The following is a 115,343-nucleotide window of genomic DNA, read 5'->3' as shown; positions in this document are numbered from 1 at the left end:
ATAAAGTGAGCGATAAATTTGTTCTTGGTATAGTTAGAAAAGAACCTATAACTTCTATGTATATAGTTCTGCAGCATCATATTTTAGGTGATAAAGTTGTTCTAGATGGTTTATTTATAATGTTAGCAGCCGTTATATTGTTTATTTTTATATTTATAATAATACTAGCCATTCGGGCATCAAATATTGTTACAAATTATGTGAATATGTTTAAGGATGAAGTGAAAAAAATTTCTCAAGGTAATTATGAAATAAAGTTATCTAGTAAGTATTCTCATGAAGAGATAAATGAAATTATAGATAGTTTTAATAATATGGCAAAAAGAGTAAAACAAAGAGAAGAAGAGCTGCAGGCATATAATGAGGAGCTTGTAGCGGCTAATGATGAAATAAAAACAATGCTTTCTACTCTTAGCAAAAATGAGAAAGAGAGAAAAGAACAGTATCTTCAAATTATATGGACAATGGTAAATCTTCTTGAGATAAAAGATGAATATACTGCAGGACATTCAAAGTCAGTTACTTACTATACTGAAGAAATAGTTGAGAAATTGAATAAAGACTATGGTTTTAAGCTGGATGTAGATAGAATTCAAATAGCGGCAATACTTCATGATATCGGTAAAATAGGTATAGAAAGAGATATACTTAACAAGCCGTCAAGACTTACTCAAGAGGAATATGAGATTATAAAAACACATTCTGCTAAAGGTTATTATGCCTTAAAGGACATAGAGAGCTTAAAGAAGGAAAGAGAGATAATTAAGTATCATCATGAAAGATATGACGGAAAAGGATATCCGGAAGGAATAAAAGGAGATGCTATACCTTTTGGAGCAAGAATTATTTGTATAGCAGATTCTTTTGATGCTATGGTTTCTGACAGGCCTTATAGAAAAGGAATGCCTGTAGAAATGGCTATTGGAGAACTTATCAGAAATAAGGGAACTCAATTTGACCCTCTTATTGTTGATGTTTTTGTTGCCATGTTAAGACAAGAGCAAGGTGGAATTATGCTTCAGGAAAATGAAGCATAATTTAATTAAAAATTAAAAATCCCCTATAAGGGGATTTTTTCATTCATTCCTAATTCTACATTATCTTCTCCATCTTCACATCCTTATAAAAAAGATTCAATATATCAACATATTTCATTCCTTTTTTAGAAAGCTCTATTGCTCCATATTGGCTCATGCCTGCCCCATGCCCGAAGCCGCCGCCATATAAAGTAAATTTGTTATCTTTCTTATCACAAGAGAAGAAAGCTGAAGGCAGAGAGCCAACATTTGTCAGCGGATCACCTTTAAGTCTGGTAAGCTTAGTCGTTTCATTGGTATATTCCTGATTGCATTTTATAGAACTTCTAATATATGAATCTCCTCTGACATTAACAGTTGTGTTTGAGAATATAAAAGATACCTCAATTGCGATTCCATTTTCTCCTCTTTTAATAATCTTAATATCCTGAAGCTCCTTAAGTTCAGGGAGCTTACTAATCTGTCTTGAGTTTTCGTAAATGGTCAGATATTTTTTGCTTGTTTCTCCAGAGTATAAGCTTTTTAGTGTTTTATTTAGTGCAGTAGTTAATCCTGCAGCTGAATATTCTACTTTCCACCTAAAATAAGGATAGTCGCTGTCTATTGCTTTGATAGATGTATTCTTATAAAAGTTTAGCCAGCTTTCCTCATTTTTTGGAAGTTCTATTTTTGGAGTGAGGTAATTATTATTTGCAATGTATGGTCTGCTGTCACTAGTGCCATCTGCATTAAACCATACATCACTGTAATTAACACCTGTTCCTGCTGAGGTTGAATAATATTTAGCATCAATAGGTATTCCTTCATAAGTCATTATAATACCCTTTGTAGAATCCACCGCCTCTGTTGCAAGAGGCTGCATTGGAATATTGTTATATACTTGACTTCTTGTACTGTCATCTACGTAGAAACCAAGAGCTGCATATCTATTGTTAATCATATCAGATATAGCATAGGTTCTTGCAGCTACTGCCTGGCATTTTAAGGCTTCAACTCCACCGGATAAAGGCATTTCAGAAGGTACTACCTTTTTAAGATAGTCTTCCAGATTAACATCATTTACAACGCACATTCCATTATCAGATATACTAAACTCTAAAACACCGCTATAGGATGGGGAAAAGGTGCTCGAACCAGACCCTCTTTTAATACTTTGAAAATCAATAGAATTACCTTTTATGTATAGTCTATTCTTATAAATAGTTGTTTTATTGTTTATTGTAAGTTTTAAATTAGAGTCTTCTTTTTCAATAACAACAATGCTGTCTTTTGGTAAATCTACATTCAAATTTTCTCTCATGCTATAAAGTTTGGCTGGCTCTAAAGCCTTGATTTGAACCTTACTGTGATAAACCGAAGAAAACCCATTTGTTGATATGCCGACTCTCATACTTGAGTAATCCATAGGATAAATAAAAAAGGTTTTAAGCTCTCCATTTTTAGTTTTAAAAGATTTTATGTTATTTTTTCCTATAATAAGATTCTTACTTTCGGAAAGCTTTATGTTATTATCTTTGTCTACTGTGTAATAAAAGGTTTTACTAGATAAATTTGTTTTACCTAGGCTTTCTAAATCATAGCTGCCTGCATTTTTTATCATCACCCTATCTGCAATAGGCGTTATAACTTTAAAGCCGAAAGCCTTAAGCAAGTTATACTTAAAATCAATAACAGTAAGCTTTGGAAAGGTTTCTGAAGTTTTATAAACTTTATCTTTCCCATTTACAATAACAGTTATTGAGTTAGAGTTATGTCCAATTACAACACCTTGCTCTACGTTCCTTGGAAAAAATAAAACCCCAAGTATTAATATCAAAAAAGCTGATAGCATTATAATTATTTTTTTCATTAGAAGCCTCCTAAAACTTGTTTTATAAAGAAATAAGTACCTTATATTATAGTATATTATCAATTATACTATATAATTATAGACATTCGTAAAACAATTTTATTAGTAATAAGCAAGGAGATATGGAATAAATATTCTCTATTAACACCCATTTTCAAATATAATTGTATAGTGTATAATTAGATAGTAAATGTAGTTTTGCGACAATATTATTTATAATTTCTTATATTTGAAGCGAAATTTGTAGGCTTTACATAAATTAATACCAGTATATTTGAAAGAGGGGTTATCATGAAGGGAACAGTAGTTGCAACATGGATGAAAACCTGCAGAAAGCTGTATGGAGATTCTGTTGTAGACAGAGCTATGGAAAGCAATGGATGGACAAGCAATAAATTATTTACACCAGCAGAAAATGTTGATGATCAAAAGATTCAATCTGTTATAGGAAGTATAGCTAAAAGCCAAAATGTAGATATAAAGAAACTTTGGAGAAGCATAGGGAATTATAACATTAAGTCCTTTGCAGAGGATTTTCCTGCTTTTTTTGAACATGAAAATGTATATTCCTTTCTAAAATCTATGTATGATGTTCATGTGGTTATGGTTAAGAGGCTTCCGGGAGCAACTCCTCCATTACTATCTATTGAGCCAATATCAACCAGAGAAGCAGTATTCTCTTATCGCTCTAAAAGAGGAATGTTTGATTACTTCCTTGGAATGCTTGATGGAAGCTGTGAAAAATATAATGAAAAGGTTCAAATTGAAGAATTAGAGAGGACAAGTGATTCCTTAAAATTAAAGTTAATCTTTGAGAAGGATATACTTTATAAAAAATCTTATCTGTTTAGTAAAATACTATCTTTAGGATTTATAAGAAACTTTGGAGCTAAGGTTGCATTATTTACTTTTATTATGTCGGTTATTGCTTTTATTCCTCTTATGGGACTAAGCAGTATACCTAAAATATTGATAGGAGCAGCAGTAAGTTCAATGGCATCCTTTATAGCAGCTTCTTCCTTAGTTAGACCAAGAAAGCTTCTTGAGGAAAGCCTTAAGAAGTTAAACAGTAGTGACTTTGTTGAAGACATACAGGTTTCTACAGGGGATTTTTTTGAAGACTTATTTAAGTATTTAGCTGATCATAAGAAGAATGTTAGAACAGATTTTGTCGGCTATAAAGGCATTACTGATGAAATGGGAACTTTTGCTGACAGGATAAATATTATAACTGGATCTATGAATGATACTTCAGTAGAAATAACTGATGTAGTGGAGCAGGTTGCAAATAGTTCAGTAGATCAGGCAAGTAATACAGAAAGAGCTGTTTCTATTTTGAATGATAATATTCAATCTTTAAGGGCTATAGTTGAAAACGAAAATATGAATAGAGAAGAACTAGAAAAGGCTATAGATAAAATTAATAACAGTTATAAGAATGTGGATAACACAAGTAAAAATATCTTAAGCAGCTTAGAGAAATTTCAAGAAGTTAAAGATAAAGGTATAAATCTTGAGACAAGAGCGAAGGATATTACAAATATAGTTTCAATAGTTTCAGGAATATCTGAACAAACTAATCTGTTAGCTCTCAATGCTTCAATTGAAGCAGCAAGAGCGGGAGAAGCAGGAAGAGGTTTTTCTGTGGTTGCTGAAGAGGTTAGAAAGCTTGCTGAACAGTCTAAAGGTGCAGTTGAGGAAATAAACTCAAATCTTGCACAGTTTGTGGAGGATATAAAAGTTCTTGTGGATAAAATAGAACTTCAATATGATGTGCTTCAGACTGAGACAAGCAGTCTTGAAACAGTTAGAGACATAAGCTATGAAGCTACAAATTCAGTACAAACAGTTGCAAAATCTACTATTAAAACTATAAATGAGCTTAATAAAGAAACTGATTCTATAGCAAGTATTTATGAAACGATTGAATCACTAGCAGCAATTGCAGAAGAAAATTCCGCTTCTTCAGAAGAGGTAAGTGCAAGTGTTGCAAATTATACTAATGAAATTAAAAAGCTTTTAGATAATATTCATGAGTTTAAAAAAATAACTCAAAACTTTAAGTCAGATTTGGGTAAATATAAGATATAACAATTAGTCTGTTGATGAATTAAAATCAACAGACTTTTTAGCGTTTAACATATTGAAATTGTTATTGAAAGTGATAAAATTAAGTAGTCAGTATTCGTAAGAAACTGAACATTACTTTGTCAAAGGGGGGACGCTCCGAGTTGTATCCGTTAAGGAACAGCAGCGGGGGAAGATTATGCAAAAATCATTAAACACTGGAACAAGTACTAGGACAAGACAGATTACTGTAATTGGAATGCTTTCAGCCATTTCAATTATGCTCGGGATGACAGGGCTTGGGTTTATTCCTATTCCACCTGTTAAAGCAACTATAATGCATATACCTGTTATTATAGGTGCAATACTAGAAGGACCGATAGTTGGAGCCTCAGTAGGGCTAATCTTCGGAGTTTTTAGTATGGTTCAAGCTATAACAGCACCTACTCCGTTATCTTTTATTTTTATGAATCCAGTTGTGGCTGTGATTCCAAGAGTGCTTATAGGAATAGTAAGTTATTATATCTATAAGGGTATAAGCGGAAAAAATAAAAGTTTAGGTACAGCAGTAGCGGCAGGAGTTGGTTCACTAACTAATACTGCAGGTGTACTAGGATTGATATACCTTATATACTTAGAGCCTTATGCAAAAACTTTAGGAATAAGTGTCAGTGCTGCCAAGAAAGGAATACTAGTTGTTGGAGCTACTAACGGAATACCAGAAGCGATAATATCGATTATTATAACGATGGCTGTAGCAACAGCTGTAAAGAAGATTTCAAGAAGATAAAAATTTATTCTCCAAGTTGGATTAGTTTCTGACTTGGGGATTTTTATATTTGCTATTTAAACGTTTTGGATGAAAGGAAGAAAAACATGAAGGAAATAAATTTAAATGAAATACAAGGAATAAAAATAGGAAATGCACAAAATATGAATGGACCAACCGGATGTACTGTTGTTATTTGTGAAGAAGGAGCAGCTGCCGGAGTTGATGTAAGGGGAGGAGCACCGGGAACTAGGGAAACAGATTTGCTTAATCCAGTAAACTTGGTAGATAAAATACATGCTGTTATGCTCTCTGGAGGAAGTGCTTTCGGACTTGATGCAGCCAGCGGTGCTATGCAGTATCTTGAAGAGAGAAATGTAGGTTTTGATGTTGGAGTTACAAAAGTTCCTATAGTTTGCTCGGCAGTACTTTTTGATTTGGCAATCGGCGATTTTAAAATAAGACCTGATAAAGCTATGGGATATGAAGCCTGTATAAATTCGGAACTAAACGAATGCAGGCAGGGAAATATCGGTGCCGGAACAGGAGCTACAGTTGGAAAAATACTTGGGCCTGAATATGCTATGAAAGGTGGACTTGGATGCTATGCTGTTCAAGTTGGAGAGCTTCAAGTAGGTGCAGTAATTGCGGTTAATTGTCTTGGTGATGTAGTAGATACTTCCACAGGAAAAATTATTGCAGGAGTATTAAATAAAGAGAAAAATGGATTTGCTGATACTGAAAAAATAATGATTTCAAAATATGATGAGAAGAAGAATTTATTTAGTGGAAATACAACTATAGGGGTTGTCGTAACTAATGGAAAATTTACAAAAACAGAGATGAATAAAATAGCTTCTATGGCTCACAATGGCTATGGAAGGACAATAAGACCGGCTCATTCAATGGCTGACGGAGATACTATTTTTACAATGGCAACAGGAAAGACAGAGACAGATATAAATGTTGTTGGACTTCTAGCAGCAAGGGTTGTAGAACAGGCGGTTATCAATGCTATTAAAAATGCGGAGTCTATCTTGGGGTATAAGGCTTATAATTTGATTGCGAAGTAAAATTACTGCAGGCTGTGCTTTAAAGTCCGCAGGGCTTTTTGTGGAAAATAATATATAATCTTAGTGATTACTTTGCTACTGTTCTAAGGTTCGCGAAATCATAAAACTAAGAGCCTCTAAGAATTCGCTTTAATTTTTGCTATTTTTAAAGCGAAGCTACTATAATAAATTTTTCTATCATATTTTACCTTTTGTTAGCTCAGAAGAGAGGCTCTAAGTTTTATGACCTCACTTTACCAAGAACATGGGCAAAGTACTCAATTAATTCTATATATTATTTTCCACACTGCCCTATAGACTTTAAAGCAAGCCTATAATACTTTTGTTGTTCTCTAGTTAATCAGCTTAAATATTAGGCTTTGTTAAAAGCAAGTAATGGCCTCTTTGTCATTCGTATATTTATATATAAACCTATGAAAATATTTAAATATATAAATATTTACTGCAACCATGCTGGTTTGCAGTAAATTTGCTTTCTACCATATAAAAGAACATGCTTATATCAGTACTATTATTAAACAGCGTCAAATATTAAAAAGTTTTAATTATAAAAACAATCATTGAGTAAGTTGTATAGATAGATAATTATAATTGCGAACAAAGCTACATAGGCTGGGTGTAAAGATCGAGAGCAGGTGTAGAAAATAATATTTTAATTTGATTGATAACTTTGCTCATGTTCTTGGCAAAGTAATGCTGAAAAGCTTAGAGCCTCTCTTCTGAGCAAACTAAAAGTATTTTAAGTTTACTAAAGATATTTTAAAGCCTGCGGCTATTAAAGAAACATGAAGTCAAAGCGAATTTATAGAGGCTCTTAGCTTTTAAGTATTGCAAGCCTTAGAACATACGCAAAGGAATCATAAAGTAAACTATTATTTTCTATGCTAGGCTCTAAGGTTTTACACCGCGGCCTACGGCTATTTTATTTCGCAAAATTATTAAACTCCTCGTAAATCAAAATCAGGAATAAAGCTTTCTGAAACTGTACCTTCCTCTTGTATGAAGGCGTTTTTTATTCCTAAGCTTAAGCAGTAGTCAATAAGGCTTTCATAATGCTTCTGATTTAACGGCTTATTGATTTCTGGATAATTAGAAAGGTTATTAACTGGTGTATACTGATTCATAATACTTATATACACATTATTATCAAAAGTATTGTGTATATAGTCCATTATCTTCTTAGAATCAAAAAGAAGCCCTGGAAGCATTAGATGTCTGATTATAACACCTTTCTTCATCATTCCACTATCATCAAACTCAGGCATGCCAACTTGTGAATACATTTCTTCAATGGCTTTAGAAACTATATTAAAGTAGTTTGGCGCATGGGAATACTTAACGGCATATTTGTCATCATAGTATTTTAAGTCAGGGAGATATATGTCAATAAAGCCTTTAAGAGCCTTAATTGTTTCTATATTTTCGTAGCCATTGCTGTTATATACTATAGGCAGTGTTAGTCTATTATTTTTGGCTATTTTAATCGCTTCAATAATTTGAGGAACAAAGTGGGTGGGAGTAACTAGATTAATATTGTTAGCTCCTCTTTTTTGTTGCTCTAAAAATATTTCAGCAAGCCTTTCTATTGTTATTTCTTTGCCAACACCTTCATGGCTTATACAATGGTTTTGACAAAAGACACATTTCAAATTACATTCAGAAAAAAATACTGTTCCAGAACCTGCTTCTCCAGATAAACAAGGCTCCTCCCAATGATGGAGAGATACTCTTGCCACTTTTACTCCCGCGCCGGATTTGCAAAATCCAAGCTTTCCTTCAAGTCTATTTACATTACAGTTTCTAGGGCATAATTTACAGCTATATAATAAATCAAGCATGATCAACACTCCAATATATAAAATTAACCTGAAGTAATTATACACTACTTCAGGTTAATCTTAAATATACATAATGCAATATCCAATCTTCTAGGATTTTTAGGACATCATTAATGTAATAGAACTTTTGCACTATATGTGCTATCTGCAATTTTTAAAGTAAAAAAATACACATTCAATCATGAATATAAGGCTTATTACTCCAAAGGCTGGGTATATTACGCTTATTAAATTAACAAAACCTATTTGAGATATTGGTATAGCTATCAATATAACTATAATAACTGCAGTTTTATATGGAACTTTAAATATTTGGGTTATAGCTTTTCCAACACTGTATACATCGGATACTTCAGTGGAAAACATCTCGAGCCAGATTATGCAAACAAGCATTATTTGAACTATGTTTCCGAATCTGTGAGCTATGTATAATAGTGGAATTTCATATTTGAATATGTACGGAACATTTAAAAGAAGCATCAGGTTTATTATTATTGTGAGGCCAGTCAGAACTAATGCACCCATACCAATTCCCCAGAGCATGCTCTTTTTATTTTTTATTTCTGTACTAAGCGGTACTAGTACACCGCTGCAGCCTAGAATATTAAAACCACTGTATAGAAGACATGAGATAAACCAGTTGTTTTTATATTGGGGCACAGCCTTAATATACGTTAAGCTTACAACATCTTTATTAAGAAATATGTACATGGCAAATACTGTTAAAAGTACTATTATAAGTGATGGAACGATAAAAGAGTTTACTTCTATAAGTCCTTTTGTATCTCTTAAAAGTACAAATAGAGATACAAAAACCATGAGAAGTATTCCAACCCATTTGGATAATCCTAAATACTGATGAATTAAAGCACCGCTTCCGGCTAAGATTATTGCTGCACCGCTTACCATAAAAAGGCTTGTTATTCCGTCTGTAAAATTGGCAAACAGTTTAGGTTTAAGTACTAAATTTATAAGATCATTGTAAGACTTTAGACTATATTTCATGCTTATAGATACTATCATAAAACCAATTATAATATAAATCAGGCAGCATATTAAAATCCCCCAAAAGCCTTTGTAGCCAAACTCCGTAAAGAATTGCCTTATCTCCTGACCCGAGGCTAGTCCAGCACCAACTATTGTTCCGATAAAAACTGCTGCGATTTGGAAAGCAAGCTTGACCCCTTTTTGCAAAAAAATCCCCCTCCAATAATTATGTTATCTATATAAATATATAAAAAAATTTAAAAATAATGTATTTGCAAATTAAATTTTTATTTTTTGGCAAACTATAAGTAGATTGTGAAGTTTTTTATTATAGGGAGGATTAAAATGAGCAGAAAAGTCAATATAAAAAGGCTCTTATCTTATATTCTTATATGTTGTTTTATGATTTCTTTTTCAGGCTGTAAAAGTAAGAAAAGTGAGGCTTCAAACCAGGAAGCTAATGAATTTGAAATAAAAGTGGCACAAAATGTAGTAGATAACTATATGAAGGATTTGATGAAAGAAGATCTTACAAACGCAAAGAAATTATATACTAAGGACTTGGCTGAAAAGACTAAAAATGACCCTAAGAGTGATCTTAAAGTAAAAGGTTACAGTATCGATGAAACAAGTGAAATAGGAAAAACAGGTTTTTTTAGGGTTAAAGTAACTAGAATGAGTTTGACAGAACCTATAAGTACACTGGATGAATGCAGCATAAAAATAATAAAAGAAGGTGCTGAATATAAAATAAATGAGGTTAAGAATGAAACGGAAAAAGAGGCTTTCCTTGAAGATAATTCATTAAGGGTAAGAAGTAAAAATAATATAAAGACGAACTTACTTATTGATAGCAGCAGTTTCCCACAATATGCCTTTTCAAAGGATGACAAGGGAAATCTATCAAAGCAGGTAGTTCCAAGAAATAAATTTTCTGTCATGAATTTTGGCTATGAGGGAGAGAGAATTGCCATATCAAGCTATGATAAGGACTCTTATATTGGAATAATAAAAATTGATGAAAGCATGGCTACACAAGGTGGTGGAGGAGAAGAAGGCCAGGGACAAGGAGAGCAGGGAGGAAAATCAGGTGATAAAAAAGGTGGATCCCAAGGGCAGATGGCAAGAGAGAAACCAATTGGAAAGGAAATGACCTCTTTAGACTTAATAAAAGACTCAAAAATTGAATTTATGACATTTTCAAATGGAGAAAAGTTTTTAATGATCCAATATAATAAAACTAACATGGGCAAATGTATAAGAGTATATAATACAGACAGCGGAGATCTTATAAAACAAAAGTTTGAAGAAAAATATTCTTATGGAAAAGTTGAGATTGTATTTTCTTCCTTTGATAAAGATGTGATGAATTATGAAGTTATAGCAAAAGATCCAAAAGATAAAGAAGCCTCTGATCAGGCTGGAAAATATCAGATAAGTCTTAAAGACTTTAAGATTAAGAGGCTATAGTGTGAAATATAAGTAGATTGTGAAATAAATTACTGCAGGCTGTGGTGTAAAGACCTTGGAGCCTTGTGTAGAAAATAATATTTTGCTTTATGATAACTTTGCGTATGTTCTAAGGCTTGCAATGCTAAAAAGCTAAGAGTCTCTAGCAATTCACTTGACTTCTTGTTTCTTTAATAGCCGAAGGCTTAAAAATATCCTTAGTAAGCTTAAAATACTTTTAGAGTGCTCAAAAGAGAGACTCTAAGCTTTTCAGCATTGCTTCGCCAAGAACATGAGCAAAGTTATCAATCAAATTAAAATATTATTTTCTACACCTGCTCTCGGTCTTTACACTACAGCCTATGTAGCTTTTGTACGTAATTATAATTATCTATCTATACGACTTAATCAATGACTGTCTTCTATTTATAATTTTTAATATTTGGCGATTTTTAATAATAGTGTTGATATAAGCATGTTCTTTAATATTACAGAAAGCAAATCTACTGCAAACCAGCATGGCTCAAGTAAATATTTAAATATTTCTATAGGTTTATATGCAAATATACGAATGATAAAAGAGCCTAATATTTAATCTGATTAACTAGAGAACATCCGCAAAGTACTCTATTTTCCACGCAAAGCCCTGCGGACTTTAAAGCAAAGCCATGCGACCATTTTAGTTCGCAATTTTATTAAATTATTATCTATACCTGTGTCCATGAAATTACACTAGCACTAATTTTTTATTTATATAATGTCTAAACAGTTGATGTTGACATTGTATTAGTAAATTTATACAATTAAAGAAAATTACTAAACAAAATAATAGCAAAGCTAATGATTAAAAGGAGGGAAAAATGCCATATTTTAATGAATCCTATAAGCAAAGTATTAGTGTATTTAAAGAAAGAGTAGAAGAAAAAATATATAGCAAAATTGCATTGCTAAATATTAATGCATGGGTTACAGAAGAACCAGTTCATTTCAAAGAAAGAACCAAAGGTAAATATATTTCACTAAATTTAGAAGATAGTTGGGGAAAGCTTTGGGATTGTGCATGGTTTAATTTTACTGGAGTTGTACCAAAGTCTGCAGCTCATAAAAAAATTGTATTATTGATAGACTTAAGTGGAGAGGCATGTATATTTGATGAAGATGGCTGTCCTATACAAGGGTTAACTAATGTTAGCTCTGAATTTGACTTAACTCTTGGAAGGCCTGGTAAGAGGGTAATTCATTTTTTAAATGATGCACAGGGTGGTGAGAAAATTGATATATGGGCAGATGCTGGGTGTAATGACCTTTTTGGGTATTACAGAGATAGCGGAAAAATTAAAGAAGCTCATATTGCAATCTTGAATGAAGAAATGCATCAGCTTTACTACGATATAGAGGTTCTTCAAGAACTGATGGAACAACTTACGGAGGATACTTCAAGACATCAGAGAATTCTATTTTCCTTATTTACTGCCTTCAAGGCTATGATAAATTATGATGAAGAAGAGGCTAAAAAAGCAAGGGAAATTCTTTCTGTAGAGCTTAATAGAAGTTGTGGAGATGAAGCTTTAAAGATAAGTGCTATAGGACATGCTCATATTGACTTAGCTTGGCTTTGGCCCATAAGGGAAACTATAAGAAAAGGAGCTCGTACATTTTCAACAGTCTTGTCAAATATGGAGAGATATCCTGAATACATATTCGGAGCAAGTCAGCCCCAGCTCTATTCGTGGATGAAAGAACGATATCCTAAGCTTTATGATAAGATAAAGGTGCGTATAGCAGAAGGACGCTGGGAAGCTCAAGGCGGTATGTGGGTTGAACCTGATACAAATATTTCAGGTGGGGAGGCTTTAGTTCGACAAGTTCTTTATGGTAAGAAGTTTTTTAAAGAAGAGTTTAATAAGGATATGAAGATTTTATGGCTTCCAGATGTGTTTGGATACAGTGCTGCCCTTCCTCAAATTCTAAAAAAGTCTGGAATAGATTATTTTATGACAATAAAACTATCTTGGAATGAATATAACCAATTTCCACATCATACTTTCATGTGGGAAGGAATAGATGGAAGCAAGATATTAGCACATATGCCTCCAGAAGGAACTTACAATAGCTCCGCTGCTCCAAGGGCGATAAAAGAAGCAGAGAGAAATTTTAAAGATAAAGGAGTTTCGGAGGACTGCTTAATGCTCTTTGGAATAGGAGATGGAGGTGGAGGACCAGGAGAAGAACATCTTGAGAGATTAAAACGAGAAAAGTGCTTAAATGGATTAGTGCCTGTTAAGCAAGAACCTTCATTAGAATTTTTCAAGAGGATTGAAAAAAATATATCAAGCTATAAGGTATGGTGGGGAGAATTATATTTAGAAAAGCACCAGGGAACTTATACTACGCAGGCTAAAAATAAAAAATTCAATAGAAGAATGGAATTTGCCCTTAGGGAGTTGGAATATGTATCTGTACTAGCACATATAGAAGGTGTAAAGGTATATCCTCAGCAAGAAATTGAGGCTATCTGGAAGGAAATACTACTATACCAGTTCCATGATATATTGCCGGGATCATCAATAAAAAGGGTATATGATGAATCAATTGAAAGGTACGAGTATTTGCTTAAGTTAACAGAAGAGTTAACAAAGAGTAGCTACAGAGCTTTACTTGAGGATTCATGCTGCATAGATGAAGCTGCCTCGGATGCTTTGCTAACAAATAAAACCTCTAAAGAAACTAAAGCTTTTGCTATAATTAACTCACTATCCTGGGATAGAGAAGAATGGATTAATATAAATGGAAACTGGATTAAGGCTAAAGTACCAGCCATGAGTGAGATATCTATGATGTGCAGCATATGCAATACTGAATCTTTTGAAGTTAGGTCAGAAAATAACTTTGCAGAAAATAATTTACTGAAGGTAAGCTTTAATGAAGATGGCTCCCTTAAATCTGTATTTGACAAAGAATTTTCAAGAGAAGTTTTAGATACAAATTTTAAGGCAAATGTGCTTACTGTATATGAAGAACCCTATGGAAATGCGTGGGACTTTTCACCAGCTTGCTATGATATACCTCAGAAAAGCTTTAAATTACAGTATTCTGAAAGTATAACTGATGGACCAAAGGTCATTATTAAACAAATTTATAAATATAATTTATCAACTATTGAGCAGCAGATTATATTAACTGAAGGCAGCAGGAGAATTGATTTTAATACAAAGGTTGACTGGCATGAGAGCAATAAGATGCTTAGAACCTCTTTCCCAATCAATGTATATACTAACGAGGTAAGTTGTGATATTCAGTTTGGTACTATAAAACGTTCTAATCACGACAACACAAGCTGGGATATGGCAAAGTATGAAATGTGTGCTCATAAATATGTTGATTTATCTCAAAGAGATTATGGAGTTGCATTATTAAATGACTGTAAATATGGTCATAGAGTCAAAGAAAATATAATGGATTTAAATCTCTTAAGAAGCACTAATATGCCAGGTGTTGAAGCAGATAAAGGGGTTCATGAATTTACTTATTCACTATATCCTCATAATGGCGATTGTATCACAGGGCAGGTTAATAGAAAAGCGTATGAATTGAATCTGCCGTTAAAAATCATTGAGTTTAGCTGCGATAGTTATGTTGCTGGCAAGAAAGAGGCCTTCATAAGAGTTGATAATGAAAACATAATTGTTGAAGCTGTAAAAAAGGCAGAATATAGTGATGATATTATTGTAAGACTGTATGAATGCAGTGGAAGCAGTGAAAAAGCAAAACTTAAATTTGGATATAGGACTGAAAATGTACAGCTTGTTAATTTAATGGAGGAAGCTATAGAGAATGATGCACTTAATATAGAAAGCAATGAATTAACATTCAAGCCCTTCGAAATTTTAACACTAAAGATAAGCTGTTCTAAAAAATAATATTCTGAAAACATATTGATTTCTAAATTGTATAGTGTATAATTAAATTAACCTATCAGATAGCTGATAGTGTTATGATATCGTTCACATGTGAGGTATATATGAGCACAATTAAAAGATTGCCATTACAATCAGAAATAATTGAATTTATAAAGCAATACATTGAAAAAAATAATTTAAAAAATGGGGATAGACTTCCTTCTCAATCGGAATTAATTGAGATTTTGGGAGTAAGCAGATCTTCAATTAGAGAGGCTATTAAAACTTTAGAAGCAAAAAATGTTTTGGAAGTTGCTAATGGTAAGGGCGTTTTTGTGAAGGATGGATCTTCAAATACTATATCTGCCGAAATAGAGTTTGGAAAAGAAAAAGAATCCATATTAGAGCTCTTAGAGGCTAGAAGAATACTAGAAAAAGAAATAATACATCTAGTTATTCAAAATTCTACAGAAGAAGAATTGGATGGAATTGAAGAAATCTTGAAAGTATTAATGGAGAAATACCATAGAGGCGTAAAACAAAACGTTGAAGATAGGCAGTTTCATATGGCTATATATAACAGCTGCCACAATAGAATAATGATTCAGTTAATAGATTCCATAGATGGACTTCTAAACAAGCTGTGGGAGTTTCCTTTAGGAATGAAGGATCCTTTTACAGATACTATACCATTACATGAAGATTTATTTATAAACATAAGAAAAAGAAATGTTAAAAAAGCACAAGCAATTAATGATAAAATTATCAGTATGATATATAGAGATGTTAAGTCAGCTAATCAATAGAAATTGCAACATAGTTCTCTCATTAATGACCTCAAAAAATAGCTAATGTTCAGGTATCTTTGAAAGTTATTAATGTGTTATAACTTTTGCATTATAAACAAAGCTTGTATCAATATACAAGCTTTTTAGAAAGATCAACCTATCTGATAGCTGATAGCAGTTAGCGTGCAGCTTGATTAGAAGTGCTTAATAGAAATTTAACTGGAAAGGTCGTGGCAATATTTTATGCTGTTTGAAATTGAACGAATAGAAAGAATAATAAAGGACTTAAAAATAGCAATTTACCCGGATTTAGAGCCAATTACGAGATATAAGGTTTGTGAGGGGAAATTTGCGGGCGGAGAGCATAAAGAATTTAAGGATGAGGATTGGAATGATTATATAACTGGAAGCTTGTGGGGTGGATATGACAAGCATCAATGGTTTAGAACTACTGTTAGAATACCTGAGAGATTTGAAGGTAAAAATGTAGTATTTAGAATTACTACAGGTCGTGAAGGTCTTTGGGATGCAACAAATCCACAATTTCTTTTCTATGTTGATGGGAAGCTTATTCAAGGCCTAGATGTAAATCACCGTGAAGTATTGCTAAGTGAATGTGCTGAGGCAGGTAAAGAGTACTCAGTAGCATTTTTAGGCTACAGTGGCCTTATTGATAGCAAAATAACTATCAACACAGAAATAGTTGTACTGGATAGAAGGATAGAAGATGTTTACTATAATCTAAATGTTCCACTATCAGTAGCTAAACTGCTTGAAAATAATGATGATAATAAGACTCGCATTCTGATAAAGCTTGGAAAAGCCATAGATATGCTTGATCTTAGGAAGCTTTATTCTTGCGAATTTTATAAATCCGTAGAGGCTGCAAACAGTTATCTGCAAAAAGAATTTTATTCTAATATTAATTATAATAGCCCTGTTGTAACAGCAATAGGTCACACACACATAGATATTGCTTGGCTATGGACAATTAGCCAAACAAAAGAAAAAGCTGTAAGAAGTTTTTCCACGGTCTTAAATCTTATGAAGCAATACCCAGAATATAAGTTTATGTCTAGCCAGCCTCAACTATACGAGTACATAAAAGAAAATGAACCACAGCTATATGAAGAAATTAAAAAGAAGGTTAAAGAAAAAGCTTGGGAGATAGATGGAGCAATGTGGCTGGAGGCAGACTGCAATATACCGTCTGGAGAGTCACTTATAAGACAAATAATATTAGGACATAAATTTTTTAAGGATGAGTTTGGAATAGAAAGCAAGTCGCTTTGGCTTCCAGATGTATTTGGTTATAGCGCCGCGATTCCTCAGATACTTCTAAAGACTGGAATTAAATATTTCATGACTACAAAGCTTGATTGGAATCAATTTAATACCATTCCTAATGATACCTTTATGTGGCGTGGAATAGATGGAAGTGAAGTTTTTACTCATTTAGTTACAACCAGCGACTACAAAAAACTAGGTGAGGCTGTAACCTTCAGCGAATCAAAAAATAAGACAACCTACACAGGTATAATTAATGCAAATCAGACTATGGGAACATGGAAAAGATATCAAAACAAAAATATATCTGAGGAAACTCTAATGCTCTTTGGTTATGGAGATGGAGGTGGGGGACCTACAAAGGAAATGCTTGAAAATGCCAGAAGGCTGAAATACGGTATTCCAGGATGTCCAAGAGTAGAAATAGGCTTTGAAACAGAGTTTTTTGATAGATTATATGAAAAAACAATGGCAAAGGAAGAGATTCCAACTTGGGTGGGCGAGCTATACCTGGAGTATCATAGGGGAACTTATACCTCTATGGGGAAGAACAAAAGATACAATAGGAAAACTGAAGTTTTATATCAGGATGCTGAAATGCTTTCGACCTTAAACATGATGTTAGGAGAAGCTTATCCGGAGAAAGAACTTAAAAATGGATGGAAGAAAGTTCTTATAAATCAATTTCACGATATTATACCGGGTTCATCAATAAAGCAGGTATATGATGAATCTCATGAGCAATACGAAGAAGCTATAGAACTGGGAGAAGAATTAATTGAGAGTTCTTTGAAAAGGATTACTTCGAAGATTAACTTAAATGAAAAGTCTGTTGTTGTGTTTAATACTTTATCTTATGACAGAGATGATATTGTAGAAGTTACTATAAAAGAAGGAATAAAGGTTCAAGGACTTCAAGAGTTAAGCGGAAAAAAAGTTGATATACAGATAATAGATAATGGCAAGAAGTTTATATTCTTTGCAGAAAAAGTTCCTTCTAAGGGCTATAAGACATATAGCATAATAACAGAAACTCTGATGGCTTCTGATAATAGTACAAGCCTTGGCAGAGAATTTGAGAATAAATATTTTAATGTAAGCTTCGATGAAAATTATAATATTACATCTTTATATGATAAGGAAAATAATAGAGAAGTAATTAAAAATAATAAAAAAGCTAACGTTCTTCAAGCTTTTGAAGACAGACCGATGAACTGGGAGAATTGGGATATAGATATATACTACAAGAGGAAGATGTGGGAAGTAAATGATATAAGTCATGTAGAGTTAATTGAGAAGGGTCCTGTAAGATGCTGTATCAACATCAAACGAAGCTTCTGCGATTCTGTCATAGATCAATATATTTATTTCTACAACAATATACCTCGTGTAGATTTTAAAAATAGTGTGGATTGGAAGGAAAAAAATATACTACTTAAAGCAGCCTTTCCAGTTGATGTAAACTCAAGCAAAGCATCCTATGAAGTACAATATGGAAATATAGAAAGATCAACACATAATAATACAAGCTGGGATTTAGCTCAATTTGAAGTATGTGCACATAAATGGGCTGATTTATCTGAAGGCGCTTATGGTGTAAGTTTATTGAATGATTGCAAGTATGGGTATGACATTAAGGATGATACTATGAGACTTACATTAATAAAAGCAGGTACCTATCCAAACCCTGAAGCAGATTTAGGAAAGCATGAGTTTACTTACTCAATATATCCACACAAAAACACTTGGAAGGAAGCAAGCACTCAAGAGATGGCTTATAACCTTAACGTGCCAATGCATACAGTAATTGAAGATGCTCATAAAGGAATGCTGCAAAACAATATGTCTCTGTTAAAAGTTAATAAGGATAATTGTATTGCTGAGGTAGTTAAGAAAGCTGAAACTGGTGACGGAGTAATAGTAAGACTTTATGAATATAAAAACATGAGAGAAAAAGTAGAAGTAAGCTTTTGTAGTGAGATAGAAAGTATTTATGAATGTGATTTATTAGAGAACCCAATTGATGTTATTGAAAGTGACATTAATAAAATTAACTTTGAGATAAAGCCATATGAGATTAAAACGTTTTTAATTAATTTTAAATAATTATTTTAAGACAGGGGGGAATCCAATGATATTAAAAGAATTGACTCAAGCATTTGGTGTTAGCGGTTTTGAAAAAGAGATTGCTAAGATCGTTATAGACAATGTAAAGGATTATGTTGACGAGCTTACGATTGATGCTATTGGAAACGTCATAGCAGTAAAGAAAGGTACCGGAGATGAAAAGAAAAAAATAATGGTTTCAAGTCATATGGATGAGATAGGTTTTGCAGTACTTGGAGTAACTGACAAGGGCTTTGTAAAGATTAAGAAGGTTGGAGGAATATCAGCACAGGTTTCATTCATGAATAGGGTACAGTTTAAGAATGGTGCATTTGGAACAATAAGCTCTTTCGAGAAGATGGACAAGGTAGGAGTTGCAGATATAAATAAGCTTTATGTTGATATATGTGCAATTTCGAAAGAGGATGCATTAAAGTATGTTTCCATTGGTGAGCCTGCTTCTTATATAGGAAAATATAAAGAGCTTAATAATAATTGTGTTACAGCAAAGGCTTTAGACGATAGAATAGGCTGCTATATATTAATCGAGGCGCTTAAGAAAGTAACTAATCCATATCATGATATTTATTTTGTATTTTCAGTACAAGAAGAAGTAGGTCTAATCGGTGCTACTGTAGCTGCCGAAAGAATAAACCCTGATTTAGGAATAGCAGTTGATATAACAGGTTCCTTTGATGTACCAACAGATACTGATGGAAATGCAGTATTTGGAGGCGGAGCAGCTGTTAAGGTATTGGATAATTCGGTTATATGTGATGAGGAACTAGTTGAAGTTATGATTAAATGTGCGGAGGAAAACAACATAAAATATCAGCTGGATGCCTTAGCAGGTGGAGGCACCGATGCAGGTGCTATAAACAAATCCAATCGTGGAGTAAAAGCTTTAGGTATATCTATACCAACAAGATATGGACACAGTCCTAATGGCATAGTAAATATGGATGATGTGAATGCTTGCATCGATTTACTATGGAAGTTTACAGAAAGCACATTTAAGTTTGAGACCGAAAAGAAGTATATATAACTAGGTAAATATTTATCTATATAAATATTTATCTATATAAATATATCAAAAATTATAGGGGGTACATTTCTATGGGTAAAAAGAAACTTTTGGTAATGACTATCACAACCGTTTTGACAATGACTTCTATTCTTACAGGATGCAAAGGTAGTAACACAACACCAACAAACTCCAGTACAAACAATACTCCACAAGTGATTAATGTGTCAACTACACAAGACCCAGCTACTCTTGATACTTCAAAGTTGGCTGATTCTGCATCTAACACTGTAGCGCAAGAAACTCAAGAAGGTTTAGTAAGACTGGAAAACAAGAAACTAGTAGCTGCTGGTGCAGAAAAGTGGGAGACCTCAACAGATGGACTGACATGGACATTTCATTTAAGAGACTATTCATGGACAGATGGAAAAAAGATTACAGCTCAGGATTATGTGTATGCAGTTAAAAGACTTTTTGAGCCTTCAATAGCATGCCCTAATGCAGGAATATTCTATGTTGTAAAAGGTGGAGAGGCATACAACACAAACAAAGGTAAAGCTGAAGATATAGGGGTTAAGGCAGTAGATGAAAAGACATTACAGTTTACATTAAATACACCAACACCGTATTTCCTTCAATTAATGAATTTCGTTAATGTTTTACCACTTAGGCAAGATATAGTAGAAAAAGCTGGTGAGTCTTATGGTACAGACCCTAAAGCATTAGTATATTCAGGACCATTCGTTGTAGATCAATGGGTTAAGGGTTCAAAGGTAATTTTAAAGAAAAATGACAAGTATTGGGATGCTAAATCTGTAAAGCTTGAAACAGCGAATATAAATTTAATACCTGAAGAAGCAACAAGACAGCAAATGTTTGATGGAAAGAGCTTAGACTTAATACAGAATGTTAAGCAGGAATATTCAACTAAGCTAAAAGATAAAATTGATAAGGGCGAGGTAACATCTATAATAGGATATTATCCAAGTGTAGGATATATAGCATTTAACAATAACGATCCAAACAAAATTTTTACTAATGCAAAGGTAAGATTAGCATTCTCATTAGCATTAGATAGAGAAGGCTATGTAAAGAATGTTACAAAGAAAGACCAAGCTGCATATGGATTAGTTCCATACGGTTTGAACAATGGAGATAAGATATTTAGAGAAGCAGCTTCAGAACCTCTAAAGGAAGTAAAAGGACAAGATCCTAAGGAATTGTTAAAGCAAGGTTTGCAAGAACTTGGACTAGATCAAAGCAAACAAATTGAAATAACTTTCCTACAAAGAAATGCAAATGCAGATACACGAGTAGTAGGTGAATTCTATCAAAGCCAGTGGGAGAAGAACCTTGGAGTCAAAGTTAAAATTGATACTGCCAGCGATGGTGCAACCTTTAATAAGATGATAATGAAGGGAACTTACCAAGTAGCTCAAACTGGTTGGGGTGCTGACTATAACGATCCAATGACCTTTATGGGATTATTTATAACTGGTGATGGAAACAACTCAGCATTTTTCTCAGATAGTCAATATGATGAGTTAGTAAAAAAAGCAAGTGTTGAATCAGATATGACTAAGAGACTTGATATGTTTAAACAAGCTGAAAAGATTTTAATTGCTGATAAAGCTGCTATTGCTCCTTTAACCTTCAATGTTGCATCTAATTACATGCAAAGCTATGTAAAAGGTCTTGATATAGAAGCAGGCGGACCATCATATGAATTAAAACGTGTTTATATAGAAAAGAAATAATTCACATATAATTACTGCAGCAGGCTAATGCCGGCTGCAGTATTACTTACCTAGAAGGAGGTTTTAGTATGGCCCAGTATATTTTAAAAAGAGTAGGATACTTAATTCTTACTATGTGGGTAATTGTCACAGCAACTTTTTTTCTTATGAATACGTTACCTGGTGATCCAATTCAAACTGGCACTAAGTTGTTGCCGCCGGCAGTAGAAGCAAACTTAAAAGAAAAATGGGGCCTAAATAAGCCTGTAGTAGAAAGATATTTTATCTATTTAAAAAATGTAGCACAAGGTAATCTTGGTGAGTCTATGAAGAGTCCAGGACTTACTGCTAATCAAATAATCAAAGAAAAGTTTCCAGCATCAGCAAGATTAGGACTTCAAGCTATATGTCTTGGAGTTGTAGTTGGACTAATATTTGGGATAATTGCTGCCTTTAGGAGAAACACTTGGGTGGATTATTCTGTTATATTTATTGCTTTGGTTGGTGTATCAGTTCCAAGCTTTGTTTTAGCTGCATTATTACAAAAGACCTTAGGTGGGAAACTACTTCCTATAATCGGATGGCCTTCTGAAAATATATGGACTTCAGGATTTAAATATACAATTTTACCTACCTTGGCAGCTTCTTTTGGAAGTGTTGCAACTTATTCAAGGTTTATGAGAACCTCTGTATTAGATGTATTAAATAATGATTATATTCAAACTGCAAAGGCCAAGGGGCTTTCAAAGTGGGCAATTATTAGGAAACACATACTAAGAAATAGTATAACTCCAATTATCACAATGATTGCTCCGCAAATTGCAGGTATTGTTACAGGCTCATTTATTATTGAAAGAATCTTTTGTATTCCAGGACTTGGTATGTATTATGTAGAAAGTATAAATGGAAGAGATTTTACCATGATCATGGCAACTACTATTTTCTTCTCATTTTTCTTTGTTATTTCAATAGTGCTTATGGACATACTTTATGGAGTTGTAGATCCAAGGGTTAGAATAACTGGAGAAAAGAGATAGGAGGTGCTGATGCAATGGAAACAAAAATTGATAAAGAATTGTTTGAAGTAGTTGGCTATGATAAGGAAGTATCGGATGCTATCGTAAGGCCAAGTATTACATATTGGCAGGATGCCTGGAGAAGACTGAAGAAAAATAAAGTAGCAATGCTTTCAATGTTCCTGTTAATTGTTATAGGCTTAGCATGTGCTTTCGTGCCTATATTTTCAAAAATGGATTTTAAAGAGCAGGCTATAGAATTAGCTAATCAAGGCCCAAGCAAGGAACACTGGTTTGGTATGGACGAGTTAGGAAGAGATATTTTTGTTAGGATCTGGATTGGTGGAAGGGTTTCAATCTTAATCGGCCTTGTAGGAGCTTTTGTCTCATTAGTAGTTGGAGCTATTTATGGTGGAGTAAGCGGTTACTTTGGCGGAGTAGTTGACGACATAATGATGCGTATTGTTGAAGTTATAGTTGGAATACCATATATGATAATTGTAATACTTGTGTCTATATCATTAGGCAAGGGGCTTACTTCTTTGATTATTGCATTATGCATAACAAGCTGGACGGGCCTCGCAAGACTTGTTAGAGGTCAGGTCCTGCAGCTTAAAGAAAGTGAGTACGTATTGGCAGCACAAATGTTAGGAACTTCACCTATGAAAATTGTACTTAAACATCTCTTGCCTAACACATTGAGTGTAATTATTGTTAATCTAACTTTCCAGGTGCCTGGATTTATATTTGCAGAAGCATTCTTAAGCTTTATATCGTTAGGAGTTCAACCGCCATATACAAGCTGGGGGGCCATGGCTTCTTTAGGTCAGCAGCAGATGGCCTACTATCCTCATGAATTATTTTTTCCAGCGGCAGCTATAAGCTTAACTATGCTGGCATTTAATCTTCTTGGAGATGGGCTTCGTGATGCATTAGATCCTAAACTTCGCCAGTAGGAAAAGGAGGAAAACAACATGTCAAAACTACTTGAAGTAAATAATTTGAAAGTTTCATATCATACTTACGCCGGTGAAGTTCAGTCTGTAAGAGGAGTTTCCTTTGATTTAGACAAAGGTGAGTCACTTGCTATTGTTGGTGAATCAGGTTGCGGCAAAACTGTAACTTCAAAAACAATAATGGGGCTCATTGATACTCCTCCAGGAGAAATAAAGCAAGATAGTGAAGTATTATTTAATGGCAGGAATATACTAAAATTCAGTGAAAAGGAATGGCAGCATTATAGAGGGAAAGATGTAAGTATGATTTTTCAAGATCCTATGACTTCATTAAATCCTACTATGAGAGTTGGAAATCAAATTGCTGAAAGTTTAATAATACATAGAGGTATGAGCAAAGCTGAAGCATTACAAGAAGCAGTGAAAATGCTTGAAATGGTTAATATACCTAATGCGAAAGAAAGAATAAAACAATATCCTCATCAGTTCTCCGGTGGTATGCGACAAAGGGTTATGATAGCAATATCGCTTGCTTGTAATCCTCAATTGCTAATTGCCGATGAACCAACAACTGCGTTAGATGTAACTATACAGGCACAAATTATGGATTTATTAAAGGAATTGCAAAATAGATTAGGAACAGCAATAATTATGATTACACATGACCTTGGTGTAGTTGCAGGTATGGCCCAAAAAATTGCAGTTATGTACGCAGGCAAAATTATTGAAAAAGGCTTTGTTGATGAAATATTTGAAAATCCAAAGCATCCGTACACTTTAGCGCTGTTAAACGCTGTTCCAAAGCTAGAGTTAAAAAATAAAGAAAAACTAGTTTCTATTCAGGGTACACCACCAGATTTACTAGCACCACCTAAAGGCTGTGGTTTTGCAAGCAGATGCAAGTATTGTATGAAGATATGCAGAATTAAATATCCAGAAGTAAGCACAATAGGTGATACCCATGAGGTAGCCTGCTGGCTTCAGCATCCATTAGCCTTAAAAGTAGACTTAGCTGAAGATATAAGGAGGGAATTATAATGAAGCCTGATACTTTAGTTGAAGTTAAAAACTTAAAAAAGTATTTTAATGTTGGAAATGATAAAATACTTAAAGCTGTTGATGATGTTTCTTTTAGCATCAAAAAGGGAGAAACATTAGGTTTGGTTGGAGAGTCAGGATGTGGGAAAACCACCTGCGGAAGAACTATATTAGGAATGTATGAAGCTACAGGTGGCCAAGCGATTTTTGAAGGTAAAAATATTTATGAAATGAATAAGTCAGAGAAGAAGGCATTTAGAAAGAATGCTCAAATAATCTTTCAAGATCCATATGCATCCTTAAATCCAAGAATGACTGTAGGAGATATTATATCCGAAGGAATGAATAACTTTAAAATGTATAGTGAAAGCGATAAGCAAAATAGAATATATGAGCTTCTTCGTTTGGTTGGACTAAATAAAGAGCATGCTGGTAGATTTCCGCATGAATTCTCTGGTGGGCAAAGACAAAGAATTGGAATTGCAAGGTGTTTAGCTATTGACCCGAAATTTATAGTCTGTGATGAACCAATATCTGCCTTAGATGTATCTATTCAAGCACAAATTGTTAATTTGCTAATAACCCTGCAAAATGAATTTGATTTAACCTACTTATTTATTGCGCATGATTTATCTATGGTAAAACATATTTCAGATAGAGTTGGAGTAATGTATTTAGGGTGTATGGTGGAGCTTGCAAGCAGCGATGAACTTTATAGGAATCCACAGCATCCATATACTCAAGCGCTTCTTTCTGCAATTCCTATACCTAATCCAAGCTATGAAAGATCGAAAAAAAGAATTGCATTAGAAGGAGAAGTACCAAGTCCTATAAATCCTGAGCCTGGCTGCAGATTTAGAGCAAGGTGTAAGTATGTCAAGCCAATATGCAGTAAGGAAAATCCGTATCTTAAAGAAATAAGCTCAGGACATTATGCAGCATGTCATTTACTTTAACATGATAGATTTTAAAATAGTTCCCACTTTTAATTCCTTATATTTAAAGTAAAAAGGATTGATATAGTAAACAAAATACTATATCAATCCTTTTTATATTATTGCAGCTTCTAAAGATAATTGAATAATTATTCCACATAAACATATAAACAAAGAAACAAACATAATAACCATTCCAAGGTTTAATTTACTAAACATTTTAGTCCATGAATCTTGATATATAAGTGGACGTGTAGCATTTTTTTGAATAAAAAAACCTGAACTTATAAGAAGGCCAAAGCAGCCTATGTAATATAAATTGTTTTTTATAAAATAAAGTAATGATGAGCTTCCGTTGTTATAAAAAATATAGTAGATAGACGTAAAAAATATACATATTCCCATGGAAATAAAAAGAGCAATCTTAGTACACTTTAAAATATCTTTTAGTATTGCAAATTTCATTATTTCAACCTCCTTTTGTAAAGCCTATATAATTTATTATAGGATAAAAATTTCAGCTTTAAAATACCTTTCTATAAATATCACTGTTACTATTAATTTGTAAAATATTTATTATACACCTTTCATCAGTTTTGTTGTATTATAAACATGTTTAAATGTTTTAATAGGCAGCTTAAAGGATAAGCTTATAATAATGTTTTTAGAAGAAAGGCCTCGTATAAGAGGACATTGAGCCTGCGACTTTTTTTACTTCGCTATACTATTAAGTTTTGAAAGGGATGATTCGGTATGAGGACAGAATGGGGCGGAAAAAGATATTACAGTTTGAATTATTTTTTAAGAGAAAAGTTTGGAGAAAAGGTTTTTAAAATTTCGTTAGATGCTGGATTTTCCTGTCCAAACAGGGATGGAACTATTAGTCGCGGAGGATGCGTTTTCTGTAGTGAGAGAGGTTCGGGTGACTTCGCTGGAGACAGATGCTTTTCTATAACAAGACAGTTTGAAGATATAAAAGCAATGATGAATAAAAAATGGAAGGAAGGAAAGTATATAGCTTATTTTCAAGCATATACAAATACTTACGCCCCGGTTTCCGTTCTTCGTGAAAAGTATGAGGAAGCTGTAAGCCAAGAAGGGGTAGTAGCACTTGCTATAGCTACAAGACCAGATTGTTTAAGTGATGAAGTTTTAGATCTTTTAGAGGAATTTAATAAAAGGGTTTATGTATGGATAGAGCTTGGACTTCAAACTATAAATGATAATAGCGCTAAAATTATTAATAGAGGATACAAATTAGATGTATTTGAAGAAGCTTTAGAAAAGCTCAATAAAAGAAATATAGATGTTGTTGTTCATGCAATTTTTGGGCTTCCAGGAGAAACTCATGAGGATATGCTTGATACAGTTAAGTTTATAGCTGAAAGACAGATTAAAGGAATTAAGTTTCATCTGCTTCATCTTATGGAGGATACACCTCTAGTTAAGCTTTATGAAAAAGGAAGACTTAATTTTTTAGAACAGGAAGAATATGTTGATTTAGTATGCAGATCTATAACTATGCTGCCTCAGGATATGGTTATACACAGACTCACAGGTGATGCACCAAGAGAACTTTTAATAGGACCTATGTGGAGTCTTAAGAAGTGGGAAGTTTTAAATGCTATAGATAGAAAATTTATAGAAAAAAACTTATATCAGGGTTTGTATTTTTCTACAAAATGATACTTTTACTTTTGTAATGTTTACGAATAGATTTGTAATCCTTTAAATGATAAAATATGATTATGATAATGAAAGAGTACAAGTAAGGTATTCAGAGGGGGAAATGTATAATGGCAAATTTATCATTAAAAAACATTTACAAAATTTATCCGGGTAATGTAACAGCTGTTAGAGATTTTAATCTAGATATAGAAGATAAAGAATTCGTAGTTTTCGTTGGACCATCTGGCTGTGGTAAATCTACAACTCTTAGAATGATAGCTGGTCTAGAAGAAATATCACAAGGAGAACTTTTCATAGGAGATAGATTAGTTAATGATGTAGCTCCAAAGGATAGAGATATCGCAATGGTTTTCCAAAACTATGCTTTATATCCTCATATGAGTGTATTTGATAATATGGCATTTGGTCTTAAGTTAAGAAAAGTTCCAAAAGCTGAAATTGAGCAGAAGGTTAGAGAAGCTGCAAAGATTCTTGATATTGAGCACTTATTAGAAAGAAAACCAAAGGCACTTTCAGGCGGTCAAAGACAAAGAGTTGCTTTAGGTAGAGCTATAGTAAGGGAACCAAAGGTATTCTTAATGGATGAACCTTTATCAAACCTTGATGCTAAGCTAAGAGTTCAAATGAGAACAGAAATTTCAAAGCTTCATAAGAAATTACAAACAACTTTCATATATGTAACACATGACCAGACAGAAGCGATGACAATGGGTTCAAGAATAGTAGTTATGAAGGATGGAGTTGTTCAACAAGTTGATACTCCTCAAAAGATATATGATCATCCAGCAAATATATTTGTTGCTGGCTTTATAGGATCACCACAAATGAACTTTATTGATGCTAAAGTTGAAGAAAAGAATGGAAAAATTACTCTTGCTTTTGGAGAAGACTCAGTTGTCCTTCCAGAAGATAAAGCAGCTATAGTAAAAAAAGGTGGCTTTATAGGAAAAGATGTTATAATGGGTATAAGACCAGAGAACTTAGACGACAGTGATGATTTTATAGCTAGACATCAAGAAGCTGTAATATCTGCGTCAGTAGAAGTTACAGAACTTATGGGAGCTGAAACATATATTTATCTTTCAAAAGGAAAGGCAAATATAGTAGCGAGAGTTGACGGAAGTTCAAAAGCTAAAGCTGGCGATGTATTAAAGGTTGCTTTAGATACAAGCAAAATACATGTATTCGATAAAGAAACTGAAAATACAATAGTTTAATATATAACATTAAGGTACAAGTGCTAAATGCACTTGTACGGGTAGTCTTGCGAATGAGCAGGCATAGACTACCCAATGTTTCGACTGAAAGGAGGTTGAAGTCCTAAATGGACTTCAACGGGTAATCTTCGAGGCTAAAGTCCTAAATGGACTTTAGCGGGTAACTTACGAGCGAAGCGAATATCTTAAGTTACCCAGTGCCCGAAGGGAGCGAGTGCTCTAGATTACCCAGTGTTTCGAGTGAAAGGAGAAATAAATGTACAGTTTTCAGAGTTTTCTACAAGACTTGAATCTAAATACAGGTGTAAGGTTTAATTTGAAACTTGAAGATGGAGAGTTATTTTACTCCAGTATCAAAAATGCAGCAAGCTCTGATATTGTTTCTTCAATAATAACTTTAGGAAATTCTAGGGTTACCTTAGAAATTCCTAAGCAGTTTGAAAATTGTACATCACTTCTAAAGTATACTATTGAAAATAAATATAGAGAATTTTTTTCAATGAGGGAGCAATCCCTCATTGAAATATTAGAAGGAAAAGAAGTGGTTTCAGATAAAATAGGGAAAGCCCTTCCTTTTTTGTCTAAAGGCTGTACTTTTTTTATTATAAATGTTGATGGCAGCAGATATGAAGCTTTAAATATAATAAGACAGCTGTATACTGAAGATGAAGTTGTAAGCTTTGTATATGATGACAATATTGTAGTAATGGGAGTTTTTGAAGAAATAAATGATCACGCAAAAAGTATGAGAGAGTCTATAGTTTCAGATCTTTATTGCAGATGTTATGTAAGTTATGGTAATATAATATTTAATGCAAAAGATATTAAAAATGCTTATACTCAGGCAAAAGAGTGTTTAATTCTTAGTAAAAACTTTGGCATAAAAGAAGAAATTTTTTACTATGATAAAATGCTTTTTGAAAAAATTGTTTATAATATAAGTGTTGAGGTTAAGGGTGAACTTTTAAGCAGATTTAAAGAAAAGTTTAATCTTTTTGATAGTGAACTTATTAATACTATTGAAGAGTTTGTAAATTGTGGACTTAATATAAGTGATGCGGCAAGAAAACTTTATGTACATCGAAATACACTTATTTACAGGCTTGATAAAATAACTAAAGAAACAGGTTTTGACATAAGAAACTTTAAGGAAGCGACAGTATTTATAATTGCATTTCTTATTTGGAAAGAAAATAATTTGTAAGAGGTAATAGCTACCTCTTATTTTAATCATATTTTAGATAAACGTTTTCACTGTATTTTATTAAAAAGAGGTTTTAGGGATGAATGTAACAATAAAAGAAGTAGCAAAATATGCAGGTGTTTCACCATCAACGGTATCAAGAGTAATATCGGATAGTCCTAGAATTAGTGAAGAAACAAAAATAGTTGTTAGAGAAGCTATGGAAACACTTGGATATCATCCTAATGCCATAGCTAGAAGTTTAGTCAGCAAGTCAACCTATACTGTGGGTATTGTAATGCCGCAGTCTACAGAAAGGGCATTTTTAAATCCTTTCTTTCCACAAGCATTGAGCGGAGTTTCAGCCGCGGCTCATGAACAAGGTTACTGTATACTGCTTTCTACCGGGGTAAATGAAAAAGAGCAGCTTGAATCCATTGAAAATATAGTAATGGGTGGAAGAGTAGATGGAGTTATAATAATGTATTCCTCAGTTGATAATGAGGCTTTGGATACATTAAAAAAGCTTAGAGTTCCAGCAGTGGTTATAGGTAAACCTCTTAAACCACAGGGAGTTTTATATGTTGATAATGATAATGTTGAAGCTTCCTTTAAGGTTACAGAAGAGCTAATAAAAAATGGACATGAAAAGATAGCTTTTTTGAGTGGTTCCTTTAAGTTTGTAGTATCTTTGGATAGACTTGATGGATATATGAATGCACTTAAAAAATATAATATACCTTTTAAAAAAGAATATATATTGGAGCTTTCCGACTATATAAAAGAAGGAGCTTATGAAGTAACTAAGGAACTTCTTGAAAGAAAAGATAGACCTACAGCGCTTGTAGTCACAGATGATGTTATGGCATTTGGAGCTATGGATGCAATTAAGAGAAAAGGTCTTAAGATTCCAGAGGACATTGAAATAATGAGCTTTAACAATGTTCCTACTGCAGAGCTCACAAGTCCGAGCCTAACTTCGGTTGATATAGATGCCTTTAATTTAGGCTATGAGGCTTCAAAGCTTATTATAGAAAAAATAAAAGGTGAAGCTGCAAAGGATAGAGTGATTGTACCTACGAAGATTATTTACAGAGAGTCTTCAAAGTAGTATTGACTATTGCCCTTTCATTATCAATAAAAATAAAAAAGGCTGCTTAATTCAAGCTGTTATGAATTAGGCAGCCTTTTTGGCTTATTTTTAAAATAAGCTATAACTAGAGTAATAATAGGTACAATAATCTGGAGTGGGACATGAATGTACTTAACAGTAAAATCAAGACCAATTTTAATGTGTTGAGGGTAACTTCTAGCTATTAATTCAGAATATATCAATATCATAATACCAAAAGGAAAAGCCAAATAACGCTGATTCCTTACTTTAAAAAGCTGTGCTGTTCCTAGTATGGAAACGTACATGAATATACTTATTTTCATAAAACCTCCAGTAACCAAAGTGACTACTATAAGTATATCTAACCTGTCTAAGAAACCTCCTACATGAATAAGTCTTAGAGTTTCTAATAATGGAAAGTTAGTTGTGGTTGAGTAATTTACACCAAGGCCAGCAATAAAAAGTACTGATATAGAGGATAGGGCAATGCCCTCTGCGACTACCACCCAAGGTACAATTTTTTTTATTTTTTGAGGTTCATTTAAAGTCCTATATAACATTGAAAAAGCAATAAACTCTCCAAAGGGAAAAGCAATAAGCTTCCAGCTTTTTAGACTTTCGGCTATTAGACCATCTTCTAAAATAGGAAGGAGCCTATTAAATACAAGCATATTTTTAGAGGAAAAAAGTAATATGTATGCAGTGATAAGTCCTAATATCATTAGTGGGAAGAGTATTTCAGCGGCCCTGCATATAGTTTCAAAACCAGTTGAAATTCCATAGGTTACTGTTAAAATTAACAAGACGCCGATAAAGATCCTAGATGTATGAGGCATTGCAGATATAGTAATAAGACCGGTAAAATCTCTAAGAACTCTTGCTGAGAGGTATTCAAAATATAAAATATATAGGACACTAAAGAAAATCCCTAAATATTTACCCCAAATCTTAGGCATATAGCTAACTAGAGTATCTTTAGGATAATATTTAAAAATTCTAATATGTACTTGTTGAAGTAGTAAGCCTGGAAGGATGTAAATAAGAATAACAAGCCAAGCATCCTGTTTTGCATCTGGTGCAAGAAAGAAAAGTACAGCACTGCCATAAGGAAGTATAAACATAGTTGCAAATAATTGATAAGGTGATATTTTTCTTTCCATGGGTTCACTTTCCTTTCCTATTATTTTGAAGACTTGTTGCTAAGACCGGTGCTTCTAATTGTGCTGTTTACATTTACTTTTATCTCTATGTTTGGATACAATGAATCCCAATTCTTTTGGACTTTTTTCCACTCCTTAGGATAGCTCCTATGAACAGCTTCTCCAAAACCGAAAATATCTAAGCCAAGATCATCTTTAGATTTATTTAAGGCAAGTTCTATTTCACTTTTTATAGCCTTGCTTTGTTCTTTGCCTATTCTATCTAATATTTCTGGCTGCTTAACAGGGTCAATCTTTGCAGATATTCGTCTTACATCAGATGTAACCTTAATATTTATCTCTATAGTTATTTTGTCTCCATCTACTATAGACTTAACTTTATTTGAAGACTTTACTATTTCACAGGATACCTTGCCAAATTCCTCAGAAACAAAAGTTACACTTCCAACTTCTACCTTGCCATTAACCCACTGGAGGCCTCTCGTTTCTTTATCTGTAAGATAACCTGCTAATTTGTCCTTTTTGAAAACGGCAGTTCCAGCTATAACAAAGGTTTTGTCAGGGGTATCCTCTGTGGGCTTGCTGGCATTAATAACTGCTAATACAGAAGAGGTTGTATCACTGGTTAAAGAATTTTCAAAGTCCAGCATATAACTAAAAGGTCTATAGCCTATCATTTCCTGTCTAAGAAATAGGTTTTCGACAACTATAGCCGGAATAGGACTTTTTGGAGTCTGAAGTTTTACTATTTCTGAGGCTTTACCTTTTGTAATAAGGATTGGAGTGTTTAATCTGAATTCTTCAATTCTTATAAATGAATCCACTAAATTTCCTATTCCTTTTCTTGCCAGGGACTCTCCTATAACAATATATTTTGTGTGCCCAAAATGCTGTACCTGACTCATTGATTTAGATGCTTGAAAAACGGCATCAAAGAAGGTATCTCCAATACCAGACAGCACTATTACATCTTTACCGCTGCCTCCTTCAACTCCTCCAGTTTGCTGACCAGAAACATTTGGATTTAAAAGCTGCATAGTTACCTCAATTCTATCATCAGGAGTTGAGTCTACACCTAATGCGAGCACTATAAATAATCGCTGTATTTCCTTTTTATTTCCTGAACAACCTATAGCCGAAAAGGAAATGCTTATTATAAGGAAACACAAAAGCATTTTTTTCCATAACATATACATTCCTCATTTTTATTAATTAGTTTTGATGCTCCTTATTTTCTTGGGTTATAGGATTAGTGGCGGGCCTTCCTTTTCTTCTGTAAGAATCCTTCCAGGTAATAGTCTTAGGAAGTTTTTTGAGGCTCCACAAGGGAGCTCGAATAAATATATCTTTTAATTCATTTGGTTTTAATGGTCCCGCAGGAGCTAAAAATGGAACGCCGAAGGAACGAAGTGACAATAGATGCATTATTATTGCTATAAGTCCACAGGTTAAGCCTACCATTCCACCAAAGCCGCCTAAAATAAGTAATAAAACGCGGACATAGGAAAGTGGAAGCTGAAGTTCTACAGTAGGAACTGCAAGTGATGCGACAGCCGAGAAAGCAACTACTATTATCATATGAGCGCTTACTATACCGGCATTTATTGCTGCCTGACCAAGAACCAGACCGCCGACTATACTTACAGATTGACCCATGGTTTTTGGCATTCTAACATCCGCTTCCTGTAGAACCAAATAGGTAGTAAGCATAAATAAGGCCTCAAACATTGGTGGAAAAGGAATGTTTGCCCTACCTCGTACAACACTTATGATGAGCGAGGTTGGAAGAAGTTCTTGATGATAAGTTATTAAGGAAACATAAGCGCTTGGAAGTGCTAAAGATAAAGCAAATGCCAGCATTCTAACCCATCTGTTCAGTGTAGCAACATAAAACCTTAGATAATAGTCGTCAGGCGACATGAAGTATTCTCCAAAGATAGAAGGTATAGATAAGGCTACTGGTATTGTATCTACGAAGATTATTATTCTCCCTTCTAATATTTTACCTGCAGCTACATCAGGTTTTTCTGTTCTAAATATAGTTGGAAAAATGCTAAAAGGATTATCTTCTATGTATTCTTCTATATAGCTTGCGCCAAGTACGGAATCTATGTCGATTTTATTTATTCTATTTCTAACCTCATCTACTATTTTTTCATTTGCTATATTTGACATATACATCATAGTAATGTTGGTTTTAGTTTCCTTTCCAGCCTTAAAGCCTTCAGTTTTAAGATTAGGGCTCTTAATTTTCTTTCTAACTAAACATATATTAGTTCCATGAGATTCGATAAAACCTTCTCTAGGTCCCCTTAATATGCTTTCTGTTGGAGGAATATCTACTGCTCTAGCAGGAGGCTTTTTAATGTCTACAGTAAAAGCTTTATTTATTCCATTAACAAATAGGACTAGTTCTCCCTCAACTATAGCATCCACAATTTTATTCATATCATCTAGCAAGTCATCCTCTGCTACTCCCAAAAGAGACATGCAGTAGGCTTTAATATCTGTTGAAAAATCTGAACTTTGAGGAGCTTGCGTAAACTTTCTTAAAATAGTATCTTCTATAAGCTCTGTTGGTATCATATTTGCAACATATATGCACACAGCTTTGTAGTTTGGATTGCTTGTAATATTAAGTTCTCTAAGCATTATATCTGAACATTTTTGAAAGACTGTTGTAATGTATCTCTTATTTTTCTCAATATCTGTAGAAGGTGTAAGTTTTTTGCTTGCAGCTGAATTATTAGTTGTATTATTAAAGCTTTTATTAATAGCTGTTTCTATATCTTTATACTGAATCCCACTAGATTTATCTGATTTATATAATAATTTCTTTATAATATTAAACATGTAAATATCACCTGTTTCTTTGCTAAAAGTCTTTTATAACTTATTTTGTGTGAAAATCTTATAGTTATACCTTAACAATAATGATAAGTATATACTGAGAAAAATTACAAATAATAACTATGAGCGAAGGGGAGATGAGCTATGAATTTTTCAAATAGTCTTATGCAAAATATAATTATGCTAAAAGAAGTGTTCAAGAACGATGATACAATTAAGTTTAGAGAATTTGATAATAAATATAGCAAGGCTTTAAAATATTGTGTTATTTATGCAGATGGAATGATAAACAAACAAATAGTAGACGAATATATAATAGAAAAATTAATGAATACTAATTTTGAGGATATCAATACTCAACAGACTTTATCACCTCAAAATATATTAGATACCATAATTAAAAGGGTTATTATTGTAGGAGAAGGGAAGAAAAGCAAGGATATTGATGAAGCCTTAAAGGATATGTTGTATGGGGATACCATTATTTTGATAGATGGCATACCGGAAGCACTTGCATTTGATACGAAGGGTTGGCCTGTAAGGGCGATAGCAGAACCGCCTTCCGAAAAGGTAGTAAGAGGCTCAAGAGAAGGCTTCACTGAAAGCATAATGAGTAACACTACATTAATAAGAAGAAGGGTTAGAAATAAAGATCTCAAATTTGACTTTATGGAAATCGGTACTAGAACTAAAACAAAGGTGGCTGTATGTTATATAGAAGGCTTAGCCAAAGAAGAAATTTTAAAGGAGCTAAGAACGAGGCTTCAAAATATAGATATTGATGGAGTTATTGAATCGGAATACATTGAAGAATACATAAAGGATGCTCCCTTATCACTTTTTAAAACTATAGGAAATACAGAAAGTCCTGATGTTGTAGCAGGAAAACTGCTTGAAGGAAGAATAGCTGTTCTTTGCGATGGCACACCATTTGTGCTTACTCTTCCGTATATATTTCTAGAATATTTTCAGATTTACGAGGATTATTTTAATAATTACATATATTCATCTTTCAATAGAATGATGAGATTTTTAGCGTTTTTCTTAGGGGTCAGCGTTCCAGCCTTATACATAGCTGTGACTACTTATCACCAAGAGCTCATACAAACTTCACTGCTTCTTAGCATATATGCCTCAAGACTTGGTATCCCGTTTCCTATAGTTGTTGAGGCAATAGTAATGCTTATAGGCTTTGACATATTAAGGGAGGCCGGAACTAGGCTTCCACAGCCTATAGGGCAGGCTGTAAGCATAGTTGGGGCGCTTATACTTGGAGATGCGGCAGTAAATGCAAGAATTATTAGTGCGCCTATGGTAATAATAGTTGCAATAACAGGTATATCTTCCTTTTTAATTCCAAAAATGTTAGGTGTGTTTATGGTAGTAAGACTTATATTTTTAATTCTTGCATCTTTATTAGGCTTGTATGGATATATGTTTGGAATAATAGGATTATTTATCTACCTAGTATCCTTAAGATCTTTTGGAATACCCTATATGACTAGTATGGCAAATATTAGTTCAGAGACTGTAAGAGATACAACAATTAGGGTTCCTTGGTGGCTCATGAACTATAGACCTAAGCTTATACCTAAACAGAGAAGACGTCAAAGTAAGATTAAGGGACAGAAAGGAAGGAGTTAATGAAACAAATAAAAAAAGTATTGTTTATTTTATTTATAATTAGCAGCAGCTTTCTTAATACTTCCTGTTGGGACTATAAAGATGTTGAAAGGCTTAATGTTGTAATGAGTTTTGCAGTGGATAAAGATGTAAAGACAAAGGAATATATTTTAACAGTTGAAGTTGCAAGACCTGAGTCAGGTCAAAATCAAGCCAAGTATATGTCAGATATTTATGAAAGCAGAGGAAGCACATTGTTCTATGCTGTGAGAAATCTTATACCTAGAATAGGTAAAAAAGCATTCTGGAGCCATGTTGAGATAGGAATTCTAGGAAAAGGAGTCGTTTCAGAGGATATTACTCCTGCAATAGATTTTTTCTACAGAGACCCTGAAGCAAGAGGTGATATGTTTATTTTGGTTTCTAAAAAGGAAACTGCAAAGGAAATACTAGAAACAGCTCATAATCCCCAAGAGTTAAGAGCTACAAAGCTCAGATATGTAATGGAAAACCAAAAAAACTCACCTAGGTTTCCAAAAACACAGCTGAAAGATTTGATAGAAAACTTTGAAAGCAAAGATAATGCTATATTAATTCCACTTGTTGATATAAAAGAAGCAAATGATAGTATGACAACAGAAATTAGCGGAAGTGCTATTTTAAAATATGACAGAGTTGTGGGATATTTAAATCCAGAAGAAACACAATATGCGCTTTGGGCTATGAATAAACTGGACGGAGGACTTCTTGTTGTGCAAAATGTAGGAGAAAGTAATAACAACATTACCTTTGAAGTATTTAAAAATGCAACAAAAGTAAAGACATATTATAGCAATGAAAACCTTAAAATTAAACTATCTGCATCAACTACTGTAAACATCGGGGAAGAGAGCGGAGATGTGCAGTTTCAAAAAAAAGAAGAAAAAGAAAAAATAAAAAATCAGTCTGAAAAAATTTTAGAAGATAGGCTCAAATATGTAATCAAAAAAATGCAGACGGAATATAAAAGCGACGTGTTTTCCTTTGGACAAAAGGTTGAGATTCAAAACACTAAGCTTTGGAAGGAATTAAAACCTAAATGGAGCGAGGAGTTCTCAAGCTTGCCTGTGGAAGTGGATGTAGAGTTATTAATACAGGGAAGTGCTATGACTACTCAACCCACAAAGGGGGAAAAGTAATTGATAAAGGCAGTGCCTGTAATATTGATATATGTATTTTTATACTTTATAGAATTAAGTGAACTAAAGAGGAAAAAGCAGAAGAAGCAGATGATAGTTTTTTTTCTAACTATGCTTATACCTTTGGTGCTTAGTATAAGTATAGTCATAGGCGTAAATATGCCAACTATAAGTTCTATTACCCGAAAGCTGATTCCACCTATTATTAAACAAAATTAGGAGAAATAAAATGAATAGAGAAATAATTTCAAGTAGACAAGGAATAGTTTTAATGATGTTGTTTATGTTTGGAAGTACCTTTGTTGTCGGGGCTGGAGGCGAGGCAAAAAAGGATATGTGGCTTGCTATCATATTAGCCATGATAGCAGTTATGCCGATGTGCTTAATCTATGCAAATCTTATTTCGAGCTTTCCAGGAAAGGATTTATACGATATTTTGATTTTAACCTTTGGAAAGTCTATAGGCAAGATTATAATGCTTGTATATATTTTTTATGCTTTACACTTAGGTGGTCTGGTACTTTATGATTTTAATGAATTTATAAGTACTGTAGGCCTGGGGGGCACTCCAAGAATTGTACCGGGCAGCATTATAATGCTTCTATGTGTATGTATGATTAAACAAGGTATTGAGGGATTAGGAAGATGGGGGGAGATATTATTACCAATACTCCTATTTATAATATTCATGGCACTCATCCTATCGATACCAAATTTAAAAGCAGGTAATATTCTTCCGGTATTAGAAGATGGTATAACACCGGTCATAAAAGGTGCTGTATCTACATTTTCGTTTCCGATGGCAGAAACTGTCTTATTTACTTTTGTGCTTTCTTCACTAAAAAGTACTAAGGATGCCTATAGAACGTATATCCTTGCTATTATCATTGCCGGCAGTGTGATACTTCTTTCAGCAATAAGAAATACTATGGTGCTGGGCTCATACGTAATATCCTTAAATTATTATCCAACCTTTGTTGCTGTAGCTAGAATAAATATAGGGAATTTTTTACAAAGACTGGAATCTGCTGTAGCAATAAATTTTCTTATCACAGGTTTTGTTAAAATAAGCATATGCTTGTTAGCAGCGTCTAAAGGGATTTCAAAGTTATTTAACTTTGATGACTATAGATTTATTGTTGTTCCAGCCGGTCTCATAATATTAAATTTCAGCTTTATTGTAACAAAAGATGCTATGGAACTAAGAAGTTGGAGTGAGGTTGAACCATATTATGCAGCAATATTTCAAGTAATATTACCGATTATAATATTTATCTGTTCTAAGCTAAGGTATGGAAAAGTTTATAATAAGGGTATACAATAAAGATAAGCAATAACATTTAAAAAAGGACTGATGAAAATGAAAATAGATATTATAATATCAGCAGATGATATTAAACCCCAAAAAGTTCAGGACAAAACTGTACTAGTTATTGATATGCTTAGAGCAACTTCTGTAATTACTACAGCAGCAGCAAATGGCTGCAAAGAAGTTATACCCTTACTTACTATCGAAGAAGCTATGGAACTTGTTCGAGAAAACAGAGAGCAATACATACTAGGTGGGGAAAGAAAGGCCTTGAAAATCGAAGGCTTTGATTGTTCTAATTCTCCGCTTGAATACAGCAGTGAAGTTGTAAGAGACAAAACTATAGTACTTACTACTACTAATGGCACTAGAGCCATAAAAGGCAGCGAAGGAGCAAGTGATATTTTGATAGGTGCCATGATAAATGCTGAAGCTGCAGCTAGAAGAATTAATCAGCTAAATAAAGATGTTGTCATAGTGAATGCAGGAACCTATAATGAATTTTCAATAGATGATTTTATTTGCAGCGGCTATATCATTGACTGTTTAATAAATATGACTCATGTAGAGCTTATGGATATATCAAAAACTGCACACTATATTTATAAAAATAATGAAGACATATTTAGTTTTATTAAACTTGCCAGTCATTATAAAAGAATTAAAGAGCTTGGACTTGATGAAGACTTAAAATACTGCTGTCAAAAGAGCATAATAGATATTGTTCCGGAATACAAAAACGGAAAAATAGAACTATATAACTAGCTAGTTATATAGTTCTATTTTATATGCCTAATAAATTTTAACATTAGCTGCTTGAGGACCTTTTCTTCCTTCAACTAGTTCAAATTGAACTTCATTACCGGCCTCAAGCTGTCTATCCATTTTTACAGCTGTATGATGAACAAAAATATCTTCTCCGCCATCTTGTGCTATAAAACCAAATCCTTTTTCAGGATCAAACCATTTAACTACACCAGTTTCCAATTAAATACCTTCTTTCTTAGTTCAATATTATTTCAAAATTATTATGCTGCAAAACTAATATAAGAATACATATTTTTTAAAGGTCTAATTTTGCAACACCGAGAGCATAATTATGCCAAAGGGCATCTTTAATCATATCCATTTGACCTTCGCTGCACTCTATAATGAGTACTACTTCAGTAGATTTCATAGCTTTTAGTTTATTTGAATATTTTTTTGTTGTATATAACTTAATAATGAGTCCTATAGTAAACCCAATAAGCATAGCTATTAATCCCCAAAGCAGAGGACCTAAGGCTAAAGAAAAGCCATAAATAGCACCAAATATCATAAATAATGTTCCTAATATCATTGGTAGATCAAATAAGCTCAATCCATCAGAATAATGAATAGAGTCAAAAAGCTTTCTTTGATCATCTCTTTTGTCCATAGGAACAGCAAGAATATTTTTCTTTGAAATACCCTTTGATTCAATATAAGTGATTGCTAGCTCCAAGTAATTAGAATATTCAAAGGTAGAAATAATGTACAAGGTAACCACTCCCTATATATATTATTAAAATTTCTATTATATTTTTCAAACTTTTTTTGGCAGCTTAAAAAAATTATTTTGGTATTCTCTTTTTAAGAATTTTGATTGTTCCCAGTCGAATAAGTTATTAAATTCTACACAATTAATATAGGCATCATAAATAGAAAACATATAAATAGAAGGAATGTTTAAGAACCAGTGAACATCCACAACCTTTTTAGCACTAAGAAAATCGCCTAGCAGTGTGTAGTGAATACAAGGAAGAAGCTTTGAAAAATAAACTGTAGCTATCCACCAGGCAAGTATAAAAAAAGCGCCTACGAGTCTGTGGAGATAAAGCTGACCTGTGCCAGGTGCTAGAGCAGACCAGGCAGCAGCAACCCAAGGAGTTCTCTTATCAATATAATTAAAGCCCATTGCATTAAATTTCATTGGATATATTACGGCATCTTCTCTAGTAGAAAGTCTGTATAGGTTGTTTATGGTTACAGCTGATCTAAAGCTGTCCCATATTGCAAACATATAGGTTGGAAGATATAGAAGTACCCATTCCTTATTTATTACATTTTTAGCAATCTCAAATTGCCCAGTGAAGGAATATAAAATGGCTAGATTAATATTAGATTTGTAATTAATAAAAACTTCCCATAAAAACAATAATATACCTCTAATATGCTTGTTTATAAGCATGTGACCAAAACCGGGAAACATAATTGACCAAAATGCAACTACGAAAGGATTTCTGTAATGCAGTTGTATTATGCCCAGCGCATTAACATAAGCTCTAGGACGTCTTGCTTGCGAATTGTCAAAGCTGGAATTACTCATAATAAAACTCCTTAATTAACAGGATAATTAACTCAGTAACTAGGATATCCTAGTTACTATTTTAAATACATTGCATTAAATAAAAATCTCCAAGTCCGTCCGTGAACTTGGAGATAATAAATATTTATTTAAATATAAGAACAAGTAAATAAAAGAATATAAGAATATGTAAGCTTTTCAAGGATCGTGGAATTTTATATAACCTGGAAAATTATAAATTTTAAGTAATAGGATTCATCAGAATTCCAAAGTATTGGATGATCTGGAGCCTGAGTTCTGAATTCTACCTGCCTTAGTGTTCTTTTGGCATCTTTAGCCGCATCAGCTATAGTCTGTCTAAATAAGTCTTCCTTCATAAAGTGAGAGCAGGAACAGGTAATAAAGAAACCGCCGGACTTAACCATTTTTAATCCCCTTAGATTTATATCCTTATAGCCTCTGGTTGCACCTTTAACACTCTCGCGTGATTTTGTAAATGCAGGAGGATCAAGTATGACAACATCAAATTTCCTTCCTGCCTTAGACCATTCTGTTAGCACATCGAAAGCATTATGACACTCAAATTTAACAGTATTAGAAAGTCCATTAAGCTCAGCATTTCTTGTTGCAAAATCTACAGCATGCTGAGAAATATCTATACCAAGTACGCTTCTTGCTCCTGCTATTCCTGCATTTAAAGCAAAGGAGCCGGTGTGGGTAAAGCAGTCTAAAACCTCTGCATCCTTACAGATTTTTTGTATGGCAGCTCTATTTTCCTTCTGATCTAAGAAGAAGCCTGTCTTTTGGCCATTTTCAATATCTACGTAATATTTCACACCATTTTCAACTATTTGAACCATTGTATCAAAAGGCTCGGTGAGGAAGCCTTTAGTTTGCTCCATGCCTTCAAGCTCACGGACTGATGCATCGCTTCTTTCGTAGACCCCTTTAGCGCCATATTCTTCAACAAGTATTTTAACTATAATATCTTTATATTTATCAATGCCTAAGGCTAAAGATTGAATTACATAGTAGTCTTCAAATTTATCTATTGTAAGCCCTGGTAGAAAATCAGCTTCTCCAAAAACAAATCTGCAGCTAGAAGTATCTATAACTTTTTTTCTATATTCCCAAGCATCACTTAATCTTCTCTTAAAGAAGTCTTCATCAATTTCTTCGTTTATATCTCTAGTTAAAATTCTTATAGCAATTTTAGAAACATCGTTTATGTAGCCCTTTCCTAAAAAATCACGTCTGAAATTATAAACTTCAACTATATCACCATTTGTATACTCACCATCATACTCTTCAATCTCATCAGTAAATATCCAAGGATGACCGCTTTCAACTTTTCTTCCTTTATTTTTATGTAAATAAAACTTACAAGCCACTATAAACACTCCTTATATTTAATGAAGAATAAATTTTCATTCTTCATTATTAATTCTTAATTCTTAATTTCTTTTAGTAGTATACCACAATTAGGCAATATGTAGTATAAACCTATGAATTAATTTGTGTATTTAATCAATTGTAAAGACTTTTAAAAGAGAATAATATATATTTAAAATGCAGTAAATTTATACGAAAAGGAGTTATAATATGAAAAAGTATACGATTGAAACACATCCTCAGGCAAACGAATGCGCAATTGTAAGAGGAGATAAATATCGTTTTACTGTTCTTACCTCAAGAATGATTCGATTAGAGTATGACGAAGAGGGAAAATTTGAAGACAGCGCTACTCAAAGTATTATTAACAGAAATTTTTCAGTTCCCGAGTATAGGGTTATTGATGAAGCTGATCATTTAGAAATTATCACAGAGAATGTTCATTTAATTTGCTATAAAGGTAAAGGAAAGTTTTCTAAAAATAATTTAAGTATTCAAGTTAAAAGTATGTTAACGGGACATGGTGCGACTTGGCATTATGGAGAAAATACAAATGACTTAAGAGGAACGGCAAGAACACTTGATGGTGTTAATGGAACTACAGAGCTTGAGAGGGGCCTTATTTCAAAGTATGGTTTTTCAATTATTGACGACAGTAAATCCCTTTTGATTACTGAAGATGGATGGGTTGAACCACGCAAAGAAAATATCATCGATATTTATTTTTTAGGCTATGGAAGAGAATATTTAGATTGCTTAAAGGATTTTTATCACCTATGCGGAAGTACGCCTATGATACCTAGATTTGCTCTTGGAAACTGGTGGAGCCGTTATTATAGATACACAGAGACTGAATATAAGGAACTTATGGAGAGATTTGAAAAAGAGCATATGCCATTTTCTGTTGCTGTAATTGATATGGATTGGCATCTTGTTGATATTCCTGCTAAGTACGGAAGCGGATGGACCGGTTATACCTGGAACCGGGAGCTTTTCCCTGATCCTAAAGGTTTTATGGAATGGCTTCATAATAAAGGCATGAAAGTAACCTTGAATGTGCATCCTGCCGACGGAGTTAGAGCATACGAAGAAATGTATGTAGATATGGCAAAAGAGCTTGGAGTTGATTATGAAAAGGAGCAGAGAATAAATTTTGATATTGCAGATCCGGAGTTTCTTGATGCGTACTTTAAATATCTTCATCATCCAAATGAAGAAGATGGAGTTGATTTTTGGTGGATTGATTGGCAGCAAGGGGGAACTACTAAAATAACTGGTTTAGATCCATTATGGATGCTTAATCATTATCACTTTCTAGACAGTATGAGAAATGGAAAGCAGGGGTTAACATTTTCAAGATATGCGGGTATTGCAAGTCATCGCTATCCGGTTGGATTTTCAGGGGATACCTTTATCACTTGGGAGTCTTTAGATTTTCAGCCTTATTTCACTGCTAATGCTTCTAATGTAGGTTATGGATGGTGGAGTCATGACATTGGCGGACATATGCTTGGGTATAAAGATGATGAGTTAGCTGTTCGATGGCTGCAATTTGGTGTGTTTTCGCCAATCAATCGTCTTCATAGTTCTTCCAGCCCCTTTAATAGCAAGGAACCATGGCGTTATAATTTAATAGCTGAAAAAGTTATGAAGGAATATTTACGTCTGCGTCATAAGTTTGTTCCTTATTTATATACTATGAACTATTTGAATCACAAAGAGGGTCTGCCGCTTATGCAGCCTATGTATTATCATACACCCTGGGAAGAAGCAGCCTACAAAGTAAAGAATCAGTATTATTATGGTACTGAACTAATTGTATGTCCTATTACAACAAAAATTAACAACAGCATAAATCAAGGACATGTAACAGCATGGCTTCCAAAGGGACTTTGGTTTGATTTCTTTACAGGAAGAGTATACGAAGGAGAAAGAAACATTAATCTTTATAGAGGAATTGAGCAGATTCCTGTTCTTGCGAAGTCAGGAGGCATTGTGCCATTAGCAGGAGATTCGGAAATAAGCAATTTTACTAACAATCCAAATGAATTGGAAGTACATATATTTGCAGGAACAGATGGAAGCTTTGTTATGTATGAGGACGAAGGAAAGAGTAGTGTAAAGACACAGATGGCTCTTGAGTGGAATAAGGAAAGTGAGGCTGTATTTCATATTACAAAGCCTGAGGGAGATATTGAAATACTTCCGGAGCAACGAGTATATAAGTTAGTATTTGTTGGATTCAAAGCTGCTGATGTACCAGAAGTATTCTGCAATGATGAAAAAATTAGAGCAGATATCCTTATAGAGCAAGAAAAAAATGTAATAATTATAAGTCTGCCTGCTGTTGATATTAGCACAGAAGTCAAAGTGATATTTAAGGAGGCTTCAATAAGGGAAAATTATTATGAACAAGAGATATTTGATTTTTTAAATAAGGCGCAGATTTCTTTCATAATAAAAGAACAAATCTATTCAGCAGTAAGAAAATTTAAGAATTCACCCAAATTAATGAGCGAGCTTCAAGCGTTAAACTTGGAAACTGAGTTGCTGGAAGCAGTTAGTGAGATTCTTTGGGCGTATTCTGAGTAATATTATTTTTTAAGAAAGCTGCAATGACTTATTGAGTATGTTTTATTAAACACGGAAAATATGGATAACGCAAAAGACGCGGAAGAGTATTTTTAATGTGTACTAACTTCCGTGTCCTTCGCGATTTCTTTCTTTTTCAGTGTTAATTTTTTCGTTTTAAATGATGGTCTTTTTATGATTCGTATATTTAAATATAAACCTATTAAAATATATAAATATTTACTGCGATCATGCTGGTTTGCAGTGGATTTGCTTTCTGTAATATTAAAGAACATGTTTATATAAACATTATTATTAAACAGCTCCTAAATAATTTAAGAATATATAATAAATACAATAGCAACATTCTTTTATTTACCACAGCTTATTATATAAATTTCCTTTGACATAGGGGTACTGCATATTTTAAACTATACTATGTGCAATAAATTGGACTACTTAGTTTCAATTAGTTAATCATTGTTTGAGCAAGCAAAAGTCCTGATGCTTTTACAGGTTTTTGTGAAGCTCAAATAGGAGATTTACTTTGAAATCTATATATATAAAAGGGGAGAAATTAATGAGTATACTAACCGTTAAAAATATGAGTCATGGCTTTGGAGATAGAGCAATACTTGAAGATGTATCCTTCAGACTTTTAAAGGGGGAACATGTTGGATTTATAGGTGCAAATGGTGAAGGTAAATCAACCTTTATGAATATAATTACAGGAAAGCTTATGCCGGATGATGGAGTAATAGAATGGTCAAACAAGGTTAGAGTTGGCTATATGGACCAGCATGTTGTGCTTCAAGCAGGCCTTACTATAAGAGATGTATTAAAAGGGGCTTTTCAATATTTGTTTGATGCAGAGGCAGAAATGAATGAGCTTTATGGGAAAATGGGAGATGTTACTCCAGAAGAACTTGAAAAAATGCTTGAAAGAACTGCAGTAATTCAAGATATGCTAGACCATAATGGTTTTTATGTTATAGATGCTAAAATTGAAGAAACTGCCAAAGGTCTTGGACTTTTAGATGTGGGACTAGATAAAGATGTTAAAGAGCTAAGCGGAGGTCAGAGAACAAAAGTTTTACTTGCTAAACTTTTACTTGAAACTCCAGATATATTGCTTTTGGACGAGCCTACAAACTACTTGGATGAAGCTCATATTGAGTGGCTTAAGAGATTTTTAAATGCTTACGAAAATGCATTTATATTAATATCTCATGATATTCCATTTTTAAATTCAGTAATTAACCTTATATATCATGTGGAAAATAGGAAGCTTACAAGGTATGTTGGAAATTATGAAGAATTTGAAAGAATATATGAAGCTAAAAAGAAACAATTAGAGCAAGCCTATGAAAGACAGCAACAAGAAATCGCAAAGCTTGAAGACTTTGTTGCTAGAAATAAAGCTAATGTTGCTACGGCGAACATGGCTAAGTCAAGACAAAAGAAGCTTGATAAAATAGATAGAATTGAGCTTTCAGCTGAGAAACCAAAACCAACCTTTAATTTTAAGACATCTAGAGCTTCAGGTAAGGTTATATTTGAAACTAAGGATTTAGTTATAGGTTATGATAGCCCGCTTACAAAGCCTCTTAATCTTTATATGGAAAGAGGACAGAAAATTGCCTTAGTAGGTTCTAATGGATTAGGAAAGACAACACTTCTTAAGAGCTTAATGGGTCAAATAAAGCCAATAAGCGGAGAAGTTCAGCTTGGAGATTATCAGTATATAGGATACTTTGAGCAGGAAGGCAGAGAAGGAAACACAAATACTTGTATTGAAGAGTTTTGGAAGGAGTTTCCCGGCTACACTCAATATGAAGTTCGTGCTGCTCTTGCAAAATGCGGACTTACTACTAAGCATATTGAGAGTATGGTAATGGTTTTATCAGGGGGAGAGGCTGCCAAGGTTAGACTTGCAAAGCTTATAAATAATGAAACTAATATATTGATTCTTGACGAGCCTACTAACCATCTTGATGTAGATGCAAAGGATGAATTAAAGAGATCACTAAAAGAGTATAAGGGAACTATATTATTAGTTTGCCACGAACCAGAGTTTTATAGGGATGTTGTGACTGAAGTTTGGAACTGTGAGGATTGGACTACAAAAATCGTATGATAGTTCCATATTGAAAAGTTAGACTAAACTAAATGAATTGTTTTTTGCATTTAACTCGTAAATATTAAGCAGCAGTAATATTAATAAGTATTATTGCTGTTTTTTTGCTTTTAGGCATAATATGAAGGATAAATTTTGAAGTATTAATAAAAGGTGCCATTTTACTATTTACAAAATAAAGGGAAATGCTATAATAATAAGTGCACATATTATATGCACGCTTATTATTATAATGGAAAGGTTGAGATTTTATATGAACATAAATGAATCTTTTGGATACATTATTAATTCAACAGCTAGAAATATAAAAAAGCAATTAGAAACAAAAATTAAAATATATGATATAACCACATCACAGTGGGCTGTTCTAAAAGTGTTGTCAGAAGAAGATAACTTAACACAAGCGGAGGTAGCTGAAAAATTAGAAGCGGACAGGGCCACAACAGGGGCTGTAATTGATAAACTTATTAATAAAAAGTTGGTTTATAGAAATCAATGCGAAAATGATAGGAGAGCAAATATAGTGTGCATATCAGATTATGGACAAGATTTAGCAGAAAAAATTAGTTATGAAGCAGTTAAATGCAATTGTAGAGCTTTGGTGGAGTTTAATGATGATGAAATAGAACAGTTATTTGATTACTTACAGCGAATTAATAATAATTTAAAAAAGGAGGGGGAGTAATGTCATGGAAATTAGAAATATATAGAGCAATTTTTGTTGCATTCGGAATGTTTGAGATTATCTCCAATTTAATATTTTTGAGTTTAAAGAACGGAATGAATTTGGCTCGTAAGCAACATCAGGAAATACCAAAAGAGGTTACAAAAAAACAATTAAAAACAAAGGTTATGCTTATGTTCATTTTGGGATTGTTATTTTTTCTAATAGGGATTGCTTCATTTATTTTACGTAATGTAAATGAAACATATTTTTTATTAGCTCTAATTTTATTTGCTACGTATGCAGTAGGAGAAGCATTATATTATAAGTATTGGAAAACCCTTGGATTTTCAGCTGTGAGTATTTTATTTCTTTTAGGATTTTTGCTTTAGCCCAAGAAATATACATTTTTTCTATACATCCTATGTACTCTTTGTTGGACAACTAAGATAGTGTAAATAGCTCAGGTTATAAATAGATGTATGATGATATAGATGATAGCATAAAGATAGCAGTAATATTAATAAATATTACTGCTATCTTATATTTTTTATTAAATTTGTATTTAGATATTATTGAAATAATCAATAGGTGTATAATGAAATATATTTATAAGTATTTTAAATCAATATTGACTCTAACCCAAGGTTAGGAATTAGAATAATCTTGAAAGGGGAGAAATTCTTGAAAATTAGTGAGTTTGCTAAAAGAGCAGGAGTAACTGTTAAAACATTACTTCATTATGATAAAATCGGCTTGTTACAACCGTCTACGAAGACAGAAACAGGGTATAGGGTTTATAGTGATATGGACTTTATTAAGCTACAGCAAATTACTACATTAAAATTTGTTGGATTATCACTTGAAGAAATAAAAAAGCTTTTAAATGAAAAGGGTCGAGATATAGAAAGTGTAATTGATATTCAAACAAGAGCATTAGAAGAAAAAAAGAAAAATATTGAAATAGTTATTACTGCCCTAAATAAAGCCCAGAAAAAAATACAAAGCAATAATTTTCTGGATGTTCAGCAATTTATTGATATTATAAGGATAACGAATATGGAAACAAGTGCAAAGCAAAGATTTAATAATGCAAGTAAACAATATGTTACTGATAGCTATTATTGGAGGGCTAAAACTGCAGAGCTAATAAATGAATTAGTTAATCCAAATGTGAATGATGTTGTACTGGATTTAGGGTGCGGTACAGGTAAACAACTTATACAACTATCGCAAAAAGTAAGATTAGCAATTGGGGTAGATATTAGTGAAGGGATGGTTATACAGGCGAAAGAGAGTGCAAAAAGTGTAGGTATGGATAATACTGAATTTTATATAGGAACATTTGAACAGCCAAGTTTAAATGTAGATTTAAAAGCAAGGCATGTAACAAAAATCATATCAAACTACGCTTTACATCATTTAACTACAGAGTTTAAAAAGAGGGCAATAAAGGAAATGATTGCTCTAGGCGGAGAAAGCTTAAAAAGTATTATAATAGGTGATTTAATATTTTTTGAAAATCCAGATGATTATAAAGAAGAATTTGCTTTAATTGGATATGGACCTAAAGTAGATTTTCCTTCAAGTATTGAAGAACTAACGGATTGTTTCCAGAGCTTTAATTTTACTGTAGAAGTACATAAGTTACATCCTCTTGTGGGCGTTATAGTAGCTAATGCAAAAATAAATTATGACAAGAAATAAATAGAGCGTGGGTTAAAATGAAATGCACACATCTTATGTACTCTTTATTGGACGACGAAAATTTGTTAAAGTAAGGATAAAAGGTCCTTGAAGTTTTTACTTCAAGGACTTTTTTAACTAAGTTTAATGATAATATATTTGTAACTAACTGCATAATCTTTCAACTTAATTATCATAAAGATGCTATCATTTCTATATAAATGTAGTAGTTGATTTTAAACATTTCATAATACTATGCATAACCCTGCAGTTTTCTAGGATAACTATTTGAAAGTTAACATTGAATTAATACATCTTTGGGTGTGTTAAATATAAAAAGGGGGAAATGTAATGAACAAAAAGAAACTACTATCAACAATTGTTTCTCTTCTTATGGTTGCTTCTGTAGCCATACCCGGTCAATTTACAAAAGTTAAAGCTGCGGAAAAAGATCAATGGAATACAGCTAGATACGGGGACACTATTGATGTTGACTCTCGAATTAGAACTATGGAAAAGGATCCTGTACTTAGGGCAAAGATGGATAAGGAAATAATGAAAGCTACAGAAAGTATAGACTTTAATACAGTTTCAGCTCAAAGTGTGGCAGATAATGAAGGGAACTTTACTTATAACGGTGGAACAAAGAAGTTTGTAGCCTATGATAACCAAAATGGAAACTACTATAAAGAATTTACATTAAGAAGCATTGGTCAAAAGGTTGAAGTATGGGTTGCTAATGACCTTAAGTTTTTGCCAGGTGATTCTAGACCTGTGCCAGTTATAACCCAAGAACAAGTTGACAAGCTAAGAGACGAGTTTGATAAAAATATTTATCAAAAGGATACAGAGTTCTTTGGAGTACCAAACTCTAGAACAGGCCAGAATCCTGCTCTTAAAGTACCAGCTGGTTACTATGCTCCTGCTGACGGAATAGAAAGAGTTATAATGCTTGTTGATAATTGCAGAGACGAAAACTATTATGATCCAAGTTACCCATTTTATGTTGCTGGTTTCTTCTCACCAACGTTTGCTAGATATTTTGATAGGAATGTAATAAATATTGATACAAATAGGTGGGATGCGAGAATACCGAATAATAGTATTTACGGAACTGTAGCTCATGAATTCCAGCATCTTATTCACAGTGATAACGATCCTGATGAGGAAAGCTGGATAAATGAAGGAATGGCTGACTTTGCACAATATTTATGTGGTTATGGTCATGACTGGGGACATGTTAATTTCTTCCTAGACCACCCAGAAAATTCATTAGTTTCATGGGATGAACAGTATAATGCCCCTACTGGACCAGAAACTCTAGCTGACTACGGGCAAGCATATTTATTCCAATTGTATCTAAATGACCATTTTGGAAAAAACTTCATTCAAGCTTTAGCTAAAGAAAAGACCCAAGGAATAAATAGTGTTAACAAGGTTCTAGCTCAGTTTAATACTGGTATTGATTTTACCGAATTGTTTAGAAGATTTAGCGCTGCTTTATCTGTGGACAGCAAGAATCCTGGCAATGGAATATATAATTTTAGCAGTATAGATGTGAAAGTAAACTATAAGTCAGCACAAACCTTCCAAAAGGATGGAGTTCCTGCTTGGGGAGTGGACTACTTAAAGCTTGAGAATACAAAAAATATTAAAGATATAATATTTAATGGTGTTAGTTTCGTTACAAATTCCAATCCTTGGAAGGTTGTGCCTGATACAAGAAATTCAGCAAACAATGTATTATGGGGAAATAATGCGGATAAAAATGATAACAAGCTGGTATTTTGGGCTGATTTGACTAATGTTCAAAAGGCAACTTTAAAATTTGACAATTATTATTATATCGAAAAAGGCTGGGACTATGGATTTGTTCAAGTTTCAGATGATGGCGGAAAGACATGGAAGAGTCTTGCTAACAATAATACAAAGACCTATTTAGACCCAGGTGCAAAGAGTAGCATTGGAGCAAATGTTCCTGGATTTACAGGTACTAACGAAGCGTGGACAAATGAAGTCTTTGATCTTTCTGCATATGCAGGAAAGAAGATATTAGTAAACTTCAGATACATGACTGACGACGCCTATACAGATCCAGGTTGGTATGTTGATAATATTTCTATACCTGAAATTAACTACACTAATACCTGTGATGATATGAGCAAGTTTGAAAATTTGGATAAGATTCTTGGAAACTATGTTGACTATTCAGTTACCTTTATTAATGAAAAATATACAAATAAGGGAACAGAACCACAGCATTATCAAGTTAAAACATTGGACTTAGTAAATATGACAGCAGCTGATGAAATGGAGATTCAAAAGTTCTTAAGCAGCGGTAATAACTATATGTTGGTTTGGTACGCTGCAAAACCAGGAACAACTGGTGTGGTAGATTATAGCTACGAGCTGGTGCTTAAAGATAAATTAAACAAGAAAAAGTAAGAATATATACACATCCTATGCAGTTTTTGCTGGACGACTAAAATTGTTTAATAAATACCTAAATAAAATTGAAACAGCAGTAATACTAAAACGTATTATTGCTGTTTTTTTGTTCCAATAAGCTTTTAGTATCATGGCAATTATCCTACCAGCAGCAATTTTTCAATATGTTACAACAGTTATAGCATAATAATTGTTTTGTGCACCTTACCGCTTCAATATTGCAGCTTACTATAACTGCTATTGCAGACCAGTTATTCCCAATATATACTGTAAATATAAAGATAAAGAGGTGGTCAAGATGAAAGTTATAATAGAAAAGATACCGCCTGGGAGCGAGCCTGAAATAATAGTAAGAAGCAATGAACTGGACGATTCGTTAATGCAGCTCATTTATTCCTTTCAATCGCCCTCTAAAAAGCTCATTGGAGTTTCAGATTTACGAATGCACATTTTAAATCCTAAAGATGTTTTCTATTTTGAATCAGTTGATAATAAAGTGTTTATCTACTGTAAGGATAAGGTTTATGAGTCCAGGCTAAAGCTTTATGAGATTGAGGCGGAATATGAGAACTTAGGCTTTTTTAGAGCTTCAAAATCCACAATTGTGAACCTTGCAAAGATAGGGTCTGTAAAGGTAGTTTTTTATGGGAAATTTGAAGCATTGCTTAAAAATGGCGAGAAGGTTTTAATTTCAAGACAATACGTTCCTGTACTAAAAAATAAATTAGGATTATAAGGAGGAGAAATTATGAAAATAAGTAAGTACCTTGGGTATATTTTAAAAGACTTTTTTACAGCCTTTGGAGGTTTAATATTCCTTGTTCTAATGTACCTTAGAATCTACTCAGTAGAAACAATTAGTGACTCGTTACTCTTTCAAATGATATTGTTCGCCGCAGCTTTTACACTTTTTAGGTATGCCCTAATAAATAAGTTCGAGCTTACGAAAAAGGCTCAAATGATTAGTTTTTTTGTTTGCTCTACACTAGCAGATATAATGATACTAATATGGCTATTCTTCTTTAGCCCTGGTAAAATTCATGATCTAAGCCTTATTTTGATTTATTTTATTGTAATTATTTGTGTAAAGGGAGGAGTCTATGCAATGATGTATATAGATGGTAAAGCACAGGAAAAACAGCTCAATGAAAAATTGAGGGAGTATAATAGTTCCAAGTAATATATTTTTATCTAAAAGGGTAGATTAACTAATAAGAAGATTGGTTAAATGCTCATAAAAGGGGTGTGCCATGCTGTTTGAAAAGAAATTAGCAGAAAAGAGATTAACGGAAGCATATAATAATGCTAAAATTGAATACTTTAATAACAATTCTAAATATATATTTTTCAGTGACTGTCATAGAGGAAATAGTACGCCATCTGATGAATTTGCAAAAAACCAGAATATTTTTTTATATGCATTAGAGTTTTATTTTAATAATGGATATACTTATGTAGAAGTTGGAGATGGAGATGAGCTTTGGGAAAACTCTAACTTTAAGGAGATAAGACTGGCACATGATGAAGTATATTCTCTATTGAAAAGGTTCTTTGATTCAAATAGAATGATCATGCTGTACGGCAATCACAATATATGCGTAAAGCATCCTAATTTTGTAGAGAAGAATTATTATAGGTTCTACGATGAGTATAACGAAGAGTATATTGAATTATTTCCTGGTATTACACCCTATGAAGCAGTAGTGTTTAAGCATAAAGATACAGCACAGGAGATACTAACTGTTCATGGTCATCAAGGAGATAGAATGAATGACAAGTTATGGCGTTTTAATAGGCTTACTGTAAGGTATTTTTGGAGATACCTTCACTCAATAGGGTTTATAAATCCAGCAAGTCCTGTAAAAAATGCTGAAAAAATTCATAAAATTGAACGTATATATAGCGGCTGGATTGAAAAGAACAAAATTATGATAATCTGTGGACATACTCATAGGCCACATTTTCCCAAAGCTAAAGAACTGCCATACTTCAATGATGGATCCTGCGTTAGGGCAAGCGGAATACAAGGTATTGAAATAGATGATGGAAAAATAATGTTGATTGAATGGAGGGTTAGATACGATTCATCAGGGGATCTTCACATAAATAGAAGAATATTAAGAGGACCGGAACCAATTGAAAAATTTGATTTAAGAAATAATGAGTATATACAAAAGCAGAAAAAATGAATCTCTAGTTAAAACATTCTATGTCTTTATACTGGACAACTAAAATTGTGTAATAAATCTATAAATGATGTAATATTAAAATTATTTATAAATAATAAAGTTGAGACAGCAGCGATACTGACAAGTATTGGTGCTGTCTTATTTTAATTTTAGAGGAAAATCCAATTGAAAAGCAATAAATGAGCTTAAGATAAATGAGGAATATAACTTATAACCATCATGATTTCCTATTTTCTGTATTGACAGTTAACTATTGTATCAGGATAATAGTAGATAATTGTAGATTCAGAAGAAGCGGAAGTGGTTTATATGAAAAGAATAGAAGCGGTGTATGAAAAACTAAAGGAGCTTAGTGGTGAGAATGGAGCAAGCGCAATAGAAATTGCTGATGCCTTAAACCTTGACAGAGCTAACGTAAGCAAAGACTTAAACAGGCTTTGCGAGGAAGGAAAAGCTGTTAAAGGAAAAGGAAAGCCCGTACTTTTTACTGCTGCAAAAGGAAATAAAAAAGAAGAAACAATTTTAGATAAATTAGCCTCAACAAACGAGAGTTTGATCTCTGCTGTTAAGCAGGCGAAAGCAGCTGTACTTTACCCGCCAAAAGGTCTTCATATGCTTATTCTAGGTGAAACTGGTGTTGGAAAATCCATGTTTGCAGGGATTATACATAGGTATGCAATTGAGATGAAGAGAATGGATGAAAAATCATCGTTTATAACTTTTAACTGTGCAGACTACGCAAATAATCCGCAGCTTCTTTTAAGCCAGCTTTTTGGAGCTAAGAAAGGAGCTTATACAGGTGCTGATGCAGATAAACCCGGATTGATTGAAAAGGCTAATGGAGGGATACTTTTTCTTGATGAGGTTCACAGGCTTCTGCCTGAGGGTCAGGAAATGTTCTTTAATTTTATGGATAAGGGAACTTTTAGAAGGCTTGGCGAAACTGAGGCTGAAAGAAGCGCTTCTGTTTTAATTGTTTCAGCCACAACAGAAAATCCTGATTCTACTTTGCTTAAAACCTTTACTAGAAGAATTCCTATGATTATAAGAATTCCAAGTTTAAGCGAAAGAAGCCTTGAAGAGCGCTTCAATCTTATTAGTCAGTTCTTCAGAGAAGAGTCTTCTAGACTCGGAAGGCAGATAAGGGTATCTGTTAACTCTATGAGAGCGTTTTTGAGCTATCACTGCGAAAGCAATGTCGGGCAGCTTAGGACAGACATACAGCTTGTTTGCGCAAAGGCGTATGCCGAATTCCTGTCTCAGGACAAGGATGAAATTGAGATAAGCAGTCTTGAGCTTCCACAATATATAAAGCAGGGGCTTTATATGGAGACAGAGCACCGTCAGCTTTGGAATAAGCTTATTGGGATAAATAAAAGATACTGCATATTTGATGAAACCAAAGAAACAATGCTTTACGATGAAGAAGAAAATAATGAAAATATATATGAAATGATAGATTTAAGGGTTCACGAGCTTAGGAGCAAGGGGATAAGCAGTAATGAACTTGAAGAAGAAATGGAAAGAGATATAAACGATTATTTTAAAAGCTATATTCATAGTGTTAATAGAAAAATTGATATTTCAAGCTTGGAAAACATAATTAATCCTGAGATTATCGGAGTAGTAGAAGAAATAATAAGGTTCAGTGGGGAAAGTCTTGGGAGGCAGTTAAGTGAAAGAGTTTATTATGGCATGGCAGTACATATAGCTAACTCCATCGATAGAATAAGAAAGAATAAAAAAATTATTAATCCTCAATTAAACAAAATCAGAACACAGTACAGCAGAGAGTTTAGCACAGCTCTTGACTGCCTTAAAATAATTGACAGACTTTTGGATGTATCTATGCCTATTGATGAAGCTGGATTTTTAGCTATGTTCTTTGTGTATGATGAAAGAGATATTGAAGGGCAGAGGAAGGACGTTAATATAATTGTAGTAGCTCATGGAGTTTCCACAGCTACATCAATGGCTGATACAGCAAACAGGCTTTTAGGAGCGAAGCATGCTGTAGGCATAAATGCTCCTCTTGAAGAAAAGCCTGAACAGGTTATTTCAAGGGTTAGAGAATATCTTCGTGAAGCTAATGTAAGCTCCGACATTTTATTTCTTGTAGATATGGGCTCCCTGACTACTTTTGGAAAGGAAGTTGAGCAGGAATTTGGAGTTAAGACACGTTCACTGTCTTTAGCAAGCACACTTCATGTAATAGAAGCTACGAGAAAAGCAATGATGGGCTATACACTAGATGAGGTTTATAAGGATACCTATAATGTATTCAGTCTGATTCAAAATGAACTTACTGAAGAGGCAGAGGAGGATATTCAAAAGCTTGCTATTGTTACTGTATGTACCACTGGAGAAGGCAGTGCAATTGCCTTAAAGAACATGTTGTTTAAGCAGCTTCAGTTTGATAGCAGCATACTTGAAATTATTCCTTTAAATCTTGTAGGGAAGGAAAGTATATACTCAAGGCTTAGAAATATAGAGAAGGAATATAACATTATATGCATCGTAAGCTCCTTTAAGCTAAATACTAAAATTCCTCAATTTGGACTTAAGGAGGTATTGAAAAACGAAGCGGCTGAAAAAATGCAAAATTTAATAGATGTAGAGTCTACTTATATTAAAATGGGAGATACACTGGCAAATATGCTTTCTACCATTAATGGAAAGGAAGCATTAAAGGATATCAAAAAATTTATCAGAGAGATAGAAAATGAACTTGATATTAAAATGGATACAAATATTTTAATTGGAGTAACTTTTCACATAGGATGTATGCTTGATAGGATTAAGGCAGGCAACAAGCTGCTTGAAGAATTTGAGGATAAAGAAAAGTTTATCCATGAGAACAAGGATATATATAATGTAGTAAAGAAAGCAGCAGAATTTCTGAATGAAAGATATGATATAGCTGTGCCGGATGACGAAATATGCTATATTGTAAGCTTCTTTAATCATAAGAAATATGTTTAAAATGCGGATTTATTTCTGCATTTTTTATTTTTGAAATTAATTTATTAAAAAGTGGGTTGGCACGGAAGTTGCTATATTAGTATACAAGAATAAAAAGCACCATAATTACAAAACTAATCACACGAAGGGTGGTAACATACATGGAAGAAATAATCATGAACTTAATAGTTAACGGGGGAGATGCAAGAAGTAGAGCTATGATGGCCATACACAGCGCTAAGGCTGGAGAAATTGAAAAGGCAAAGGAATTTTTGGAGGAGGCTTCAGAATTCCTGCATAAAGCTCATGACTATCAGACAAATCTTATACAAAATGAGGCAGCAGGGAACAAAACAGAGTTATCGCTTTTGATGGTGCATGCACAAGATCACTTGATGAATGCCATGACAATAAGAGATTTAGCTCAAGAATTTGTTGATATGTATGAACTAATTAACAATAAATAAAAATAACACAGATGACAAATAGAAATAACCCACTTGATAAAATAAGAACCCACATTAAACCCACAAAAAGATAAAAAATCTAAAAGTCTTATTTTATCAGGTATTGTGAGTAATTTATAGGCAAAAAAGGTTTTGGCACGATAGTTGCTATTAATAACTACATGATAACAAAACTTAAATAATAAGGAGTTTAAAGTTCTAAATAGACTTTAACAAGCAATCAGCAAGCGGAAGCGAGCAATTTATATTTGCTCAGTGTTCCGACAAAAAGGAGGAAATAAAAATGACAAAAATTACTTTAATATGCGGAGCAGGAATGTCAACAAGTCTTTTAGTAACTAAAATGCAGGCAGCAGCGGCAAAGCTTGGTAGTGAGGTTACAATAAGAGCTACAGCGGAAAGCAAGTTTAAGGAATTTGAAAACGATACAGATGTATTGCTTTTAGGACCTCAAGTAAGCTTTATGCTAAAGAAATTTAAAGAAGCATATGAACCAAAGGGAATTGCAGTTGCCGTAATAAACAGCATAGACTACGGAATGATGAACGGCGAAAAAGTTTTAAAGACAGCTTTAGATTTAGCAAAATAATAAAAATATAAAATTACAAGTATCTTATTTTAAAAAAGGATGGGAGATGGAAAAATGAGTTTTCAAGAGACAGTTCAGGAAAAGGTTCTGCCAGTTGCTAATAAAATAGCTTCAAACAAATATCTAAAGGCAGTAAGTGATGGATTTATGTCCTTAATGCCAGTTATTATTATAGGTTCTATATTTTCCTTATTGAATTCGTTGTCAATTAAACCATATCAAGATTTTATAGTAAAGACAGGCTTAAAACCATTTTTAGCAATACCAAATACAATAACAAACGATATACTAGCTATATACGCGGTATTTTTCATAGCTTATAATCTTGCCAAGTATTTTGAAAAAGACCAAGGTGTAGCAGGGATGATTGCATTGATTACATTCCTTGCTATAACTCCAATAAACAATACAGCCAATGTAGTAACTGGATTCCTATCTTCAAACAAAATAGAATTGGCTAAGGGTACAGCAGTACCATCAGCAAATTTCATTCCATATGAGTGGATAGGAGCAAAGGGCTTATTTGTAGCTATCATAGTTGCAATAGTTTCAACAGTTATCTATAACAAGCTTTTAGACAAAGGACTATCAATAAAAATGCCTGATGGAGTGCCTCCAACAATAGCAAAATCCTTCGCTGGACTTATGCCGGGATTCGTTATAATAATACTATTCATGCTTATAAACAAGGGAGTTACACTATTGCCAATTAAGAATGTTACTGGACTTCACTCATTGGTGTATTCATCACTTCAAGCTCCAATGGAAGCATTCTTAGGTAACAGCATATGGTCCTTTGTGTTTGCAATATTTATAGCTCACCTCTTATGGTTCTTTGGTATCCACGGTGTTACAGCTATAATTATGCCAATATTCTTTCCATTATGGACTTCACTTACAACTGCTAATTTAACTGCAATGAACAATGGGGTATCAATGTATGATCTTCCAAATATCATAAACAGACCTTTCTTCAGCGTTTACGCTATAGTTGGTGGTTCAGGTATGACATTGGGCCTATGTATCTACATGGCTTTAAGAGCAAGAAGCAAACAGTATAAGACTTTAGGAAGACTTGCATTCCTTGCTAATATATGTGGTATCAATGAACCTATGATATTTGCTGTACCAATGGTGCTTAACCCATACATGCTTATTCCATGGCTTGCTGCACCAGTAATTACATCCTTTGTTGCATATGCGTTAACAGCTGCAAAGATACTTCCAAGATTAACAACTATAGTTCCACTTGGTACACCTGTAATAATGTCTGCTTTCCTTGCTGGAGGCGCTGAAGGCTGGAGAGTTGCGTTATTCCAAGTTGTAGCTATAATTCTAGGCGGTTTAATATATATTCCATTCTTTAATGCATTAGACAAGAAGACAGCTGAGAATGAAAAGGCTATGACTGAGGAGTAATAGAATAATTTTATACATTAGGAGTAAACAAGCTGGTATATTCGGCTTGTTTACTTATTTAATAGCATGACATATAAAAAGGAGCTGAATTTGATGAGTAATGATATAGCAAAAGGATTTCCAAAAGGTTTTCTATGGGGTGGTGCAACAGCAGCAAACCAGTGTGAGGGTGGATACTTGGAGGGAAATAAGGGATTATCAACTGTCGATGTTGTTCCAGCAGGAAAGGATCGTTTTCCTGTACTAAAGGGCGAAATGAAAATGCTGGAGTGCGATAGTGAGCACTTCTATCCAAGCCACGAGGCAATCGATTTTTATCATCATTATAAAGAGGATATAGCACTATTAGGCGAGATGGGCTTTAAGACCTTTAGGTTATCACTTTCATGGGCTCGTATTTTCCCAAATGGTGATGATACAGAACCAAATGAAGAAGGATTAAAGTTTTACGATGATATATTCGATGAGTGCCTGAAGTATGGAATTGAGCCCCTGGTTACAATTACCCACTTTGATGTACCGATGCACCTTGTAAAAACAATTGGCTCATGGAGAAGCCGCAAGATGGTTGATTATTATGAGAGGCTATGTGAGGTTATCTTTAATAGATACAAAGATAAAGTTAAGTACTGGCTAACCTTTAATGAAATCAATATGCTTCTGCACCTTCCATTTATAGGAGCAGGTTTAGTATTTGAAGATGGTGAAAATCAGGAAGCTGTAAAGTATCAGGCAGCACACCACCAGCTTGTAGCCAGTGCAAAGGCCACTAAAATAGCACATAGAATAAATCCTGAATTTAAAATAGGCTGTATGCTTGCAGCTGCTAATACCTATCCCTTTACCTGTGCTCCTGAGGATGTATGGAAATCAATGGAGAAGGATAGAGAAAACTACTTTTTTATTGATGTTCAATCACGTGGTGAATATCCAAACTATGCAAAAAAAATGTTTGAAAGATTGAATATTAAGCTTGCCATGGAAGATGAAGATGAAGAACTTTTAAAGAACAATACAGTTGATTTTATTTCCTTCAGCTACTACGCTTCAAGACTCACAAGCGCAGATCCAAATGTAAAGGCAGAAACCTCAGGAAATGCATTTAAGACTCTAAGAAATCCACATCTAAAAGCTAGTGAATGGGGCTGGCAGATTGATCCTCTTGGACTTAGAATTACAATGAATTCACTGTATGATCGTTATCAAAAACCCCTGTTTATTGTTGAAAATGGACTTGGTGCAGTAGACATACCGGATGAAAATGGATATGTTGAAGATGATTATAGAATTGAATACCTAAGAAAGCATATTAAAGCTATGAAGGATGCTATAAGCATAGACGGAGTTGAGCTTTGGGGCTATACAACCTGGGGCTGTATAGACTTAGTGAGCGCTGGTACAGGTGAAATGAAAAAACGCTACGGGTTTATATATGTTGATAAGGATAATGAAGGAAATGGAACTCTGAAGAGATCAAGAAAGAAGAGCTTCTACTGGTATAAGAAGGTTATTGAAACAAATGGTGAAGTATTATAAATACCCTGCTAATGAAATAATCATGAAGATATAATAGCATGACTGGTAAACAAAAATTTATAGTTGTTGTATCACTAAAAAAATGAGTATGCTTCACAAGGGGCATACTCTATTTATATGATAATTTATACAAAAGAAAAAGTCTGTAAATTATCTTTGCAAGGTAATACAAACTATTCCTATATTTGATTTTACAATGTTTATTGGAGATATTGTTGCTGTATATGCAAATGAAGATTGCTTGGATAACGGAAGATCAAATGTTCTAAAGGTCAAGCCGACAGTATTAATGGATACAGGCTACTTTGACTTAAATAACAGAGTGGGATCAATATTTAAAGTTTGTAGTGGTAATAAATAAACAAATTAAAATAAAAATTGATATTTTCATTTTTAATGATTAGATCTATTTTAGTGTACAATAAACTATAAGATAAAAATGCGCTTGAGAGATTGGAGATTATAGTATCTACGATACAAAAATTATTATAAAAGAAAAGTGTTGTTTTCGAAATAATGAGAGCAACACTTTTGCTTTTATATAGAGAATAATAATATCCAAGTATTTCATCATACATATAATGTCTAATATAGAATGCAATAAATGTAATGGTTAAGTTTATATTAATTTAAAACATATATATTTACAATATATAGATATTTATCTATACTAAATATAGATGAGTATCTATATTAGAGGTGAGTGAATGAATTTAAATTATGAAGAATATTCTAAGGTAATTAAGGCAATATCAGACCAAAATAGACTTAAAATAATTGATATTTTGTCCTGTGGAGAAAGATGTGCTTGTGAGATACTGGAGAGATTTGATTTCACCCAGCCAACACTTTCACACCATATGAAGGTGCTTAGTGATTGTGGTTTGGTTAATAGCAGAAAGGAAGGCCTGTGGAGCTATTATTCCCTCAATACAACAAATTGCAATAAGCTGATAATATTTCTTATGAATCTTGTAACTGATAAGGATGACTGTATCTGTAAAGAAAAATCAAATTGTAATTGTAAATAAAGGAGTGTGTAGTAATGAAAAAAATGATTATTTTTGACCCAGCAATGTGCTGCTCAACAGGAGTGTGCGGACCATCAGTAGATAAGGAATTATTGAGAGTAGCTACACTTTTAAACAATCTTAAGAGTCATGGAGTAGTTGTTGAAAGACACAATCTTACTGGTAATCCTCAAATATTTGTTGATAACAAAACAGTAAACAGAATGCTTCTTAAAGAAGGAGTTGAAGTGCTTCCTATAATAATGATTGACGGAGAAGTAGTAAAGACTAAGGCTTATCCTACTAACGAAGAATTCTGCAGTATGTTAGAAGTTCCAGAAGAGTATTTAAAATTAAGTATAAAAAGAGCAGTTCAGAACTAAGGGTTAGGAGATAATTGCTGTTAGGATGGCAGTAGATATTAATTTTTATAATTAACAGGTTCTTACTATTAATACAGAAGTATAAGTAATTATAATTGTTTATTGAAGTACAAGGAATTAAGGAGGAATAGGCTTGTTTAAGAACTTTGATATATCTAATATAAACCTGACTAAGTATCTGTTCTTTACAGGAAAAGGAGGAGTCGGAAAGACTTCAACGGCTTGTGCTGTTGCTGTAACCCTTGCTGATGAAGGCAAGAAAATCATGCTTATAAGCACTGATCCTGCTTCAAATCTTCAAGATGTTTTTAATACTGATTTGAACAATAAAGGTGTGGCTATAAAAGAAGTACCAAACCTTATCGTTGCTAATTTTGACCCGGAGCAGGCAGCTTCGGAATATAAGGAAAGTGTTGTTGGTCCTTTTAGAGGAAAGCTTCCGGAAGTTGTTATTAAGAATATGGAAGAACAGCTTTCAGGTTCCTGTACAGTTGAAATAGCAGCCTTTAATGAGTTTTCAAGCTTTATTACTGATGAAAAGGCTGCCTTAGAATATGATCATATTATATTTGACACAGCACCAACAGGCCATACCTTAAGAATGCTTCAGCTGCCTTCTGCCTGGAGCAGCTTTATAAGTGAAAGCACCCATGGAGCTTCATGTCTCGGGCAGCTTGCAGGGCTTGAGGATAAAAAGGAAGTATATAAAAATGCAGTTAATACTTTGGCAAATGGAGAGAAAACTACGCTGATACTTTTAGCAAGACCCGAACCAGCACCTTTAAAGGAAGCTGAAAGAGCCTCCAAAGAATTGCAGGATATCGGCTTAAATAATCAAATTCTAGTTATAAACGGCGTGCTCGATGTACATGACGATGAGCTTTCCAATGCTATTTTCCACAAGCAGCAAAAGGCATTTAAGAATATTCCCGAGGGAATAAAGAATATTGAAACCTTTAAAATTCCACTTAGGCCTTATAATATAACAGGCTTAGAAAATGTGAGGGCATTTCTGAAAGAAGATAACATTAAGCTTAACAATGAAAAGATAAACACTGATGATATTCCTAGACTAAAGAACGTAATAGATGATTTATACAACAGCGGTAAAAAAGTAATCTTTACAATGGGTAAAGGTGGAGTAGGCAAAACAACCGTTGCAGCTGCAATAGCTTTAGGCTTGTCTAAAAAAGGTAAGAAGGTACATTTGACAACTACTGACCCAGCAGCTCATTTAAGGTTTGTACTTGATGAAAGCTATGGAGTAACTATGAGTAGTATCGACGAGAAGGAAGAGCTTGCAAAATATAAAAAGGAAGTACTTAGCAAAGCTAGAGAAACTATGGGTGAAGATGATTTGGCATACGTAGAAGAAGATTTAAGATCTCCCTGTACTCAAGAAATTGCAGTTTTTAGAGCTTTTGCAGAAATAGTAGAAAGATCTGAAAATGAGGTTGTAGTTATAGATACTGCACCAACAGGTCATACGCTGTTGCTTCTAGAGTCCACTCAAAGCTACAACAAAGAAATTCAGCGTTCTCAGGGAGATGTTCCTGAATCAGTTAAGAAACTACTGCCAAGGCTTAAAAATGATGAAGACACAGAGGTTGTCATTGTAACCCTGGCTGAAACTACTCCGGTTTATGAGGCTATGAGACTCCAGAATGATCTAAACAGAGCGGGAATTCACAGCAAGTGGTGGATAATAAACTCAAGCTTTTATGCTGCTAATACAACCAATTCTATACTAAAGGTAAAGGCAAGTAATGAAGTACAGTGGATTAATAAGGTGAATGATATATCTAAAGGGTACTTTGCAGTTATAGAGTGGATACCGGAAGAAGTTAAAGGCGAAAAGCTTAAGGATTTAATAAAATAGAATATAGTTAGGGTTTGTTTTGAAGACTAATTCAAACTGAAGAATATCAGGAGCATAACAATTAATAATTGTTATGTGCTCCAGAGCTATACAGGAGGGGTTTATGAAAACAAAAGTAGCGTTTATATGTGTACACAATTCTTGCAGATCACAGATGGCAGAGGCACTTGGCAAGTTGTTTGCATCAGACGAATTTGAGTCCTATTCAGCAGGCACAGAACTGAGGCCTCAAATAAATCAGGATGCTGTAAGGATAATTAAGAATTTATATAATGTAGATATGAACGAAACGCAAAAGTCTAAATTGCTTAATGATATACCGGAAGTAGATATAGTAGTAAAAATGGGCTGCAACGTTGTTTGTCCATTTCTAGCATCAAGGCACGAGGAAGACTGGGGGCTTGATGATCCATCAGGAAAGAGCGATGAAGAATTCGTAAAGACTGCAAAAGCAATTGAGGAAAAAGTAAAGAATTTGGCAGCAAGAATTAAAAATAATGAAATTGACCTGACCGTAGAAAGAGATATTAGATAGGTAGATTTAAAGGAGGAGGGGTTATTTTGAGTAAAGCTACAGGAAAACTAGCTTGGTTAGACAAATATTTGACACTATGGATATTTATTGCTATGGCTATAGGTGTGTTTTTAGGATGGGGGTTCCCGGGATTATCTGCAGGTCTGTCTTCATTATCTGTAGGAACAACTTCCATTCCAATAGCCATAGGACTAATTGTAATGATGTATCCGCCACTTGCAAAGGTAAACTACAAGGAGCTTGGCAAGGTATTTAGAAATCCAAAGGTTCTAACATTATCACTAGTGCAGAATTGGATAATAGGGCCAGTACTTATGTTTACTCTAGCAGTTATATTTTTGAGAAATTATCCTCATTTTATGGTAGGACTTATTCTTATAGGGCTTGCAAGATGTATAGCCATGGTAATTGTATGGAACAGCCTTGCAGACGGAGATAATGAGTATGCAGCAGCACTTGTTGCCTTTAATTCCATATTCCAGGTAGTGTTCTATTCAATATTTGCCTATATATTTATAACAGTACTTCCAAAGCTTATCGGACTTGAAGGAATAGCTGTACATGTATCAATGGGAGAAGTAGCATCCTCCGTAGCAATTTACCTTGGAATACCATTTATAGGAGGAATGCTAACAAGATTAATACTTGAGCCTAAAATGGGAACAGAATGGTACAGAACAAAATTTATACCTAAAATAAGTCCGTTTGCATTAATTGCACTTTTATTTACTATAGTTATCATGTTTATGTTTAAAGGCAAATATATTATTGAGCTTCCAATGGATGTTGTGAGAATAGCAATACCTCTGGTTATATACTTTATAATTATGTTCTCGGTTTCCTTTTTTATAAGCCATAAAGCAGGAATAGATTATCACAAAACAGTAAGTCTTTCCTTCACAGCGGCCAGCAATAACTTTGAGCTTGCAATAGCTGTAGCAGTTGCGGTTTTTGGAATAGAGTCAAAGGAAGCCTTTACAGCAGTCATAGGGCCGCTTATCGAGGTGCCTGTAATGATTGGACTTGTCAATGTGGCACTGTCTTGGGGTAGAAGATATTTTAATTATAAGAGAGATACTGAAAGTTAGTTTTTGAAGGGTCAGTTTATACTGGACTCTTCATTTTCTCATTAATTTCAGAACATCTGGCAAAGCTCAGAATATAGGCTTTGTAAAGACAAAAGAAAAGCTTATTAGTATGTATAAATAATGGTACACCAAATGAACTTGAAATACTCGTGTCAAGGCTGAAGAGAAACCTCTTTTGAGGCTATTAATAGAGTTGTTGAATTCTAAATATAACTAAAATATAATATTAATAGTAAGTTATATATCAATCTACATTTTCGTGCATGAAATGTCGGTCTTGTAAATCTTATTTCATGTATATTGAATATAGAAAGAGGTGAAGGTATGGATTGGCTTGAGAGAATGAATCATGCTTTAGATTATATTGAAGGTCATCTTGATGATGAGATAGACTATGCAAAAATTGCGCAGGCAGCATGCAGCTCAGAGTATCATTTTTCAAGAATGTTTTCTTCTATAAGCGGCATATCGCTTTCAGAATATATTAGACGCAGACGCTTAACAGCTGCAGCGTTTGAAATTCAAAAAACTGATATTCGCATTATCGATGCTGCTATTAAATATGGATATGAGTCATCTGATTCATTTGCACGGGCTTTTCAGAAGGTACACGGGATAAAACCTTCTGAAGCACGCAATAAAGGAGTGAAGCTAAAAGCCTTTCCACGAATCTCTTTTCAAATATCTATTAAAGGAGATGTAGAGATGGAATATAGGATTGAAAATATTGATTTTGAATTAAGGATAATAGGGAAAAGTGAGCCTGTAAAAACAAATAGAGCATTTAAAGTGATTCCATCACTTTGGAACGGTGCAAAAAAAGATGGATTTATGCAAAGGCTTATAGATATGTCCTGGGAAAATCCAAAGTGCAAGCTTGAGGGGCTTCTAGGAGTCTGCGGAAAAGAAGCAGCAATTACTGATGAAGTATTTGATTACTTTATGGGAGTAAGATACGCTGGGCAAGATCCTAGTGATATGGATACTCTCGTAATCCCGCCAAGTACCTGGGCAGTTTTTCCTAATGTTGTAGAGGCATGGAAGCGTTTATACTCTGAATGGATACCAACTTCTGGTTATGAGCTTGCTAACTTGCCTTGCATTGAATGCTATTACGGGCCAAAACATAAGCCAAGGCATGAACTATGGGTTCCAGTTGTTCCTAAATAGTAGTAAAGATGCTTTTAATATAAATGCTAGTGTATGAAATTGTTGGTTTTAAGATAGAAGAATTAAAAGAGAACCATAGGAAAATAGGAGATAGCTATTGGAATTTATATGATATGGGCATAACTAAAGAAGAGTGGAAAATGATAACTAACAGGAATTAAATAAATTAAGATTTTAAAAATAGAAGGGGTTGTTTCAAAGCAGTTAAACCTACTGTGTGGTATTTGAACAGGTAAGGTTTAAATACCACGCTAAGTTTAGTTGTTTTGAGTCAGTCTCTTTTTTGTTATTAAAAAGAAATTATTGACAATATCGAGTATCGATATTACAATTAAAACATAAATATCGATACTCGATATTAAAATGAGGTTGAAGTCCTAAATGGACTTCGACGGGTAGTCTGCGAGCGGGAGCGAGTGGTATAGACTACCCAGTGTTTGGTGTGAAGGAGAAAATAAAATGGCAAGGGAGCAATTTCAGAATCTAACTGAGCCAATGTATTATATACTCATGGCCCTAATGAAAGAAAGATGCGGCGTAGATATTATGGAGGCTGTAGATGAAATTTCAAAAGGTCGAGTGAAAGTTGGTCCGGGAACCTTGTACACTCTTTTAGATAAATTTCAAAAAGAAGATATGATAAAAGAAACTGAGGTGCAGGGAAGAAGAAAAAGTTATATTATTACAGACAAGGGCAGGGATATGCTGCTTGCAGAATACAAAAGGTTGATAACTATGGTTAATGATTGGGAGTTTTTAGAGAAAGGGGAAAATTAATTTATGTGGGGAAAGGGCAGAAAAATAGTTTTTTTAAATTTATTGCCTTATGAATGTGGGGCTGCAGAAGAATATCTAAGCAAAATGGCACAAAGAGGATGGTTATTAAAAAATGTAAAAGGGACCTTTTTAATATTTAAGAGAAGTGAGCCTAAAATACTGAGGTATTCCGTTGATGTTTTAAACAAAATATCTATTTTTGATCATAAAGACAGTGATGAAGCTTTAGAATATAGAGAGTATTGTGAAGCAGCAGGGTGGAATTATGTATGTCAAAAGGGTAAAATTCAAATATTTTGTACTGAGGAACAAAATGAAGCTGTTTCTATACATACAGATGAACAGGAAAAACTTAAAGCAGTATTTAAGGCTTCATTCTATGATGTTGGAATGCAAATTTTACTTACTCTTATATTTGTTTTTAACCTTTATGTTTCTATGGTTTTAGGAAACAGCAGTTTTATTTTGTCTTCTAATATGGGACTATTATCAGAAACAGGCATGTTGATTTTAATAGCAGCAAATATTATTGAAATTACCAGCTTTATTATTTGGTTTGTAAAAAATAAAATACGAGTAAAAGATAATAAATTAATGGTTTTTAACGATTATAAGCGGGTAAAAGCAAAAAATATAATAAAGATATCATTTTCTTTTGTAATACTTCTGCTGTGGATAGCAATACTTGTTTATGATGATAGTAACGGTGACCAGCTTAATATTATAATGTTTGTAATGATGCTTGCTTTAATATTAATTGCAGTATGTGTTAAATGGTTTATTAATAATAAAAGATACTCTAGAAATACCAATAGGGGTTTATTAATTGGAGGCAATATTATTTTGATATATCTTATGGTATCGGTTATTGGAATTTTTGCTTTTAGACAGGTTATTGAAGGAAATATATATACAGCTCCAATGGAAACAGCAAATCTCACCATTGAAGATTTTGGGTATAAGGATGGAAATAATTCCGGACCTCATTTTATGTCCGATAAGAGTGTTTTAGCACAGGAAGTGGAATACTTTTCTGATAATGATGATAACAGATTAAGCTATAATATTCTGCAAAGTCCTTATCCTTTGGTAATAAAGTTTTATCAAAACAGATTGATAAGCTGGCACAATAGATATGACAACGAATTAAATAAAGAAAGTACTTCACTGCCTGACAATATAAAGGTATATCGCGATAAGAAGAAAAGAATTTATATATTTGTGTCACACAATAAAGTTATAGATGCTATAAAAGAACTTAAGGATACAAGTGATGAAGAATTTATAGATAAGGTTTATGATAAACTTATTAAAAATCAAGAAAAAGCTGCAGACTTTTAAAGTTTGCAGCTTTTGCTATTCTTCTCTGTATTCTAATATATCACCAGGCTGGCAGTTAAGCTCTTTGCAAATTGCTTCAAGAGTAGAAAACCTTACAGCTTTTGCTTTGCCGGTTTTTAATATTGATAAGTTTGCATTAGTTATACCGACCTTTTCAGCTAATTCATTCAGTGAAATTTTTCTCTTTGCCATCATTACATCTAAATTAACTATAATAGCCATAGTAAGTACTCCTTATATTGTAAAATCATTTTCTTCTTTAACCTCTACTGCCTGCTTATACACCTGAGCTAATACTACAACGATTAATCCGGCAAAGAAAAATATTAGAAATTCAGTGTCTGTATGAATGCCCGTTTGATCAATTTCGATAAAACTAAATTTGGTAATTAAGTTATTGCAGATAAAATTAATTAAATAGCAAATAGTAATAATAAAGCAGCAAATGGATATCTTATTTAAGCATTTAACATTGCTCATTGTAAAAGGACCATTATTTAAAACTGACTTTAATATCTTTTTAAGATTATACAATATGTAGATTAAAGAAGCTGTTCCAACAAAAAAGATTATACAGTTTAAAGTAAAATTTGAATTGTTGACTTTTGAAACACCTGAAATTACAGCGCTAATAATTATTCCGACTCCAGCAATAACTCCAATTGCCATTAGTATATTCAAGGTAATGATTAAAAAATTTGTTATGGTTTTATATTTTTTATCCTTCATAAGTACCACCTTTTATCACAATTTTCTACTAAATTTATATTAATATATTCCTCTTGAACTTTCAACAAAAAATTATTGTTTTTCGATAAGACGAACAGTTTTTATATATATAAAGTTATTTTACTATACCAAAACTTTAAAAATAGTGGTAAACAAACTATAAAGCTTTGACAAAAGGTAATACTAATAATAGAATTATATAGACTTTAAAAGCTATTTATAAAGGAGATACAAGGTCTAAATGACCTTGTACGGGTAGTTTACGAGTGTGAACGAGTGCTATAAACTACCCAGTGTTTCGAGTGAAAGGAGAAACAATGATGTTATTTGAAGAATTAGGACTTAGCTTAAATTTAATAGATGGACTAAAAAAAGAAGGAATTACTGAACCAACAGATATTCAGGAGAAAGTAATACCATTGGCACTTGAAAATAAAGATATTATCGGTCAGTCTCAAACAGGCAGCGGAAAAACATTAGCTTACCTTCTGCCTATATTTCAAAGAATACAGGCTGATAAAAGAGAAATGCAGGCAATTATACTTGCACCAACTCATGAGCTTGTAATGCAGATAGACAGCGTAATAAAAAGTCTTTCTGAAAACTCAGGTGCTGCTGTTACATCAGCTGCAATAATAGGTGATGTAAATATAAAAAGACAAGTAGAAAAACTTAGAGAAAAGCCTCATATAATTGTAGGATCGACTGGACGAATATTTGAGCTTATAAAAATGAAAAAAATTAGCGCACATACTATAAAGACTATAGTTATAGATGAAGGAGACAGACTTCTTGATGATAAGAATATAGCAGTAGTAAAAGATATAATTAAAACAACTTTAAGAGACAGACAGCTTATGATATTTTCAGCTACTATTGATGAAAAAGTATTAAATACTGCAAAAGATTTAATGAAAATACCTGAAGTTATAAAAGTTGAAGAAAAGCTGCAGGTTAATCCGAATATTTCACATATGTATATTGCATGTGAGCAAAGAGATAAAATGGAGATTCTTAGAAAGCTTATTGCAGCTGAAAAGCCTAAGAAAGCTATAGTATTTATAAATAAAGGCATAGAAACTGAAATAACAACTTCAAAACTCCAATATCATCATATAAAGGCTTATGGAATATATGGAAGTGCAGAAAAAGAAGAGCGTAAAAAAGCCATGGAGGATTTTAGAAATGGGAAGCTTCAAATCTTGGTAGCTTCAGATATTGCAGCAAGAGGAATTGATGTTAAAGATGTAACTCATATAATAAATTTGGATTTACCGGTTGAAGCTAAGGATTATTTACATAGAGTAGGTAGAACAGGAAGAGCAGACCAGAAAGGAAAGGCTGTTTCTATAGTAACTGATAAGGAAACAACTGCTGTTAGAAAATATGAAAAAAGTTTTGGAATAGAAATTAAAGAGAAAGTTTTATTTAACGGCAAGCTTGTAGATAAATAGATGAGAACTTAAGCAGATTGCTTTGCAATCTGCTTATTCATTAACATCCGTATATTTAGTTTCTATAATGTTTAGTATGGATGTTTCAGAGGAAGGTTTACTTTTGTTAATACTTTGAGCCTTTAGTAAGTCTTTTAGCTTAATTCTTAGTTCAGTGTTTTGATTTGCCAAAATCATATTTTGCTTGCGTAATAAAGCGATTTTATTTGAAAAAAACACATAAATTCCAAAGCAAGCAGTGCACATGATTAAAAATAGTATAAATGTAAACATAATGCCTCCTTATGTATATTTATAAGTACCATTAATCAGCATAATAAAAATCTTTAATATATGTATATTCAAAAATAAACAAAAAATCCTGCACGGAGGCAGGATTAAGAGGCTTTTATTAAATCTTCATATTTATAAATATAATGGTCTGCAGTTTTTATTATGTCTTCCTTCTGATGTTCTGAATAAGCATCATAAATACCAACTACTTGCATACCTGCGGCTTTGGCTCCTTTTACGGCTGGAAGTATATCTTCATATACAATACATTCTTCAGGTGATACTCCTAATTTATCAGCTGAAAGCAGGTATATATCAGGATTATCCTTTCCTCTGGAAACTTCTATGGTCGTTGTTATTGAATCAAAATATTCATATATACCATTATTTTTTAGTACTACTTCTAATAATAACTTTGAATTGCTTGTTGCAAGAGCTAGTTTTATTCCTTTAAATTTCAATAATTCCAGATATTCTTTTACATCTGGCTTTAATTTAACTGTATTCGAGTACTCATAATAAGCCATGTTGTTCCATTCATCAACTATTTCTTCTATACTTTCAGGCAGATTAAATCTATTTTTAAAGTACTTTGCAGTATCAGTAAAGCTTAAGTGCTCTATTTCACCTCTTAAATCTTCAGGAACCTCAATACCTCTTTCCTCTAAAAAATCTATATCAACTTTTGTCCATACTCCCATAGAATCAACTAATGTACCGTCCAAATCAAATATTGCAGCTTTTATATTTTTTAGCAAAACTATTCAATCTCCCTTCATATTATGACCATATCATTCAATTAAGTATAGCATGTCTATAAATAAAATTGAACAAAAAATAATAATAGCTATCCACAAATTGTGAATAACTATTATTTTGGAGATGCATATTTTATGAAAAATCCCTCTCAAAGATTTCAACTCTTTCCTTGTGTTTAAAATCTTCTACAGAGCTAATTTCTAGTTTTTGAAGAATCCTGTTCATAGTATCACTGTCTACTGCTACTTTTACATCTGAATTGTAAGCAAATTCGTTGACTCTTTCTCTTCCTTCTTCTTTAGGTATTATAGCTTTTGGACCACCGACACATCCGCCTATGCAGCCCATACCTTCTATGAAGTTAGCTTTTATGTTTCCTTCTTTAGCTTCACTTAACATCTTCTTGCATTCAACCACACCGTTAGCTTGTGTGGTTTGTAATAATTTATATTTTTCGGGAAATATTCTTTCTATTGCATCGCTGACAGCTATAGACACTCCTCCTGTTCGGGCATAGAGTCTTCCACCCTTTGATGCATATTCTGTAGAATAATCATTAGGAAGCTCTGCTGGGTTTATTCCTACTGCTTCAAAGATATCTTTCACTTCAGCAAAGGTTAATACGAAGTCTATATCACCAAGCAGATCCTTTTCTTTAGCTTCTGCCTTTTTAGCTATACATGGACCTATAAAAACAACTTTACATTTTTCATTGAGTGCCTTCATCACTCTTCCAGAAGCAATCATAGGGGATACGGATGGAGATACATGCTTAACTAAATCACTGTAAACTCTTTTAAGCATAGCCACCCACATTGGACAGCAGCAGGATGTTATCATAAAGTCATCCTTTGTATGTACATGCTCATCAAATTCTACAGCTTCTTTTAAGGTAAGCATATCTGCGAAAAAAGCCACTTCAACCATTTCTGTAAAGCCAAGCTTTTTAAATGCACTTCGTAATTGATATATGCTGACATCCGGCCCAAACTGTCCTTGAATTGCCGGGGCTACAGCCGCAATAACAGGAGCTTTTTCTTTTAATAGATTTACAAAAGGAATAAACTCAACTTTATCAAGTATGGAGCCTGTTGGGCAGGCTTCTACGCAGAAACCGCAATCAGTACATTTTTCTTCGTCTATTGAAGAGGTATGCCTATCTTCATCTATGATTATAGCATCAAAAGGGCATGATTTCTGACACATTGTCTTTCCGTCACTATCAACACAATCCATTGAACAAACCTTAACTTTATTTACGACCTTATGGTTAATTTCATAATCCTTTATAGCTTTTTTTAGGTCGGTAATGTAATCCTTTGTAAAGTCTAATTGAACTCCGCAAAGAGAAGATATAACCTGAGCTAAGTCTTCTTTATTTACTTCAGGATCAGATAAAATAGTTTCAAGTTTTTTTTCGAATCCGCCATCATAATATGCATTTACAATTTTTTTAAAAAGATCGCTATACTTAGCTTTCAAAATACCATCTCCTAATGAGTAAATCAGTTATAAAAATACAATCCAATATATTTTGTGGAAAAACTATTTTTTTATACAAAAAAAAGAACCCGAGGGTTCTTATATTTATATAGAACTTAGTAAAGGTAAATATTCAATTTTATCTATATAATTACCATTAGGACATGCTTCTATGCAAAAACCGCAATCAGTACATTTGGCATTGTCTATTATTGTTGTATGCTTTGTTTCATCAACTACTATAGCATCAAAAGGACAGGAGCTTTGGCAAATTGTTTTTTCATTGGAGCTTGTGCAATTCATACAGCAATCTTTAAGCTTGGTTACTATTTTATGATTAGCAGTATAATTTGAAATTGCCTTTTTCAATTCTTGAGAAAAATTATTTTTGGTATATAAAACTTCTACTCCGCACAAAGATGAAATAATTTTTGATAGTTCTTCTTTATTTGAGTCAGTTTCATCTAATAATTTATCAACGACTTCTTGAAAATTATTATTAATATAACCTTTTACTAAAGTTTTAAACAACGCACTATTATCCATATCGACAGCTCCTTTTGTTTGAATATACTGATAATAATATTATATCATAACGTTTACAAAATTGCTTTAAAATTTAAAAGATTGTTACTTAAATTTAATGCATAAGTAACATGAAAATGCGAATACTATAATGTAAACTATAATTGACTAGAGGTGTTTTATATGGCTACAGTTTTATTAGTTATGTTAGGCGGCACTGTAGGTTTTTTTACAGCAGCATTATGTAAGGCAGCAGGAAGAGCAGATAGAGATATGGAATTATTAGAAGCACAGGAAAATAATATTGATAAATATGTAGTACATGACTCTGAGGTGCATGGAGATTTAGCTGCAGAAAGCATTGAAATGGAGAAAGAAAGTTTAATATAAAATTTGGGTTGCATTCCATTAATATAGTTTCTTTGAAACAGTTTACGAGGATATAAGACCTTCTTTATAAGCATTATAATATTGTATTCTTTATCAAATAGGAGGGTTAAATATGAAAAATCGTGAAGGTTTAATACCAACAATTTTAGGAGCAGCAGTAACAGCAACTGCAGCAACAGCTGCAACCACTAAATTTAAATCAAAAGATACTTCCTCTATGATTGCAGCAGGAATTGCAGGTTTTGGTCTTGCTCATATTGTTCTTGGAGCTATAGATTTGGTAGAGCATAGATAATAGTAGAATATAGATAGGAGGGCATGCATAAAATTATATGTGATATAATTTGTGCATGTCCTTTTATTTTAAAGGAAATTGAAAAGGTTTGTAGAAATAATAAATGAAGAGGGGTGATATTAATTGGACACTTTAGGGCTATTAAAAAACAGAATGTCTCTTAGAAAGTATTCTGACAGACCAATTTTAGAGGAAGACCTAAAGATTGTGCTTGAAGGTGCTATGAGAGCACCAACAGCAGGGAATATGATGCTGTATTCCATAATAGTTGTCAAGGATAAAGAGAAAAAGGAGATTTTAAGCAGAACCTGTGATGATCAGCCATTTATAGCTAATGCTCCTGTAGTATTAATTTTCCTTGCAGATATGCAAAGATGGTTTGATTATTACGATTACAGCGGTGTTAAGGAATTCTGCAACGAAAAAGGTATTGAATACAATTCACCAGATGAGGGTGATTTAATGCTTGCGGCTGCTGATGCTGTTATAGCTGCTCAAAATGCTGTGATAGCAGGTGAGGCACTAAATATTGGTTCTTGTTATATTGGAGATATTGTAGAAAACTATGAGGTACATAGAGATTTGTTAAAGCTTCCAAAGTGGGTGTTTCCTGTAGCCATGCTTTGCATGGGATATTATCCTGAAGAACAAAAAAGAATTATTAGTCCAAGATTTGATAGTGAATATATAGTTTTTAATGAAGAATATAGAAGACTTACTAATGAGGACTTTAAAGATATGTTTATCGAAAGAGAAAAAAGGCTTTCTCCTGATAATAAACTAGGAGCTAAGAATTTAGGCCAATTTATGTATGCAAGAAAAACAGGTTCGGAATTCTCAAAGGAAATGACTAGGTCAGTAAGAGAAATGCTTAAAAATTGGCGTGGAGATGATATATAAGTAATAACTATTTCTAAGGCATTTTCATAGATTATATTAAGAATAAAAATTTTTGGAGGATTCTATGATATTTGCCGCCGCCTCAGTTATAGCAGTAATTACAATTGTTGTTATTATAGCATGCTTTAAAGCCACAGGATTTTCTATTGAAGTAAACAACATAAATATAAAGGACAAGGATAAAAAATCAAAATAGACGTATGAATAAAATTTTATGTTTTACTTATAATTTCTAATGTAAGGACTAGCACGAAGCCTTGAAATGAAGCAAATAATATAGGCTTATAAGTGTTTCCATCAAGGAAGGAGAAAAGTATGAACATAAATGAAAAAAAGAAAAAATCAGAAATTGAAGATGCTATAACAGATATGATAAATGAGGGCTCAGAGGGTGTTACGACCTTGAGCAAAGATGTAGAAGCAAAATATGAGTCCAGAGCTGATAAAGTTCCTGGGGATGATAGCAAAGAATAAATTAAGGTGCTGTTTTGAAACGGCACCTTTTTTGTACATTAAAATAATTTATTTGGGAAAACTTAAATCAGGATTATATATTTTTATTAAAACATAGGAGGTAGCTTAAATGAGGATGCACCATAGACATAGAACTAGAAATATTGCGATAGGAAGTATAATAGCTGCTGCTGGAGCGGGTTCAGCCGCATATGCTATATATAAGTTTACAAAAGGAAAAGATAAACAAGCAAAGGAGTCAAAATGTGAAGCTCAAGATATAAAAATTGTTCAAAGCGCAAATGACGTGCTTCTAAACAAAATTGGGACTACAAATTCGGAGATAGAAGAAGCTAAGCTTATGAATAAAACTGCTTATGATTTAGCTAAAGATAAGGGTTTTAGTGAAGAACAATTTAAAATGTTTGTTAATCAAGAAAGAACAAGAGGTATTGATGAGCTTGTATTAAATAGAAAGATAAGTGATGAAGTAGGAGAAGAAGTTAAGCAAAAAATAATTCAACATACAAACAGCTGGAATGGAATGCTTTGTTAAATGGCAGCAACTAAAAAGCGTACCTCGGGATAAAATCCCTTGGAACGCTTTTATATGTTTACTGGTTCATCTGGTTTTCCAAGAACATAGATGTTAACATGATCATCATATTCAACTGAAAAAGAACCAGTATATATGTTTATAAGTTTCCAGCCTTTTTCTAAAAGTGCATTAGCTTCACTTTCACTATGTGTTTCTTGGACTCTTGATATATTTAGAAGGCTTTCTTGAAGCATACTTTCACCACCTTGTAATATAATTATTCACTATAAATAGCTTTTACATTTTTAAATAAAATATGTTATATGTAATGCAATAAAGTTTTTACAATAATGTGTTAGAACTTTTGCATTGTATATATTTGTGTAGATAATTTGTAATGTAAGTGGGAAACCTATTGATGAAACTAAATAAGTTAAAGGAGTGTTAAGTATGATAAGAGAAATGGTAGGAGCAAGAACAATGGCTTCAGTTTTTATGCCTAAAAAAAGAAGAAAGAAAAGAAATATGCTTATGCCAGGAATGAGTACACTTGGAATAATGGCAGGAGCAGGAATTGCATATATGGCTATGAGAAAAAATAAGGGAAACAATGAAGAGAATGAGGAATAAAATAAAAAAAGGCTTAGAGTTTTTCTAAGTCCTTTAACGGTATTGGTCGGGGTAACAGGACTTGAACCTGCGACCTCATGCTCCCGAAGCACGCGCGCTACCATCTGCGCTATACCCCGATATAATACATTATTATACAATAATTATATATAAATAAAATCATAAATTCAATAGAGAAAAGTAAAAAGGAGTTATTATTTAATAACTCCTTTTTTGGTCGGGGTGACAGGGATTGAACCTGCGACCTCATGCTCCCAAAGCACGCGCGCTCCCATCTGCGCCACACCCCGTAGTACAAAGATATTATATAAGAGAGTGGTAAGAAAATCAAGTGTTTTTTAAAACAAATCTAAATTCGTATGTTTTCAGTTGAATTTTCAGCAAAGATATCATAAGATTAATATAGAAAAGGTTTTCTAAGAAATACTTCAGTTATATGAGGAGGCGGACATATGAAAAAAATTAACTATACATCTCCGATGAATGGATATCCAGAGTTGAACAATAATCCAGAGATCTTTGAAATTAATAGATTAGAAGCACATGCGTCTTTAATGCCCTATGAAGAAATTTGCAGTTCAGAAAATTATTTATTTCTTAATGGAGACTGGAAGTTTAGTTTTGCTGAAAATCCAGAGAAGAGAATAAAAAAATTTTATGAAAATGATTATGATACTACCAGCTGGAAAGAAATAAAGGTTCCAGGACATTGGCAGCTTCAAGGCTATGATTATCCTCAATATACTAATAAGCTTTATCCTTGGCATGGAAAAGAGGATGTTAAAGTTGGATTTGCTCCAACTGAATATAATCCTGTAGGCTCTTATGTAAGAAATTTTAAATTACCTGAAGTATTTAAGAATAGACCTTTATATATAAGCTTTCAGGGAGTTGAAGCAGCTTTTTATTTGTGGATAAATGGAGAGTTTGTTGGGTATAGTGAGGACTCATTTTCACCATCAGAATTTGATATAACTCCATACATCATTGATGGAGAAAACAAAATAGCTGTTGAAGTTTACAGATGGTGTGATGCAAGCTGGCTTGAAGATCAAGATTTTTGGAGATTGAGCGGCATTTTCAGGGATGTTTATCTTTATACCACTGCAGATGCACATATTTATGACTTCTCTGTGATTACTGATTTGGATGAGAATTATGCAAATGCTGAATTAAAGATAAAAGCCAAAGTTACTAATTATTTTGAAAAAGAAATGGAAGATATGACCTTAGAGGCTTTACTTTATGATAAAAATAATAGCCTAGTTTATAATGAGCCTTTAAAAATGAAGGTAGATTTAAATAATAAACCAGAGATAGTTTTAGAAACATCAAAACTCATAGAAAATCCTTTAAAATGGAGTGCTGAACAACCTAACTTATATAACTTGGTACTAACTTTAAAGAATGATGCTGGGAATACGATAGAAACAGTAAGTTGCAATGTTGGCTTTAGAAAATTTGAGCTTAAAGAAGGTTTTATGAAAATAAATGGAGAGAGAATTTTATTTAAAGGTGTCAATAGACATGAATTCAACTGCAAATATGGCAGGGCTATAGGTTATGAAGATATGGTATATGATATTAAGCTTATGAAAAAGTTTAATATAAATGCAGTAAGAACCTCTCATTATCCTAACAATGTGCTTTGGTATGAGCTTTGTGATAAATATGGTTTGTATGTAATTGATGAAACGAATCTTGAAACGCATGGTATGTGGGAGCTTGGTCACTATAAAGAAGAAGAAATACTTCCAGGGGGCCACCCTGAATGGACCGCGGCAGTAATTGATAGATGTAATTCTATGTTTGAAAGAGACAAAAATCATCCATCTATACTTATTTGGTCTCTCGGAAATGAAGCTTATGGTGGAGAAAACTTTATCAAGATGCATGATTTTTTAAGGAGTAAGGATTCGACCAGGCTTATCCATTATGAGGGATTATTTCATCATAGAGCTACAGAAGCAGCTTCAGATATGGAGAGCCAAATGTATACAAAACCAAGGGATGTAGAGGCATATGCTCTAAGTGATCCGAAAAAGCCTTTTATACTTTGTGAATATAGTCACTCAATGGGGAATTCTAATGGAAACTTATTTAAGTACTGGGAACTGTTCAGAAAGTATTCAATACTTCAGGGAGGATTTATATGGGATTGGATTGATCAAGCTTTATTAACTAAAACAGAGAATAGAATAGAATACTTGGCTTATGGAGGAGACTTTGGAGATACACCTAACGACAGCAATTTCTGCGGTAACGGAATTATATTTGCAGATAGAACCTTAACACCTAAAATTTACGAGGTTAAAAAATGCTACGAAAGTATAAAGATAGAAGCAATAGATTTAAGTCAGGGAAAGTTTAATATTTACAACGAATTTTTATTTACTAACTTAAATGAGTATAATTTGCAGTGGAATATAGATAAAAATGGTGCTCCTATACTTGAGGGGAACATGGAAGTAGATGTTAAGCCGAATTCCTATGAAAGTATTGATATAAATTACGAACTACCCAAAGCTGATTCTGATGAGGATGAATATATCCTTAATATAAGCTTTGTACTAAAGAATGATACTATATGGGCGGAAAGAGGACATGAAATTTCATTTGTGCAATTTAAGCTTATACAAGAATTAGAACACATTGATAAATTCACAGATAAGTTTCCAAACATAATTATAAATAATAGTTTAGATAAAATAATAGTTGAGGGAAAAGATTTCTCTGCAATTTTTCATAAATCAAAAGGAGAACTTATTTCCTACAGCTACAAAGGCTTAGAACTTCTTAAAAGCCCTATCACTCCAAATTTTTGGAGGGCTGTTACTGATAACGATAGAGGGAATAATTTAGAACAAAGGTGTAATTCCTGGAGAGAGGCTGGCAAGAATAAAATTCTTAAAAATATCAGCATTAATGATTTTAAAAGTTTGATGCAGATAAAAATAAGCTTTATACTGCCGACAACTACATTGTCAGAATGTATAGTGTTCTATGAGATCTATGGGGATGGAGAAGTAAGAATTACAGAAACATTAGTCCCCGGAATTGAAACGCCAGAGATACCTGAAATAGGTATGATGTTTACTATGGAAAAGCAATTTGAAGATTTGACCTGGTACGGAAATGGACCGCATGAAAACTACTGGGATAGAAATAAAGGTACTAAAATTGGGTTGTATAAAGGAAAAGTTAATGATCAATTTGTTCCTTACTTAAGACCTCAGGAATGTGGAAATAAGACTGATGTCAGATGGGCATCCTTAGTGAATTCTGAAGGCGTTGGTCTTATAATAAAAGGTTCTCCAACAATAGAACTAAATGTACTTCCTTATACTCCTTTAGAACTTGAAGAAAATGATCACTCATATAAGCTTCCTCAAAGTGACAAGGTAGTTGTAAGAGTAAATTATAAACAAATGGGAGTAGGAGGAGATGATACCTGGGGAGCAAAAACTCACGAGGAATTCACATTGTATGCAAATAAAAATTATACTTACTCCTACTCAATAAAAGGAATTAAACTATAAGAAATGAAATCAAACTTCAGGTTTTATGTAGCCTGAAGTTTGATTTCATTTGAAGAAAGTCAAAATTTAGATTATTATATAGTTTAAGTAGATTACGAACTAAAGTTATCGCAAACTTTGCTTTAAAGTCCGCAGGGCTTTGCGTGGAAAATAATATATAATCTTAGTGATTACTTTTCACACTGCTCTACATACTTTAAAGCAAGCCTATAATACTTTTGTTTCTCTTTAGTTAATCAGTTTAAACATTAAAAAGTTTAGCGCTGTTTAATAATAGTGCTGATATAAGCAGGTTCTTTGATATGGTAGAAAGCAAATCTACCGCAAACCAGCATGGTACAAGTAAATATTTAAATATTTTTATAGGTTTATATTTAAATTGGTGAATGATAAAAATGCTATTACTAGCTTTTAACAAAGCCAAAAGTTTTGATTATAAAGCGATCATTGAGCAAGTCGTATATATAGATACTTATAATTGCGAATAAGATATATAGGCTGAGTATAAAGACCGAGAGCAGGTGTAGAAAATAATATTTTAATTTGATTGATAACTTTGCTCATGTTCTTGGATAAGTAATGCTGAAAAGCTTAGAGCCTCTCTTTTGAGCAAGCTAAAAGTATTTTAAGTTTACTAAAGATATTTCAAAGTCTGCGGCTATTAAAGTAAAAAGAAGTCAAAGCGAATTCCTAGAGGCTCTTAGCTTTTCAGTATTGCAAGCCTTAGAACATACGCAAAGGAATCATAAAGTAAAATATTATTTTATACACTAGGCTCTAAGGTCTTTGCACCACAGCCTACGGCCATTTTAGTTCGCAATTTTATTAAGGGGTGGAACAAATGAGAAAGTATAAGCTTTTGATTGTTGACGATGAAGTTGAAGTTAGAAAAGGTATTATAAATAAGGTTCATTGGGATGAACTTGGTTTTGAGATTGTAGCTGAAGGTGAGAATGGTCAAGAGGCGTTGGAGCTTTTTGAGAAAACGTTACCTGACGTAGTTTTAACAGATATTAAAATGCCTTTTATGGATGGACTAGAGCTCTCAAGAATTATTAAAGAGAAATATCCAACTACGAAAATAATTGTAATGACAGGTTTTGACGAATTTGAATATGCTCATAAGGCAATTAAATTAAATGTATCTGAGTATTTATTGAGACCTATCTCCTCTGAAGAACTTACGAATATACTTCTAAAAGTTAAAGGTCAGATTGATAATGAAATAGCAGAGAAGGAGAATGTGGAAGCATTAAGGGAGCATTACAAAAAAAGTATTCCTGTACTTAGAGAAAAGTTTCTTATATCTCTTATAAGCAGCAGTCTTGATAAGAAAGAAATAGAGCAGAATTCAAAAAACTATGAAGTGGATTTATATGGAAATGAGTTTTTGGTATCTGTTATAAGTATTGATAAGAAGAAAATAGAGAGTAATGAGCATAGAAATAATGATAATGAAGTTTTACTTCAGGAGAAAGGACTTTTAAAATTTGCAGTTCTTAATACTGTCCAGGAAATAGTAGACAAATATAAGCTTGGAACTGTTTTTTTAAAGGACGAAAACGTTGTTATTTTGGCTGTTAATAAAGAGAAAGAAAGTGAAAATATATCGAATAAAACCTTTTCTGCTCTTGAAGAACTTAAGCAGGTGCTTGAGAAATTTTTAAAAGTGACAGTTACAGTAGGAGTAGGTAATATCGTAAAGGATGTAATATCCTTGAGAAACTCTTATGAAAACGCAGTGGCGGCTTTAGACTACAGAATATTTATGGGTAAAAATAAAATAATTTGGATAGAAGATATAGAACCTGTGAGTGTTAATAAAATAGTATTCGATGAAACTAAGGAGAGAGTTCTAACAAGCGGAATAAAGGTTGGATCTACTGAAGAAATAAGCTTAACAATTGATAAACTTTTTGAGGACATTATAAATTCTAAGGCCTCTTTTAAGGATTACCAGATTTATATTATGGAGATGCTTACTACAATACTAAAAGCTGCTAGAGATTCAGGCGTTGATATTGATGAGATTTTTGGTGTTAATCATAATTTGTTTATTGAGCTCTACAGCTTAAATGGAATAGAAGAGGCAAAAGGCTGGTTTAAGGATATATCAATAAGAATAATGAATTTTATTGTTAAAGACAGACAAGATACGTATCAGCATTTAGTAAAAAAGGCAAAGAACTATATAAAAGAAAATTATGGAAACAGCGATATAAATATTAATGAAGTCTGCAATTATCTGCATTTGAGTCCAACTTACTTCAGTTTTATATTTAAAAAAGAAACAAAGACTACTTTTGTAAATTATTTAACCCAAGTAAGAATGGATGCGGCTAAAGAACTTCTAAGAACTACAAATTTAAAGGCCTTTGAGATTGCAGAAAAGATTGGTTATTCTGAACCTAATTACTTTAGTTACAGCTTTAAAAAGAAATTTGGGGTATCCCCTTCAGAGTATAGAAATAGCTCAAAATAAAGTGAAGATAGGGAGTTTGTAATTCGATGAAGAAATTATCGGAAAGATTCAATGAATTTTTGAGAGTAAAAAGTATTCAATTTATAATTACAGTATCTTTTGTCTGCATAACTGTGCTTGCAGTTATAGTTGTGGGAATTATACTATCTGGTAAGTTTTCTAGAACAGCAGAGCAAAATGTTGGAATGAGTACGCAAAAGATTATTGATCAAGTAAGTGTTAATTTAGATAATTATCAAAAATCCATGACGTCAGTGTCAGACACAATAGAAAAGGGAATTAAAAGGACGGACTCCCTGCCAAGCAAGCAGCTTGAAGAAAAAACGGATGTAATCTTAGATATGAGAGATGATATTGTCTCCGTAGCTGTATTTACTAATAAGGGAGAACTTGTAATGGGGAACCCTTTTCCAAGCTTAAAAAAGCAGGCTAATGTTATGAGTGAACGCTGGTTTAAAAATGCTTTAGGAAGCCCGGACAGTTCTTTTATCTCAGAGCCTCATGTACAAAACTTATTTGAAGTAAAGCACAATTGGGTTCTATCCTTTAGCAAGGCTATAAGTTTTCAGTATAAGGGAAAACAAGAGGATGGAGTGCTTCTTATTGATATGAATTTCAACTCAATTGAGCAGTTATGCGGAAAATCCGGACTTGGGAAAAGAGGATATATCTATGTGGTAGATAAAGAAGGGAATATTATTTACCATCCTAATCAGCAGCTTGTATATACAGGTCTGAAAAGTGAAGATAGCAATGAAGTTTTGAACAAAACTTATGGAAGTTTTACTCAAAAGCTTAATGGAGAAGAGAGACTTTTGACGGTTAAGAGTGTAGGTTATACAGATTGGAAAGTAGTAGGGGTTTCTTATATGGATGAACTTTCTGCTACTAGAAAAGATATAACAAGTTTTTCAGTCTGGATTTTAATTTTTGTTATTATATTTATAACATTAATTTTTATTTTTATTTCTGCCAAAGTTACAAAGCCTATAAAGCTTCTTGACAGTTCGATGAAAAAGGTAGAAGAGGGAGATTTTAATATAAATATAGATATAAAGGGAGACAAAGAGGTTGTGCATCTTTCTAAAACCTTCAATATGATGGTGTTTAGAATAAGACAGCTTATGAATCAAATTGTAGTTGAACAGGAAGAAAAGAGAAAGAGTGAGTTAAACGCACTTCAGGCACAGATTAATCCTCATTTTTTATATAATACTCTAGATTCTATAGTTTGGATGGCGGAGAATGGAAACAGCAAGGATGTTATTACCATGGTTACTTCCCTGGCTAGACTTTTCAGAATAAGTATAAGCAGAGGGAAAAATATTATTACAGTAAAAGAAGAAATAGAGCATGCTAGAAATTACTTGATTATTCAAAAGGTAAGATACAAGACTAAATTTAATTTTGAGATAGAAGCAGAAGAGGAAGTACTACAGCTTAAAACTTTAAAGCTTTTGCTGCAGCCTATAATTGAAAATTCTTTATATCATGGTGTTCAATACATGGTTGAAGAAGGCTTTATAAAAATATCAGTTAAAATTGAAGCAGGGAGACTTCTTTACCAGGTTAGTGATAATGGATTAGGAATGAAGAAAGAAATTGTAAATAATATTTTGTCCTATAATTCAACAAATACAGGGGGATCAGGTGTAGGGGTTAAGAACGTACATCAAAGAATTCAACTCTATTATGGAAAAGAATACGGGGTTGATATAGATAGCGAATTGGAAGAGGGAACCACAGTTAAAATATGGCTGCCAGTAGTTAAAGATGAAAGCCAGGGGAAGGGATAACATGGTTAAAAGAAATATATTAATAATGTTTTTAATTTTAACTATTATTTTAGGGGCAACAGGTTGTTATAAAATAGATAGAAAAAGCAATGGACAGGAAACAAAGACTATTGAGTTTATAGTTAAGATGGGTGGAGGAGAACACTGGGAAATGGTTAGGTCAGGAGCACAAGAGGCTTCTAAAGAATTTAATATAAATATGAATTTTACAGCTCCAGACAAGGAACAGGATGTAGATGTTCAGGAGAAGCTTGTGGAAAGTGCAATAGAACGAAAAGTGGATGCGATTGTTCTGTCTTCCAGCGACTATAAGAGAATGGTGAATGTGGTGGAAAAGGCTACTGATAACAAAATACCTGTTATTATTATTGATTCTTTAGTAGATACAGATAAGGTATTAAGTACTGTTTCAACCAATAATTTTGAGGCAGGAAAGCAGGCAGGAAACAAAATAGCACAACTAGTCGGAGATAATTCAAATATTGCCGTAATGAGTTTTGTGAAGGAAAGTGAGAGTGCGGAGAATAGAGAAAAAGGAATAGAAGCAGCACTTAAAAACTATAAAAATATTAATATAGTAGCAAAAGAATATTGTTATTCAAATGAAAAGGCTTCGGAAGAACTTACAAAAAATGTTATACAGTTAAATAAAGATCTAAACGGAATTGTAGCTTTAAATTCTTCAGCTTCATTAGGGGCTGCAAGAGCTATTGAAGGACTTGGACTTAAGGGCAAGATAAAACTAGTAACCTTTGACAGCACAATGCTGGGGATTCAATATCTTGAAGATGGTGTTATTCAAGCAACTGTAGTGCAGAATCCATTTATGATAGGATATTTAGGTTTAAAATATGGAGCCATGGCAGCAAGAGGAGAAAAGATACCTAAGAATACAGAAATAGAATCAAAAGTTATAGATGAATATAATATGTACAGCGAGCAAAATCAGAGGTTTATATTCCCCTTTGTAAAGTAATACAATGAAATCGTTTCATTTCAGTAGGATTTTTATATAAAATCATAGAATTTTATATTATTTTTTTATGAAAACGATGATAATATTAATAACAGAGAGACATAATAAAAAAATAATAAATTAAAATATTTTGTAGGGGGAATATTAAATGAACAAAAAATTAATAGCTACAGTATTAGCTACCGCTCTTGTACTTGGCGGATGTGCATCAAAGCCAGCTCCAACCACAAATGGAGGAGACAGCGCTAGCAGTGCAAAGCCAAAAGTAGGTGTTACTATCTACAAGTATGATGATAACTTCATGTCCTTCGTTAGAAGAGCTATTGATACTGCAGGAAAAGACAAAGCAGATCTTATAATGAACGACTCACAAAATGACCAAGCTAAGCAGCTTGACCAAATCGATACAATGATTTCAAAGGGATCTAAATCTTTAGCAATCAACTTAGTTGACCCTAAGGCTGCTGGAAACGTAATAGAAAAAGCTAAAGCTAAAAATCTTCCAGTAATATTCTTCAACAAAGAGCCAGAAGCTTCAGCATTAGCTAGCTATGACAAAGCTTGGTATGTAGGAACTAAGTCAGAAGAATCAGGTATTTTACAAGGACAATTAATTGTAGACCAATGGAACAAGAGCAAAGATAAATGGGATTTAAACAAAGATGGTAAAATCCAATACGTATTATTAAAAGGTGAACCAGGACATCCAGATGCAGAAGCAAGAACTAAGTATTCTGTTCAAACAATCAAAGACAAGGGAATTGGTGTTGAAGAGTTAGCTATAGACACAGCTATGTGGGATTCAGCTAAAGCTACAGACAAGATGGATGCTTGGCTAGCAAAGAATAATGGAAAAATCGAAATGGTTATTTGCAACAATGACGCAATGGCATTAGGTGCTATAGCATCACTTGAAAAAGCTGGATACTTTAAAGGCGACAAATACATGCCAGTTGTTGGTGTTGACGCTATACCAGATGCTTTAACTAAGATTGAAGCAGGTGAAATGCTTGGTACAGTATTAAATGATGCTAAGAACCAAGGTCAAGCAACAATGGATTTAGCTATAAATGCAGCTAATGGAAAAGATGTATTAACTGGAACTAAGTGGAAGTTAGATGACAAAAAAGCAGTTCGTGTTCCTTATGTAGCTATTACTAAAGACAACATAAACACTGCTAAGGATGCATATAAATAACAAAGTGAATAAGAGACACACTTTAAAGTGTGTCTCCTATCATTTAAATTTGTATAAGGAGGGAAATCCATGAATAATACAGCCAGGGAAAAGGACAAAGAACAATATGTGCTAGAAATGTTAAATATATCTAAGGAGTTTCCTGGGGTAAAAGCATTATCTGGAGTAACCTTAAAAGTTAGACCAGGTACTGTACATTCATTAATGGGTGAAAATGGTGCAGGTAAATCAACACTGATGAAATGTTTGTTTGGGATATATCATATGGATGAAGGTGAAATTTACCTAAGCGGACAAAAGGTTCAGTTTGTAAATTCAAAACAAGCCTTAGATAATGGCGTTTCTATGGTTCATCAAGAATTAAATCAAGTTAGACAAAGAAGTATTATAGATAATATATGGCTTGGTCGTTATCCTGAAAAGGGTGGCTTTATTAACGAAAAAAAGATGTATGAAGATACTAAAAAGATTTTTGAAGAATTGGACATAAATGTTGATCCAAGACAAAAGGTAGGTTCTCTATCAGTTTCACAAGCACAGATGGTTGAAATTGCAAAAGCAGTTTCTTATGATTCAAAGGTTTTAGTTATGGATGAGCCAACTTCCTCATTAACTGAAAAAGAAGTTGCACATTTATTCAAGATTATTGAAAAGTTAAAGAAAAAGAATGTTGGAATTATATATATTTCTCATAAGATGGAAGAGATACTTAAAATTTCAGATGATGTTACTATAATGAGAGATGGTCAGTGGGTTGCAACAAAGAAGGCAAGCGAGCTAACCACTGATTTGATAATAAATATGATGGTTGGAAGAGATTTGTCAAATCGTTTTCCGGAGAAAGTAAACAAGCCTCAACAAGTGATATTAGAAGTTAAAAATCTTTCTGCTGAAACCAAACCTAGAGTTGATAATGTTAGTTTTGAACTTAGAGCAGGAGAAATACTCGGTGTTGCAGGACTTGTTGGAGCAAAGAGAACAGAGCTTTTAGAAACTTTATTTGGTATGGTAAAGATGACTTCTGGGAAAATAGTATTGCATGGTAAGGAAATAGTTAATTCTAATCCAAGTGTTGCAATGAAAAATGGATTTGCACTAGTTACGGAGGAAAGACGTATAACAGGTATTTTTGACAGACTTTCCATAAGTTTTAATTCTGTAATTGCAAATGTAGGAAAGTATGTTAATAAATTTGGTATATTATCAGATAAAAATATTGAAAAAGATACTCAATGGGTAATAGACTCTATGAGAGTTAAAACACCATCACAAAAAACTGCTATAGGAAGTCTTTCAGGTGGTAATCAGCAAAAGGTAATAATAGGAAGATGGCTTTTAACAAAGCCAGAGATACTAATGCTTGATGAACCAACAAGAGGAATAGACGTTGGAGCAAAATATGAAATCTATCAACTTATGAATAATTTAGCTGCTGAAGGAAAAGGAATAATAATGGTATCTTCTGAAATGCCGGAGCTTCTTGGTGTAACAGATAGAATTATGGTTATGAGTAACGGAAAACTGGCAGGTATAGTTGATACAAAGACTACTACTCAAGAAGAAATAATGAGACTACAAGCAAGATTCCTATAGGAAGGAAGGAGGAAATCAAAAATGGAAAATGGAAAAGCAATAAAAAATAAAATGCCTCTTGGGCAGTTACTAATGAATAATGCAATATATATAGTTTTAGTAGCATTATTTATTGTCATAATTGCGATAGATCCTACATTTTTATCGGTAGATAACTTTAGAAATATATTAGCACAAGCCTCAACTCGTATGATAATAGCTTTAGGTATAGGTGGTATACTTATAGTTCAAGGTACAGACCTTTCCGCAGGACGTACTGTAGGACTTGCAGCAGTAGTTTCAGCTTCATTATTACAAGCTACTGATTATGCTTACAGAATGTATCCTCATTTACAAAGGCTCCCAATTTGGGTTCCAATATTAGTAGCTATAGTTGTGTGTGCAATTGTTGGCTTACTAAATGGTATTATAGTTGCAGTATTTAAAGTTCCGCCTTTTATAGCTACTCTAGGCATGATGCTTATAGTTTATGGAGCTACATCAACTTACTTTGACCGTCCACCACTTGGTGCACAGCCAATAGGAGGTTTGGATAAGGCCTTTTCAAAATTTGTACTTGGAAGTGTTGGTACAGGAAACCTTAGAATTCCATACTTAGTTATATACGCTGCTATAGTAACTATATTAATGTGGATATTATGGAATAAGACTCGTTTCGGAAAAAATATGTATGCTATTGGTGGAAATCCAGAAGCTTCCGCAGTATCTGGTGTTAATGTTATAAAATACTTAGTTTTAATATATGCTTTAGCAGGTGCTTTATTCGGATTCGCTGGTGCTTTAGAAGCAGGACGTGTTGGTAGTGCAACTAACAACACTGGTAACATGTATGAAATGGATGCTATTGCAGCCTGCGTTGTTGGTGGTGTTTCCATATATGGAGGTATCGGTACAGTACCTGGTATTTTAACAGGAGTTTTAATATTCCAAGTTATCAACTATGGACTTGCATTTATAGGAATCAACCCATACCTTCAGTACATCGTAAAAGGATTGATTATAGTATTTGCAGTTGCTATTGATATTAGAAAATACATTAAGAAGAAATAATGTAGAATGAGTGATGAAGATCCCCTTTTTGGGGATTTTCTTTTATTTTAATAAATTATAAAAACTTCGTAGGAGTCTTATCCATCAATTATACATTCTACATTCAGTAATTTTACATTAAAAAATAGGCCGCTTCACTTTGGAATTCGTATCCCAAAGTGAAGCGGTCTATTTTTTATGCTCCTTCGCTAAGGAACTTATACTGGCTCATATACAAGCTATGATAAAGTCCTTTTGAGTTCATTAATTCATCATGAGTTCCAGCTTCAACAATTGTTCCATCATTAACTACCATTATTCTATCACAATCTCTGATAGTTGAAAGTCTGTGGGCTATTACAAAGGAAGTCCTTCCATGAAGAAGCTTCTGTATACCTCTTTGTACAAGCTTTTCTGTCTGAGTATCAATATTTGAAGTAGCTTCGTCAAGAATTAAAATTCTTGGGTTTGCAAGAAGTGCTCTTGCAAAGGATATAAGCTGTCTTTGACCTACTGAAAGTCTAGAACCTCTTTCATTAACTTCTGTATCATAACCATTTTCAAGGCCCATTATAAATTCATGAGCACTAACAGCTTTTGCAGCTGCAATAACTTCTTCATCAGTTGCATCAAGTTTTCCGTACCTTATATTCTCTTTAATAGTAGTAGAGAAAAGGAAGGTATCTTGAAGCATTATACCCATCTGACTTCGCAAAGATTCTAACTCAACATTTTTAACATTTCTGCCATCAATTAAAACTTCACCGCCTTGAGAGTCATAGAATCTGCTGATTAGGTTAACTATAGTAGTTTTACCAGCACCAGTTGGGCCTACAAGAGCTATAGTTTCTCCTGGATTAATTTTAAAGCTTACATTATCCAAAACAACTGTGCCATCCTCATAACCAAAGGTTACGTTTTTAAACTCAACCTGACCTTTAATTTTAGGCATCTTTACTGCGCAGTTAATATCAATGATATCTGGCTTAACATCCATTATTTCAAAGATTCTTTCAGCAGCTGCAAAGCTCATAATCATATTATTGTAGAAATTGCTTATTTCAAGTATTGGTCTCCAGAACATGCCTATATACATGGTGAAAGCTATAATTGTACCAATAGTTATATCATTAGACCCTATTAGTTTTGCACCGAACCAATAAACTAAAGCCATACCTAGTCCCCATGAGGTATCAACCAAAGGCCAGAAAAGGTCATTTAACCGTACCGCACGTATAAATTCACCCATCATATCCTTAACTAAATTCAAAAAAGTGTTTGAAGTTTTATTTTCATTAGCAAAAGCTTGAACTACCTTCATGCCTGAGAAATCTTCATGAGTAAAGGCATTAAAGGTTGAACGCTTTCTTCTGTAATTCTGCCATCTTCTTCTTGAAAAGGTTTCAATAGAAAACATACTAAGTGCAAGAACAGGAAGCAAGATTATAGAAGCAAGTGCCAGTTTTACATTTAGATAAAACATCATTATACCTACGCAAATTATTGTTAATAGCTGAGGTATAAAGTTAGTTACCGCATTGTTAAACAAATCCTGAAGTGAGTTAACGTCACCAATAACTCTGGCTAAAATTTTTCCTACAGGTCTGTTATCAAAGAAGGAGAAAGACAGCTTTTGAATATGAGTATACAAATCATGCCTGATTTTTAAAAGTATATCATTTGTTATGGAAGCCATCTTTATAATTCTTACGCTAGAAGCAAGCATGGATAAAAAGTTCATTATTACCATAGCTGCTCCAATTATAAAAAGTCCCTTTAAGTCATTGTTTTTTATATTTTGATCAATAGCTACCTTTAATAGATAAGGATTTATTATATTTACGACCATTACAAAGATTAATAAAAGAAGTATAACAAATACCTTTAGTTTATAAGATTTAAGATAGCTGAAAAGTCTTTTGAGTATTTCAGAATTTGAAAACTTTCTCAAATCTTCATCCTGTTTTACTGTGTTTCTAGCCATTATCCCACCTCCTCGTTTGAGCTTATAGTATCGAAGTCTTTAAATTGTTCGCAGTAAACTTCATAATACTTTCCTTTTTTAGTAAGTAGCTGTTCGTGATTTCCTTTTTCAACAATACGACCATCTTCAACATATATTATAAGGTCTGCATTTTTAACTGCTGATATTCTGTGAGCTATTATAAATGTAGTAGCATTTTTGTGCTTTTCATTTAAATTCTTAAGAAGTCTATATTCAGTTTCCATATCTAAGGCTGAAGTAGCATCATCAAGAATCAATATACTTGAGTTTCTTATAAGTGCTCTAGCAATAGATAACCTCTGCTTTTGCCCACCTGAAAGTCCTATACCTCTTTCACCAATTACAGTGTCGTATTTCTCATCAAGTTCTTCAATAAAGTCAGCAGCGCAGGCAAGAGAGCATGCTTCTTTAATTTCTTCCAAGGAAGCATTTTCACTGCCAAAACGAATATTTTCCTCTATACTTGATGAAAATAAGAAGGTATCCTGTGGAACAATAGACATTCGGCTTCTTAGGTCTTTAAGATTTACTTCTTTTACATTATAACCGTCCACATATATAGCACCATTCGTTACGTCGTAATATCTTCCTATAAGATTAATAATAGAGGATTTTCCTGAACCAGTTGTACCCATAATAGCAATTGTACTTCCGGCTTTTATATCAAGACTTACATCCTGAAGTACATATTCATCTCTATACTTAAAGGAAACATTGTCAAACTTTATATCTCCTTTAATAACAGGAAGTCTGAAAGAATCCTCGGTATCTTTAATTTCAGGTTCTTCATCCATTATTTTTGCTATTTTCTTGGCAGAAGCATTTGTCTGAGCCATTAAATTTGTAAGCCAGCCTAACATTCGCATTGGCCATATAAGCATCCATATATACCCGTTGAAAGCTACTAAGGTACCAATTGACATAGTCTCGTTCATAACAAGCATTCCACCTAGAACTATTAAGAAAACCATAGCAATGTTAGTTAAAAATTCTATTGGAGGAAAGTACCTTGATATTATTTTGTTTTGTTCCATACTTAAATCAAAGTTTTCGTGATTGAGTTTTAAAAATTTTAGTATTTCATGTTTTTCTCTTGCAAAAGCCTTAACTAGTCTTACACCCGCAATATTTTCTTGAGCGGCGGTGTTTAATAAAACTCCTTGGTCACTAAGTTTTCCGTATGAATCTCCTATTTTCTTTTCAAATTTTAAAGCTAGGTAAGCAATAGGAGGCATTACTAGAAGACATAAAAGTGTGAGCTTCCAGTTCAGCACAAATAAAAGTACAGAAGCAGTAACGAAATATATTATATTTTCCACGAATAATCTTAGTCCAAAGGATACGCTTCTCCATACGTTATCTACATCTTCACCTATTCTGGACATAAGTTCTCCGGTGTTCATATTATCAAAATACTTAAAAGGTAATTTTTGAATGTGATCAAATAAATCCTTTTTAAGGTCTATGCTTATTTTTGCTGAAAGCACGTCAAAGAGATATTCTTTAGCATAACCGAATACTGCTCTTAAAAGTGTAACAGCTATAAAACCACCAAGTATAGGCCATAATAAATTCATTTCTTTGCCTATAAAAACTTTGTCTGTAATGAGTTTTTGCAGATATGGATTAAACATATCCAAAAAGATAGCAAGTGTCATCGCGATAGAAGGTACAATTACAAGCAATTTGTACTTCCATACATATTTAAAAATCTGTTTCATTCTAAGGTCCCCCCTTCTTATTCCGTCTAAATTTTTAAGCTGCTCTTAAATATTTGCAGCCTGGTTTTAGAATGAAAAAAACCATGGTTATCCCATGGCAAGAAAACATAACTTTTAAAGGCAAAGTATACCTTTAAAAACCTATATAAAAAGGCCATGGGTATTTGCAGCCCATGACCTATATCTCATAATCTATGAAAAAAGGTTTTGTATCAAGGTGTGAAAACCAACACCGAGGCAGGGCTACAATATGAAGTTTTAGATGCAAACATGTCGCTAGAAGCATTTTTTTCTGTAAAGGGCGCAAAAATGCCGTTGTTAAGAATACTGCTCATATTAATTTGTCTAGTTTTTCTTAATAACATATTACCTGACATGTCTCCTACCTCCTCTTTAATATTTAATAATAACTTCCATTTTAGGATACAACCTTTTACAACTTCTGTCAATAAAAATTTGTAAAAATTTTCAGGAAAACTTTAAGAATATAAAATTAGCTTTTACGTATTGTTTATTTATAAATAATACAATAAGGTTTTTGCATTAATTATGAAACTAAATATCCAATCTTCAACGCTTTTTTAAACATCATTAATGTATTAGAACTTTTGCTTTGTATATAATAATATATGACATATAGATTGGAGGGTGAATTGAAAATGAAAATAGATAGAGTTATTTCTAATATAAAGACGGTGGATTGTCCTCCAGACAAACTTCAGGAGAGAATTCAAGATGCCTGCAGGGTACCTGGAATTGGAGGAGATCCAGCTGTAGTTGTCGATAGAAACGAAAATTTAGATAAAGAGGATCTAAAAGCCTATAATGTTCATATTGTAAATACAGATACTCCGCGGATAGTTGCAATGGTAAAAGAAGGTTATGATGGCTACGTAGCCACAGTAACTGACGCATATCCTTTAGAATAAATATAAATAGGGTGCATTATTGCCCTTTTTTTCTTATTTTTGGTATCGAATTAAAATTGCTCTCGTATATACTATTAAGAAACATAAGTTATACAAGGGGGCTCATATTATGAAAAAGAAAGTTTTATTATGCGGACTCATAGCTATTTCAATAGTTTTTTCAGCCTGCAGTGCTAAAAAATCAGCAAGCGGAAACAGTGCTCCTGCACCAGCTGCACAGGCAAAAATGGATAGTTTGTCAATTAACAATAGCAATAACACTGCAGAAACTGCCAAAGCTGCAGGCGTGGATACTAAAGCTTCTGCAAAGGTAGAGGAAAAAAAGATAATTACAAATGCTTCTATTTATATAATAGAGGATGATTTAGAAAAACTATCACAAGCAATCAATAAAAAGACTCAGGAACTAAATGGATATATTGAAAGCGAGGAGACACTAGAAAATAAAATCACTGTAAGAGTCAGAATTCCAGCAGACAAATTTGATACTTTTATGTCATATACTGAAAAGGGGTTTAGTGTTAAAAATAAAAGTATTTCTAGTGAAAATGTAACAGATGCCTATGTAGATAATGATGCTAGACTAAAAAATTTAAGAGCACAGGAAGAGCAGGTTCTTTCTATTTTAAAGAAGGCTAATACAGTGGAAGAGGTTTTAAAGGTGCAGGCAGAGCTTTACAAAATAAGAGGTGATGCTGAGGCTCTGGAAGCTAAAAAGAAGAGCTGGGATAAGCAGGTAGATTATGCTACAATAACTTTGAATGCAGATAAAAAAATTATAGTTGCTGAAACTAAAAAGACTATTATTGGTGGATCAGATTTCATAAAATCAATAGGAAAAGGTTTTACAAATACTTCAGTAGCCTTGATACTTGCTGTAGAAAATATTTTAATATTTGTTTTTTCAAATATTATTGTTTTAGGGATATTTGTTGTTGCAGGAGTTTTTGGATATAAAAGGTATAAAAAATATATGAAAAATAATCAATTGTAGAATTTTAGCTATAAAGCTGCAGATATTGTAATATGTCTGCAGCTTTACTTATTTTGTATTTGTATAAACAGATAAATAGTTGGAAAAAATAATTTTATTAATGGTATCAAATAAATAGAGGAGGATTTTGTTTATGAGTTCAGAAAATAATAACAATGACAGCCAATCTTTAGATGATTTTTTTAATTATAATGGAAGTAATGATAGTGAACTTGCCCAGGAAATAAGCAATTTAAAAGAACAATTAAGCAGTATGCAGCAAACCTTGTATGATATGCAGACTAATTCTATAACTGGAGGAAACTCTGGGCAAAACAGCAGTGCTAATGGAAACGGTCAAGACAATAATGAGAATAAAGGGAATCAGCAGAAAAATGAAGAACAGAAAAATGAAGAAAAGGATAAGGAAAAGGATAAGGAAAAGAATAAAGATAATAACAAAGCTGAAAACCATAGTAATCAAGCCATGAATCAGCTCTTGATGCAAATGAATGATTTTAGAAGTCAGGCTCAGAAACAGCAGGAACAGGTACAACAGCAGGTCCAAAAATCTATACAGCAGGCAATGCAGGTGCTTCAAGAAGCAAGCCAGCAAATACAATCTAATCAGGCACTTACTCAAATGAATCATTTAATTGATCAAGCGCAGCAGCAAATAAGCGGAGTTTCCCCCAATGCTCAACACAGCCATCAAAATGAAAATGACGGAGAAGATAAAAAACAGGAGAAGCAATAAAACATGCATAAACTGCAGAGGGAATTTTATAATAGAGATAGTGTAACTGTAGCTAAAGAACTTTTAGGAAAGTTTCTGGTTCATAAAGTTAATGGAAAGGAACTTATAGGTAAGATAGTTGAGGTAGAGGCTTATATGGGGCCAACCGATAAGGCAGCGCATTCTTATAATAATAGAAGAACAGATAGAAATGAAATTATGTATGGGTTGCCAGGATTCGCTTATGTGTATATAATATATGGAATGTATAACTGTGTAAATGTAGTAGTAGAAGAGCCGGGAAAACCTCAAGCAATACTTATAAGAGCTTTGGAGCCAATCAGTTCTCTTGATGAAATTAGCAATTTCAGATATGGGAAAACATATGAAGAACTTTCTAAACGAGAAATAATAGGACTTACAAGTGGACCAGGAAAGCTATGTAAGGCTTTCTTCATTGACAGAGGACAGAACGGAGAAGATTTGTGCGGAGATAAATTATTTTTATATGAAGATGAGAACTCAGAGGAATTTGAAATAATAAGCACCACAAGAATAAACATAGATTATGCAGAAGAAGCAAAGGATTTTCCATGGAGATTTTATATAAAAGGGAATCCTTATGTATCTAAAAAGTAGAAGCTTGAGCTTCTGCTTGTTTGTTATGTTGACAAAAATTTTAATATAAGGATACAATGATATTAGCTTTTATGTGATTTAATGTTGAAAGGTGGTTTGGGAATGGGGTTTATAAAAGATATATTTGATAAAGAAATAACCAAAAGGCTGCTAGTCTTATTTTCTTTAGTTTTAATATTTTATGTAATGAGAGGCATGATTAATTTATTTCTTCTAACTTTTTTATTTACTTATCTTATATATAGCATGCAGAATTTGGTTATGAGAAAGCTTGGAAAGTATATACCTCTTAGTTATACACTTGTAACTATATTTTTTTATGTTATATTTGCAACTTTGATTACCTTTTTTATATCTAAATATATACCAATTGTGATTAGTCAAACTATAATCATAATAAATCAAATATCAGATTTTGATTTTAAATCCAATATACATATACAAAAATATCTTATGCCAATGATTGATCAAGTTGATTTTAAGGGATATACAAAAGGTGGAGTAGATTTCCTTCTTCAGCTTGCTACTAATATAGGCAAGTGGAGTATCAATATTTTTATTGCACTTATGCTTAGCATGTTTTTTATGCTTGAAAAAAGTAAGGTATCGGAATTTGTTAACAGACTTAGGTACAGTAGAATATCCGGCTTTTACAAATATCTTCATTATTTTGGAACTAACTTTTTAAATTCTTTCGGAAAAGTAATACAGGCCCAAATAATTATTGCGCTAATAAATTCTCTATTATCTATAATAGGTCTTGGAGTCTTGGGCTTTAAGCAGCTTCTTGGACTAGGGGTTATGATATTTTTATTTAGCTTAGTACCTGTGGCAGGTACAATAGTTTCCTTGATTCCACTTTCAATAATAGCTTTTAATAATGGTGGAGTCATTAAAATATTATATGTGTTTATAATGATAGCAGCTTTACATGGACTGGAAAGCTATGTACTAAATCCAAAATTGATGGCTTCAAAAACAGAACTTCCGGTGTTTATAATATTTGTTGTTTTAATATTATCTGAACACTTTATGGGGGTTTGGGGCCTTCTTATAGGAATTCCTTTGTTTATGTTTTTATTGGACTTACTAAATGTTAAAGCTAGGGAATAAAAGTGCCGTATTTCGGCACTTTTTTATGCTTAAATATCATTTATAATTAACTATAAGTAAAAATGGACAAAGGTGAATTTTATGAAACTTAGACAGAAAACTATTACTATAATGCTTATAACCTTCTTAAGCTTGGTTGTTATATTTTTTATAGCTTCCAAAACTATAATTGTAAGAAGTTTTTTGAATTTAGAAGAACAAGATATGACAAAAGATTTAAATAGAATTGTCGATATAATAAATTACGATATAAATAATTTAAGCTTAAGAAATAAGGATTATGCAGCGTGGGATCAAACTTACAAATTTGTACTAAATAGAAATGAAGAATATATAAAATCTGAATTGGGAAATGAAACTTTTTCTAATCTAAAGATAAATATAATGTTTATACTAGATGAGAAGAACAATCCTATCTTTGTCAAAGGGTATAATCTAGAAGATAAAAAAGAAATAAATTTAAATAAATATGAAGAAGAACTTTTATATAATATTAAGAAGGATCTGCCCATGAAGGAAATAAATACATTGGGTAATATCCAAGGAATTATTATGATTGATAAAACTCCAATGATGATCTCTATAAGAAGAATTCTGACCAGTGATGAGGAAGGACCTTCCAGAGGCATTATGGTTATGGGGAGGTATATAGATTCTGAGGAGATAAATTACATAGATAAAATAACTCATGTATCCTTTGAAATTGATAATACAGATAATCCTAATAATTACATGAATAAGGAAGTTGTAGTCAAACCAGTTAATATGAATATTGTGTCAGGATATACTGTTATTAAAGATATATATGGCAAACCAACCTTTCTTATTAAGCACTCAATAGAGAGAAATACTTTTCATAAAGGACTCGCAAGTGTAAGATATTTGGGATTATCTTTAATTATTATAGGTGGAGTATTTCTATATGTAGTGATGATTATAATAGAAAGAATTGTTTTGAGAAGACTTCTGGAGCTTAATAATCAGGTTTATAACATAGGCCAAAGGAGAGAGTTTTCATTAAGGGTTGAGGATAGTGGAAAGGATGAACTTGCAAGTCTTGCTAAGGTTATAAATTTTATGTTAGTAACTATTGAAAAATCTTTTGTTGATTTAAAAGAAAACAATGAAAAGTTAAAAGAGCTTGATAAGCTTAAAAGCGATTTTATATCTTCTGTTTCTCATGAACTTAGAACCCCATTAACTTCTATCATAGGATTTTCAAGTTTAATTAAAAGCAAATTTAATAAAAAAATATTACCGGTATTAGATTTTGAAGATAAAAAAGTCAGAAAAGCAAGTGAGCAAATAGTAACCAATGCGGATATTATAATTTCAGAAGGGAAAAGGCTTACAACTATTGTTAATGATGTCTTAGATATCTCAAAAATAGAAGCAGGTAAAATGGAGTATAAAGATAAAATTACAGATGTTAGTGAGATAATTGAAAAGTCTGCTAAAGCTATTGAATCCTTAATAAATAAAAATATAGAGTTAATAGTAGATATTGATAATAATCTTCCGTTTATCATGATTGATGAAGATAAGCTTTTTCAAGTACTAATTAATTTAATATCAAATTCTATAAAGTTTACTGAAGAAGGAACTATTGTGTGCACTGCAGAATTAGAAAATGAGCATATTATTATTAGCGTGATTGATACTGGAATTGGAATTAATAAAGAAAATTATGAGACTATTTTTGAAAAATTTAATCAAGTTGGAAGTACTCTCATAGGAAAACCTAAGGGTACAGGACTTGGTCTTGCAATTTGTAAAAATATAATAGAACACTATGGTGGAAAGATATGGGTTGAAAGTAAACTAAATGAAGGCAGCAAGTTTTCATTTACGATACCAATGAATTTATTTGCAGATTAATGAGAGAGAATGGAGATAAAACATGTCTATAGTTAAACTGAAAAAACTTATCAATAGGGCTGAAAATATAAAAGCAATAGAGGATACGGTAAAATTATTAGATACAAAGATTGTTATTGAAGACGCAAAAGAAGTTATCTACGGCAACAAGGAAGTAATAGAAGGGACTAAAAAATATAATGTAACAGTTAATGATGAAGTTATTGGCTGGGTAATAGGTAATGAAAAGGCTGAATGCATTGCTTCTATATTGCATTCAATTTGCATAAATGAATATGAAAAGAAAAAACTGGCTAAGGAAACCTTAGAAAAGTACAAAGAAATAAATATGTTTTATGATGTTTCAGAAAAGCTAGCTTCAACAACTAGGGCAGGTAATGTAGCCAAAATTGTTATTAATGAGGCAATGAAGCATTTAAATATAACTTTTGCTTCTATAGTGCTTGTTAACGAAGAAACACAAGTTTTGGAAACCATATGCCAAGTTCACAAAAATATTAATCTGGAAAATGGAAAACTGAAAGTTGATTTAAGTATAAACAATGAATTTATAAAAAATATTATTAGCAGGAAAACGGGGGAAATTATAGATAATGTTAAGGAAGTAGAAGGATTGGCTTGTGAAGGTTACATGCTAAATTCATTGATTTGTGCTCCTATTTTAGCTAAAGGAAAGGCTATCGGAATTATGCTTCTTGGAAATGATAAAGTTTATGAATATACAGCTGCTGACTTAAAACTATCTAATTCTCTAGCCTATCAGACAGGAATTGCTATAGAAGGAACAAAACTTTACGAACAGCTTAGAGAAAATTTCTTTGACACAATACAAGTTTTGACTCAAATAATAGAAATGAGAGATAATTTCAAAGGCGGACATTCTAAAAGGGTAGCAAATTATTCCCTTAATATTGCAAAAGCTATGGAGATGTCTAAGATCGATTTAGTAAAATTAAAACTTGCAGTTATGCTTCATGATATAGGGAATGTAGCTGTAAGCGATGAAATTTTAAATAGAAAAGGAAAGCTGCCAGAGGAGCAATACGAAATAGTTAAAAAGCACTCAGAAATTGGGGCTATAATGCTTGATAAAATAGAACAGTTAAAAGACATTGCTCCAGCAATTAGGGCACATCATGAGCGGTATGATGGTACAGGATATCCGGATAATCTAAAAGGGGAGGAAATACCTTTGTTTGCAAGGATAATAGCTGTGGCAGATGCTTTTGAAGCAATGACTAATGACAGGCCTTATAGGGAAGCATTGAACCTTTATTTTGCTGCCGAGGAACTGTCAAATAATAAAGGAACACAGTTTGATCCGAGAATAGTTGACATATTCTTTGAAATATATAAAGATAAAAAATTAGAAGAAATTCAAACTTCAGTTTGATTTATAAGGATGGGAAATATTATGGCTAAAATACTCATAGTAGATGATGATGCTCATATTAGACTTCTTCTAGAGCAAACCTTGGAGGACTTTGAAGACAAGGGTGTTGAATTACTTTCAGCTTCAAATGGTAAAGAGGCTATAGATACTATACTGAAGGAAAAGCCTGATATAGTTTTTTTAGATATAATGATGCCGGAAGTAAATGGCTTTGATGTATGCAGCAGGATTAAAAATGAATATAGACTAATGAATGTATTTATAATACTGCTTACAGCAAATGGGCAACAAAGCTATTTAAAAAGTGGAAGTGATTATGGGGCTAATTTGTATATGACAAAACCTTTTGATCCTAACTATGTTGTAAAGAAAGTATCTGAGATACTTGGAATATAAAATAAGCTGGCGATTACCAGCTTATTTTACTTTAAGAGACAAATACTTTGAGCGGAAATTCCTTCTTCTTTACCAGTAAAGCCGAGCCCCTCCTCTGTTGTAGCTTTAACATTGATTTTATCCTCAGAAATATTTAGTGCCTCAGATATATTTTTTATCATAATAGGTATGTGTGGTGCCATTTTAGGCTTTTGAGCAATTATAGTAGAATCAATATTTTCTATTTCATATCCCTTTTGATTAATTAGGTTACCTACTTCTTTTAAAAGTAAAATACTTGATATACCCTTAAAATGCTCATCGGTATCTGGAAAATGTTTTCCTATGTCCCCTAAGCCTGATGCACCAAGCAGGCTATCCATTATAGCATGCAAAAGTACATCTGCATCAGAATGTCCAAGTAATCCTGTCTTATAGGGAATATCTACTCCTCCAAGTATAAGTTTTCTTCCTTCGGCTAATTTGTGCACATCATAACCCATTCCTATTCGCATAAATATCCTCCTCTATTACTTATATACAGTTATTATATTATTTTTATTTTAGCATAAATTCTACATATAATGTATTACTCGTCGATTATGCAAGAAAAATAAGGAATGATTTTAGATACATATGTATTTTAGTAATGGAATATTTGGAAGGAATTGAAAGTTGGATGTAGAATATATACAATAGTGTAATATTTTTAAGGATGGGGTATTATATGTTAAATAAATTGTTCGGAATGTCGAAACTAAATGGCAGAGTGTTTTTAGGTATAATCGGAGTAATACTGCTTTACTTTATCAGTTATACAAACTTTGCATTGTTTCATTTTATAATTGAAATTATATGTATAATTATTGGTTTTAGTATATATATAATAACTAAAAATACACATAAGGTTTCTCAAAATAATTACTTTATCTTTTTAGGTGTTTGTTTTATTGTAATAAGTATTTTTGATTTACTCCATGTTATGACATATGACAGTATTAGGATATTTTCATGGAGCAGCCAGAACTTATCCGTTCAATTTAGAACAGCAGCTTCAGTTATACAAAGTATTGCCTTTCTTATATTTTCTATACTCTTGTACAGAAGAGAGAGACCAGTAAAGATTATATATTTGGTATCTTGTATTTTTATATTTTCAACTGTCATATTTCTGTGTATTTACTTTAATATAGTACCTATATTTTTTGAAAATGGAAGAGGATCTACATTATTTAAAAAGATAATTGAATTAATCATTTGCTTAACCTATGCAGATTGTATTAAACTGTTGAATTCTAAAAAGGTAAGAGGTTATGAGAATATAGCTATACTTCTTGCTTGGGCTGCAGCGATATTTATATTGTCGGAACTTAGCTATACATTGTACACTGGCCCTTCTGACTTAATAAATATTACGGGACATATTTTTAAACTTTTGGCTTATCATTTAATATATAAAGCTATAATTAAAACAACTCTCGAAAATCCATACAATGTTTTATTTTATAGGCTGACTGAAATAAACAGCAGCTTGGAGATTAAAACTAGACAGTTAATGAAATTTAATAAAAAATTAAATGATGAAATTCAAGAAAGAAAAATTATAGAAGAAAAACTGATAAACAGCAAGAAAAATTATCAAGAACTTTTGGATTTTCTTCCTTATGCCATAGTAGCACATAGTGACGGCAAGATTGTTTATGTAAACAACGCAACCTTAAGATTATTCAAGTTTAATGAATACAAAGATGTGCTTTATAAAGAGATACTTGAATTTGTTCCTGAAAAATACTGTGAACTAGTAAAGACAAGAATGAATGCAGTATATCGAAGGGAAATTTTAGATACAGTTGAAATGCAGCTTTTAAAATCTAGTGGTGAGTTAATAGATGTAGAAACTAAAGCAGTACCATATATGTATAAGAATAAGCTTGCAAGTCTAGTAATTATAGGGGATATAAGTCAAAGAAAAAAAGCTGAAGAGAAGGAAAAGGCTTTAAAGGAAGCTATTGAATATGATAGAATAAAAAATGAATTTATGGCTAACATATCCCATGAACTAAGGACACCATTAAACGTTATATTTGGAGCAGTACAGCTTATCGACTATTACTCTGATAATAATTCTTTATGTGATAATAAGAGAAGTATTTCAAAATACTCTAAAAGCATGAAACAAAATTGCTATAGAATGCTTAGACTAGTTAACAATTTAATTGATTTAACAAAGATTGATTCAGGATTCTTAAAGTTAAATCTTCAAAATTATAATATAATAAGTGTTATAGAAGATATAACTATGTCTGTAGCTGAATATATCGAAAGCAAGCATATAGATATAGAATTCGATACAGAGATTGAAGAAAAATATATTGCCTGCGATGCAGATATGATTGAAAGAATTGTTTTAAACCTATTATCTAATGCTGTAAAATTTACCCCTGAAGGTGGAAAGATTTGGGTTAATGTATATGATAAAAATGATTATGTAATATTATCTGTAAGAGACTCAGGCATTGGAATACCAGAGGATAAAAAGGAATTAATTTTTGATAGATTTAGACAGGTGGATAAGTCTTTTGCCAGAAATACAGAAGGAAGTGGCATAGGGCTTAATTTGGTAAAATCAATAGTAGAATTGCATGGTGGGAAGGTTTGGGTTGAAAGTAAATACGGAAAAGGAAGCGAATTTTTTGTTAAGATTCCTGTTATAACAGTTCCCTGTGATGAAATTGCAGTAACTATGGATATTCCTCAGGGCAAGGTAGAAAGAATTCATATTGAATTCTCAGATATTTATTCGTAAGGAAGGTGACAATTATGGTTAATATAATAAATCTAACCAAAAGCTTTAAGACAATTAAAGCTGTTGATAGTATAAGCTTTAAGGTTAACAAGGGTGAAATAGTAGGACTTCTTGGAGAGAATGGAGCAGGCAAAACTACAACTTTAAGAATGCTTGCTACCATGTTGAAACCAACAGGAGGAACAGCTTCTGTAAATAATTATGATATTATAAAAGATCCAGGTAGAGTAAGAGGAGAGATTGGCATACTTTTCGGAGGTGAGGTAGGGCTTTATGACAGACTTACAGCAAGAGAAAATATTAAGTATTTTGCTGAACTAAACGGTATGAGCAAAAGTGAAACGGAACAAAGTATAGACTATCTTATTGAAATGCTTGATATGAAAGAATATATAGACAGAAGAGTGGGGAAATTTTCAAGAGGAATGAAACAAAAGGTAGCTATAGCGCGTTCTATAGTACATAGACCTACAGTAATGCTTTTTGATGAACCTACAGCAGGATTGGATGTAACAGCCTCAAGGATAGTTCAGGACTTTATTTTAAAGTGCAAAGAAGATAATAAGGCTATAGTTTTTTCAAGCCACAGCATGAATGAAGTAGAACGTTTATGTGATAGAATTGTTATAATACATAAAGGTAAAATACTTGAAGAGGGAACTGTAGACAACATAAAAATCAAGTATAAGAGTGATAATATGGAAGATATATTTATGCAGTTAGTAGGTGATAATAATGGGAAGTAAGGTAACCTTTCTTGTTTTTAAGAAAGAATTAATGGACACTTTCAGAGATAGAAAAACAATTATAATAAGTATATTGATTCCTCTGATACTTTTTCCTGTATTGTTTGGTGTAATAGGAAAAAGTATGGACAAGACAGAAAAAGCTGTGGAAAATAACTTAAAAATAGCAATAGTAGAAAAAGGCCAAAGTAATTTAGCTCAGTTTTTAAAATCGCAAAAAAATATAAATATAATACAGTCAAATAATATAGAGGAAGACGTAAAATCAGGTAAAGTATTAGCAGCATTATATATACCTGAAAATTTAGAGGAAGGTATAGCAAAGGAGAATACAGTAAATATAAATCTTACCTATGATAATTCAAGCCAGCAGTCTCAAATGGCAATGGCAGCAATAAAAAGCTATATAGATGCCTATTCCAAGGAAGTCGTATCAGAAAGACTTGGAAAAAGAAATATTAGTGGAGATATTTTAAATCCAATAAATGTTGAGTTAAAAACTTCAGTTAAAGAAAGTGAAGGTTTTGGAAAATACATGCTTTCTCTTATGCTTCCGCTTATGCTTGTAATCTATAGTGTGTCAGGACCTATGGGGGCAGCTGTAGATTTAGGAGCTGGAGAAAAGGAAAGAGGAACTTTAGAGCCTCTTTTAACAACTCAGGCAGGAAGAATGTCACTTTTATGGGGCAAATTTTTAGCTATAACTAGCTTAGGGCTTATAACAACTCTTGCATCTTTAGGGGGATTATTCATAGCCATGAAACAAAAGGGAGGCTTATTTAATGGTGCTTCTGGAAGTTTAAGTACAGCAACAATACTTTTAATTGGCTTAGTTACATTGCTTTTAACAATGGTGTTTGGTGCACTTGAGCTATCTGTAAGTATTTATGCCCGTTCTTTTAAAGAAGCACAAACCTATATATCACCTCTTATGATAATATCTTTTGTACCGACATATGCAACTTATATGCTGGATGCAAAAAATATAGAAACTTTTTATTTTCATATTCCTCTAGCAAATGCAGTATGTCTTCTAAAGGAATTTATATCAGGAATATACAATTATACACATATAGCCATAACCTTTGGATGGATAGCTTTTTATATACTTGCTTCCGTTTTCTTTGCAAGGTACATGTTCAGCAGAGAGGAAGTTATATTTAGAACATAAGAAATAAACTCTCATTTATCATATGTAATAGATAAATGGGAGTTTTTTAATTATAATATTGACTTATTTTTTCCATGATTTTTATGTTCTTTCTTAGAACTGTAAAATAAATCAGTTACCTTTTTTAATATACTAGAAAATAGCCTTTTGAATTTACTTTTTCTTTTTTGCTTTGCAGTGAAATCAACTTTTATTACATTATCTTTCATAACACCGCCCCTTATACAATAGAATGCCCCTAATATAATAATAACATATTATGTAAAAAATGTTAATTAAATTACTGTTAACACTGTAAAAAAGTTTAATCAAGCTACTTAAAATAAATGTAATATGATATAATCAAAACTGAAACTTATTAAACTTGGGGGGATTATTTTGAAAAGAAGAATTGCAGGAATTATACTTATAGTCATTGGACTAGCTGTAATAGGAACAGCATTTTTTATGAGATATAGTGCAGAAAGACATCAGAAAGCTATGCTTGATGCGTTTGAAAATACACTTGAGCAAGTAGACAAGACTCAAGAAACCAGCACTAATAATGATGCATCTCCCAGTATAAAACCACCTGCAGAAGATATAAGTGGAGCTATAGGAGTAATGAAAATACCTAAAATAGACTTAAAGGTTGCTATTGGTGAAGGTGTAGATAACAATACTTTAAAATATGCAGTCGGTCATTTTGATGGAACTGCAATGGCTGGAGAAAAAGGAAACTTTGCTGTAGCTGGTCATAGAAGTTATACCTACAGTGAGTATTTTAATAGACTTGATGAAGTTAATATAGGTGATGAAATTATAGTAAAAACAAAAAAAGGTGAGTTTACATATAAAGTCAATGAAAAAAAGGTGGTAGAACCAACGGAGGTTTCTGTTCTTGATAAAACTAAGGATGCAACGATTACTCTAGTTACTTGCACACCTATAAGGGTTGCTACACATAGGCTCATTATAAAAGGAAAATTAGTTCAGTAATTTCTATGAAAATTGTTTATTTGTAATATGTATTGTCCACAGTTTATCCACAAAACTGTGGACAATGTTTATAATTTTATAAAAATTATATTATTATATACAAATTAAGCGCTATTATTTATGCAACAATACAATATTAATTAATGAGAATGTATGAGAAATAATAGTTAACAACTAGTTCACAAGTTATACACATGCTGCTGTGTATAATATTAAAAAGAAACTCCTTGGTATTACCCCAAAGAGCTTTTTTTATAGATATTTTGAATAATAGTTATTATGTAAGATTAACACATTATCCACATCGGTTGTGTGGATAATGTTAATTATATAGATGCTTCTTCTGTTTTAACAGATATCGAAATTAAATTATTTAAAGTTTCTAGTTCTTGTTTTGATAAGTACCGCCAGCTGCCTACAGGCAGATCTTGTAACGGTATATTCATTATGCGTATTCTCTTAAGCTTTAGAACTTTGTACCCAAAGACTTCACACATTCTTCTTATCTGCCTGTTAAGACCTTGAGTGAGAATTATCCTAAAAACATATTTTCCTTCTCTTCTTATTATACAGGGTTTTGTTATCGTTCCAAGAATTTCAACACCTTTAGACATACCTTCCATAAATTCCATAGTTATAGGCTTATCTACAGTTACGATATATTCCTTATCATGGTTGTTGCCAGCTCTTAGAATTTTATTCACGATATCCCCGTCATTAGTAAGAAGTATAAGTCCCTCTGAATCCTTATCAAGCCTCCCTATAGGAAAAATTCTTTTTTCATAATTAATGAAATCAACAATGTTTCCTTTTACCTTATGTTCCGTAGTGCATGTAATACCAACAGGTTTATTTAACGCTATGTATACAAGTTCTTCTCTTTTTGTAAGAAGCTTTCCGTTAAGTCTTACTTCATCCTTTGAAGTAACTTTAGAGCCAGTTTGAGCTATTAAACCATTTATAGTTACTCTACCTTCTTCTATAAGCTTATCAGCTTCTCTTCTCGAGCATATACCTTTCTCACTTATAAATTTATTTAATCTAATTTCAGAACTTCTCTCAGGATGAACTATAGGAATTTCCTTACTGGTTTTTATCATATTCATATTTTTTCTTTTTGTCATAGCTTATTCTCCATCTAAATATATTTTATAATACAAAGCTTTTATATATAATGCAATACGGTTCTTAAAATAATGATATCGTAAAATATCCAACATTCAAGGATCTTTATGATTCATTAAGGTATTAGAACTTTTACATTTATATAATATTATTAACAATATTGTATAAAAAAAATTAACATAATCCAACCTATAATTGTATTGACAAGTAAATTATTATAAGTGTAAAATGTAATTAATAATTATTATTGATTAAAATGAAAGTAGGGAGATAATATGAAAAATGTTGTAGTATATACATCCAATACCTGTACTTACTGTGGTCAAGCAAAGGAATACCTAAAAGAAAATGGAATTAGTTACGAAGAAAGAAATATAAAAGAGCCAACTTATAGAAAAGAACTTATGACAATGGGATTTATGAGTGTTCCGGTTATAAAGATTGATGAAGATACAGTTCTTGGTTTTGATAAAGAAAAAATAGATTCACTTTTAGGATTATAAAAAAGTATTTAAAAGTTACCAAATTGGTAACTTTTTTTATTTTTGTATATTGACAAGCCTTCCAAAAGTGGTATTATATTCTTGTAGAAAAAATTATTATTCATAAATAAAGGTTATCAAGAAAGTTTGCGAGTGAGGAGGTTAAAGTCCCAAATGGGCTTTAACGGGAGTCTTGCGAACGGTAGTGAGCGCTCTAAGACTCCCAGTGTTTCGAGTGAAAGGAGAAAATTATGAAAAAATTTGTATGTAAAGTATGTGGGTACATTTATGAAGGAGAAGCTGCACCAGAAAAATGTCCAGTTTGCGGTGCACCAGCAGAAAAATTTGAGGAGCAGGCAGGAGAACTTATATGGGCAGATGAGCATAGAATAGGTGTTGCTCAAGGATTAGACGAAAGAGTAGTAGCTGGTTTAAAAGAAAATCTTAGTGGAGAATGCTTTGAAGTAGGTCTTTATTTAGCTATGGCTAGACAAGCATTTAGAGAAGGTTATCCTGAAGTAGGTATGTATTATGAAAAAGCTGCATATGAAGAAGCAGAACATGCTGCTAAGTTCTGTGAGTTGCTTGGAGAAGTAGTAACAGATTCAACAAAGAAAAATCTTGAGATGAGAGTTATTGCTGAAAATGGAGCAACTGCAGGAAAGAAAGAACTTGCAACTTTAGCAAAGCAATTAGGATATGATGCAGTTCATGATACAGTTCATGAAATGGCTAAAGATGAAGCAAGACATGGTAAAGCATTTAAAGGTTTACTAGATAGATATTTTTCAAAATAGATATAAATTTGCATACCTAAAAAGGGCCTATTAAAAGTGTTAGGCTCTTTTTTATATTTATACGAATAATTAACACTTAAGTAAATCGACAAAATATACGATATTATAATATAAAACATTCGTAATATGTAGAAATATGGCATAAATTTCATAAGTATAATACATTGTTTTTACAATGTTAAGATCAGAGTTAAAAAAGGAGGTTGAAGTCCTAAATAGACTTCGACGGGAATCTTACGAGGTCAAAGTCCTAAATGGGCTTTGACGGGTGACTTGTGAGCGAAAGCCAACATTTTAAGTTACCCTGTACCTGAAAGGAAGCGAGTATGCAAAGGTTCCCAGTGTTCCGAGTGAAAGGAGGTAAAAGTCCTAAATGGACTTTTACGGGCAGACTAGCGAGAGGAAACGAGCTGTTTAGGCTGCCCAGTGTTCCGAGTGAAAGGAGGAAATTCATGGAATGCGGCATAAATAATGGCGTTTGCAATGGATGGGACATAATTGATAACAAAGGTGAGATAATAAATAAAGAAAATATTTTGTGTAGATTTTATGACGCATTAGTTGAAGGAATAGTTGAAAGTCAAATTATTTGTGATGAAAGTGGAAAAGGTGTTGATTTTCAGATAATTAAGGTGAATAATAACTTCAGAAATATTACTGGTATACAAATTGAGAATATATCTGGAATGACATTGAAAGAAATAGTGCCTGGTATCGAAGACTACTGGATTAAGGAATTAAGTCGTGCAGCTTTAGGTGGAATTAAAATACAGATGGAAGAATACTGTAAGCCTTTGCAGAAATACTTTCGGGTTAATGCTTTTAGCATTGAAAAAGGAAAGATTTATGTGTTATTTACGGATATAAGTAAGAATAAGCAAGTTCAGGATTTATCAGAGAAATATCAATTACTAAAAGAAAATGCAAGGGATACAATATTGTTTGTCAGAGAAGATGGTAAGATTATTGAGGCAAATAGAGCTGCAGTTGAGACTTATGGATATAGCTATAATGAGCTTTTAAATATGAATATAAAAGATATAAGATGCAGTAATTTTGATTGCTTAATTCCAAACGAAAAAAAAGAAGAGTATGATAAGGGTATACTTTTTGAAACTATTCATAAGAGAAAAGATGGAACAACACTTTATGTAGAAGTAAGCTCTAAGGGAACAATATTCAATGACGAGTATATAGTTCTTGAAATGATAAGAGATATTACCGACAGAAAACATACCGAAGAAAGACTTCAAAAATTAGCTTATTATGATCCAGTTACAGATCTTCCAAATAAAAAATACTTTAGTGAATATATTTTGGATGCTCTAGATAAAGCAAAACAAAAAGATGAAATGATAGCAGTTCTATTTATAGATTTAGACAGATATAAAAAGGTTAATGACACAATGGGACATCTTATTGGGGATAAGCTTTTGAAAGGAGCAGCGGATAGGTTCAAAACTCTTGTAAATGACTCGGTATTTGCAGCAAGAGTTGGGGGGGACGAGTTTATACTTGTACAATCTCATATAAAAAGCCCTGATGAAGCAGCTGACTTAGCTTATAGAATATTAAGCATTATTAAGGAACCTTTTAATTTTGATGGTGAAGAAATTCGAATAACAACAAGTATAGGAATAAGCTTATATCCGATACATGGAGAGGATGCATTGACTCTCATGAAAAATGCAGATATGTCTATGTACAGGGTTAAGAACAGCGGTAGAAATAATTATGAGTTCTATATACCTGGCATGAATAAGGAGGTATATGAGAGTATTGTTATAGAAAATAACCTCCATCATGCTTTAGAAAATAATGAATTCGTTTTACATTACCAGCCAAAGTTTAATGCACTTACAGGAAAAATTATAGGTATGGAAGCCTTAATACGTTGGGAAAATCCTAAGCTTGGATTAGTACCGCCTGGCAAGTTTATAGATTTAGCTGAAGAAACAGGGCTTATAGTTTCTATAGGAAAATGGGTTTTAAAGAATGCGTGCGAGCATAACAAAATATGGCAGGAGTTAGGTTTTCCACCGATGAGAGTGGCGGTTAATCTTTCAGTTCGTCAATTTGAAGACGGAAACCTTGTACAGGTTATAAAAAGCATATTGGAGGAAACTGGACTAGATCCGAAGTATCTTGAACTTGAGGTTACCGAAACTATGGCTATGAAAAATATGGATTTAATAGTTAAAACTTTAAGAGAACTAAAAGATATGGGGATTCATATTGCTTTAGATGATTTTGGAACGGGCTATTCCTCTCTTAAATACTTAAGAAATATTCCAGTTGATACGCTTAAAATAGATAGATCCTTTATTAATGATATTAACAGCAACTCTAGTTATGTTGCTATTATTGATGCAATTATAGACATAGCGAAAAAATTAAGACTTGGTATTATAGCTGAAGGTGTAGAAACACTGGAGCAAAGTAAGTTTCTAGTAGAGAAGAAATGCTTTGAAATGCAGGGATTTCTATTTAGTAGGCCTGTAAGCAGGGATGAATTTGAAAATATGCTTTTAAAATACAATCTTTAAGATAATTAAAAGGTGCCAAGCTTAGGCACCTTTTATTTTATAGTATTCCTTCTGACTTTAAAATAGTTTCAAGTTCTTCTAATTTTTGAGAAAGATATAAAAACTTCTCTTTTACTACATCCGTTGAAAGACCTTCATTTTTAAGACCGTCTTCCATATTTTCAATCGTTTCTAAAGCTTCATCAATGTCTTTTTGAAGTAGTTTTAATTTTTCTTCCTGCATTAGTATTCTCCTTTAGTTTAAATTCTTTCTTAGTTTTTTAGATACTTTATCTTCTATAAAAGGGGCACCAAATTCAAATACTCTTTCATGCCCGCAGTTTGAACAAATGCATGAGCATATATCATATGGAATATTATCTATAACTGCTACTTGAATTTCTTCAGTAAGAAAATCTCCGCCGCACATTTCACAAGGAGTGTGATTTATAACCTTGTATTCACTTTCTATATACTTCATTATATCTCTAACGGTCATTATAAACCTCCCCAAAAATATATCTCATTAAATGGTATCACTATATAAAATTAATTGCAATACTCTTAATTGCATCATCATATACTTTTAAGAGATGCTTATTCTTAAGCATCTCTTAAAAGCATTTTATATTAAGGGAGGCTAAAGAGGTGATAAATGTAATTTGGTTTATTATTTTAGTTTTCGGCATAGGCTTTGGCTTATTAACCGGAAGAGGTGATGTAGTATCAAAATCAGTTGTAAGTTCAGCTGGTTCAACAGTGGATTTTGTTATAAAACTTGTTGGACTTATGTGTATTTGGTGTGGCGTTATGAAGGTTGCTGAGAAGAGTGGACTTACAGAAAAGTTAGCCAAGCTATTGAGACCAGTTTTAAAGCTTGTATTTAAAGATGCTGCCAAGGATGAAAAAGCAATGGGTGCCATTGTTATGAACTTAACTGCCAACATGATGGGCCTATCTAATGCGGCTACCCCATTTGGCATTAAGGCTATGGAAGAAATGGATAGGTTAAATAAAGAAAAAGGTACTGCAAGCAATGATATGGCTTTATTTTTAGTTCTTAATGCTGCGTGTATTCAATTAGTTCCAACCACAGTGCTGTCTATTCGAGCGGCCAGCGGTTCTCAAAATCCGGGAGAGATTATTATACCGGCTATAATTGCTACAACTGTAGCAGCTATAATGGGAATTATTTTCTGTAAGATATTACAGCGTTATTTTTAATTGTGAGTGCAGCATATAAAAGCAAAGAATGGAGAGAAGTAAGTAATGAGTATGATAGGAAATGACTTTAATAATATACTAGGGTATTTGAAAACATTGCTTTCCTTTAATTATTTTATAAAATCAATAATTGCAATTATTATTTTAGCAGTAATTGTTTATGGCAAAGTTAAGGGGGTTAAGGTTTATGATTGCTTTGTTGAAGGAGCAAAAGATGGACTATCAATATGCTTAAGAATTTTTCCTTATCTTTTAGCAATGCTGGTTGCTATTGCTGTTTTTAGGGAGTCAAAGGCATTAGACTATTTTACAACTTTAGTGAAACCTGTTGTTCAATTAATTGGTCTGCCTCCTGAACTTGTACCGCTAGTATTAGTGAAACCATTATCCGGAAGTGGTGCTTTAGGGGTCTTATCTGATATTTTAATTAAGTATGGTGCGGACAGTTATATAGGAAGATTGTCCTCAGTTATTATGGGAACAACTGAAACTATATTTTATACGTTGACAGTTTATTTTGGAGCTGTTCATATAAAGAAAATAAGACATACTCTTTGGGCTGCTGTTTTGGCAGATATGACAGCCATAATAATGGCTATATTATTAACAAGGATGATGTTTTAAAATCAAGATTATTGGAGAGAATTGAAGATAGATACAGATAATGTGATAAAAGTTTGGTAATATAGTTAAATAGGTTATTAAATAACACATAAAGGTGAAGTTAATAACTTGAAATTGCAGTTTAATATATATATAATTATTACATAGTTGTGAATACGTATATAAGTTATACATATTTCGGCAAAATTTTTAAACGGGGGAAGTTATATGATAGAAATTAACAATGTAAGTAAAAGCTATAATGGCACAACCAAGGCTGTAGACAGCTTAAACCTAACAATACCTGATGGAGTTATTTTTGGTTTTCTAGGGCCGAA

The 115,343-nt window shown here is 32.8% G+C and carries 105 protein-coding genes, 2 tRNA genes and 1 pseudogene (2 of these 108 cut by a window edge); 80 read left to right on the top strand and 28 right to left on the bottom strand.

Annotated features, from left to right (window positions below; translation table 11 throughout):
• Positions 1–1,037, top strand: partial view of an HD domain-containing phosphohydrolase gene (locus JK636_RS11915; RefSeq protein ID WP_202749221.1) — the 3' portion only. The gene continues 718 nt to the left of window position 1, outside the view; the window shows 1,037 of its 1,755 coding nt (coding positions 719–1,755); the start codon falls outside the window, past its left edge; it ends in the stop codon at positions 1,035–1,037.
• Positions 1,038–1,092: 55 nt separating this feature from the next.
• On the opposite strand, the gene JK636_RS11910 is transcribed toward JK636_RS11915, so the two are convergent.
• Positions 1,093–2,886, bottom strand: a complete 1,794-nt coding sequence (locus tag JK636_RS11910; protein ID WP_202749220.1) for a SpoIID/LytB domain-containing protein — start codon at positions 2,884–2,886, stop codon at positions 1,093–1,095.
• A gap of 291 nt (positions 2,887–3,177) precedes the next feature.
• On the opposite strand from JK636_RS11910, the gene JK636_RS11905 reads away from it, so the two are divergent.
• The 3 genes from JK636_RS11905 (at position 3,178) to JK636_RS11895 (ending at position 6,795) form a co-directional block, all read left to right on the top strand.
• The gene (locus tag JK636_RS11905; protein WP_202749219.1) at positions 3,178–4,977 is read left to right on the top strand and encodes a heme NO-binding domain-containing protein; all 1,800 of its coding nucleotides are present in this window, start codon (positions 3,178–3,180) and stop codon (positions 4,975–4,977) included.
• A gap of 175 nt (positions 4,978–5,152) precedes the next feature.
• Positions 5,153–5,743 (top strand): ECF transporter S component, encoded by a 591-nt coding sequence (locus JK636_RS11900; RefSeq protein WP_202749218.1) that lies wholly within the window; start codon positions 5,153–5,155, stop codon positions 5,741–5,743.
• A gap of 86 nt (positions 5,744–5,829) precedes the next feature.
• Entirely contained in the window at positions 5,830–6,795 is a 966-nt protein-coding gene (locus JK636_RS11895; protein WP_202749217.1) for a P1 family peptidase, read from the top strand.
• A gap of 938 nt (positions 6,796–7,733) precedes the next feature.
• Here JK636_RS11895 and JK636_RS11890 read toward each other — a convergent pair.
• Positions 7,734–8,633 carry a radical SAM protein gene (locus JK636_RS11890; RefSeq protein ID WP_202749216.1) on the bottom strand — a complete coding sequence of 300 codons (900 nt, stop codon included), beginning with the start codon at positions 8,631–8,633 and terminating at the stop codon, positions 7,734–7,736.
• Between the two features lie 141 nt (positions 8,634–8,774).
• Positions 8,775–9,827, bottom strand: coding sequence for a YkvI family membrane protein (locus JK636_RS11885; protein ID WP_202749215.1), 1,053 nt, complete (start codon positions 9,825–9,827; stop codon positions 8,775–8,777).
• Between the two features lie 138 nt (positions 9,828–9,965).
• Between JK636_RS11885 and JK636_RS11880 the strand changes: the two genes are divergently transcribed.
• The 10 genes from JK636_RS11880 to JK636_RS11835 all read left to right on the top strand — a co-directional run bounded on the left by JK636_RS11880 (position 9,966) and on the right by JK636_RS11835 (position 25,875).
• Entirely contained in the window at positions 9,966–11,090 is a 1,125-nt protein-coding gene (locus JK636_RS11880) for a hypothetical protein (protein ID WP_202749214.1), read from the top strand.
• Between the two features lie 839 nt (positions 11,091–11,929).
• Complete coding sequence (locus JK636_RS11875; RefSeq protein ID WP_202749213.1) at positions 11,930–14,989, top strand: alpha-mannosidase; 3,060 nt, start codon at positions 11,930–11,932, stop codon at positions 14,987–14,989.
• Positions 14,990–15,090: 101 nt separating this feature from the next.
• Entirely contained in the window at positions 15,091–15,774 is a 684-nt protein-coding gene (locus JK636_RS11870) for a FadR/GntR family transcriptional regulator (RefSeq protein WP_202749212.1), read from the top strand.
• Between the two features lie 225 nt (positions 15,775–15,999).
• Positions 16,000–19,149: an alpha-mannosidase gene (locus JK636_RS11865; RefSeq protein WP_202749211.1), complete on the top strand. Its 3,150-nt coding sequence runs from the start codon at positions 16,000–16,002 to the stop codon at positions 19,147–19,149.
• Between the two features lie 25 nt (positions 19,150–19,174).
• Positions 19,175–20,194: a M42 family metallopeptidase gene (locus tag JK636_RS11860; protein ID WP_202749210.1), complete on the top strand. Its 1,020-nt coding sequence runs from the start codon at positions 19,175–19,177 to the stop codon at positions 20,192–20,194.
• 71 nt (positions 20,195–20,265) lie between these two features.
• Positions 20,266–21,930 (top strand): peptide ABC transporter substrate-binding protein, encoded by a 1,665-nt coding sequence (locus JK636_RS11855; protein WP_202749209.1) that lies wholly within the window; start codon positions 20,266–20,268, stop codon positions 21,928–21,930.
• Positions 21,931–21,998: 68 nt separating this feature from the next.
• Positions 21,999–22,946, top strand: coding sequence for an ABC transporter permease (locus JK636_RS11850; RefSeq protein WP_202749208.1), 948 nt, complete (start codon positions 21,999–22,001; stop codon positions 22,944–22,946).
• A gap of 14 nt (positions 22,947–22,960) precedes the next feature.
• Positions 22,961–23,881, top strand: coding sequence for an ABC transporter permease (locus tag JK636_RS11845; protein WP_202749207.1), 921 nt, complete (start codon positions 22,961–22,963; stop codon positions 23,879–23,881).
• A gap of 18 nt (positions 23,882–23,899) precedes the next feature.
• Entirely contained in the window at positions 23,900–24,919 is a 1,020-nt protein-coding gene (locus tag JK636_RS11840; protein WP_202749206.1) for an ABC transporter ATP-binding protein, read from the top strand.
• A complete protein-coding gene (locus JK636_RS11835) occupies positions 24,919–25,875 on the top strand; it encodes an ABC transporter ATP-binding protein (RefSeq protein ID WP_202749205.1) in 957 nt (318 codons plus the stop codon). Before JK636_RS11840 ends, JK636_RS11835 begins: the two co-directional genes overlap by 1 nt.
• Positions 25,876–25,968: 93 nt before the next feature.
• Here JK636_RS11835 and JK636_RS11830 read toward each other — a convergent pair whose 3' ends face one another.
• Positions 25,969–26,319 (bottom strand): hypothetical protein, encoded by a 351-nt coding sequence (locus tag JK636_RS11830; protein ID WP_202749204.1) that lies wholly within the window; start codon positions 26,317–26,319, stop codon positions 25,969–25,971.
• Positions 26,320–26,607: 288 nt separating this feature from the next.
• Here JK636_RS11830 and mnmL point away from each other — a divergent pair, with 288 nt between their 5' ends.
• From mnmL to JK636_RS11810, 4 genes are all read left to right on the top strand, one after another.
• Positions 26,608–27,540, top strand: coding sequence for a tRNA modification radical SAM protein MnmL/YtqA (mnmL, locus tag JK636_RS11825; RefSeq protein ID WP_202749203.1), 933 nt, complete (start codon positions 26,608–26,610; stop codon positions 27,538–27,540).
• 110 nt (positions 27,541–27,650) lie between these two features.
• Positions 27,651–28,760 (top strand): ABC transporter ATP-binding protein, encoded by a 1,110-nt coding sequence (locus tag JK636_RS11820; RefSeq protein WP_202749202.1) that lies wholly within the window; start codon positions 27,651–27,653, stop codon positions 28,758–28,760.
• Positions 28,761–29,016: 256 nt separating this feature from the next.
• Complete coding sequence (locus JK636_RS11815) at positions 29,017–29,964, top strand: PucR family transcriptional regulator (protein ID WP_202749201.1); 948 nt, start codon at positions 29,017–29,019, stop codon at positions 29,962–29,964.
• Positions 29,965–30,043: 79 nt separating this feature from the next.
• A complete protein-coding gene (locus JK636_RS11810; RefSeq protein WP_202749200.1) occupies positions 30,044–31,054 on the top strand; it encodes a LacI family DNA-binding transcriptional regulator in 1,011 nt (336 codons plus the stop codon).
• Positions 31,055–31,113: 59 nt separating this feature from the next.
• Here the strand turns inward: JK636_RS11810 and JK636_RS11805 are convergent, their stop codons facing one another.
• The 3 genes from JK636_RS11805 to JK636_RS11795 are packed head-to-tail and all read right to left on the bottom strand — an operon-like array spanning position 31,114 to position 35,070.
• Positions 31,114–32,217, bottom strand: coding sequence for a GerAB/ArcD/ProY family transporter (locus JK636_RS11805; protein WP_202749199.1), 1,104 nt, complete (start codon positions 32,215–32,217; stop codon positions 31,114–31,116).
• A 20-nt stretch (positions 32,218–32,237) separates the two neighbouring features.
• Positions 32,238–33,407, bottom strand: a complete 1,170-nt coding sequence (locus JK636_RS11800; protein WP_202749198.1) for a Ger(x)C family spore germination protein — start codon at positions 33,405–33,407, stop codon at positions 32,238–32,240.
• Between the two features lie 22 nt (positions 33,408–33,429).
• Positions 33,430–35,070, bottom strand: a complete 1,641-nt coding sequence (locus JK636_RS11795; RefSeq protein ID WP_202749197.1) for a spore germination protein — start codon at positions 35,068–35,070, stop codon at positions 33,430–33,432.
• A gap of 141 nt (positions 35,071–35,211) precedes the next feature.
• Here JK636_RS11795 and JK636_RS11790 point away from each other — a divergent pair, with 141 nt between their 5' ends.
• The 5 genes from JK636_RS11790 to JK636_RS11770 are packed head-to-tail and all read left to right on the top strand — an operon-like array spanning position 35,212 to position 39,942.
• Positions 35,212–36,711, top strand: coding sequence for a spore germination protein (locus JK636_RS11790; RefSeq protein ID WP_202749196.1), 1,500 nt, complete (start codon positions 35,212–35,214; stop codon positions 36,709–36,711).
• Positions 36,711–37,868 carry a Ger(x)C family spore germination protein gene (locus tag JK636_RS11785; RefSeq protein WP_202749195.1) on the top strand — a complete coding sequence of 386 codons (1,158 nt, stop codon included), beginning with the start codon at positions 36,711–36,713 and terminating at the stop codon, positions 37,866–37,868. The genes JK636_RS11790 and JK636_RS11785 overlap by 1 nt, the downstream gene beginning before the upstream one ends.
• Positions 37,869–38,087, top strand: a complete 219-nt coding sequence (locus JK636_RS11780) for a hypothetical protein (protein ID WP_202749194.1) — start codon at positions 37,869–37,871, stop codon at positions 38,085–38,087.
• Between the two features lie 10 nt (positions 38,088–38,097).
• Positions 38,098–39,192, top strand: coding sequence for a GerAB/ArcD/ProY family transporter (locus JK636_RS11775; RefSeq protein WP_202749193.1), 1,095 nt, complete (start codon positions 38,098–38,100; stop codon positions 39,190–39,192).
• A gap of 36 nt (positions 39,193–39,228) precedes the next feature.
• Positions 39,229–39,942 (top strand): 2-phosphosulfolactate phosphatase family protein, encoded by a 714-nt coding sequence (locus tag JK636_RS11770; protein WP_202749192.1) that lies wholly within the window; start codon positions 39,229–39,231, stop codon positions 39,940–39,942.
• Between the two features lie 27 nt (positions 39,943–39,969).
• Here JK636_RS11770 and JK636_RS11765 read toward each other — a convergent pair whose 3' ends face one another.
• The 4 genes from JK636_RS11765 to JK636_RS11755 all read right to left on the bottom strand — a co-directional run bounded on the left by JK636_RS11765 (position 39,970) and on the right by JK636_RS11755 (position 42,894).
• Positions 39,970–40,164: a cold-shock protein gene (locus JK636_RS11765; protein ID WP_202749191.1), complete on the bottom strand. Its 195-nt coding sequence runs from the start codon at positions 40,162–40,164 to the stop codon at positions 39,970–39,972.
• A gap of 76 nt (positions 40,165–40,240) precedes the next feature.
• Entirely contained in the window at positions 40,241–40,696 is a 456-nt protein-coding gene (locus JK636_RS23645) for a hypothetical protein (protein WP_243428206.1), read from the bottom strand.
• A gap of 45 nt (positions 40,697–40,741) precedes the next feature.
• Positions 40,742–41,524 (bottom strand): hypothetical protein, encoded by a 783-nt coding sequence (locus JK636_RS23640; RefSeq protein WP_243428205.1) that lies wholly within the window; start codon positions 41,522–41,524, stop codon positions 40,742–40,744.
• Positions 41,525–41,718: 194 nt separating this feature from the next.
• Complete coding sequence (locus tag JK636_RS11755) at positions 41,719–42,894, bottom strand: class I SAM-dependent methyltransferase (RefSeq protein WP_202749190.1); 1,176 nt, start codon at positions 42,892–42,894, stop codon at positions 41,719–41,721.
• A gap of 211 nt (positions 42,895–43,105) precedes the next feature.
• On the opposite strand from JK636_RS11755, the gene JK636_RS11750 reads away from it, so the two are divergent.
• The 24 genes and pseudogenes from JK636_RS11750 (at position 43,106) to JK636_RS11640 (ending at position 69,745) form a co-directional block, all read left to right on the top strand.
• Positions 43,106–45,487, top strand: a complete 2,382-nt coding sequence (locus tag JK636_RS11750) for a glycoside hydrolase family 31 protein (protein ID WP_202749189.1) — start codon at positions 43,106–43,108, stop codon at positions 45,485–45,487.
• A 559-nt stretch (positions 45,488–46,046) separates the two neighbouring features.
• Positions 46,047–47,603 carry an ABC-F family ATP-binding cassette domain-containing protein gene (locus JK636_RS11745; protein ID WP_202749188.1) on the top strand — a complete coding sequence of 519 codons (1,557 nt, stop codon included), beginning with the start codon at positions 46,047–46,049 and terminating at the stop codon, positions 47,601–47,603.
• Between the two features lie 253 nt (positions 47,604–47,856).
• Positions 47,857–48,288, top strand: a complete 432-nt coding sequence (locus JK636_RS11740; RefSeq protein WP_202749187.1) for a MarR family winged helix-turn-helix transcriptional regulator — start codon at positions 47,857–47,859, stop codon at positions 48,286–48,288.
• On the top strand, positions 48,288–48,659 hold the full coding sequence (locus JK636_RS11735) for a hypothetical protein (RefSeq protein ID WP_202749186.1): 372 nt from the start codon (positions 48,288–48,290) through the stop codon (positions 48,657–48,659). Before JK636_RS11740 ends, JK636_RS11735 begins: the two co-directional genes overlap by 1 nt.
• A 292-nt stretch (positions 48,660–48,951) precedes the next feature.
• Entirely contained in the window at positions 48,952–49,974 is a 1,023-nt protein-coding gene (locus JK636_RS11730; RefSeq protein WP_202749185.1) for a MerR family transcriptional regulator, read from the top strand.
• A gap of 330 nt (positions 49,975–50,304) precedes the next feature.
• Positions 50,305–52,398, top strand: coding sequence for a M6 family metallopeptidase (locus JK636_RS11725; RefSeq protein WP_202749184.1), 2,094 nt, complete (start codon positions 50,305–50,307; stop codon positions 52,396–52,398).
• Positions 52,399–52,699: 301 nt separating this feature from the next.
• Entirely contained in the window at positions 52,700–53,137 is a 438-nt protein-coding gene (locus JK636_RS11720; RefSeq protein WP_202749183.1) for a LytTR family DNA-binding domain-containing protein, read from the top strand.
• A 12-nt stretch (positions 53,138–53,149) separates the two neighbouring features.
• Positions 53,150–53,581: a DUF3021 domain-containing protein gene (locus JK636_RS11715; RefSeq protein WP_202749182.1), complete on the top strand. Its 432-nt coding sequence runs from the start codon at positions 53,150–53,152 to the stop codon at positions 53,579–53,581.
• A 70-nt stretch (positions 53,582–53,651) separates the two neighbouring features.
• On the top strand, positions 53,652–54,590 hold the full coding sequence (locus JK636_RS11710; RefSeq protein WP_202749181.1) for a metallophosphoesterase: 939 nt from the start codon (positions 53,652–53,654) through the stop codon (positions 54,588–54,590).
• A 309-nt stretch (positions 54,591–54,899) separates the two neighbouring features.
• A complete protein-coding gene (locus JK636_RS11705) occupies positions 54,900–57,572 on the top strand; it encodes a sigma-54-dependent transcriptional regulator (protein ID WP_202749180.1) in 2,673 nt (890 codons plus the stop codon).
• A gap of 140 nt (positions 57,573–57,712) precedes the next feature.
• The gene (locus JK636_RS11700) at positions 57,713–58,018 is read left to right on the top strand and encodes a PTS sugar transporter subunit IIA (protein ID WP_202749179.1); all 306 of its coding nucleotides are present in this window, start codon (positions 57,713–57,715) and stop codon (positions 58,016–58,018) included.
• 283 nt (positions 58,019–58,301) lie between these two features.
• Entirely contained in the window at positions 58,302–58,607 is a 306-nt protein-coding gene (locus tag JK636_RS11695) for a PTS sugar transporter subunit IIB (protein WP_034568934.1), read from the top strand.
• A gap of 54 nt (positions 58,608–58,661) precedes the next feature.
• Complete coding sequence (locus tag JK636_RS11690; RefSeq protein WP_202749178.1) at positions 58,662–60,026, top strand: PTS sugar transporter subunit IIC; 1,365 nt, start codon at positions 58,662–58,664, stop codon at positions 60,024–60,026.
• Between the two features lie 93 nt (positions 60,027–60,119).
• Entirely contained in the window at positions 60,120–61,562 is a 1,443-nt protein-coding gene (locus JK636_RS11685; protein WP_202749177.1) for a 6-phospho-beta-glucosidase, read from the top strand.
• Positions 61,563–61,695: 133 nt separating this feature from the next.
• Positions 61,696–61,923 (top strand): annotated as a pseudogene (locus JK636_RS23635) (flavin reductase family protein); the annotation flags it as partial.
• A 346-nt stretch (positions 61,924–62,269) separates the two neighbouring features.
• Positions 62,270–62,593 (top strand): ArsR/SmtB family transcription factor, encoded by a 324-nt coding sequence (locus JK636_RS11680; RefSeq protein ID WP_202749176.1) that lies wholly within the window; start codon positions 62,270–62,272, stop codon positions 62,591–62,593.
• Positions 62,594–62,607: 14 nt separating this feature from the next.
• Positions 62,608–62,955 (top strand): arsenite efflux transporter metallochaperone ArsD, encoded by a 348-nt coding sequence (arsD, locus tag JK636_RS11675; protein ID WP_202749175.1) that lies wholly within the window; start codon positions 62,608–62,610, stop codon positions 62,953–62,955.
• A gap of 133 nt (positions 62,956–63,088) precedes the next feature.
• Positions 63,089–64,834, top strand: a complete 1,746-nt coding sequence (gene arsA, locus JK636_RS11670; RefSeq protein WP_202749174.1) for an arsenical pump-driving ATPase — start codon at positions 63,089–63,091, stop codon at positions 64,832–64,834.
• A 103-nt stretch (positions 64,835–64,937) separates the two neighbouring features.
• Positions 64,938–65,369: an arsenate reductase/protein-tyrosine-phosphatase family protein gene (locus JK636_RS11665; protein WP_202749173.1), complete on the top strand. Its 432-nt coding sequence runs from the start codon at positions 64,938–64,940 to the stop codon at positions 65,367–65,369.
• A gap of 26 nt (positions 65,370–65,395) precedes the next feature.
• On the top strand, positions 65,396–66,457 hold the full coding sequence (gene arsB, locus JK636_RS11660) for an ACR3 family arsenite efflux transporter (RefSeq protein ID WP_202749172.1): 1,062 nt from the start codon (positions 65,396–65,398) through the stop codon (positions 66,455–66,457).
• Between the two features lie 324 nt (positions 66,458–66,781).
• Positions 66,782–67,627, top strand: coding sequence for an AraC family transcriptional regulator (locus JK636_RS11655; protein ID WP_202749171.1), 846 nt, complete (start codon positions 66,782–66,784; stop codon positions 67,625–67,627).
• Positions 67,628–67,650: 23 nt separating this feature from the next.
• Entirely contained in the window at positions 67,651–67,788 is a 138-nt protein-coding gene (locus JK636_RS11650; protein WP_202749170.1) for a hypothetical protein, read from the top strand.
• 298 nt (positions 67,789–68,086) lie between these two features.
• Positions 68,087–68,404, top strand: coding sequence for a PadR family transcriptional regulator (locus JK636_RS11645; protein WP_202749169.1), 318 nt, complete (start codon positions 68,087–68,089; stop codon positions 68,402–68,404).
• 3 nt (positions 68,405–68,407) lie between these two features.
• Entirely contained in the window at positions 68,408–69,745 is a 1,338-nt protein-coding gene (locus JK636_RS11640; protein ID WP_202749168.1) for a DUF2812 domain-containing protein, read from the top strand.
• Between the two features lie 15 nt (positions 69,746–69,760).
• Here JK636_RS11640 and JK636_RS11635 read toward each other — a convergent pair whose 3' ends face one another.
• Entirely contained in the window at positions 69,761–69,967 is a 207-nt protein-coding gene (locus JK636_RS11635; protein WP_021653795.1) for a helix-turn-helix domain-containing protein, read from the bottom strand.
• 12 nt (positions 69,968–69,979) lie between these two features.
• Complete coding sequence (locus JK636_RS11630) at positions 69,980–70,474, bottom strand: DUF2975 domain-containing protein (RefSeq protein WP_202749167.1); 495 nt, start codon at positions 70,472–70,474, stop codon at positions 69,980–69,982.
• Positions 70,475–70,791: 317 nt separating this feature from the next.
• Here JK636_RS11630 and JK636_RS11625 point away from each other — a divergent pair, with 317 nt between their 5' ends.
• Positions 70,792–71,928 (top strand): DEAD/DEAH box helicase, encoded by a 1,137-nt coding sequence (locus JK636_RS11625; RefSeq protein ID WP_202749166.1) that lies wholly within the window; start codon positions 70,792–70,794, stop codon positions 71,926–71,928.
• Between the two features lie 33 nt (positions 71,929–71,961).
• On the opposite strand, the gene JK636_RS11620 is transcribed toward JK636_RS11625, so the two are convergent.
• The 4 genes from JK636_RS11620 to JK636_RS11605 all read right to left on the bottom strand — a co-directional run bounded on the left by JK636_RS11620 (position 71,962) and on the right by JK636_RS11605 (position 74,988).
• On the bottom strand, positions 71,962–72,201 hold the full coding sequence (locus tag JK636_RS11620) for a hypothetical protein (RefSeq protein ID WP_202749165.1): 240 nt from the start codon (positions 72,199–72,201) through the stop codon (positions 71,962–71,964).
• 104 nt (positions 72,202–72,305) lie between these two features.
• Positions 72,306–72,959, bottom strand: a complete 654-nt coding sequence (locus JK636_RS11615) for an HAD family hydrolase (RefSeq protein WP_202749164.1) — start codon at positions 72,957–72,959, stop codon at positions 72,306–72,308.
• A gap of 133 nt (positions 72,960–73,092) precedes the next feature.
• Positions 73,093–74,442, bottom strand: a complete 1,350-nt coding sequence (locus JK636_RS11610) for a [Fe-Fe] hydrogenase large subunit C-terminal domain-containing protein (protein ID WP_202749163.1) — start codon at positions 74,440–74,442, stop codon at positions 73,093–73,095.
• Between the two features lie 105 nt (positions 74,443–74,547).
• The gene (locus JK636_RS11605) at positions 74,548–74,988 is read right to left on the bottom strand and encodes a 4Fe-4S dicluster domain-containing protein (RefSeq protein WP_202749162.1); all 441 of its coding nucleotides are present in this window, start codon (positions 74,986–74,988) and stop codon (positions 74,548–74,550) included.
• 162 nt (positions 74,989–75,150) lie between these two features.
• Between JK636_RS11605 and JK636_RS11600 the strand changes: the two genes are divergently transcribed.
• The 6 genes from JK636_RS11600 (at position 75,151) to JK636_RS11580 (ending at position 77,561) form a co-directional block, all read left to right on the top strand.
• Positions 75,151–75,357, top strand: a complete 207-nt coding sequence (locus JK636_RS11600) for a hypothetical protein (protein ID WP_202749161.1) — start codon at positions 75,151–75,153, stop codon at positions 75,355–75,357.
• A 112-nt stretch (positions 75,358–75,469) separates the two neighbouring features.
• Positions 75,470–75,652: an asparagine synthase gene (locus tag JK636_RS11595; protein WP_202749160.1), complete on the top strand. Its 183-nt coding sequence runs from the start codon at positions 75,470–75,472 to the stop codon at positions 75,650–75,652.
• Between the two features lie 123 nt (positions 75,653–75,775).
• Positions 75,776–76,552 (top strand): nitroreductase family protein, encoded by a 777-nt coding sequence (locus JK636_RS11590; protein ID WP_243428204.1) that lies wholly within the window; start codon positions 75,776–75,778, stop codon positions 76,550–76,552.
• Between the two features lie 64 nt (positions 76,553–76,616).
• Positions 76,617–76,748: a hypothetical protein gene (locus JK636_RS23880; RefSeq protein ID WP_274601612.1), complete on the top strand. Its 132-nt coding sequence runs from the start codon at positions 76,617–76,619 to the stop codon at positions 76,746–76,748.
• A gap of 119 nt (positions 76,749–76,867) precedes the next feature.
• Complete coding sequence (locus JK636_RS11585) at positions 76,868–77,026, top strand: hypothetical protein (RefSeq protein ID WP_202749159.1); 159 nt, start codon at positions 76,868–76,870, stop codon at positions 77,024–77,026.
• A gap of 109 nt (positions 77,027–77,135) precedes the next feature.
• Entirely contained in the window at positions 77,136–77,561 is a 426-nt protein-coding gene (locus tag JK636_RS11580) for a hypothetical protein (RefSeq protein WP_202749158.1), read from the top strand.
• A gap of 50 nt (positions 77,562–77,611) precedes the next feature.
• Here JK636_RS11580 and JK636_RS11575 read toward each other — a convergent pair whose 3' ends face one another.
• On the bottom strand, positions 77,612–77,797 hold the full coding sequence (locus JK636_RS11575) for a hypothetical protein (RefSeq protein WP_202749157.1): 186 nt from the start codon (positions 77,795–77,797) through the stop codon (positions 77,612–77,614).
• A 196-nt stretch (positions 77,798–77,993) separates the two neighbouring features.
• Between JK636_RS11575 and JK636_RS11570 the strand changes: the two genes are divergently transcribed.
• Positions 77,994–78,173 (top strand): hypothetical protein, encoded by a 180-nt coding sequence (locus JK636_RS11570; protein WP_202749156.1) that lies wholly within the window; start codon positions 77,994–77,996, stop codon positions 78,171–78,173.
• Positions 78,174–78,216: 43 nt separating this feature from the next.
• Here the strand turns inward: JK636_RS11570 and JK636_RS11565 are convergent.
• Positions 78,217–78,292, bottom strand: a tRNA-Pro gene (locus JK636_RS11565).
• Between the two features lie 95 nt (positions 78,293–78,387).
• A tRNA-Pro gene (locus JK636_RS11560) sits at positions 78,388–78,463 on the bottom strand.
• 162 nt (positions 78,464–78,625) lie between these two features.
• On the opposite strand from JK636_RS11560, the gene lacZ reads away from it, so the two are divergent.
• The 7 genes from lacZ (at position 78,626) to mglC (ending at position 90,807) form a co-directional block, all read left to right on the top strand.
• A complete protein-coding gene (gene lacZ / locus JK636_RS11555) occupies positions 78,626–81,712 on the top strand; it encodes a beta-galactosidase, LacZ type (RefSeq protein ID WP_202749155.1) in 3,087 nt (1,028 codons plus the stop codon).
• 841 nt (positions 81,713–82,553) lie between these two features.
• Complete coding sequence (locus JK636_RS11550; RefSeq protein WP_202749154.1) at positions 82,554–84,194, top strand: response regulator; 1,641 nt, start codon at positions 82,554–82,556, stop codon at positions 84,192–84,194.
• Positions 84,195–84,220: 26 nt separating this feature from the next.
• On the top strand, positions 84,221–85,990 hold the full coding sequence (locus JK636_RS11545) for a cache domain-containing sensor histidine kinase (protein ID WP_202749153.1): 1,770 nt from the start codon (positions 84,221–84,223) through the stop codon (positions 85,988–85,990).
• Between the two features lies 1 nt (position 85,991).
• Complete coding sequence (locus JK636_RS11540) at positions 85,992–86,966, top strand: substrate-binding domain-containing protein (protein ID WP_202749152.1); 975 nt, start codon at positions 85,992–85,994, stop codon at positions 86,964–86,966.
• A gap of 148 nt (positions 86,967–87,114) precedes the next feature.
• On the top strand, positions 87,115–88,164 hold the full coding sequence (mglB, locus tag JK636_RS11535) for a galactose/glucose ABC transporter substrate-binding protein MglB (RefSeq protein ID WP_202749151.1): 1,050 nt from the start codon (positions 87,115–87,117) through the stop codon (positions 88,162–88,164).
• A 69-nt stretch (positions 88,165–88,233) separates the two neighbouring features.
• The gene (gene mglA / locus JK636_RS11530) at positions 88,234–89,757 is read left to right on the top strand and encodes a galactose/methyl galactoside ABC transporter ATP-binding protein MglA (RefSeq protein ID WP_202749150.1); all 1,524 of its coding nucleotides are present in this window, start codon (positions 88,234–88,236) and stop codon (positions 89,755–89,757) included.
• 21 nt (positions 89,758–89,778) lie between these two features.
• Positions 89,779–90,807 carry a galactose/methyl galactoside ABC transporter permease MglC gene (gene mglC / locus JK636_RS11525; RefSeq protein WP_202749149.1) on the top strand — a complete coding sequence of 343 codons (1,029 nt, stop codon included), beginning with the start codon at positions 89,779–89,781 and terminating at the stop codon, positions 90,805–90,807.
• Between the two features lie 175 nt (positions 90,808–90,982).
• Here mglC and JK636_RS11520 read toward each other — a convergent pair whose 3' ends face one another.
• The 3 genes from JK636_RS11520 to JK636_RS11510 form a co-directional block, all read right to left on the bottom strand.
• Positions 90,983–92,770 carry an ABC transporter ATP-binding protein gene (locus JK636_RS11520; RefSeq protein WP_202749148.1) on the bottom strand — a complete coding sequence of 596 codons (1,788 nt, stop codon included), beginning with the start codon at positions 92,768–92,770 and terminating at the stop codon, positions 90,983–90,985.
• Positions 92,770–94,512, bottom strand: coding sequence for an ABC transporter ATP-binding protein (locus JK636_RS11515; protein ID WP_202749147.1), 1,743 nt, complete (start codon positions 94,510–94,512; stop codon positions 92,770–92,772). Before JK636_RS11515 ends, JK636_RS11520 begins: the two co-directional genes overlap by 1 nt.
• A 212-nt stretch (positions 94,513–94,724) precedes the next feature.
• Entirely contained in the window at positions 94,725–94,889 is a 165-nt protein-coding gene (locus JK636_RS11510) for a hypothetical protein (protein WP_202749146.1), read from the bottom strand.
• A 282-nt stretch (positions 94,890–95,171) separates the two neighbouring features.
• Here JK636_RS11510 and JK636_RS11505 point away from each other — a divergent pair, with 282 nt between their 5' ends.
• The 8 genes from JK636_RS11505 to JK636_RS11470 all read left to right on the top strand — a co-directional run bounded on the left by JK636_RS11505 (position 95,172) and on the right by JK636_RS11470 (position 102,569).
• Positions 95,172–95,441, top strand: coding sequence for a hypothetical protein (locus JK636_RS11505; protein ID WP_202749145.1), 270 nt, complete (start codon positions 95,172–95,174; stop codon positions 95,439–95,441).
• 109 nt (positions 95,442–95,550) lie between these two features.
• Positions 95,551–96,435 carry a DUF4349 domain-containing protein gene (locus JK636_RS11500; RefSeq protein ID WP_202749144.1) on the top strand — a complete coding sequence of 295 codons (885 nt, stop codon included), beginning with the start codon at positions 95,551–95,553 and terminating at the stop codon, positions 96,433–96,435.
• 133 nt (positions 96,436–96,568) lie between these two features.
• Complete coding sequence (locus JK636_RS11495; protein ID WP_202749143.1) at positions 96,569–97,171, top strand: hypothetical protein; 603 nt, start codon at positions 96,569–96,571, stop codon at positions 97,169–97,171.
• 3 nt (positions 97,172–97,174) lie between these two features.
• On the top strand, positions 97,175–97,789 hold the full coding sequence (locus tag JK636_RS11490; protein ID WP_202749142.1) for a DNA-3-methyladenine glycosylase: 615 nt from the start codon (positions 97,175–97,177) through the stop codon (positions 97,787–97,789).
• Positions 97,790–97,891: 102 nt separating this feature from the next.
• Complete coding sequence (locus JK636_RS11485) at positions 97,892–98,902, top strand: AI-2E family transporter (RefSeq protein ID WP_202749141.1); 1,011 nt, start codon at positions 97,892–97,894, stop codon at positions 98,900–98,902.
• An 81-nt stretch (positions 98,903–98,983) separates the two neighbouring features.
• Complete coding sequence (locus JK636_RS11480; RefSeq protein ID WP_202749140.1) at positions 98,984–100,780, top strand: sensor histidine kinase; 1,797 nt, start codon at positions 98,984–98,986, stop codon at positions 100,778–100,780.
• Between the two features lie 22 nt (positions 100,781–100,802).
• Positions 100,803–102,173 carry an HD domain-containing phosphohydrolase gene (locus tag JK636_RS11475; RefSeq protein WP_202749139.1) on the top strand — a complete coding sequence of 457 codons (1,371 nt, stop codon included), beginning with the start codon at positions 100,803–100,805 and terminating at the stop codon, positions 102,171–102,173.
• Between the two features lie 21 nt (positions 102,174–102,194).
• Positions 102,195–102,569: a response regulator gene (locus tag JK636_RS11470; protein WP_243428203.1), complete on the top strand. Its 375-nt coding sequence runs from the start codon at positions 102,195–102,197 to the stop codon at positions 102,567–102,569.
• 26 nt (positions 102,570–102,595) lie between these two features.
• On the opposite strand, the gene ispF is transcribed toward JK636_RS11470, so the two are convergent.
• Positions 102,596–103,063 carry a 2-C-methyl-D-erythritol 2,4-cyclodiphosphate synthase gene (ispF, locus tag JK636_RS11465; RefSeq protein ID WP_202749137.1) on the bottom strand — a complete coding sequence of 156 codons (468 nt, stop codon included), beginning with the start codon at positions 103,061–103,063 and terminating at the stop codon, positions 102,596–102,598.
• A 212-nt stretch (positions 103,064–103,275) separates the two neighbouring features.
• Between ispF and JK636_RS11460 the strand changes: the two genes are divergently transcribed.
• The 3 genes from JK636_RS11460 to JK636_RS11450 are packed head-to-tail and all read left to right on the top strand — an operon-like array spanning position 103,276 to position 107,271.
• Positions 103,276–105,354: a sensor histidine kinase gene (locus JK636_RS11460; RefSeq protein ID WP_202749136.1), complete on the top strand. Its 2,079-nt coding sequence runs from the start codon at positions 103,276–103,278 to the stop codon at positions 105,352–105,354.
• A gap of 14 nt (positions 105,355–105,368) precedes the next feature.
• Complete coding sequence (locus JK636_RS11455) at positions 105,369–106,100, top strand: ABC transporter ATP-binding protein (protein WP_202749135.1); 732 nt, start codon at positions 105,369–105,371, stop codon at positions 106,098–106,100.
• Positions 106,090–107,271 carry an ABC transporter permease gene (locus tag JK636_RS11450; RefSeq protein WP_202749134.1) on the top strand — a complete coding sequence of 394 codons (1,182 nt, stop codon included), beginning with the start codon at positions 106,090–106,092 and terminating at the stop codon, positions 107,269–107,271. The genes JK636_RS11455 and JK636_RS11450 overlap by 11 nt, the downstream gene beginning before the upstream one ends.
• Before the next feature lie 50 nt (positions 107,272–107,321).
• Here the strand turns inward: JK636_RS11450 and JK636_RS11445 are convergent, their stop codons facing one another.
• Complete coding sequence (locus tag JK636_RS11445) at positions 107,322–107,480, bottom strand: hypothetical protein (protein ID WP_202749133.1); 159 nt, start codon at positions 107,478–107,480, stop codon at positions 107,322–107,324.
• A 169-nt stretch (positions 107,481–107,649) separates the two neighbouring features.
• On the opposite strand from JK636_RS11445, the gene JK636_RS11440 reads away from it, so the two are divergent.
• A complete protein-coding gene (locus tag JK636_RS11440) occupies positions 107,650–108,249 on the top strand; it encodes a class D sortase (protein ID WP_243428202.1) in 600 nt (199 codons plus the stop codon).
• A 326-nt stretch (positions 108,250–108,575) separates the two neighbouring features.
• Here the strand turns inward: JK636_RS11440 and rluF are convergent, their stop codons facing one another.
• A complete protein-coding gene (gene rluF / locus JK636_RS11435) occupies positions 108,576–109,355 on the bottom strand; it encodes a 23S rRNA pseudouridine(2604) synthase RluF (RefSeq protein ID WP_243428215.1) in 780 nt (259 codons plus the stop codon).
• A gap of 294 nt (positions 109,356–109,649) precedes the next feature.
• Here rluF and JK636_RS11430 point away from each other — a divergent pair, with 294 nt between their 5' ends.
• The 3 genes from JK636_RS11430 (at position 109,650) to JK636_RS11420 (ending at position 113,199) form a co-directional block, all read left to right on the top strand.
• Entirely contained in the window at positions 109,650–109,877 is a 228-nt protein-coding gene (locus JK636_RS11430; RefSeq protein ID WP_202749131.1) for a glutaredoxin family protein, read from the top strand.
• A gap of 230 nt (positions 109,878–110,107) precedes the next feature.
• A complete protein-coding gene (locus tag JK636_RS11425; protein WP_202749130.1) occupies positions 110,108–110,653 on the top strand; it encodes an NADH peroxidase in 546 nt (181 codons plus the stop codon).
• A 452-nt stretch (positions 110,654–111,105) separates the two neighbouring features.
• Positions 111,106–113,199 (top strand): sensor domain-containing protein, encoded by a 2,094-nt coding sequence (locus JK636_RS11420; RefSeq protein ID WP_202749129.1) that lies wholly within the window; start codon positions 111,106–111,108, stop codon positions 113,197–113,199.
• Between the two features lie 37 nt (positions 113,200–113,236).
• Here the strand turns inward: JK636_RS11420 and JK636_RS11415 are convergent, their stop codons facing one another.
• Positions 113,237–113,422 (bottom strand): hypothetical protein, encoded by a 186-nt coding sequence (locus JK636_RS11415; protein ID WP_202749128.1) that lies wholly within the window; start codon positions 113,420–113,422, stop codon positions 113,237–113,239.
• 12 nt (positions 113,423–113,434) lie between these two features.
• A complete protein-coding gene (locus tag JK636_RS11410) occupies positions 113,435–113,677 on the bottom strand; it encodes a metal-binding protein (protein ID WP_202749127.1) in 243 nt (80 codons plus the stop codon).
• A 149-nt stretch (positions 113,678–113,826) separates the two neighbouring features.
• On the opposite strand from JK636_RS11410, the gene JK636_RS11405 reads away from it, so the two are divergent.
• From JK636_RS11405 to JK636_RS11395, 3 genes are all read left to right on the top strand, one after another.
• Positions 113,827–114,402 carry a nucleoside recognition domain-containing protein gene (locus JK636_RS11405; RefSeq protein ID WP_202749126.1) on the top strand — a complete coding sequence of 192 codons (576 nt, stop codon included), beginning with the start codon at positions 113,827–113,829 and terminating at the stop codon, positions 114,400–114,402.
• A gap of 51 nt (positions 114,403–114,453) precedes the next feature.
• Complete coding sequence (locus JK636_RS11400; protein ID WP_202749239.1) at positions 114,454–115,026, top strand: spore maturation protein; 573 nt, start codon at positions 114,454–114,456, stop codon at positions 115,024–115,026.
• Positions 115,027–115,233: 207 nt separating this feature from the next.
• Positions 115,234–115,343 carry the beginning of an ABC transporter ATP-binding protein gene (locus JK636_RS11395; protein ID WP_202749125.1) on the top strand. 616 nt of this gene lie beyond the right edge of the window, so 110 of the gene's 726 nt are visible here — the first part of the coding sequence; its start codon is at positions 115,234–115,236; its stop codon lies off the right edge, out of view.

The organism is Clostridium rhizosphaerae (genome assembly GCF_016765585.1).
In the GTDB taxonomy this organism is placed as follows: domain Bacteria; phylum Bacillota; class Clostridia; order Clostridiales; family Clostridiaceae; genus Clostridium_AT; species Clostridium_AT rhizosphaerae.
This window is presented reverse-complemented; position numbering and strand designations above follow the sequence as displayed.

Bases quoted from the DNA above. Each gene is read 5' to 3' on its own strand.
- JK636_RS11720 (WP_202749183.1), top strand. From the start codon at position 52,700: ATGAAAGTTATAATAGAAAAGATACCGCCTGGGAGCGAGCCTGAAATA.
- JK636_RS11700 (WP_202749179.1), top strand. From the start codon at position 57,713: ATGGAAGAAATAATCATGAACTTAATAGTTAACGGGGGAGATGCAAGA.
- JK636_RS11480 (WP_202749140.1), top strand. From the start codon at position 98,984: ATGAAACTTAGACAGAAAACTATTACTATAATGCTTATAACCTTCTTA.
- JK636_RS11415 (WP_202749128.1), bottom strand. From the start codon at position 113,422: ATGCAGGAAGAAAAATTAAAACTACTTCAAAAAGACATTGATGAAGCT.
- JK636_RS11580 (WP_202749158.1), top strand. From the start codon at position 77,136: ATGAGGATGCACCATAGACATAGAACTAGAAATATTGCGATAGGAAGT.
- JK636_RS11400 (WP_202749239.1), top strand. From the start codon at position 114,454: ATGATAGGAAATGACTTTAATAATATACTAGGGTATTTGAAAACATTG.
- JK636_RS11900 (WP_202749218.1), top strand. From the start codon at position 5,153: ATGCAAAAATCATTAAACACTGGAACAAGTACTAGGACAAGACAGATT.
- JK636_RS11880 (WP_202749214.1), top strand. From the start codon at position 9,966: ATGAGCAGAAAAGTCAATATAAAAAGGCTCTTATCTTATATTCTTATA.
- JK636_RS11870 (WP_202749212.1), top strand. From the start codon at position 15,091: ATGAGCACAATTAAAAGATTGCCATTACAATCAGAAATAATTGAATTT.
- JK636_RS11575 (WP_202749157.1), bottom strand. From the start codon at position 77,797: ATGCTTCAAGAAAGCCTTCTAAATATATCAAGAGTCCAAGAAACACAT.
- JK636_RS11860 (WP_202749210.1), top strand. From the start codon at position 19,175: ATGATATTAAAAGAATTGACTCAAGCATTTGGTGTTAGCGGTTTTGAA.
- JK636_RS11690 (WP_202749178.1), top strand. From the start codon at position 58,662: ATGAGTTTTCAAGAGACAGTTCAGGAAAAGGTTCTGCCAGTTGCTAAT.
- JK636_RS11630 (WP_202749167.1), bottom strand. From the start codon at position 70,474: ATGAAGGATAAAAAATATAAAACCATAACAAATTTTTTAATCATTACC.
- JK636_RS11485 (WP_202749141.1), top strand. From the start codon at position 97,892: ATGGGGTTTATAAAAGATATATTTGATAAAGAAATAACCAAAAGGCTG.
- JK636_RS11595 (WP_202749160.1), top strand. From the start codon at position 75,470: ATGAAAAATCGTGAAGGTTTAATACCAACAATTTTAGGAGCAGCAGTA.
- JK636_RS11795 (WP_202749197.1), bottom strand. From the start codon at position 35,070: ATGTTTAATATTATAAAGAAATTATTATATAAATCAGATAAATCTAGT.
- JK636_RS11605 (WP_202749162.1), bottom strand. From the start codon at position 74,988: ATGGATAATAGTGCGTTGTTTAAAACTTTAGTAAAAGGTTATATTAAT.
- JK636_RS11840 (WP_202749206.1), top strand. From the start codon at position 23,900: ATGTCAAAACTACTTGAAGTAAATAATTTGAAAGTTTCATATCATACT.
- JK636_RS11500 (WP_202749144.1), top strand. From the start codon at position 95,551: ATGAAAAAGAAAGTTTTATTATGCGGACTCATAGCTATTTCAATAGTT.
- JK636_RS11735 (WP_202749186.1), top strand. From the start codon at position 48,288: ATGTCATGGAAATTAGAAATATATAGAGCAATTTTTGTTGCATTCGGA.
- JK636_RS11725 (WP_202749184.1), top strand. From the start codon at position 50,305: ATGAACAAAAAGAAACTACTATCAACAATTGTTTCTCTTCTTATGGTT.
- JK636_RS11550 (WP_202749154.1), top strand. From the start codon at position 82,554: ATGAGAAAGTATAAGCTTTTGATTGTTGACGATGAAGTTGAAGTTAGA.
- JK636_RS11805 (WP_202749199.1), bottom strand. From the start codon at position 32,217: ATGGAAAGAAAAATATCACCTTATCAATTATTTGCAACTATGTTTATA.
- JK636_RS11785 (WP_202749195.1), top strand. From the start codon at position 36,711: ATGAAACAAATAAAAAAAGTATTGTTTATTTTATTTATAATTAGCAGC.
- JK636_RS23640 (WP_243428205.1), bottom strand. From the start codon at position 41,524: ATGAGTAATTCCAGCTTTGACAATTCGCAAGCAAGACGTCCTAGAGCT.
- JK636_RS11850 (WP_202749208.1), top strand. From the start codon at position 21,999: ATGGCCCAGTATATTTTAAAAAGAGTAGGATACTTAATTCTTACTATG.
- JK636_RS11430 (WP_202749131.1), top strand. From the start codon at position 109,650: ATGAAAAATGTTGTAGTATATACATCCAATACCTGTACTTACTGTGGT.
- JK636_RS11775 (WP_202749193.1), top strand. From the start codon at position 38,098: ATGAATAGAGAAATAATTTCAAGTAGACAAGGAATAGTTTTAATGATG.
- JK636_RS11635 (WP_021653795.1), bottom strand. From the start codon at position 69,967: ATGGCTATTATAGTTAATTTAGATGTAATGATGGCAAAGAGAAAAATT.
- JK636_RS11420 (WP_202749129.1), top strand. From the start codon at position 111,106: ATGGAATGCGGCATAAATAATGGCGTTTGCAATGGATGGGACATAATT.
- JK636_RS11645 (WP_202749169.1), top strand. From the start codon at position 68,087: ATGGCAAGGGAGCAATTTCAGAATCTAACTGAGCCAATGTATTATATA.
- JK636_RS11890 (WP_202749216.1), bottom strand. From the start codon at position 8,633: ATGCTTGATTTATTATATAGCTGTAAATTATGCCCTAGAAACTGTAAT.
- JK636_RS11545 (WP_202749153.1), top strand. From the start codon at position 84,221: ATGAAGAAATTATCGGAAAGATTCAATGAATTTTTGAGAGTAAAAAGT.
- JK636_RS11695 (WP_034568934.1), top strand. From the start codon at position 58,302: ATGACAAAAATTACTTTAATATGCGGAGCAGGAATGTCAACAAGTCTT.
- JK636_RS11540 (WP_202749152.1), top strand. From the start codon at position 85,992: ATGGTTAAAAGAAATATATTAATAATGTTTTTAATTTTAACTATTATT.
- arsD (WP_202749175.1), top strand. From the start codon at position 62,608: ATGAAAAAAATGATTATTTTTGACCCAGCAATGTGCTGCTCAACAGGA.
- JK636_RS11640 (WP_202749168.1), top strand. From the start codon at position 68,408: ATGTGGGGAAAGGGCAGAAAAATAGTTTTTTTAAATTTATTGCCTTAT.
- JK636_RS11790 (WP_202749196.1), top strand. From the start codon at position 35,212: ATGAATTTTTCAAATAGTCTTATGCAAAATATAATTATGCTAAAAGAA.
- JK636_RS11495 (WP_202749143.1), top strand. From the start codon at position 96,569: ATGAGTTCAGAAAATAATAACAATGACAGCCAATCTTTAGATGATTTT.
- mnmL (WP_202749203.1), top strand. From the start codon at position 26,608: ATGAGGACAGAATGGGGCGGAAAAAGATATTACAGTTTGAATTATTTT.
- JK636_RS11855 (WP_202749209.1), top strand. From the start codon at position 20,266: ATGGGTAAAAAGAAACTTTTGGTAATGACTATCACAACCGTTTTGACA.
- JK636_RS11910 (WP_202749220.1), bottom strand. From the start codon at position 2,886: ATGAAAAAAATAATTATAATGCTATCAGCTTTTTTGATATTAATACTT.
- JK636_RS11705 (WP_202749180.1), top strand. From the start codon at position 54,900: ATGAAAAGAATAGAAGCGGTGTATGAAAAACTAAAGGAGCTTAGTGGT.
- JK636_RS11710 (WP_202749181.1), top strand. From the start codon at position 53,652: ATGCTGTTTGAAAAGAAATTAGCAGAAAAGAGATTAACGGAAGCATAT.
- lacZ (WP_202749155.1), top strand. From the start codon at position 78,626: ATGAAAAAAATTAACTATACATCTCCGATGAATGGATATCCAGAGTTG.
- JK636_RS11715 (WP_202749182.1), top strand. From the start codon at position 53,150: ATGAAAATAAGTAAGTACCTTGGGTATATTTTAAAAGACTTTTTTACA.
- JK636_RS11865 (WP_202749211.1), top strand. From the start codon at position 16,000: ATGCTGTTTGAAATTGAACGAATAGAAAGAATAATAAAGGACTTAAAA.
- JK636_RS11570 (WP_202749156.1), top strand. From the start codon at position 77,994: ATGATAAGAGAAATGGTAGGAGCAAGAACAATGGCTTCAGTTTTTATG.
- JK636_RS11835 (WP_202749205.1), top strand. From the start codon at position 24,919: ATGAAGCCTGATACTTTAGTTGAAGTTAAAAACTTAAAAAAGTATTTT.
- rluF (WP_243428215.1), bottom strand. From the start codon at position 109,355: ATGAATATGATAAAAACCAGTAAGGAAATTCCTATAGTTCATCCTGAG.
- JK636_RS11895 (WP_202749217.1), top strand. From the start codon at position 5,830: ATGAAGGAAATAAATTTAAATGAAATACAAGGAATAAAAATAGGAAAT.
- JK636_RS11425 (WP_202749130.1), top strand. From the start codon at position 110,108: ATGAAAAAATTTGTATGTAAAGTATGTGGGTACATTTATGAAGGAGAA.
- JK636_RS11445 (WP_202749133.1), bottom strand. From the start codon at position 107,480: ATGAAAGATAATGTAATAAAAGTTGATTTCACTGCAAAGCAAAAAAGA.
- JK636_RS11815 (WP_202749201.1), top strand. From the start codon at position 29,017: ATGTACAGTTTTCAGAGTTTTCTACAAGACTTGAATCTAAATACAGGT.
- JK636_RS11745 (WP_202749188.1), top strand. From the start codon at position 46,047: ATGAGTATACTAACCGTTAAAAATATGAGTCATGGCTTTGGAGATAGA.
- JK636_RS11490 (WP_202749142.1), top strand. From the start codon at position 97,175: ATGCATAAACTGCAGAGGGAATTTTATAATAGAGATAGTGTAACTGTA.
- JK636_RS11450 (WP_202749134.1), top strand. From the start codon at position 106,090: ATGGGAAGTAAGGTAACCTTTCTTGTTTTTAAGAAAGAATTAATGGAC.
- JK636_RS11510 (WP_202749146.1), bottom strand. From the start codon at position 94,889: ATGTCAGGTAATATGTTATTAAGAAAAACTAGACAAATTAATATGAGC.
- JK636_RS11680 (WP_202749176.1), top strand. From the start codon at position 62,270: ATGAATTTAAATTATGAAGAATATTCTAAGGTAATTAAGGCAATATCA.
- JK636_RS11800 (WP_202749198.1), bottom strand. From the start codon at position 33,407: ATGTTATGGAAAAAAATGCTTTTGTGTTTCCTTATAATAAGCATTTCC.
- JK636_RS23880 (WP_274601612.1), top strand. From the start codon at position 76,617: ATGATATTTGCCGCCGCCTCAGTTATAGCAGTAATTACAATTGTTGTT.
- JK636_RS11515 (WP_202749147.1), bottom strand. From the start codon at position 94,512: ATGAAACAGATTTTTAAATATGTATGGAAGTACAAATTGCTTGTAATT.
- mglA (WP_202749150.1), top strand. From the start codon at position 88,234: ATGAATAATACAGCCAGGGAAAAGGACAAAGAACAATATGTGCTAGAA.
- JK636_RS11600 (WP_202749161.1), top strand. From the start codon at position 75,151: ATGGCTACAGTTTTATTAGTTATGTTAGGCGGCACTGTAGGTTTTTTT.
- JK636_RS11665 (WP_202749173.1), top strand. From the start codon at position 64,938: ATGAAAACAAAAGTAGCGTTTATATGTGTACACAATTCTTGCAGATCA.
- JK636_RS11820 (WP_202749202.1), top strand. From the start codon at position 27,651: ATGGCAAATTTATCATTAAAAAACATTTACAAAATTTATCCGGGTAAT.
- JK636_RS11475 (WP_202749139.1), top strand. From the start codon at position 100,803: ATGTCTATAGTTAAACTGAAAAAACTTATCAATAGGGCTGAAAATATA.
- JK636_RS11410 (WP_202749127.1), bottom strand. From the start codon at position 113,677: ATGACCGTTAGAGATATAATGAAGTATATAGAAAGTGAATACAAGGTT.
- JK636_RS11585 (WP_202749159.1), top strand. From the start codon at position 76,868: ATGAACATAAATGAAAAAAAGAAAAAATCAGAAATTGAAGATGCTATA.
- ispF (WP_202749137.1), bottom strand. From the start codon at position 103,063: ATGCGAATAGGAATGGGTTATGATGTGCACAAATTAGCCGAAGGAAGA.
- JK636_RS11455 (WP_202749135.1), top strand. From the start codon at position 105,369: ATGGTTAATATAATAAATCTAACCAAAAGCTTTAAGACAATTAAAGCT.
- mglC (WP_202749149.1), top strand. From the start codon at position 89,779: ATGGAAAATGGAAAAGCAATAAAAAATAAAATGCCTCTTGGGCAGTTA.
- JK636_RS11470 (WP_243428203.1), top strand. From the start codon at position 102,195: ATGGCTAAAATACTCATAGTAGATGATGATGCTCATATTAGACTTCTT.
- JK636_RS11460 (WP_202749136.1), top strand. From the start codon at position 103,276: ATGTTAAATAAATTGTTCGGAATGTCGAAACTAAATGGCAGAGTGTTT.
- JK636_RS11905 (WP_202749219.1), top strand. From the start codon at position 3,178: ATGAAGGGAACAGTAGTTGCAACATGGATGAAAACCTGCAGAAAGCTG.
- JK636_RS11810 (WP_202749200.1), top strand. From the start codon at position 30,044: ATGAATGTAACAATAAAAGAAGTAGCAAAATATGCAGGTGTTTCACCA.
- JK636_RS11625 (WP_202749166.1), top strand. From the start codon at position 70,792: ATGATGTTATTTGAAGAATTAGGACTTAGCTTAAATTTAATAGATGGA.
- JK636_RS11620 (WP_202749165.1), bottom strand. From the start codon at position 72,201: ATGTTTACATTTATACTATTTTTAATCATGTGCACTGCTTGCTTTGGA.
- JK636_RS11650 (WP_202749170.1), top strand. From the start codon at position 67,651: ATGCTAGTGTATGAAATTGTTGGTTTTAAGATAGAAGAATTAAAAGAG.
- JK636_RS11770 (WP_202749192.1), top strand. From the start codon at position 39,229: ATGAAAATAGATATTATAATATCAGCAGATGATATTAAACCCCAAAAA.
- JK636_RS11520 (WP_202749148.1), bottom strand. From the start codon at position 92,770: ATGGCTAGAAACACAGTAAAACAGGATGAAGATTTGAGAAAGTTTTCA.
- JK636_RS11845 (WP_202749207.1), top strand. From the start codon at position 22,961: ATGGAAACAAAAATTGATAAAGAATTGTTTGAAGTAGTTGGCTATGAT.
- JK636_RS11655 (WP_202749171.1), top strand. From the start codon at position 66,782: ATGGATTGGCTTGAGAGAATGAATCATGCTTTAGATTATATTGAAGGT.
- JK636_RS11750 (WP_202749189.1), top strand. From the start codon at position 43,106: ATGAAAAAGTATACGATTGAAACACATCCTCAGGCAAACGAATGCGCA.
- JK636_RS11875 (WP_202749213.1), top strand. From the start codon at position 11,930: ATGCCATATTTTAATGAATCCTATAAGCAAAGTATTAGTGTATTTAAA.
- JK636_RS11505 (WP_202749145.1), top strand. From the start codon at position 95,172: ATGAAAATAGATAGAGTTATTTCTAATATAAAGACGGTGGATTGTCCT.
- JK636_RS11685 (WP_202749177.1), top strand. From the start codon at position 60,120: ATGAGTAATGATATAGCAAAAGGATTTCCAAAAGGTTTTCTATGGGGT.
- mglB (WP_202749151.1), top strand. From the start codon at position 87,115: ATGAACAAAAAATTAATAGCTACAGTATTAGCTACCGCTCTTGTACTT.
- JK636_RS11740 (WP_202749187.1), top strand. From the start codon at position 47,857: ATGAACATAAATGAATCTTTTGGATACATTATTAATTCAACAGCTAGA.
- JK636_RS11830 (WP_202749204.1), bottom strand. From the start codon at position 26,319: ATGAAATTTGCAATACTAAAAGATATTTTAAAGTGTACTAAGATTGCT.